The 110,400-nt window shown below is 64.2% G+C and carries 115 protein-coding genes, 2 tRNA genes and 2 pseudogenes (2 of these 119 only partly in view); 60 read left to right on the plus strand and 59 right to left on the minus strand.

Features of this window, described 5'->3' with window-relative positions; translation table 11 throughout:
• Nucleotides 1-88, plus strand: the end of a protein-coding gene (locus AC1RRJ_RS01980; protein WP_493120030.1) for an NADPH:quinone oxidoreductase family protein. It extends 890 nt beyond the left edge of the window; 88 of the gene's 978 nt are visible here — the last part of the coding sequence; its start codon lies off the left edge, out of view; its stop codon occupies nt 86-88.
• Here the strand turns inward: AC1RRJ_RS01980 and AC1RRJ_RS01985 are convergent.
• Complete coding sequence (locus tag AC1RRJ_RS01985; RefSeq protein ID WP_493120031.1) at nt 85-858, minus strand: TSUP family transporter; 774 nt, start codon at nt 856-858, stop codon at nt 85-87. The genes AC1RRJ_RS01980 and AC1RRJ_RS01985 overlap by 4 nt on opposite strands.
• A gap of 300 nt (nt 859-1,158) precedes the next feature.
• Nucleotides 1,159-1,235: transfer RNA gene (locus AC1RRJ_RS01990), tRNA-Pro, on the minus strand.
• Nucleotides 1,236-1,516: 281 nt separating this feature from the next.
• On the opposite strand from AC1RRJ_RS01990, the gene yajC reads away from it, so the two are divergent.
• From yajC to secF, 3 genes are read left to right on the plus strand one after another with little or no spacing between them, the layout of a single operon-like run.
• Entirely contained in the window at nt 1,517-1,846 is a 330-nt protein-coding gene (gene yajC / locus AC1RRJ_RS01995) for a preprotein translocase subunit YajC (RefSeq protein ID WP_493120032.1), read from the plus strand.
• Nucleotides 1,847-1,898: 52 nt separating this feature from the next.
• Nucleotides 1,899-3,512 (plus strand): protein translocase subunit SecD, encoded by a 1,614-nt coding sequence (gene secD / locus AC1RRJ_RS02000; RefSeq protein WP_493120033.1) that lies wholly within the window; start codon nt 1,899-1,901, stop codon nt 3,510-3,512.
• Nucleotides 3,513-3,524: 12 nt separating this feature from the next.
• Nucleotides 3,525-4,508 (plus strand): protein translocase subunit SecF, encoded by a 984-nt coding sequence (secF, locus tag AC1RRJ_RS02005; protein ID WP_493120034.1) that lies wholly within the window; start codon nt 3,525-3,527, stop codon nt 4,506-4,508.
• 37 nt (nt 4,509-4,545) lie between these two features.
• Here secF and AC1RRJ_RS02010 read toward each other — a convergent pair whose 3' ends face one another.
• Together AC1RRJ_RS02010 and AC1RRJ_RS02015 are read right to left on the minus strand one after the other, a co-directional pair.
• Nucleotides 4,546-5,745 (minus strand): glycosyltransferase, encoded by a 1,200-nt coding sequence (locus AC1RRJ_RS02010; protein ID WP_493120035.1) that lies wholly within the window; start codon nt 5,743-5,745, stop codon nt 4,546-4,548.
• A 2-nt stretch (nt 5,746-5,747) separates the two neighbouring features.
• Entirely contained in the window at nt 5,748-6,308 is a 561-nt protein-coding gene (locus AC1RRJ_RS02015) for a helix-turn-helix domain-containing protein (RefSeq protein WP_493120036.1), read from the minus strand.
• 88 nt (nt 6,309-6,396) lie between these two features.
• On the opposite strand from AC1RRJ_RS02015, the gene AC1RRJ_RS02020 reads away from it, so the two are divergent.
• On the plus strand, nt 6,397-6,879 hold the full coding sequence (locus AC1RRJ_RS02020) for a DUF6456 domain-containing protein (RefSeq protein WP_493120037.1): 483 nt from the start codon (nt 6,397-6,399) through the stop codon (nt 6,877-6,879).
• Nucleotides 6,880-6,924: 45 nt separating this feature from the next.
• On the opposite strand, the gene AC1RRJ_RS02025 is transcribed toward AC1RRJ_RS02020, so the two are convergent.
• Complete coding sequence (locus tag AC1RRJ_RS02025) at nt 6,925-7,377, minus strand: hypothetical protein (RefSeq protein ID WP_493120038.1); 453 nt, start codon at nt 7,375-7,377, stop codon at nt 6,925-6,927.
• A 159-nt stretch (nt 7,378-7,536) separates the two neighbouring features.
• A complete protein-coding gene (locus tag AC1RRJ_RS02030) occupies nt 7,537-9,312 on the minus strand; it encodes an ABC-F family ATP-binding cassette domain-containing protein (protein WP_493120039.1) in 1,776 nt (591 codons plus the stop codon).
• A gap of 133 nt (nt 9,313-9,445) precedes the next feature.
• Here AC1RRJ_RS02030 and AC1RRJ_RS02035 point away from each other — a divergent pair, with 133 nt between their 5' ends.
• Complete coding sequence (locus AC1RRJ_RS02035) at nt 9,446-10,192, plus strand: SIMPL domain-containing protein (RefSeq protein ID WP_493120040.1); 747 nt, start codon at nt 9,446-9,448, stop codon at nt 10,190-10,192.
• A gap of 40 nt (nt 10,193-10,232) precedes the next feature.
• On the opposite strand, the gene AC1RRJ_RS02040 is transcribed toward AC1RRJ_RS02035, so the two are convergent.
• Entirely contained in the window at nt 10,233-10,913 is a 681-nt protein-coding gene (locus AC1RRJ_RS02040; RefSeq protein ID WP_493120041.1) for a prolyl hydroxylase family protein, read from the minus strand.
• Between the two features lie 111 nt (nt 10,914-11,024).
• On the opposite strand from AC1RRJ_RS02040, the gene AC1RRJ_RS02045 reads away from it, so the two are divergent.
• The 14 genes and pseudogenes from AC1RRJ_RS02045 to AC1RRJ_RS02110 all read left to right on the plus strand — a co-directional run bounded on the left by AC1RRJ_RS02045 (nt 11,025) and on the right by AC1RRJ_RS02110 (nt 21,204).
• Nucleotides 11,025-11,101 (plus strand) — tRNA-His (locus AC1RRJ_RS02045).
• 107 nt (nt 11,102-11,208) lie between these two features.
• Complete coding sequence (locus AC1RRJ_RS02050; RefSeq protein WP_493120042.1) at nt 11,209-12,261, plus strand: Glu/Leu/Phe/Val family dehydrogenase; 1,053 nt, start codon at nt 11,209-11,211, stop codon at nt 12,259-12,261.
• A 127-nt stretch (nt 12,262-12,388) separates the two neighbouring features.
• Nucleotides 12,389-12,742, plus strand: a complete 354-nt coding sequence (locus AC1RRJ_RS02055) for a YbaN family protein (RefSeq protein WP_493120043.1) — start codon at nt 12,389-12,391, stop codon at nt 12,740-12,742.
• A 96-nt stretch (nt 12,743-12,838) separates the two neighbouring features.
• Nucleotides 12,839-13,573 carry a heme ABC transporter permease CcmC gene (gene ccmC, locus AC1RRJ_RS02060; RefSeq protein WP_493120044.1) on the plus strand — a complete coding sequence of 245 codons (735 nt, stop codon included), beginning with the start codon at nt 12,839-12,841 and terminating at the stop codon, nt 13,571-13,573.
• 3 nt (nt 13,574-13,576) lie between these two features.
• Nucleotides 13,577-13,732 carry a hypothetical protein gene (locus AC1RRJ_RS02065; protein WP_493120045.1) on the plus strand — a complete coding sequence of 52 codons (156 nt, stop codon included), beginning with the start codon at nt 13,577-13,579 and terminating at the stop codon, nt 13,730-13,732.
• Nucleotides 13,729-14,169: a cytochrome c maturation protein CcmE gene (ccmE, locus tag AC1RRJ_RS02070; RefSeq protein WP_493120046.1), complete on the plus strand. Its 441-nt coding sequence runs from the start codon at nt 13,729-13,731 to the stop codon at nt 14,167-14,169. The genes AC1RRJ_RS02065 and ccmE overlap by 4 nt, the downstream gene beginning before the upstream one ends.
• Nucleotides 14,166-16,136, plus strand: coding sequence for a heme lyase CcmF/NrfE family subunit (locus tag AC1RRJ_RS02075; RefSeq protein WP_493120047.1), 1,971 nt, complete (start codon nt 14,166-14,168; stop codon nt 16,134-16,136). Before ccmE ends, AC1RRJ_RS02075 begins: the two co-directional genes overlap by 4 nt.
• Nucleotides 16,133-16,663 (plus strand): DsbE family thiol:disulfide interchange protein, encoded by a 531-nt coding sequence (locus AC1RRJ_RS02080; RefSeq protein WP_493120048.1) that lies wholly within the window; start codon nt 16,133-16,135, stop codon nt 16,661-16,663. Before AC1RRJ_RS02075 ends, AC1RRJ_RS02080 begins: the two co-directional genes overlap by 4 nt.
• 2 nt (nt 16,664-16,665) lie before the next feature.
• On the plus strand, nt 16,666-17,091 hold the full coding sequence (locus AC1RRJ_RS02085; RefSeq protein ID WP_493120683.1) for a cytochrome c-type biogenesis protein: 426 nt from the start codon (nt 16,666-16,668) through the stop codon (nt 17,089-17,091).
• Nucleotides 17,088-17,738, plus strand: a complete 651-nt coding sequence (locus AC1RRJ_RS02090) for a tetratricopeptide repeat protein (protein WP_493120049.1) — start codon at nt 17,088-17,090, stop codon at nt 17,736-17,738. Before AC1RRJ_RS02085 ends, AC1RRJ_RS02090 begins: the two co-directional genes overlap by 4 nt.
• 44 nt (nt 17,739-17,782) lie before the next feature.
• Complete coding sequence (locus tag AC1RRJ_RS02095) at nt 17,783-19,744, plus strand: potassium transporter Kup (protein ID WP_493120050.1); 1,962 nt, start codon at nt 17,783-17,785, stop codon at nt 19,742-19,744.
• Nucleotides 19,745-19,840: 96 nt separating this feature from the next.
• Nucleotides 19,841-20,653, plus strand: coding sequence for a hypothetical protein (locus AC1RRJ_RS02100; RefSeq protein ID WP_493120051.1), 813 nt, complete (start codon nt 19,841-19,843; stop codon nt 20,651-20,653).
• 24 nt (nt 20,654-20,677) lie between these two features.
• Nucleotides 20,678-21,088, plus strand: a pseudogene (locus AC1RRJ_RS02105) (AHH domain-containing protein); the annotation flags it as partial.
• The gene (locus tag AC1RRJ_RS02110) at nt 21,040-21,204 is read left to right on the plus strand and encodes a hypothetical protein (protein ID WP_493120052.1); all 165 of its coding nucleotides are present in this window, start codon (nt 21,040-21,042) and stop codon (nt 21,202-21,204) included. The pseudogene AC1RRJ_RS02105 and the gene AC1RRJ_RS02110, both read left to right, overlap by 49 nt.
• Here AC1RRJ_RS02110 and AC1RRJ_RS02115 read toward each other — a convergent pair.
• The 4 genes from AC1RRJ_RS02115 to AC1RRJ_RS02130 form a co-directional block, all read right to left on the minus strand.
• On the minus strand, nt 21,194-22,165 hold the full coding sequence (locus tag AC1RRJ_RS02115) for an NAD(P)H-dependent flavin oxidoreductase (protein ID WP_493120053.1): 972 nt from the start codon (nt 22,163-22,165) through the stop codon (nt 21,194-21,196). The two genes, AC1RRJ_RS02110 and AC1RRJ_RS02115, sit on opposite strands and share 11 nt — an antisense overlap.
• 179 nt (nt 22,166-22,344) lie before the next feature.
• Entirely contained in the window at nt 22,345-22,842 is a 498-nt protein-coding gene (locus AC1RRJ_RS02120; RefSeq protein ID WP_493120054.1) for a hypothetical protein, read from the minus strand.
• Nucleotides 22,839-23,630 carry an SDR family NAD(P)-dependent oxidoreductase gene (locus AC1RRJ_RS02125; RefSeq protein ID WP_493120055.1) on the minus strand — a complete coding sequence of 264 codons (792 nt, stop codon included), beginning with the start codon at nt 23,628-23,630 and terminating at the stop codon, nt 22,839-22,841. The genes AC1RRJ_RS02120 and AC1RRJ_RS02125 overlap by 4 nt, the downstream gene beginning before the upstream one ends.
• A gap of 56 nt (nt 23,631-23,686) precedes the next feature.
• A complete protein-coding gene (locus AC1RRJ_RS02130) occupies nt 23,687-24,514 on the minus strand; it encodes an alpha/beta fold hydrolase (RefSeq protein WP_493120056.1) in 828 nt (275 codons plus the stop codon).
• A gap of 127 nt (nt 24,515-24,641) precedes the next feature.
• Between AC1RRJ_RS02130 and AC1RRJ_RS02135 the strand changes: the two genes are divergently transcribed.
• The 8 genes and pseudogenes from AC1RRJ_RS02135 to AC1RRJ_RS02170 all read left to right on the plus strand — a co-directional run bounded on the left by AC1RRJ_RS02135 (nt 24,642) and on the right by AC1RRJ_RS02170 (nt 29,382).
• A complete protein-coding gene (locus AC1RRJ_RS02135; protein WP_493120058.1) occupies nt 24,642-25,649 on the plus strand; it encodes a GlxA family transcriptional regulator in 1,008 nt (335 codons plus the stop codon).
• A 109-nt stretch (nt 25,650-25,758) separates the two neighbouring features.
• Nucleotides 25,759-26,109: pseudogene (locus AC1RRJ_RS02140) on the plus strand (YciI family protein); the annotation flags it as partial.
• 87 nt (nt 26,110-26,196) lie between these two features.
• Complete coding sequence (locus AC1RRJ_RS02145) at nt 26,197-27,519, plus strand: RNA polymerase sigma factor (protein WP_493120059.1); 1,323 nt, start codon at nt 26,197-26,199, stop codon at nt 27,517-27,519.
• 99 nt (nt 27,520-27,618) lie between these two features.
• Nucleotides 27,619-27,924, plus strand: coding sequence for an ArsR/SmtB family transcription factor (locus AC1RRJ_RS02150; RefSeq protein WP_493120060.1), 306 nt, complete (start codon nt 27,619-27,621; stop codon nt 27,922-27,924).
• On the plus strand, nt 27,921-28,331 hold the full coding sequence (locus AC1RRJ_RS02155) for an SRPBCC family protein (protein ID WP_493120061.1): 411 nt from the start codon (nt 27,921-27,923) through the stop codon (nt 28,329-28,331). Before AC1RRJ_RS02150 ends, AC1RRJ_RS02155 begins: the two co-directional genes overlap by 4 nt.
• A gap of 24 nt (nt 28,332-28,355) precedes the next feature.
• Entirely contained in the window at nt 28,356-28,571 is a 216-nt protein-coding gene (locus AC1RRJ_RS02160) for a hypothetical protein (protein WP_493120062.1), read from the plus strand.
• Nucleotides 28,564-28,974 carry a DUF1801 domain-containing protein gene (locus AC1RRJ_RS02165; RefSeq protein ID WP_493120063.1) on the plus strand — a complete coding sequence of 137 codons (411 nt, stop codon included), beginning with the start codon at nt 28,564-28,566 and terminating at the stop codon, nt 28,972-28,974. Before AC1RRJ_RS02160 ends, AC1RRJ_RS02165 begins: the two co-directional genes overlap by 8 nt.
• Before the next feature lie 18 nt (nt 28,975-28,992).
• Nucleotides 28,993-29,382: a DUF1801 domain-containing protein gene (locus tag AC1RRJ_RS02170; RefSeq protein ID WP_493120064.1), complete on the plus strand. Its 390-nt coding sequence runs from the start codon at nt 28,993-28,995 to the stop codon at nt 29,380-29,382.
• On the opposite strand, the gene AC1RRJ_RS02175 is transcribed toward AC1RRJ_RS02170, so the two are convergent.
• Nucleotides 29,363-29,890 (minus strand): hypothetical protein, encoded by a 528-nt coding sequence (locus AC1RRJ_RS02175; protein ID WP_493120065.1) that lies wholly within the window; start codon nt 29,888-29,890, stop codon nt 29,363-29,365. The genes AC1RRJ_RS02170 and AC1RRJ_RS02175 overlap by 20 nt on opposite strands.
• Before the next feature lie 110 nt (nt 29,891-30,000).
• A complete protein-coding gene (locus tag AC1RRJ_RS02180; RefSeq protein ID WP_493120066.1) occupies nt 30,001-30,963 on the minus strand; it encodes a patatin-like phospholipase family protein in 963 nt (320 codons plus the stop codon).
• 210 nt (nt 30,964-31,173) lie between these two features.
• Here AC1RRJ_RS02180 and AC1RRJ_RS02185 point away from each other — a divergent pair, with 210 nt between their 5' ends.
• Nucleotides 31,174-32,340 carry a hypothetical protein gene (locus AC1RRJ_RS02185; RefSeq protein ID WP_493120067.1) on the plus strand — a complete coding sequence of 389 codons (1,167 nt, stop codon included), beginning with the start codon at nt 31,174-31,176 and terminating at the stop codon, nt 32,338-32,340.
• 69 nt (nt 32,341-32,409) lie between these two features.
• Here the strand turns inward: AC1RRJ_RS02185 and AC1RRJ_RS02190 are convergent, their stop codons facing one another.
• From AC1RRJ_RS02190 to AC1RRJ_RS02215, 6 genes are all read right to left on the minus strand, one after another.
• Nucleotides 32,410-32,988: a hypothetical protein gene (locus AC1RRJ_RS02190; protein WP_493120068.1), complete on the minus strand. Its 579-nt coding sequence runs from the start codon at nt 32,986-32,988 to the stop codon at nt 32,410-32,412.
• A gap of 153 nt (nt 32,989-33,141) precedes the next feature.
• A complete protein-coding gene (locus AC1RRJ_RS02195; RefSeq protein WP_493120069.1) occupies nt 33,142-33,375 on the minus strand; it encodes a hypothetical protein in 234 nt (77 codons plus the stop codon).
• Nucleotides 33,372-33,692, minus strand: a complete 321-nt coding sequence (locus tag AC1RRJ_RS02200; protein ID WP_493120070.1) for a hypothetical protein — start codon at nt 33,690-33,692, stop codon at nt 33,372-33,374. The genes AC1RRJ_RS02195 and AC1RRJ_RS02200 overlap by 4 nt, the downstream gene beginning before the upstream one ends.
• A gap of 149 nt (nt 33,693-33,841) precedes the next feature.
• A complete protein-coding gene (locus tag AC1RRJ_RS02205) occupies nt 33,842-34,285 on the minus strand; it encodes a hypothetical protein (protein WP_493120072.1) in 444 nt (147 codons plus the stop codon).
• 73 nt (nt 34,286-34,358) lie between these two features.
• Nucleotides 34,359-36,023: a 2-isopropylmalate synthase gene (leuA, locus tag AC1RRJ_RS02210; protein ID WP_493120073.1), complete on the minus strand. Its 1,665-nt coding sequence runs from the start codon at nt 36,021-36,023 to the stop codon at nt 34,359-34,361.
• A 248-nt stretch (nt 36,024-36,271) separates the two neighbouring features.
• Nucleotides 36,272-36,652, minus strand: a complete 381-nt coding sequence (locus AC1RRJ_RS02215) for a hypothetical protein (protein ID WP_493120075.1) — start codon at nt 36,650-36,652, stop codon at nt 36,272-36,274.
• A 333-nt stretch (nt 36,653-36,985) separates the two neighbouring features.
• On the opposite strand from AC1RRJ_RS02215, the gene AC1RRJ_RS02220 reads away from it, so the two are divergent.
• Entirely contained in the window at nt 36,986-38,224 is a 1,239-nt protein-coding gene (locus AC1RRJ_RS02220; RefSeq protein WP_493120076.1) for a hypothetical protein, read from the plus strand.
• A gap of 23 nt (nt 38,225-38,247) precedes the next feature.
• Here the strand turns inward: AC1RRJ_RS02220 and AC1RRJ_RS02225 are convergent, their stop codons facing one another.
• The 12 genes from AC1RRJ_RS02225 to miaA all read right to left on the minus strand — a co-directional run bounded on the left by AC1RRJ_RS02225 (nt 38,248) and on the right by miaA (nt 48,898).
• Nucleotides 38,248-38,736: a rhodanese-like domain-containing protein gene (locus AC1RRJ_RS02225; protein ID WP_493120077.1), complete on the minus strand. Its 489-nt coding sequence runs from the start codon at nt 38,734-38,736 to the stop codon at nt 38,248-38,250.
• A gap of 159 nt (nt 38,737-38,895) precedes the next feature.
• Nucleotides 38,896-39,540, minus strand: a complete 645-nt coding sequence (locus tag AC1RRJ_RS02230) for a YceI family protein (protein WP_493120078.1) — start codon at nt 39,538-39,540, stop codon at nt 38,896-38,898.
• A 98-nt stretch (nt 39,541-39,638) separates the two neighbouring features.
• Complete coding sequence (locus tag AC1RRJ_RS02235; RefSeq protein ID WP_493120079.1) at nt 39,639-40,046, minus strand: hypothetical protein; 408 nt, start codon at nt 40,044-40,046, stop codon at nt 39,639-39,641.
• A 108-nt stretch (nt 40,047-40,154) separates the two neighbouring features.
• Entirely contained in the window at nt 40,155-40,466 is a 312-nt protein-coding gene (locus AC1RRJ_RS02240) for a hypothetical protein (RefSeq protein ID WP_493120080.1), read from the minus strand.
• Nucleotides 40,467-40,515: 49 nt separating this feature from the next.
• A complete protein-coding gene (locus AC1RRJ_RS02245; RefSeq protein ID WP_493120081.1) occupies nt 40,516-41,778 on the minus strand; it encodes an adenosylmethionine--8-amino-7-oxononanoate transaminase in 1,263 nt (420 codons plus the stop codon).
• A 138-nt stretch (nt 41,779-41,916) separates the two neighbouring features.
• Entirely contained in the window at nt 41,917-42,525 is a 609-nt protein-coding gene (bioD, locus tag AC1RRJ_RS02250) for a dethiobiotin synthase (RefSeq protein WP_493120082.1), read from the minus strand.
• Nucleotides 42,522-43,664: an 8-amino-7-oxononanoate synthase gene (locus tag AC1RRJ_RS02255; protein ID WP_493120084.1), complete on the minus strand. Its 1,143-nt coding sequence runs from the start codon at nt 43,662-43,664 to the stop codon at nt 42,522-42,524. The genes bioD and AC1RRJ_RS02255 overlap by 4 nt, the downstream gene beginning before the upstream one ends.
• Nucleotides 43,665-43,714: 50 nt before the next feature.
• A complete protein-coding gene (locus AC1RRJ_RS02260) occupies nt 43,715-44,317 on the minus strand; it encodes a DUF6151 family protein (protein WP_493120085.1) in 603 nt (200 codons plus the stop codon).
• 82 nt (nt 44,318-44,399) lie between these two features.
• Nucleotides 44,400-45,440, minus strand: a complete 1,041-nt coding sequence (ilvC, locus tag AC1RRJ_RS02265) for a ketol-acid reductoisomerase (protein ID WP_493120087.1) — start codon at nt 45,438-45,440, stop codon at nt 44,400-44,402.
• 110 nt (nt 45,441-45,550) lie between these two features.
• The gene (gene ilvN / locus AC1RRJ_RS02270; protein WP_493120089.1) at nt 45,551-46,066 is read right to left on the minus strand and encodes an acetolactate synthase small subunit; all 516 of its coding nucleotides are present in this window, start codon (nt 46,064-46,066) and stop codon (nt 45,551-45,553) included.
• Between the two features lie 4 nt (nt 46,067-46,070).
• Nucleotides 46,071-47,825, minus strand: coding sequence for a biosynthetic-type acetolactate synthase large subunit (ilvB, locus tag AC1RRJ_RS02275; protein WP_493120090.1), 1,755 nt, complete (start codon nt 47,823-47,825; stop codon nt 46,071-46,073).
• Between the two features lie 98 nt (nt 47,826-47,923).
• A complete protein-coding gene (gene miaA, locus AC1RRJ_RS02280) occupies nt 47,924-48,898 on the minus strand; it encodes a tRNA (adenosine(37)-N6)-dimethylallyltransferase MiaA (RefSeq protein WP_493120091.1) in 975 nt (324 codons plus the stop codon).
• Between miaA and serB the strand changes: the two genes are divergently transcribed.
• The 9 genes from serB to AC1RRJ_RS02325 all read left to right on the plus strand — a co-directional run bounded on the left by serB (nt 48,897) and on the right by AC1RRJ_RS02325 (nt 58,464).
• Complete coding sequence (gene serB / locus AC1RRJ_RS02285) at nt 48,897-49,781, plus strand: phosphoserine phosphatase SerB (protein WP_493120092.1); 885 nt, start codon at nt 48,897-48,899, stop codon at nt 49,779-49,781. The two genes, miaA and serB, sit on opposite strands and share 2 nt — an antisense overlap.
• A 238-nt stretch (nt 49,782-50,019) precedes the next feature.
• Entirely contained in the window at nt 50,020-50,424 is a 405-nt protein-coding gene (locus AC1RRJ_RS02290; RefSeq protein WP_493120093.1) for a YunG family protein, read from the plus strand.
• A gap of 163 nt (nt 50,425-50,587) precedes the next feature.
• Entirely contained in the window at nt 50,588-52,621 is a 2,034-nt protein-coding gene (locus AC1RRJ_RS02295; RefSeq protein WP_493120094.1) for a transglycosylase domain-containing protein, read from the plus strand.
• Between the two features lie 112 nt (nt 52,622-52,733).
• Nucleotides 52,734-53,231: an rRNA maturation RNase YbeY gene (gene ybeY, locus AC1RRJ_RS02300; RefSeq protein WP_493120095.1), complete on the plus strand. Its 498-nt coding sequence runs from the start codon at nt 52,734-52,736 to the stop codon at nt 53,229-53,231.
• A gap of 30 nt (nt 53,232-53,261) precedes the next feature.
• Nucleotides 53,262-54,203, plus strand: a complete 942-nt coding sequence (locus tag AC1RRJ_RS02305) for a hemolysin family protein (RefSeq protein ID WP_493120096.1) — start codon at nt 53,262-53,264, stop codon at nt 54,201-54,203.
• Between the two features lie 53 nt (nt 54,204-54,256).
• Nucleotides 54,257-55,414, plus strand: coding sequence for a glycosyltransferase family 4 protein (locus AC1RRJ_RS02310; protein ID WP_493120097.1), 1,158 nt, complete (start codon nt 54,257-54,259; stop codon nt 55,412-55,414).
• Between the two features lie 7 nt (nt 55,415-55,421).
• Nucleotides 55,422-56,741 (plus strand): replication-associated recombination protein A, encoded by a 1,320-nt coding sequence (locus AC1RRJ_RS02315; protein WP_493120098.1) that lies wholly within the window; start codon nt 55,422-55,424, stop codon nt 56,739-56,741.
• 18 nt (nt 56,742-56,759) lie between these two features.
• Nucleotides 56,760-57,113 carry an MmcQ/YjbR family DNA-binding protein gene (locus tag AC1RRJ_RS02320; RefSeq protein ID WP_493120684.1) on the plus strand — a complete coding sequence of 118 codons (354 nt, stop codon included), beginning with the start codon at nt 56,760-56,762 and terminating at the stop codon, nt 57,111-57,113.
• Complete coding sequence (locus tag AC1RRJ_RS02325) at nt 57,097-58,464, plus strand: serine hydrolase domain-containing protein (protein ID WP_493120100.1); 1,368 nt, start codon at nt 57,097-57,099, stop codon at nt 58,462-58,464. Before AC1RRJ_RS02320 ends, AC1RRJ_RS02325 begins: the two co-directional genes overlap by 17 nt.
• On the opposite strand, the gene AC1RRJ_RS02330 is transcribed toward AC1RRJ_RS02325, so the two are convergent.
• The 4 genes from AC1RRJ_RS02330 to AC1RRJ_RS02345 form a co-directional block, all read right to left on the minus strand.
• Nucleotides 58,461-58,871 carry a GFA family protein gene (locus AC1RRJ_RS02330; RefSeq protein WP_493120101.1) on the minus strand — a complete coding sequence of 137 codons (411 nt, stop codon included), beginning with the start codon at nt 58,869-58,871 and terminating at the stop codon, nt 58,461-58,463. The two genes, AC1RRJ_RS02325 and AC1RRJ_RS02330, sit on opposite strands and share 4 nt — an antisense overlap.
• A 69-nt stretch (nt 58,872-58,940) precedes the next feature.
• A complete protein-coding gene (ptsP, locus tag AC1RRJ_RS02335) occupies nt 58,941-61,238 on the minus strand; it encodes a phosphoenolpyruvate--protein phosphotransferase (protein ID WP_493120103.1) in 2,298 nt (765 codons plus the stop codon).
• A gap of 90 nt (nt 61,239-61,328) precedes the next feature.
• On the minus strand, nt 61,329-62,075 hold the full coding sequence (locus AC1RRJ_RS02340) for a hypothetical protein (protein WP_493120104.1): 747 nt from the start codon (nt 62,073-62,075) through the stop codon (nt 61,329-61,331).
• Between the two features lie 32 nt (nt 62,076-62,107).
• A complete protein-coding gene (locus tag AC1RRJ_RS02345) occupies nt 62,108-63,112 on the minus strand; it encodes an NAD(P)H-dependent flavin oxidoreductase (RefSeq protein ID WP_493120105.1) in 1,005 nt (334 codons plus the stop codon).
• Between the two features lie 189 nt (nt 63,113-63,301).
• Between AC1RRJ_RS02345 and AC1RRJ_RS02350 the strand changes: the two genes are divergently transcribed.
• Both AC1RRJ_RS02350 and AC1RRJ_RS02355 read left to right on the plus strand, forming a co-directional pair.
• Nucleotides 63,302-63,472, plus strand: coding sequence for a YezD family protein (locus AC1RRJ_RS02350; RefSeq protein ID WP_493120106.1), 171 nt, complete (start codon nt 63,302-63,304; stop codon nt 63,470-63,472).
• A 90-nt stretch (nt 63,473-63,562) separates the two neighbouring features.
• Nucleotides 63,563-66,034 carry a TonB-dependent receptor gene (locus tag AC1RRJ_RS02355; protein ID WP_493120107.1) on the plus strand — a complete coding sequence of 824 codons (2,472 nt, stop codon included), beginning with the start codon at nt 63,563-63,565 and terminating at the stop codon, nt 66,032-66,034.
• Nucleotides 66,035-66,116: 82 nt separating this feature from the next.
• Here AC1RRJ_RS02355 and AC1RRJ_RS02360 read toward each other — a convergent pair whose 3' ends face one another.
• Entirely contained in the window at nt 66,117-66,278 is a 162-nt protein-coding gene (locus AC1RRJ_RS02360) for a hypothetical protein (protein WP_493120108.1), read from the minus strand.
• A gap of 366 nt (nt 66,279-66,644) precedes the next feature.
• Here AC1RRJ_RS02360 and katG point away from each other — a divergent pair, with 366 nt between their 5' ends.
• A complete protein-coding gene (gene katG / locus AC1RRJ_RS02365; protein ID WP_493120109.1) occupies nt 66,645-68,834 on the plus strand; it encodes a catalase/peroxidase HPI in 2,190 nt (729 codons plus the stop codon).
• A 136-nt stretch (nt 68,835-68,970) separates the two neighbouring features.
• On the opposite strand, the gene AC1RRJ_RS02370 is transcribed toward katG, so the two are convergent.
• Complete coding sequence (locus AC1RRJ_RS02370; protein WP_493120110.1) at nt 68,971-69,405, minus strand: hypothetical protein; 435 nt, start codon at nt 69,403-69,405, stop codon at nt 68,971-68,973.
• A gap of 80 nt (nt 69,406-69,485) precedes the next feature.
• A complete protein-coding gene (locus tag AC1RRJ_RS02375; protein ID WP_493120111.1) occupies nt 69,486-70,076 on the minus strand; it encodes a TetR/AcrR family transcriptional regulator in 591 nt (196 codons plus the stop codon).
• 100 nt (nt 70,077-70,176) lie between these two features.
• On the opposite strand from AC1RRJ_RS02375, the gene AC1RRJ_RS02380 reads away from it, so the two are divergent.
• Nucleotides 70,177-70,752, plus strand: a complete 576-nt coding sequence (locus tag AC1RRJ_RS02380) for an inner membrane-spanning protein YciB (protein WP_493120112.1) — start codon at nt 70,177-70,179, stop codon at nt 70,750-70,752.
• Between the two features lie 133 nt (nt 70,753-70,885).
• Here AC1RRJ_RS02380 and AC1RRJ_RS02385 read toward each other — a convergent pair whose 3' ends face one another.
• From AC1RRJ_RS02385 to AC1RRJ_RS02410, 6 genes are all read right to left on the minus strand, one after another.
• On the minus strand, nt 70,886-73,672 hold the full coding sequence (locus AC1RRJ_RS02385; protein ID WP_493120113.1) for a DUF3857 domain-containing protein: 2,787 nt from the start codon (nt 73,670-73,672) through the stop codon (nt 70,886-70,888).
• A gap of 297 nt (nt 73,673-73,969) precedes the next feature.
• On the minus strand, nt 73,970-74,290 hold the full coding sequence (locus tag AC1RRJ_RS02390) for a DMT family transporter (protein ID WP_493120114.1): 321 nt from the start codon (nt 74,288-74,290) through the stop codon (nt 73,970-73,972).
• A gap of 141 nt (nt 74,291-74,431) precedes the next feature.
• Nucleotides 74,432-75,031, minus strand: coding sequence for an ABC-type transport auxiliary lipoprotein family protein (locus AC1RRJ_RS02395; RefSeq protein ID WP_493120115.1), 600 nt, complete (start codon nt 75,029-75,031; stop codon nt 74,432-74,434).
• A gap of 11 nt (nt 75,032-75,042) precedes the next feature.
• Nucleotides 75,043-75,984, minus strand: a complete 942-nt coding sequence (locus AC1RRJ_RS02400) for an MlaD family protein (RefSeq protein WP_088474206.1) — start codon at nt 75,982-75,984, stop codon at nt 75,043-75,045.
• A complete protein-coding gene (locus AC1RRJ_RS02405; protein ID WP_493120116.1) occupies nt 75,984-76,850 on the minus strand; it encodes an ABC transporter ATP-binding protein in 867 nt (288 codons plus the stop codon). Before AC1RRJ_RS02405 ends, AC1RRJ_RS02400 begins: the two co-directional genes overlap by 1 nt.
• Nucleotides 76,850-77,956, minus strand: coding sequence for an ABC transporter permease (locus AC1RRJ_RS02410; protein ID WP_493120117.1), 1,107 nt, complete (start codon nt 77,954-77,956; stop codon nt 76,850-76,852). Before AC1RRJ_RS02410 ends, AC1RRJ_RS02405 begins: the two co-directional genes overlap by 1 nt.
• Before the next feature lie 89 nt (nt 77,957-78,045).
• On the opposite strand from AC1RRJ_RS02410, the gene AC1RRJ_RS02415 reads away from it, so the two are divergent.
• Nucleotides 78,046-78,756, plus strand: a complete 711-nt coding sequence (locus AC1RRJ_RS02415) for an HAD family hydrolase (RefSeq protein WP_493120685.1) — start codon at nt 78,046-78,048, stop codon at nt 78,754-78,756.
• Nucleotides 78,757-78,788: 32 nt separating this feature from the next.
• Here AC1RRJ_RS02415 and AC1RRJ_RS02420 read toward each other — a convergent pair whose 3' ends face one another.
• The 6 genes from AC1RRJ_RS02420 to lgt form a co-directional block, all read right to left on the minus strand.
• Nucleotides 78,789-80,114 carry a cystathionine gamma-synthase family protein gene (locus AC1RRJ_RS02420; protein ID WP_493120118.1) on the minus strand — a complete coding sequence of 442 codons (1,326 nt, stop codon included), beginning with the start codon at nt 80,112-80,114 and terminating at the stop codon, nt 78,789-78,791.
• A gap of 73 nt (nt 80,115-80,187) precedes the next feature.
• A complete protein-coding gene (locus AC1RRJ_RS02425) occupies nt 80,188-81,471 on the minus strand; it encodes an MFS transporter (RefSeq protein ID WP_493120687.1) in 1,284 nt (427 codons plus the stop codon).
• A gap of 114 nt (nt 81,472-81,585) precedes the next feature.
• Complete coding sequence (pgeF, locus tag AC1RRJ_RS02430) at nt 81,586-82,347, minus strand: peptidoglycan editing factor PgeF (RefSeq protein ID WP_493120120.1); 762 nt, start codon at nt 82,345-82,347, stop codon at nt 81,586-81,588.
• Nucleotides 82,344-82,862: a GNAT family N-acetyltransferase gene (locus AC1RRJ_RS02435; protein WP_493120121.1), complete on the minus strand. Its 519-nt coding sequence runs from the start codon at nt 82,860-82,862 to the stop codon at nt 82,344-82,346. The genes pgeF and AC1RRJ_RS02435 overlap by 4 nt, the downstream gene beginning before the upstream one ends.
• Entirely contained in the window at nt 82,859-83,869 is a 1,011-nt protein-coding gene (locus AC1RRJ_RS02440) for a class I SAM-dependent methyltransferase (RefSeq protein WP_493120688.1), read from the minus strand. The genes AC1RRJ_RS02435 and AC1RRJ_RS02440 overlap by 4 nt, the downstream gene beginning before the upstream one ends.
• A 52-nt stretch (nt 83,870-83,921) precedes the next feature.
• The gene (gene lgt / locus AC1RRJ_RS02445) at nt 83,922-84,797 is read right to left on the minus strand and encodes a prolipoprotein diacylglyceryl transferase (RefSeq protein ID WP_493120122.1); all 876 of its coding nucleotides are present in this window, start codon (nt 84,795-84,797) and stop codon (nt 83,922-83,924) included.
• Between the two features lie 77 nt (nt 84,798-84,874).
• On the opposite strand from lgt, the gene AC1RRJ_RS02450 reads away from it, so the two are divergent.
• From AC1RRJ_RS02450 to AC1RRJ_RS02465, 4 genes are all read left to right on the plus strand, one after another.
• Nucleotides 84,875-86,581 (plus strand): class I adenylate-forming enzyme family protein, encoded by a 1,707-nt coding sequence (locus AC1RRJ_RS02450; protein WP_493120123.1) that lies wholly within the window; start codon nt 84,875-84,877, stop codon nt 86,579-86,581.
• Nucleotides 86,582-86,707: 126 nt separating this feature from the next.
• The gene (locus AC1RRJ_RS02455) at nt 86,708-87,562 is read left to right on the plus strand and encodes a cytochrome b/b6 domain-containing protein (protein ID WP_493120124.1); all 855 of its coding nucleotides are present in this window, start codon (nt 86,708-86,710) and stop codon (nt 87,560-87,562) included.
• Entirely contained in the window at nt 87,559-88,338 is a 780-nt protein-coding gene (locus tag AC1RRJ_RS02460) for a molybdopterin-dependent oxidoreductase (protein WP_493120125.1), read from the plus strand. Before AC1RRJ_RS02455 ends, AC1RRJ_RS02460 begins: the two co-directional genes overlap by 4 nt.
• 41 nt (nt 88,339-88,379) lie before the next feature.
• Entirely contained in the window at nt 88,380-89,618 is a 1,239-nt protein-coding gene (locus AC1RRJ_RS02465; protein WP_493120126.1) for a class I SAM-dependent methyltransferase, read from the plus strand.
• Here AC1RRJ_RS02465 and AC1RRJ_RS02470 read toward each other — a convergent pair.
• Nucleotides 89,606-90,043 carry a DUF1801 domain-containing protein gene (locus tag AC1RRJ_RS02470; protein ID WP_493120127.1) on the minus strand — a complete coding sequence of 146 codons (438 nt, stop codon included), beginning with the start codon at nt 90,041-90,043 and terminating at the stop codon, nt 89,606-89,608. The two genes, AC1RRJ_RS02465 and AC1RRJ_RS02470, sit on opposite strands and share 13 nt — an antisense overlap.
• 119 nt (nt 90,044-90,162) lie before the next feature.
• Between AC1RRJ_RS02470 and AC1RRJ_RS02475 the strand changes: the two genes are divergently transcribed.
• From AC1RRJ_RS02475 to AC1RRJ_RS02495, 5 genes are all read left to right on the plus strand, one after another.
• Nucleotides 90,163-91,380, plus strand: a complete 1,218-nt coding sequence (locus AC1RRJ_RS02475) for an argininosuccinate synthase (protein WP_088474447.1) — start codon at nt 90,163-90,165, stop codon at nt 91,378-91,380.
• Between the two features lie 560 nt (nt 91,381-91,940).
• The gene (locus tag AC1RRJ_RS02480) at nt 91,941-92,666 is read left to right on the plus strand and encodes a hypothetical protein (protein WP_493120128.1); all 726 of its coding nucleotides are present in this window, start codon (nt 91,941-91,943) and stop codon (nt 92,664-92,666) included.
• A gap of 41 nt (nt 92,667-92,707) precedes the next feature.
• Entirely contained in the window at nt 92,708-93,718 is a 1,011-nt protein-coding gene (locus AC1RRJ_RS02485) for a threonine aldolase family protein (protein WP_493120129.1), read from the plus strand.
• The gene (locus AC1RRJ_RS02490; protein ID WP_493120130.1) at nt 93,715-94,683 is read left to right on the plus strand and encodes a DMT family transporter; all 969 of its coding nucleotides are present in this window, start codon (nt 93,715-93,717) and stop codon (nt 94,681-94,683) included. Before AC1RRJ_RS02485 ends, AC1RRJ_RS02490 begins: the two co-directional genes overlap by 4 nt.
• 26 nt (nt 94,684-94,709) lie before the next feature.
• Nucleotides 94,710-95,981, plus strand: coding sequence for an alpha/beta hydrolase family protein (locus AC1RRJ_RS02495; protein ID WP_493120131.1), 1,272 nt, complete (start codon nt 94,710-94,712; stop codon nt 95,979-95,981).
• Here the strand turns inward: AC1RRJ_RS02495 and murA are convergent.
• Nucleotides 95,968-97,251 (minus strand): UDP-N-acetylglucosamine 1-carboxyvinyltransferase, encoded by a 1,284-nt coding sequence (gene murA / locus AC1RRJ_RS02500; RefSeq protein ID WP_493120132.1) that lies wholly within the window; start codon nt 97,249-97,251, stop codon nt 95,968-95,970. The genes AC1RRJ_RS02495 and murA overlap by 14 nt on opposite strands.
• 127 nt (nt 97,252-97,378) lie before the next feature.
• On the opposite strand from murA, the gene AC1RRJ_RS02505 reads away from it, so the two are divergent.
• Nucleotides 97,379-98,308, plus strand: coding sequence for a DMT family transporter (locus AC1RRJ_RS02505; RefSeq protein WP_493120133.1), 930 nt, complete (start codon nt 97,379-97,381; stop codon nt 98,306-98,308).
• A 142-nt stretch (nt 98,309-98,450) separates the two neighbouring features.
• Entirely contained in the window at nt 98,451-99,578 is a 1,128-nt protein-coding gene (locus tag AC1RRJ_RS02510) for a DUF3011 domain-containing protein (RefSeq protein WP_493120134.1), read from the plus strand.
• A 20-nt stretch (nt 99,579-99,598) separates the two neighbouring features.
• Here AC1RRJ_RS02510 and AC1RRJ_RS02515 read toward each other — a convergent pair whose 3' ends face one another.
• Together AC1RRJ_RS02515 and AC1RRJ_RS02520 are read right to left on the minus strand one after the other, a co-directional pair.
• Entirely contained in the window at nt 99,599-100,219 is a 621-nt protein-coding gene (locus tag AC1RRJ_RS02515) for a 2-hydroxychromene-2-carboxylate isomerase (RefSeq protein WP_493120135.1), read from the minus strand.
• A complete protein-coding gene (locus tag AC1RRJ_RS02520) occupies nt 100,213-100,944 on the minus strand; it encodes an SDR family oxidoreductase (RefSeq protein ID WP_493120136.1) in 732 nt (243 codons plus the stop codon). Before AC1RRJ_RS02520 ends, AC1RRJ_RS02515 begins: the two co-directional genes overlap by 7 nt.
• Nucleotides 100,945-101,121: 177 nt before the next feature.
• Between AC1RRJ_RS02520 and AC1RRJ_RS02525 the strand changes: the two genes are divergently transcribed.
• The gene (locus AC1RRJ_RS02525; protein ID WP_493120137.1) at nt 101,122-101,616 is read left to right on the plus strand and encodes a winged helix-turn-helix transcriptional regulator; all 495 of its coding nucleotides are present in this window, start codon (nt 101,122-101,124) and stop codon (nt 101,614-101,616) included.
• Between the two features lie 32 nt (nt 101,617-101,648).
• Here AC1RRJ_RS02525 and clpS read toward each other — a convergent pair whose 3' ends face one another.
• The 3 genes from clpS to AC1RRJ_RS02540 form a co-directional block, all read right to left on the minus strand.
• Complete coding sequence (gene clpS / locus AC1RRJ_RS02530; RefSeq protein ID WP_493120138.1) at nt 101,649-101,975, minus strand: ATP-dependent Clp protease adapter ClpS; 327 nt, start codon at nt 101,973-101,975, stop codon at nt 101,649-101,651.
• Nucleotides 101,976-102,203: 228 nt separating this feature from the next.
• Nucleotides 102,204-102,947 carry a phasin family protein gene (locus tag AC1RRJ_RS02535; protein WP_493120139.1) on the minus strand — a complete coding sequence of 248 codons (744 nt, stop codon included), beginning with the start codon at nt 102,945-102,947 and terminating at the stop codon, nt 102,204-102,206.
• 123 nt (nt 102,948-103,070) lie between these two features.
• Complete coding sequence (locus AC1RRJ_RS02540; protein WP_493120140.1) at nt 103,071-104,861, minus strand: PHA/PHB synthase family protein; 1,791 nt, start codon at nt 104,859-104,861, stop codon at nt 103,071-103,073.
• 116 nt (nt 104,862-104,977) lie between these two features.
• On the opposite strand from AC1RRJ_RS02540, the gene AC1RRJ_RS02545 reads away from it, so the two are divergent.
• The 3 genes from AC1RRJ_RS02545 (at nt 104,978) to AC1RRJ_RS02555 (ending at nt 108,131) form a co-directional block, all read left to right on the plus strand.
• Nucleotides 104,978-106,198 (plus strand): LL-diaminopimelate aminotransferase, encoded by a 1,221-nt coding sequence (locus AC1RRJ_RS02545; protein ID WP_493120141.1) that lies wholly within the window; start codon nt 104,978-104,980, stop codon nt 106,196-106,198.
• Nucleotides 106,195-106,680: a DUF2721 domain-containing protein gene (locus AC1RRJ_RS02550; RefSeq protein WP_493120142.1), complete on the plus strand. Its 486-nt coding sequence runs from the start codon at nt 106,195-106,197 to the stop codon at nt 106,678-106,680. Before AC1RRJ_RS02545 ends, AC1RRJ_RS02550 begins: the two co-directional genes overlap by 4 nt.
• A 134-nt stretch (nt 106,681-106,814) precedes the next feature.
• Nucleotides 106,815-108,131, plus strand: a complete 1,317-nt coding sequence (locus tag AC1RRJ_RS02555) for a spinster family MFS transporter (protein ID WP_493120143.1) — start codon at nt 106,815-106,817, stop codon at nt 108,129-108,131.
• On the opposite strand, the gene AC1RRJ_RS02560 is transcribed toward AC1RRJ_RS02555, so the two are convergent.
• Complete coding sequence (locus AC1RRJ_RS02560; protein WP_493120144.1) at nt 108,128-108,718, minus strand: NADPH-dependent FMN reductase; 591 nt, start codon at nt 108,716-108,718, stop codon at nt 108,128-108,130. The genes AC1RRJ_RS02555 and AC1RRJ_RS02560 overlap by 4 nt on opposite strands.
• Nucleotides 108,719-108,819: 101 nt before the next feature.
• Here AC1RRJ_RS02560 and AC1RRJ_RS02565 point away from each other — a divergent pair, with 101 nt between their 5' ends.
• The gene (locus tag AC1RRJ_RS02565; protein WP_493120145.1) at nt 108,820-109,713 is read left to right on the plus strand and encodes a haloalkane dehalogenase; all 894 of its coding nucleotides are present in this window, start codon (nt 108,820-108,822) and stop codon (nt 109,711-109,713) included.
• Nucleotides 109,714-109,756: 43 nt separating this feature from the next.
• On the opposite strand, the gene AC1RRJ_RS02570 is transcribed toward AC1RRJ_RS02565, so the two are convergent.
• Nucleotides 109,757-110,400: the final stretch of an adenylosuccinate synthase gene (locus tag AC1RRJ_RS02570; protein WP_493120146.1), read on the minus strand. The gene runs 646 nt beyond the window's last position; the window shows 644 of its 1,290 coding nt (coding positions 647-1,290); the start codon falls outside the window, past its right edge — the gene reads right to left on this strand; it ends in the stop codon at nt 109,757-109,759.

A 110,400-nucleotide genomic window follows, 5' to 3' on the forward strand; every position in this document is an offset into this window, starting at 1 on the left:
TGCCGCGCTCGATCTGGCCGACTGGCGCGAGGCTTTTGCGATGATCGAGCGGCGCGAGGTCGTCGGAAAGGTCGTGCTGCGGCCCTAGAACAGATTCCAGATAGGGTTCGCGGGGTCTGAGAGAAGCTTTGCGGTGAGCGCGAGCGACATGATGACGAGCAGCGGGCGCACGCCGCGGCCGCCGAAGCGGATCGCCAGCCGGGCGCCGATCTGTGCGCCCGCGACATTGGCGGCGGCCATCGACAGGCCGAGAATCCACAGCACATGGCCCCCCGCGACCATGGCGAGCACCGCCGCGATATTGGTCGCGAGGTTGAGCATCTTGGTGTTGCCGATCGCGCGGACGAGGCCGAGGCCGCCGAGCGCAACGAGGGCCAGCGTCATGAACGAGCCGGTTCCGGGGCCGAAAAAGCCGTCGTAAAAGCCGATCGCGGAGATGATGAGGGTGATGCCGAGGGGGCCAAAGCGCGCGTGGCGGTCGGCCTCGCTCATCGGCGGTGCGAGCAGGAAATAGAGTCCCATCGCCACGAGCAGGATCGGGACGAGCGCGGCGAGAAAGTCCGAACTGACAAACTGGACCGTGGTGGCGCCGAGCGCCGATCCGGCGAAGGCGCCAATTGCGGGCAGGGCAAAGCGCCGCAGGTCGACATGCCCGCCGCGCCAGAAGGTGAAGAAGGCGGACGAGGTCCCGATCGCGGCTTGCAGCTTGTTCGTCGCGAGCGCCGCGACCGGCGGTACACCAGCGGCCATCAGCGCGGGGATGGTGAGAAGCCCGCCGCCGCCCGCCATCGCATCGATGCCGCCCGCGAGAAAGGCGACGGCGGCGAGAAAGGCGATGGTTTCGACGGCAAGTTCCATGCCGGGGGCGTGTAGAGCGGTGTGGGGTGATTGGCCAGTGGGGCGCTGGCGGGGCCAGCCGTTCTTCCACGCGCGGCTAGCAATGGCCGCGTGGAAAACCTGAAGTTGAGTGACGGGCCGGAAAAGTCGGGCGAACCGACGGCACGGAACAACCGATAAACTGCCAGCGTCTCGGGCATGGGGTGCTGTTGTGAGCAGGGAGATTCAGTGGCGGAGCTTACGGCCTGCTTTTCAGGCGCGCGCATATGGAAACGGGCAGCTTTCGCTGCCCGCATGATCCACTATAAATGCTTGGTAAATTGGTCGGGACGAGAGGATTCGAACCTCCGACCCCCACACCCCCAGTGTGATGCGCTACCAGGCTGCGCTACGTCCCGACCGGCCCTGTTGGGCAGGCGAGGCCCCTAGCGCGGCTCGGCCGGGGATGCAAGCGGGGATGGAGGGGCAAAATGCGGATTGCGCCCGGAAGCCGCATTCTGGCGGAAGGAGCGCCCTTGATCTGACCGGCGCTATCCCCATTTCGGCGATGCTTGCCAAGGGGGAGGGCGCGCAGCGATTGGTTGCGTCGAAATTCCCTGCGTGATAGGCGCCGCGGCATCATTTGCGCGCCCGTTCCAAGGGGGAAGGGCCGCGCTTTCGAACAGAAAGTCTTTCATTCATGTCGACCCATTTGCTTCTGACCCAGGCGGCCGGATCCGGGGGCGGGGCCGCCGGCTTCCTGATGCTGGTCCCCTATCTGTTGATCTTCGTCGTGTTCTGGTTCTTCCTGATCCGCCCGCAACAGATGCGTGCGAAGGAACATCGCGCCAAGGTCGCGGCGGTGAAGCCGCGCGACAAGGTCGTCACCGGCGGCGGCATCGTCGGCAAGGTGACCAGCGTCGACGATGATTTCGTCAATGTTGAAATCGCGCAGGGCGTGAAGATCCAGGTCGTGAAATCGACTCTGGCCGACGTTCTCCAGCCCGGCGGCAAGCCCGCCAACGACTGACACGGCGCGGCCCGCATTCGCGGGCCGGCCCAGGCCAACCGGAATTTCCCATATGCTCGATTTCCCGCGCTGGAAAACCATCGGTATCAGCATCATCCTGCTGCTTGGTATCCTCTTCGCCATTCCCAGCTTCTTGCCGGAAAAGGCGTTCGAGAAACTGCCGTCCTTCGCCCAGACCAAGGTCAATCTGGGTCTCGACCTTGCCGGCGGCAGCCATTTGCTGCTCGAGGCCGATCTGGCCGATCTTCAGAAGACGCAGCTTTCCAACATGGAAAAGACCGTGCGTACCGCGATGCGGGGCGAGCGGGGTGCCGATGACGATATCGCAATTGGCGAACTGTCGACCGCGGGGGGCAAGATCAGCTTTCTCGTCCGTGATCAGAAGCAGCTCGACGATGCGCGCGACCGGTTGTTCAAGGAAACGCAGGGCGCCGGGCTGACCGGACAGCGCGACTGGACCATCAATATCGTCGATTCGATGCGCATCGTGATGACGCCGACCACCGCCGGGCGGACGCAGGCCGTCGCGCACGCCATGGACACCGCGCGCGACATCATCGACCGGCGCGTCAACGCGCTGGGCACGCGCGAACCGACGATCATCCGCGAAGGCAATGACCGCGTCGTCGTCCAGGTTCCGGGTCTGCAGGACCCGACCGCGTTGAAGGAGCTGATCGGCAAGACCGCGCGGCTCGAATTTCGCATGGTCGACGAGAATGCCGATCCCAACGAAGCCCTGGCCGGCCGCGTGCCGGTGGGCAGCGAAATCGTCCCCTATGCCGAGGGCGAGGGCAATGGCGCTCCGTTCGAGGTGCTGCGCCGCCAGGTGATGATCAGCGGTGAACAGCTGATCAACGCGCAGCAAAGCTATGATCCGCAGAATAACCAGCCGGTCGTCTCGATCCGTTTTGATTCGGCGGGTTCGAGTGCCTTTGCCAAGGTCACCGCACAGAGCGTCGGCAAGCGCTTCGCGATGGTCCTCGACGGCAAGGTGCTGTCGGCGCCGTCGATCAACGAACCGATCCTGGGCGGCAGCGCCCAGATTTCGGGCAGCTTCAGCGTCGCCAGCGCGAACGCGCTCGCGATCTCGCTGCGCTCGGGCGCGCTGCCGGTGAAGATGACGGTCGTCGAAGAGCGCACCGTGACTCCCGAACTCGGCGCCGATTCGATCCGCAAGGGCGCGATCGCGGGGATCATTGCCACCGTCACCGTGCTGACGTTGATGTTCGTCGTTTATGGCCGCTTTGGCGTTTATGCCAATATCGCGCTCGCCTTTAACGTCGCCCTGATCATCGCGGTCATGGCGGCGTTCAACGCGACGCTGACGCTGCCGGGCATTGCGGGCTTCGTGCTCACCATCGGTGCGGCGGTCGACGCCAACGTGCTGATCAACGAGCGAATACGCGAAGAGCTGAAGCGCGGGCGAAAGGTCTTCCAGGCGGTCGAACTCGGCTATTCGGAAGCCAGCCGCGCGATTTTCGACGCCAACGTCACCAACGTCATCGCGGCATCGCTGATGTTCTGGTTCGGTTCGGGCCCGATCAAGGGCTTCGCGGTGGTGCTCACCATCGGCATCGTCACCAGCGTCTTCACCGCCGTCACCGTCACGCGTATGTTCGTCGCCCATTGGCTGCGGACCAAACGCCCGACGACGATCAACATTTAAGGGAGCGAAATCATGCGCTTGCTGAAACTCGTCCCCGACGACACAAATATCGATTTTCTGAGGTGGCGGAAGGTCGCTTCGGCCATGAGCATCATTCTGGTGGTCATCTCGATCGCGCTTGTCGCGGTGCGCGGGCTGAACCTGGGGGTCGATTTCGTCGGCGGCCAGTCGGTCCGTGTCGAATTCACGCAAGAGATGCCGCCGATCGACGATATTCGCGAGAAGGTCGGTGATATCGGCCTTGGCGAAGCGACGATCCAGCAATTCGGGTCCGACAAGGCGATATCCATCCGCACCGCGCTTCCCGACGGCGACAAGGCTGCGGCGGAACAAGCGGGCCAGCAGCTGGTGGCCGGTATCAAAAAGGCTTTCCCGACCGCGAAGACGGGGTCGGTGGAAACGGTGTCGGGCAAGGTGTCCGAAGAATTGCTGCGCACCGGGGCGATCAGCCTCGCGCTCGCGATGCTGGGCATTTCCATCTATATCTGGGTTCGCTTCGAATGGCAGTTCGGCGTCGGTGCGCTGGGCCGCCTGTTCCACGAAGTCGCGCTGACCTTCGGCTTTTTTGCGGTTACCCAGCTGCAGTTCGACCTCAACAGCGTTGCGGCCTTGCTGACCATCGTCGGATATTCGCTCAACGATACGATTGTCGTTTATGACCGTATTCGCGAAAATCTGAAGAAATACCGCAAGATGGAGATCATCCCGCTGCTCAACCTCAGCATCAATGAAACGCTGTCGCGCACGGTCATGACCAGCGTTGCGATGCTGCTCGCGCTGGGTACGTTGCTGATCTTCGGCCCCGATGTGATCTTCGGTTTCACCGCCGCGATCCTGCTCGGCGTGTTTGTCGGTACCTACTCGTCGATCCTGATGTCGACGCCGATCCTGGTGTGGCTGAAGGTCGGCCCCGGCAGCTTCGTGCCGCGCACCAGCTCGGCGGCAGAAGGCGCCGAGCGCGTTGCCAGCAAGAGCGACGACGGCGCGGTCGTCTGAACCTTTCGGCTTTTGTAGAAATCGGCGCCGGCCCGCTTCAGGCGGGTCGGCGTTGCCGTATCTGGCTCCCCGCGCAGCGGCGAAGGTGATCCGCCAACTCCCGGCCGTTGCGGTCCCAGTCGAAGCGGCCGGCGAGGCTGGCGGCCACCTCGGCGGGCGGTGGCGGGGCCGCAAGGATCGCGCGTATCGCATCGGCAATCGCGTCGGGTGCGCGCTGAACGATGCGGCCTGCGGCGGGTGATGTCACCAGTTCGGCGGCGCCGCCCGCATCGCTGACGACGATCGGGGTGCCGCAGGCGAGCGCCTCGACCCATGCGTTGGCGAGACCTTCGCTGACCGAGGGCATGACGACCGCATTGGCGGCGCGATAAAGCTGCGGCAAGTCGGCGTTGGGCACCGCTCCCATGAAATGGACGCGGGGCGTGACGCCCAGCCTTGCGGCGAGCGCGCGGTAACGGCCTTCCTCTTCGCCGGTGCCCGCAAGCCAATAGTGAACGCCGGGAAGCGCGGGGAGTGCCTCGATCACCAGCGCCTGTCCCTTGCGCGCGATCAGCGCGCCGACCGTGAGGATCGCGGGCGCGTCGTCGACGCCCAGCGCGGCGCGCGCAGCGGCGCGATCGCCGGGCGAAAAGCGGGCGCTGTCGATTCCCGTATAATGAACCGTGATCCTGGCGGGATCGATGCCGATCGCGGCCATGTCGCGCCGCATCGCGTCCGACACCGCGAGCAAGCCCGCGGCGCAGTCGGCGGCGGCGCCAATTTGCGGTGCGGTGGCGGGGGCATGGCCGAAATGGCTGATGTCGGCGCCGCGCGCCTTGATCGAAAAGGGCAGGCCGAGGGCGTCGGCAACGCTCCTCGCAGCAGGGCCGTCGGGATAGAAGAATTGCGCGTCGATCACGTCGAAGGCTTGCCCCCGAGTGGTGGTCAGGACCGCCCGCGCGACCTTGGCGGGATTGAAGCGCGCGCCGATGCGTGGGATGAGCGTGAAGCGTGGACGATGGACGGTGAGGCCGCTCCAGTATTCCTTGCGCGGCAAGGCGCGGAGCGCGCGGTAGCGTGAGTGGAGGGATAGCGGGAAGGGCGGTAACCCGATGGGGGCGACGACAGTGAGGTCGATCCCCGGCTGCGCGGCAAGGGCGCGCAGGCTTTTTTCGACGAAGAGGCCGAAGTTCGGGCGCGCTGCGTCGGGAAACAGCGTCGCGATCGACAGGACGCGCAGGGGTGGGGCTTCGGACACTTCTAGAGGGTGCGGATCAAGCGTACCGCCACAGCCGCCCACGGCGGGTTGCTGACGACCTGTTGGCGCTGGCCGGAGCCGAGCGGGAGCAGGTGCAGTTTCTCGCCGTCGACGTTGAGCAGGCGCGCGAAGAAGAAGCGGCCGGCGGGGCGGGGGACGAGAAGATCGCGGTTGAGTGCGCTCGCCCAGTCGCCCTCGATCCGGCGGCACCAGATTTCGTCGCCCGCGCGATAATCGCCGATCGATGAGGTCACGCGCACTGCGACCATATCTTCGCCCGGGCGTGCGGTCAGCGCCTGTTCGACGCGGGTCGGCGCCTGCGCGCCGTCGGTGCCGAGGTGCGCGGTGATCGTGAGCTGGGTGTCCTGCGGCAGCTGGACGAGTTCGGCGGCATCGACCCCGAGCGCGGCGGCGATGCGATTCATCCAGCCGAGCGACAAATTGCGCGTGCCGGTTTCGAGGCGGCCGATCGTCTGCGCGGTCGTTGGCGGGTCGCAGCGGTGGCCGACCTCTTCCAATGTCAGGCCCTTGGCACGGCGAACGGCGCGGATGCTGTTGATCATGGCGGCACCTTCAAATAACCAAATCGGTTTCTTCTTTCCTACAAAATATCCGGATGTCAAGGCTGGTCTTCGCTTTGAGGAGATTGCCATGACCGCGCGTCAATTTGCCACCCGCCTTCATCCCGACGACCGCATCGACCCCGCCAAGGCGGGGCCGCAGATGATGCGCCATGTGACGGTCAATGTCGCCGAAAGCCCGATCGTCTGGCTCGCGGCGCGCGGGCATCTGACCGAGGCACAATTGCGCGCGGGCGAGCGGCTGCGCGTCGATTATGAGCGCGCGGGGCTGTCGGCGCGGGTGACGATGCGCTGGGACGCCGCGCCGCCTGCGAAGAGCCGCGGCGGCGCGCGGGCGGGCGATGCGTCGCTGGCGCGGATCGATGCGCACCGGCGCTTCCATGGCGCGCTCGATGCGGCGGGGCCGGGGCTCGCCGATATTTGCTGGCGCGTGATCTGTGCGGGCGAGGGGATTGGCTGCGCGGAGAAGGGGCTGGGCTGGCCGGCACGTTCGGGGAAGCTGGTGCTGGGGCTGGCGCTCGACCGGCTGGCGCGGTTTTACGGGACGGGGTGAGGAGGAGGTGTTGGACCGAGTTGGCTTTGGGGTGATTAACGGAAGCTAATCGCGCAATCGGAACGGATGGTCGGGATTGTTCCGAACAAAATCTTCCACCTCACGTAGCCGCTCAGGAAAGGGCTCTGCCTCTCTCCACCGCGTATGATTAATGAAGCGGAACCCCGCATTCCATAGCGCCTGGATTTTGGCCCACTGCTCTTCATCGGATTTCCGGGGTACGCTAAATGCGCGGCCCATCCAATGGAGATCAGCCTTGCACTCAGGACATGTCGCGCGTGCTGCCTCGGCCAGCTTCCAAGACTTGCGGCAGTCAAAACAGGCGTGCGGCCAAAGGCATTCTGGGCCGCGATGATGAGGCGGCGCATAAGGACCGGGAATAACCCTGTTTCCCATAGCCTTCCGCAAATCCATGCGTTCAGCTTTGGACGGTGTCTGTTTCATGCATTGACTAGTGCAACAATCGCCAAATGTCTGCAATCGGTCGATTTCGGTCATTGCCTCAGCTTGACCGGAATGGGGTGACCATGAAAGGGAGGGCAGGCCCCGGGTCAAGCCCGGGGTGACGATGGCGGGGGTAACAAGTCTTATCCGTCCCGCACTACGATTTCAGCGGCCCGCCTTCGCGGGGGCGACGTTATAGGACGGCCGCAGCGATTATTGGAGGCCTTCGACCTCTTCCGCCAGCGCCAGCCAGCGGTCTTCCGCCGCCGCCTTTTCGTCGCGCAGCGCATCGAGTTTCCCGGTCAGCGCGGTGAATCTCGCATGGTCGCGCGTGAACAGCGTGCCGTCCGACAGATCCTTTTCGACGCCCGCCATTTCGGCCTCGATCGCCTCGATGCGGCCCGGCAGCAGGTCGTAGTCGCGCTGGTCCTTGTAGGTGAGTTTCTTGCGCGCGGTCGGCGGGGGCGGCGGTGCGGCGACCGACGCCTTGGCTTTGACGCTGTTTGGCTTGACGCGCTTGGCTTCCCAGTCGGCATAGCCGCCCGCGACGATATCGACCTTGCCCGATCCGTCGAGGCCGAGGGTGACGGTGACGGTGCGGTCGAGGAAGTCGCGGTCGTGGCTGACCAGCAGTACGGTGCCGGCATAGTCGGCGATGACTTCCTGCAGCAGGTCGAGCGTTTCGAGGTCGAGATCGTTGGTCGGCTCGTCGAGGACGAGCAGGTTCGATTCGCGGGCGAATTCGCGGGCGAGCAAAAGCCGCGAGCGTTCGCCGCCCGACAGCGCGCCGACGGTCGCCTCGATCACGCCGGGGTCGAAGAGAAATTCCTTCAAATAGCCCTGGATATGTTTTTTGACCCCGCGCACCTCGATCCAGTCGCCGCCGTCGGCGAGAATGTCGCGGACGCGCTTTTCGGGCGACATCAGGCTGCGCTGCTGATCGATGATGATGCCGTCGAGGGTCGGGGCAAGGGTGATCTTGCCGGTATCGGGCTGGATTTCGCCGGTCAGCAGCTTGAGCAGGGTCGACTTGCCCGCGCCATTGGCGCCGACGATGCCGATGCGGTCGCCGCGCTGGACGCGAAAATCGAAATTCCTGATGATCGTGCGCTCGCCGAAGCTGATCGACACATTTTCGGCGACGATTACCGATTTCGACCGGACATCGTCGTTGGCGAGGCCGAGCTTGGCGACGCCGGGGCCGCCGATCATTGCCGCGCGGGTCGCGCGCATTTCCTTGAGCTTTTCGAGGCGGCCCTGATTGCGCTTGCGGCGTGCGGTGACGCCGCGTTCGAGCCAGTGTAACTCGAGCCGCAGTTTCGAATCGAGGCGCTGGGCGGCGCGCTCTTCTTCGGCGGCGATCGCGTCGCTCCATTCCTCGAAGCCCCCGAAGCCGATTTCCTTGCGGCGGATGCTGCCGCGGTCGAGCCACAATGTCTGGCGGGTCAGGCGGGTGAGGAAAGTACGGTCGTGGCTGATCGCGACAAAGGCGCCGGTGTAGCGCGCGAGCCAGGATTCGAGCCACTCGATCGCGGCGAGATCGAGGTGGTTGGTCGGTTCGTCGAGCAGCAACACATCGGGGTTCTGCGCGAGCGCCCGGGCGAGCGCGGCGCGGCGGCGCTCGCCGCCCGATGCGTTGGCGGCGTTGCGGCTCATGTCGATGCCGAGCTGGTCGGCGATCGCGGCGACCTCAAATTCCTCGGGTGCATTGGGCGCAGCGATGGCGAAATCCATCAATGTCGCGAAGCCCGAAAAATTGGGCTCCTGTTCGAGCATCACGACATGGGTGCCGGGGACGATCACGCGCTTGCCCTTGTCGGGATCAATCTGTCCGGCGAGCAGTTTGAGCAAGGTCGTCTTGCCTGCGCCGTTGCGGCCGATCAGCGCGAGACGGTCGCGTTCGCCGACATAGATGTCGAGATCCTGGAACAGCCAACCGCTGCCCTGAACGAGGCCGAGGCCTTCATATGATAAAATCGGTGCTGCCATGATGAACGGCGAGCTAGCGACCTGTTCAGCCCGGCGCAAGCGCGATGCGGGCAAAGGCCGGAACGGGTCGGCTCCGTCTGCGTTACGGGGCTGGGATCATGAAGGGCCGGGACTCCGGCGACAGGAGAAGAATATGACGAAGCAGACGCTCACCGCTATGGCTACTGGATTGGCATTGCTGGTGGCAACGCCGGCACTCGCGCAGCAAGGGGGAACGACGGTGACGACAGCAACGGCCCAGGGCCCGATCCTCAGCTTCAGCGTCGACAAGGAAGTGCGCTCGCGTCCCGACCGTGCCAGCATCGGTGCGGGCGTGACCAGCACCGCGCCGACCGCGGTCGAAGCCTTGCGCGCCAACAGCGCCGCGATGGAAAAGCTGGTTGCCGCTGCCAAGGCGCGCGGGATCAAGGCCGACGATATCCAGACCAGCGGCATCAATCTGTCGCCGCAATATGATTATAACAATCAGGGCAATGGCCAGCCGCCGCGCTTTTTGGGCTATCAGGTCAGCAACACGGTTCGCGCGACGACCGGTGATATCGCCAAGCTCGGCGAACTGCTCGACGCGCTGGTCGCGGCGGGCGGTACCAATATCGACGGCCCCTATTTCTCGATGAAGGATGCCGACGCGTTGCTCGTCCCGGCGCGCAAGGCGGTGTTCGACGAGGCCAATGCCAAGGCCGCCGACTATGCGCGGCTCGCAGGCTATCGCACCGCCGAACTGGTGTCGGTGAGCGAAGGCGGCGGCTTCCAGGGTCCGCCGCGTCCGATGGCCTATGCGATGGACGCACGGGTGCAGAGCGCCGGCAAGGCCGTGATCGAGCCCGGTCAGGTTGCAAATACGCTGACGCTGAGCTTCCAGTACCGGCTGGTTCGCTAAGTAACATGTCGCCCCCGCCAACGGCGGGGGCGACAATATATTACCCCAATTCCCCCTCTGCCCACGGCCAGGGCCGTTCGCGGAACCATTTGGTGATGATATATTTGCGCCCCTTGCGCACTTTCATCCCGTGGTGGAGCGTGTCGGCATTGGGCTGGCCGTCGGTACGGACATTGTTCCACGCGAGCAGCTTGCCGGTTTCGGGCTGGTGCATCTTGGCCGTCGCGAGGAAACGCGTGGCGCCGCCGGCGTCCGGTTCATTGAGATAGACCATCAGCGTCCAGCTGCGCTGCCCCGGCACTGCGCAATAGGTTTCCCAGTCGGCGCCGTGCGGATCGAAATAGTCGGTGTGCGCCTTGAACTGCTGGCCGACGTCGTAGCGCTGCCCCTGTAGCGGTTCCCCATATTCCAGCGGGATGCCGGTGAGGCCGTGAAGTCTCGTGTTGATGGTGCTGACCAGCGGGTCGCGGTGGTTGAGATCACAGGTGGTGCTGGTGCGAAACGCATCGTCGCCGTTCGGGTCGGCGATCGTCGAGGGGCGCACGTCGCGGTCGATTTGCTCGACCAGCGCGGCGCAAGTGGAAGGGTCGAGAAAGCCCGCCAGCATAAATTGCTCGAGCTTTGGCGTCGGGGCGCGACGGATGCCGGGGACAGCGGCGAGCCTTTGTGCGGTGCGGTCGGCGCCCGATGTCGCCATGTCCACGATCTTGCTTTCGGTCATGCGGCTTTTTAGTCGGCACATTCGATGCGAACAATGCTTGACGAACGGGGGCACCCGCGCCTATTCGCCGCGCGCTGTCGAGGCTGCTTTCTGCGCCTCTTCGCTTATGTGGCGACCATAGCTCAGTTGGTTAGAGCGCCGGTTTGTGGTACCGGAGGTCGCGGGTTCGAGCCCCGTTGGTCGCCCCATTTCCCCATGAAATCATGGATGATATTCCCCATGTGGAATCGGCGTGACTCCGCGTCATTGTTCTATTATTACTTTCTCACGTAATTTTAAACGCGAGGATGAGTCCATGTCCGCAGTCTGGGATTTCGCCGATTTTGACGATCATGAACATGTCCACATGTTCCGCGATCGCGCCAGCGGGCTGACGGCGGTCGTCGCGGTCCACTCGACTCACCTTGGCCCCGGGGCGGGCGGTGTGCGCTACTGGCATTATCCGCAGCGCGCGGCGGCGATCACCGACGCGCTGCGCCTGTCGCGCGGCATGAGCTACAAGAATGCGATGGCCGGCCTGCCGATGGGCGGCGGCAAGGGAGTGATCCTCGCCGATGAGGGCGGGGCGAAGACCCCCGAATTGCTTGCGGCGTTCGGCCGTGCGGTCGAATCGCTGGGCGGCGCCTATATCACCGCCGAAGATGTCGGGATCACCGACGTCGATATGGTCGAGATCGCCAAGCACACCAAATATGTCAGCGGGCTGCCCGTCGCCAGCGGCGCCGCCGTGGGCGGTAATCCGGGACCCTATACGGCGCTGGGCGTCTATCTGGGGGTCAAGGCGGCGATATTGAACGGACTGGGCACCGACAGTGCCAAGGGCGTGCGGATCGCGATCCAGGGCGTCGGCAGCGTCGGCGGCGGTGTCGCGCGGCGGCTGGCGGCTGAGGGCGCGAAGCTGATCCTCGCCGACGTCGATCTGGCGCGAGCGAAAGCGCTCGCCGACGAGTTGGGTGCAGAGCTGGCCGATTCGGCGGCGATCATGGAGGTTGAGGCCGATGTGCTGAGTCCCAATGCGCTTGGCGCGATCCTGACCGAGGCGAGCATCGGGAAATTGCGCGTGCCGGTCGTCGCGGGCGGCGCGAACAACCAGCTTGCGACCGCGGCTGACGGCCAGCGCATCCACGATCGCGGCATCACTTACGCCCCCGATTATGTGATCAACGCCGGCGGCATCATCAATGTCGCGCTGGAATATCTGGGGCACGGCAGCCGCGAAGAAGTCGAAAGCCGTATCCATCTGATTCCCGGGCGGCTTGCCGACATTTGGGCCGAGAGCAAGGCGAGCGGTACGCCGGCGTCGATGGTCGCCGACCGCATGGCACAGAAGCTGATCGGCCGGGGGTGATACGCGTCGCCCCCGCGAAGGCGGGGGCGCCGGCAACCTTGCACAAGGCCGATGGCGGCCCCCGCCTTCGCGGGGGCGACGGTCAAGTGGGCTGGCGCGGTCCGCAATTTCCGCTAAGCCAAGGACAATGAAGCGGCATTTCTTTTTCGTCAGCGGCTGGCTGTCGCTGGGGTTGGGTGCGATTGGCGCCTTTCTGCCGCTGTTGCCGACGGTTCCTTTCGTGATTCTTGCCGCCTTTTGCTTCGCGCGTTCGTCGCCGCGGCTTGAGGCGTGGCTGGTGAACCACCCGACCTTTGGCCATCATATCGTCGCATGGCGCGAAAAGGGCGCGATCAGCCGCAAGGGCAAGATCGCGGCGAGCGTCGCCTTTGCCGTGAGCATCGTCGCAGCGCTGATCTTCGCGCCTTGGCCCTGGTCGATGGCGCCGGTCGTCGCGGCGGCCGTCACCGGCAGCTGGATATGGACGCGGCCCGAGGGTTGACGCCGGGGCGAGGGCGACCAAAAGATGCACACCGGGTCGCGCCGGGCAAATTGCTGGACCCACCCATCCAGCTCGCCTAAGGACGACGCCAATCCGATGCACGCTTATGCCAACCCCACCCGTTTTCTTGCGATCGCCAGGCCGCTGACCCCGTGGCTGCTGGGCGCCGGCCTGTTGCTTCTGCTCGTTGGGGCGTGGGCCGGGCTCACTCAGGTTCCGGGCGATTATAAGCAGGGCGAGACTGCCCGCATCCTTTACGTCCATGTTCCATCGGCGTGGCTCGGCATGGGGGGCTGGACCGCACTTGCGATCACCGGGCTGGTCCAGCTTGTCTGGCGGCACCCGCTGGCGGGAATCGCTGCGCGCGCGGTCGCGGTGCCGGGGATGCTGTTCACCGCGCTGTGTCTTGCGACCGGTTCGATCTGGGGCAAGCCGACCTGGGGCACCTGGTGGGAATGGGACGGGCGGATGACCTCGATGCTCGTCCTGCTGTTCCTTTATGCCGGCTTCATCGCATTGACGAGCGGGGACGAGGGGCAGCGCCAGGGCGGATCGCTGTCGCGCGGAGCGGCCATTTATGCGCTCGTCGGCGCGATCAATATTCCGATCATCAACCGCAGCGTCGTGTGGTGGAACAGCCTGCATCAGGGGCCGAGCATCACGCTGGGCGGATCGAGCATCGACAATGCGCTGCTCTGGCCGCTGGGCCTGACTTTGCTGGGCTTTTCATTCTTGTTCGGTGCAATCGTCCTGATGCGGATGCGCCGGATCATCGCCGATAACCGGATTGCCGCGCGGTTGCGCCGGCTTGCCGACGACGAGGGGATTTAGGACGTGACGGGGGTCATCAGCGGTGGCGGGCAATGGGCCTTTGTGGCCGCAGCCTATATTTTGACGGCCGTGTTGACCGGCGCGGTGCTGTTGCACAGCTGGCGCGCGATGGCGACGGCCGAGCGGCGCAGTGACGCGCTGCGAAAGGACCGCAAGTGAAAGCGAAGCATCAACGACTGATTCTGGCGCTGGTCGCGCTCGTCGGCGTCGCGGGCGCCGGCGTGCTGGCGGCGAGCGCGTTGCGTGACGAAGCTGCCTATTTCCGGACCCCCGTCGAAATTCAGGACGGCAAGGCGACGGTTGGCGAGGCGATGCGGCTGGGCGGCATGGTCGCGGCGGGCAGCATCAAGCGCCAGAGCGACGGCCTGACCATCCGCTTCGTTGCGACTGACGGCAAGGCGTCGGTGCCGGTGGAATACAAGGGCATCGTCCCCGACCTGTTCGGCGAAGAATCGGGAATGGTCGCCGACGGCCGGATGCGCGCTGATGGTATTTTCGTCGCCGACCGCATCCTCGCCAAGCATGACGAACGTTATATGCCGCCGCAGATGGGCGAGATGCCCAAGGGCGTAGCGAAAGCGCAGCAAAAAACATGATTGCCGAACTTGGACTGGCCCTGCTCTGGATCGCGGCGGCACTCGCCTGCTTGTCGCTGGTCGCGGGCACGCTGTATCTGCGCGGTGGGCCGAAGGATCTGGGTGCGCTGGTGCGGCCGGCGAGCGTTGCGCAAGGTGTGCTCACCGCGGTCGCCTTTGCATTGCTGATCGCGCTGTTCGTGCGCTCCGACATGTCGGTCGAGCTGGTTGCGCGCAACAGCAACAGCCTGAAGCCCATGATGTTCAAGGTCGCGGGGACGTGGGGCAATCATGAGGGCTCGATGCTGTTGTGGCTGACGATCCTCGGCTTGTCGGGTGCGCTGGTCGCGATCTTCGAGAAGCGATTGCGCGAAGATACGCTGATTGCGACGCTTGCGGCGCAGGCGGCATTGAGCATCGGTTTCTTCGCCTTTCTGATCTTCTCTTCCAACCCGTTCAAGCGTCTGCCGGTGGCGCCGCCTGACGGGCAGGGACTCAATCCGTTGCTCCAGGACCCGGGGCTGGCCTTCCATCCGCCGACGCTTTACATCGGCTACGTCGGCCTTTCGGTCGCGTTCAGCTTTGCCGTCGGCGCGCTGGTCACGCGCGAGATTGGTCCGGCCTTCGCCCGCGCGATGCGGCCGTGGGTGCTGGGAAGCTGGATCTTCCTGACTATCGGGATCACCGCGGGCAGTTACTGGGCCTATTACGAGCTCGGCTGGGGCGGCTGGTGGTTCTGGGATCCGGTCGAAAATGTCTCGCTGATTCCGTGGCTGGCCGGCGCCGCCTTGCTCCATTCGGTCGCGGTGACCGCCACCCGCAACGCGCTGCGTGCGTGGACGGTGATGCTCGCGGTGATCGGTTTTTCGATGTCGATGGTCGGCACCTTCATCGTCCGTTCGGGGCTGCTCACCAGCGTTCACAGCTTTGCCGTCGATCCCGAGCGCGGCACCTTCCTGCTCGTGTTGATGGCAGTGTACATCGGCGGCGCGCTGACCCTGTTCGCGCTGCGCGCCAATACGGTCGCGGAGGGCAAGAAATTCGCGCTGCTGAGCCGTGAGGGCTCGCTCGTCATTAACAACCTGCTGCTCACGACGATCCTTGCGCTGGTGCTACTCGGTACGCTCTATCCGATCGTCGCCGAGGCGATGGGCGAGAAGATTTCGGTCGGTCCGCCCTATTATAACAAGGTCGCGGGGCCGCTCGCGCTCATCCTCTGCCTTGTGATGGTCGCCGGGCCGCTGCTCAGCTGGCGCAAGGATGACGGCAAGAAACTCTGGTCGCGGCTGCCGCTCGCGGTGTTCGCCGGGGCGCTGGTGCTGGTGCTGCTCGTCATTTTCGGCGGCAAGGTCGGCATATTGCCTTTGCTTGGCATGACGGTCGCCGGTGTCGTTGCCGTTGCCAGCCTCGCACCCTTGTGGGGCCGCAATCTGCGGCGCACGCCGCTGCCGACCTGGGGAATGGTGATCGCCCACTTCGGCGTTGCGGTGACGCTGGCCGGGATGGGCGCCGAAAGCGCCTTCATCAAGGAACGCCTCGTTGCGGCGGCGCCGGGCGATGTCGTGAAGGTGGGCGATTTCGCGGTCAGGTTCGCCGGGGTGAAGCCCGTCGCCGGGCCCAATTTCACCGCGATCGAGGGGACACTGGTCGCCACGACATCGGGCGGCGCGTCCTTCACGCTGAAACCCGAATCGCGGATGTTTCCCGGCCTGATGGGCACCGCGCCGACCGAAACCAATGAAGCCGCGTTGCTGACGCGGCCGGGCGGACAGCTTTATGCGGTACTTGGCCAGCCGGTGGCCAGCGAAGATGGCAGCGCCGACCGTTATCAGCTGCGCTTGTGGTGGAAGCCGCTGGTGTGGTGGATCTGGCTCGGTGGTGGCTTGATCGCGCTCGGCGCAGTGCTGTCGATGCTCGGCCGCGCCCAGTTGCTGGCGCTGTGGCGTGCGCGCCGGTCACGCAAATCACAGGAGCGTTTCGCACCATGAAGAATCGTTGGGTTCTTTTCGTCCCGCTGGCGATCATGGGGTTGCTGTTCGGCGCCTTCATCTATCGGCTGGTGACGCCAGCGGAGACGCTGATCCAGTCGCAGTGGATCAACAAGCCGATGCCGCTTTTCGACCTGCCGCCTGCGACGGCCGGGGTCGAGGGGCTGAAGAGCAGTCAGCTGGCCGATGGACGTCCGCGACTGGTCAACGTCTTTGCAAGCTGGTGCATCCCGTGCCGCGCCGAAGCGCCGCAGCTCGAGGCGTTGAAAGCCGCAGGCGTGCCGATCGACGGCATCGCGATCCGCGATCGGCCCGATGATGTCGCGATGTTCCTGCGCGAATTCGGCAATCCGTTCGACCGCATCGGGTCCGATATGCAGAGCAGCGTCCAGATCGCGCTGGGATCGTCGGGCGTGCCCGAAACCTTCCTGATCGATGGCAAGGGCATCATTCGCGAACAGATTCAGGGCGTGATTCTCGCCGAGCAGGTGCCGGAGATCGTCGCCAAGCTGGAAGCGATGAAGTGAGCATGCGCCTCGCCGCTGTGGCGCTGTTCGGCGTGATCGCTGCGCCGTTGGCGGCGCAAGACCGGTTGCCGCCCGCACCCTATGCCTATCAGCAGCTTGCCGACCCCGCCAAAGAGGCGAAGGCGAAGGCGTTGATGGAAGAGCTGCGCTGTCTCGTCTGTCAGGGCCAGTCAATTGCTGACAGCGATGCGCCCTTGGCCGGTGACATGCGGCACGAGGTGCGCAGCAAGATTGCAGCGGGCGAAAGTCCCGGTGAAATTCGAAAATGGCTGGTCGCGCGCTATGGCAATTGGGTGACCTATGATCCGCCGTTCGACATGGCGACGGCGCTGCTGTGGCTGGGGCCATTGATCTTTCTCGGTCTCGGCGGCTGGCTGGCCTTTGGTCGCTTCCGCCGCGGCGATAGCGAAGACGAGGGCGAGGCATGATCTGGCTGTGGGTGATATTGGCCGCGTTGCTGACGATCGCAGGGATCTTCTGGCTGGGCAAACTGCCCGCAGCGGCGCGGCCGCTGGCGGCGGCGGCGGTGATGCTGGGCCTCGCCGGCTATGCCCTGGAAGGCAGCCCCTCGCTGCCCGGCAAGCCGGTTGCTGCAGCAGCGGAACCCGAAGGGTTCGGCGAGGCGATTACCGACCAGCGGAAGGGGATGGCCGATCGTTTCGGCCCGGCCGCGCAGTGGCTCGGCATGTCCGACGGTTTCGCCCGTACCGGCAAGACAGGGCTGGCCGCCCAGACGTTGCAAAAGGGACTCGAGAAATATCCCGACAATGTCGACCTGTGGGTGGGGCTTGGCAATGCCCTGGTCGCGCATGGCGGCGGCGTGATGTCACCCGCGGCGGCTTTGGCATTCGACGAAGCGGCACGCCGCGATCCGACCCATCCCGCGCCGCCTTTCTTTGCCGGGCTGGCGTTGGCGCAGGGCGGCGACCTCAAAGGCGCGGAGGCGGTGTGGAGCCAATTGCTCGCGCGCAGCCCCGCCGACGCGCCATGGCGCCGCGATCTGGAAATGCGGCTTGCGCAGCTGCGCGAGGCGCTCGGGCCGCAGCTGCCGCCCGCGACACCGACAGGGCCCTGATTTGAGTGCTATTCCATCGCCGCGGACTGGTCTAAAGGCGCGCGATGACTGCTGAGTCGCAACAGGCGGGCGGTGGGGCTTCGAGTCCCGCCCTGACTGCCGCCGATACGGGCCATTACGGCCATGGCCATCAGGGTGACGGCAAGCTGAAGCTGGCTGTCGGCGCGGTGGGCGTCGTCTTTGGCGATATCGGAACCAGCCCGCTCTACGCATTTCGAGAGACATTTTCGGGCCATCATCCGATCGAGCCCGACCCGTTGCACATCTATGGCGTGCTGAGCCTGGTGTTCTGGTCGATGATGCTGGTCGTCACGTTCAAATATGTGCTGACAATCATGAAGGCCGACAACAAGGGCGAGGGCGGCAGTCTGGCTCTGCTTGCGCTGATCAGTCGCCAATCGTCGGGCAAACGCTGGACCTGGCCGATCATATTGCTCGGCGTATTCGCGACCGCGCTTTTCTATGGTGACAGCATGATCACCCCGGCGATGTCGGTGCTCTCGGCGACTGAGGGGCTGAGCTATGTTAACAAGGGATTTGAGCCCTATATCGTGCCGATCGCGCTCGCGATCCTGATCGGCCTTTTCGGTATTCAGGCGCATGGGACGGCCAAGGTCGGGGCGTTGTTCGGCCCGATCATGCTGCTCTATTTTCTGATGCTCGCGACGCTGGGCGTGATGCATATTGTCGATCAGCCCGGGATCATCATCGAAACCTTGAACCCGGTGAATGCGCTGCGTTTCTTCTATGTCGACGGGTTCACGGCCTTTATCGCGCTGGGCGCGGTTGTGCTGGCGGTGACGGGGGCCGAGGCGCTTTATGCCGATATGGGGCATTTCGGACGCAAGCCGATTGGCCTCTCGTGGCTGTGCTTCGTGCTGCCGGCGCTGATGCTCAACTATATGGGGCAGGGCGCGATGGTGCTTGCCGCCGAAGCCGGGCCGCGTGCCCAGCTGATTCAAGATCCCTTCTTTCAGATGATGCCCGACGCGTGGCGGATCCCGGTCGTGATCCTCGCGATGCTGGCGACGATCATCGCCAGCCAGGCGGTGATCTCGGGCGCTTTCTCGCTGACCCAGCAGGCGATCCAGTTGGGCTTCATTCCGCGCCTGCGCGTCGAGCACACCAGCGCGTCGGCGGCGGGGCAGATTTATATCCCGATGGTCAATTGGGCGCTGATGGTGATGGTGATCATCCTCGTTCTCTTCTTCGGGTCGTCGAGCAACCTTGCGGCGGCCTATGGCATCGCGGTGACGGGGGCGATGTTCATCGACACCTGTCTGATGAGCGTCGTGCTGTTCAGCCTGTGGCGCTGGCCGGCGTGGAAGGCGTTGCCGGTCCTTGCGGTCTTCTTCATCGTCGATATCGCCTATTTCGGCGCGAACCTGATCAAGGTGCCCGACGGCGGCTGGGTGCCGCTGGCGATCGGCCTCACCATCTTTACGATGCTCACGACCTGGTCGCGCGGGCGCAAGCTGATGCAGCAGCAGATGGCCGAAGGCGCGATGCCCATCCCCGTGTTCGTGAAATCGGCGGCGAACAGCGCAACCCGCGTGCCCGGAACCGCGGTGTTCATGACGTCGAGTTCCGATGGCGTGCCGCACGCGCTGCTCCACAATCTGAAGCACAACAAGGTGCTGCACGAACGCATCATCCTGCTCACGATCAAGATCGCCGACGTGCCCTTCGTGCGCGAAGAAAATCATTGTGCGCTTGAGGATCTGGGGCAGGGATTCCACCGGCTGGTGCTGAATTACGGCTTTATGCAGCCGGTCCATGTGCCCGAGGCGCTGAAACGCGTCACCGGATGCGGTGCCGAATTCAAGATGATCGAGACCAGCTTTTTCCTGTCGCGGCAGACGCTGATCGCCGCGGCGACGCCGGGCATGCCGATCTGGCGCGAAAAGCTGTTCGCCTGGATGCTGCGTAATTCGGAAAGCGCGATGGAATATTTCCGCCTGCCGACCAACCGCGTCGTTGAATTGGGAAGCCAGGTCGCGATCTGAAGCCCGACCGTTTCGGACCAATTGCCGCAATAAGGGTTTGAACATTGCCGGCAGTCTTGCGATGCAAGCGCGAACGGACGAGGGTCGGCGACCAGCATGACAGTCGACAACAATGATGTGCGGATCCTGCCGGTTCCACCGGCACCCTTTGCCCTGATCGTCGGTTCGGCGATGCGCCAGGCATCGGCCGACGAGCTGGAGCAGGCGATCCGCCATCTGGGGCTGATGCCCGAACGGATCGACAGCGATGATCCTGCGCGCTCGCTACCAGCGTTCCGGCTGCACTTTGGAACGCTGTCGTGGGTCGCGGAGCCGGCCGACGAATCCGCGCTCGACCAGATCGATCCAGCGCAGCCTTTCACCAGCCTGCTCGCTGCCAGTCTGCCGCGTGACTGGCGTGACGGCAGACATTGCTGGATGTTCGTTCCCGAGGATACGGAAACGCCGGTGGTCGCAGCGGAGCGGCACAAAAATGGCCGCGATTACCTGAAGGCCATGCTGTTGTTGATCGACCTGTTCGATGCGAGTCATCTTTTCTGGTCGCCCGCGCGTCTGTGGTCCGATGCACCGCAATTTCGCGCGTCGGTCGCGGAGATGTTGACCAGCGGCATGCCGCCGGTGCTGCATCTGGTGGCCTTTCGGCGTCACGATAGCGACGAAGGCGAGGCCGTCGGCACGCGCGGGCTGATGTGGTTCGCCGGGCAGGAGCTGGAGGCAAATATACCCGCCGGCTGGACGGTGGCGGAGATGATCAAGCGGCTGGCGCGGCTCGCGCTCGACATGATGCTCAATGGCCGGTTCAGCGGCAATCGCGACCTGCAGGGGCTCGCGCCCGGCGAAACGATCCGGCTGGCGGCGGTCGGCGGCGATCGACGAACGGTGCGCGTCGAGTTCGGCCGCCAACGCTGATGCCAAGGCGCGGCTGGCAAGGGGGCGCCGCCGCCGCGCAGCGGGTATCAGCGTCATCATCTCGTCCCGATTTCGCTGCTAAAACGACCGCAGATGGCGGCAATGTTCACCTGTCTGGAGGATGAGGGATTTGCGCTGCGGCATTTCGGCGGCAATGGCTTGATGCTGCCCGCGTCCGAGGCGGCGGCGCTATCGTCGGGCTATGCGCTGCATCGCGGGCCACACCATGGCTATAGCGACGTGGTGACGGCACGGGTCGAGCGGGTGCGGGTGCATTTTGCCTTGCACGCGCCACATGACCTGCGCACTGCACCGCGCAACGCAACGCAACGCAACGCAACGCAACGCAACGCAACGCAACGCAACGCAACGCAACGCAACGCGCCGTGGCGATGCGCCTGCGGCTGTTGCAGGACGCCACGCGGCGCGCGCTGACCGATCGGCACGGCACCGGATTCTGGCTCAACCGGCGCGATCCGATGCGGCTGTTCGCCGATCGTCCCTATCTGGACGAGGCGATCGATCGCCTGTTCGGAACGGTCAAAGCCTGACCTTGGCCTCCAGCTCGCGACGAGCGGCGAGATACTGCGCCTCCAGCTCGGCGACGAATTCGGCGACCGGGCGAACGGCGGTGAGGGGGCCAATGCCCTGACCTGATCCCCAAATATCCTTCCAGGCCTTCACCTTGGTGTTGCCGCCCGAGCCGAAGTTCATCGTCTTGAGGTCACCTTCGGGCAGATTGTCGGGATCCATGCCGGCATCGACGATCGACTGGCGCAGATAATTGCCGTGGACGCCGGTGAAAAGGTTCGAATAGACGATGTCGCTCGCGCGGCCCGCGACGATGCCGTTCTTATAGCCTTCGTCGGCATTGGCTTCGGCCGTGGCGATGAAGGCGCTGCCCATATAGGCAAGGTCGGCGCCGCACGCCTGCGCGGCGAGGATCGAGCGGCCGTGGCCAATCGCGCCCGACAGTGCGACGGGGCCGTCGAACCAGGTGCGGATTTCCTGCACCAGCGCGAAAGGCGACAGTACTCCGGCGTGGCCGCCCGCGCCAGCGGCAACGGGAATCAGTCCGTCAGCGCCCTTTTCGACTGCCTTGCGCGCAAAGCGGTCGTCGATGACGTCGTGGAGCGTGATGCCACCCCAGCCATGGACGGCCTGGTTGAGCTCTTCGCGCGCGCCAAGCGAGGTGATGGTGATCGGCACTTTCCATTTCGCACAGGTGGCGATGTCCTGCTCGAGCCGGTCGTTCGATTTATGGACGATCTGGTTGACCGCATAGGGCGCCGAAAGTCGGTCGGGATTGGCGCGGTCCCATGCCGCAAGCTCTTCGGTGATCTGGTGCAGCCATTCGTCGAGCAATGTTTGTGGCCGGGCATTGAGCGCCGGGAAGCTGCCGACGATGCCCGCCTTGCACTGGGCGATGACCAGTTCGGGGCCCGAAACGATGAACAAGGGCGAGCCGATGACGGGCAGGCGCAGGCGGTCGAAAATCGGGGGAAGGGCCATGAATCAATCTCCGGTTGCGGTTTGAAACTGACCTTAACGTAAACGGAAGGTCGCGCAAGAGGGGTTGAATGGGGCGCCGAATGCGGCCGCGGACGGTGGCGGTATGGGCTTTGGCGGACAGGCGCCAACAAATGACAAAGGCGGCCGGAGCCGCCTTTGTTCGCTTCTTCTTCACCTTGTCAGACCGGCGCGGTCCGGCGGCGGGCGGCCTTGAAGGCGACGTAGCCGAACAGGGCGGCGGCGATCAGGAGCACGCCTTGTGCCGCGACGAACGGCCCTTCGGTCCCGGTTGGTGCGAGCGCGTTAAGAGCAGGCACTTTGAGGAACGACTGCACCACCAGCACGAACAGGTTGAGGTAGAGTGCGAGGGTGGCGGTGACCGCATAGGCGGTCGCGGCGCGGCCGGCGAGCTTGCGGCCATAATAGGCCGCGAAGGCGATGATCAGGATCAGCGTTGAGAGGATCCCGACCCCGAGCGCCGGCGTGAAGGCGACGATCGGGAAGAGGAAACCAGTCAGGCTGGTGAGCAATGTTGTCCACAGGAAAATGCCGGTGGTGCGGGGGAGCAGACGTCCGCGCACGAAGGCGGGGAGGGCGACAAGGCCCGCGCCGATGCCGATCAGGCTGATCGCGACATGGAGCGTGGTGAATTGCGGAATGGTCAAACCGAGGATCATGTTACGTCTCCCTGGAGGTAGCGGGCCGCGGGCTGTGACCGCGACAGGTTTGGACGAAGTGCGCTGCGCGCGGCGATATAGGCGTCGTAATCGGCCTGATCGGGAAGTGCGGGGATGGTGATGACTTCCCCCAGATCGAGGCCCTTCAGTGCGGCATCGACCATGTCGTTGACGTCCATCACCATTTCGGCGGGGATATTGGCAAGCTGCGCGTCGTCCCAGATCGGCGTGCGGGTGATGCCCGGGAGAACCGCCTGGATACGGACGCCCTTGGCGCCGAGCTCGACCTGCAGGGCCTCGGTAAAGGCGAGGACATAGGCTTTGCTGGCAGGATAGACGGCGGTGAAGCCGTCGGGCATCAGCGCGGTGATCGAGGTGATGTTGATGAGGGTACCGCGGCCCTGTGCGGCAAGGCGCGGGGCGATGGCGGCGGCGAGGCGCGTCACCGCGAGGATGTTGAGATCGATCATCCCGGTGAGGTGGGCGGGATCGGCCTCGACAATGCTGGTCTCGCCCGCAACGCCGGCATTGTTGATCAGGCCGGTGATCGCGGCGTCTTCGCGCAGCCGCATTTCGATGCGCGCGAGGTCGTCGGCCTTTGCCAGATCAGCAGCGAGCACTTCGACCGCGACCCCGGTGTCGGCGCGAAGGCGGTAGGCGAGGTCGGCGAGCTTGTCGGCGCGGCGCGCGACCAAAATCAGGTTTGCGCCGCGCCTGGCGAAGCGGTCGGCATAGACGGCGCCAATGCCATCCGATGCGCCGGTGATGAGAATGGTTTCCCTGGTCATCTGACGTCTCCCTTGATGAGGAGGCGCAGTCCCCCCGGACCGCGCCTCATCTTCTATCAGCTATTGATGAAATCCAGAAGGTCGGCGTTGAACCGGTCCTGATGGGTGACGGTCAGGCCATGGTCGGCGCCTTCATAGATTTTGAGCACCGCCTGCTGGACGATTTTGACGGTCGAGAGCGCCGCGGCGCCGATCGGCACGATCTGGTCGTCGTCGCCGTGAAGGACGAGGGTAGGGACGTCGAACTTCTTCAAATCATCGTTGAAGTCGCTTTCCGAAAAGGCTCGAATGCTGTCGAGCAGGCCCTTGAGACCGCCGTTCATCCCCTGACGGACGAATTCGTCGCGGACCGCTTCGGAGACGACCGCGCCATCGCGGTTATAGCCGTAGAAGGGGAGCGACAGATCCTTGAAGAATTGGGGGCGGTTGTCGAACGTGCCCTTGCGAATGCCGTCGAACACATCGATCGGCAGGCCGCCCGGATTGGCTTCGGTCTTGAGCATCAGCGGGGCAACTGCACTGATCAGCGCGACCTTGGCGACGCGGCCGGAGCCATGACGGCCGATATAGCGGGTGACTTCGCCGCCGCCGGTCGAGTGGCCGACGAGGATGACGTCCTTCAGGTCCAGCTGTTCGATCAGCTCGGCAAGGTCGTCGGCATATTGGTCCATATTGTTATTTTCCCAGACCTGATCCGAACGGCCGTGGCTGCGGCGGTCATGGGCGATGGTGCGGAAACCCTGGTTCGCAAAGAAAACCATCTGGGCGTCCCACGCGTCGGCGCTGAGCGGCCAGCCGTGCGAGAAGATAATCGGCTGTCCGTCCTTCGGACCCCAGTCCTTGAAGAAGATATGCGTACCGTCCCTGGTGGTGATCGTGGTCATGATGCTTGTCCTTTCGCGTCGTGAGAGGCGGTGCGTCCGCCGGTGAGACAAGAGATAGGTCGGTACGGACTTGATCGGGATTGGCGGAAGCGACATTATGCAGGCCGATTCCGACAAAGGAGGCGATATGCCCAAGCTGGAGGTGCCTGACGCGAAGGTCGCACTCGTCGAGGTGGGGATGATGCTCTATCCCGACTGCCAGATGGGAATGGTCCTCGGGATTACCGATTTGTTCCACATCGCCGGGCGCTTCGCGGTCGATCATGGCCGCGCTCCCATCCGCGTCAGCCATTGGCGTTTGCAGGAGGGCGGGGGCTTTGCGCGCTGTTATGACAGCCATTCCGACGAGCCGGAGCATAATTCGCCGACGGTGCTGATCGCGCCGGGGAGTTTGCACAAGCTGCTCGAGGCCGATGAGGTTGCACCCTATGCGCGCTGGCTGCTCGACCGCCACGCGCATGGGGCGACGCTGGCATCCAACTGCGGCGGCGCTTTTGCGCTGGCGGCGACGGGGTTGCTGGCCGGGCGTCCGGCGACGACGCACTGGTTTTTTGCGGAGCAGTTCCGGACACGCTTCCCCGAGGTGCGGCTGGAGTCCGACCGGATGGTGATCGACGACGGCGATATCGTGACCGCGGGCGGACTGATGGCGTGGACCGATCTGGGACTGCGGATTGTCGAGCGCCTGCTGGGCCCGACGGTGATGATGGAGACCGCGCGTTTTCTGCTGATCGATCCCGGCGGGCGGGAGCAGCGCAATTATGCGAGCTTTGCCCCGCGCCTGACTCATGGCGACGAGGCGGTGTTGAAGGCGCAGCATTTGTTGCAGGCGAAGGAAGGCCGTGTTGGCGGCGTCAGCGAACTGGCGGCCGAAGCCGGGCTGGAAGAGCGTACATTCCAGCGCCGTTTCAAGGCCGCCACGGGGATGACACCGGTCGAATATTATCAGCATTTGCGCGTAGGGAAATCCCGCGAGCTGCTGGAGTTCACCAAGCGGACGGTCGATCAGATCGCGTGGAGCGTCGGCTATGAGGATGCTACGGCTTTTCGGAAGCTTTTTCACCGGATCACCGGCCTGTCGCCCAACGAATATCGTCAGCGTTTCTCGACCGAGTCGATCCAGCGCGTGGCGTGATTGTCGCCGACCAGCGAAATTTTTTTGCTCGCGTGTCGATTTCGACGACCCTCGTTCGTCGTGTAGATACGGGGCCGGTGTTGGCTCGGTGGAAACAAGGAGACGGACGATGCGTGTGATGGTTTTCGTGAAAGCGACCGAGGACAGCGAACAGGGCCTTCCGCCTGCGGAAGAGATGACCGAAATGTTCGAGGCGATGGGCAAGTTCAACGAGGAACTGGTCAATGCCGGCGTGATGCTCGGCGGCGACGGGCTGAAACCCTCGTCGGCGGGCAAAAGGATCGCCTTTGACGGCACGAGCCGGGCGGTGATCGACGGCCCCTTCGCCGAGACGCGCGAACTGGTCGCGGGTTACTGGATTTGGGAAGTCAAGGATATGGACGAAGCAGTCGCCTGGGCAAAGCGCTGCCCCAATCCGATGCCCGGGCCGAGCGAACTCGAAATTCGTCCTTTCTATGAAATGGAGGATTTTGGCGAGGCGGTGACTCCCGAGATTGTGGAGCGGGAGCAGCGGCTGCGCGACCAACTTGCCGGCGAATGATCGCCGATGTCTGCCGCCATGCTTGCCCTGCCGACGATCTTCGCGGACAAGGCGGGCATGGCGGAGGACGAAACCCACCGGGCGATCGAAGCGGTTTTTCGCATCGAGCGGGCGCGGTTGATTGCCGGGCTGGCGCGCATGACCCGCGACGTCGACCGTGCCGAAGAACTGGCGCAGGACGCGCTGATCGCAGCCCTGACCGAATGGCCGAAGACCGGAGTGCCCGACAAGCCCGGCGCGTGGCTGACGGCGGCGGCAAAGCGCCGTGCGATCGATGGCATCCGCCGCGACGCGATGCGAACGCGCAAGCATGCCGAAATCGCCCGCGAGCTGGACGACGAGGCGGACATGAGCGCAGTAACGATCGAAACGGCGCTGGACGATGAACTGGGTGACGAGCTGCTCGGACTGATCTTCGCCGCATGTCATCCCGTAATTTCACCTGAAGCGCGCGCGGCGTTGACGCTGCGGCTCGTTGGCGGACTGACGACCGAGGAGATTGCGCGCGCCTTCCTGTCGAACGAAGCGACGATTGCGCAGCGGATCGTCCGGGCGAAGAAGGCGATCGCCAAGGCCGGGGTCGCATTTGCGGTGCCGCGCGGGGCCGAACTGACGGCGCGGCTCGGTTCGGTGCTCGAGGTCGTCTATCTGATCTTCAACGAGGGCTATTCCGCGACCGCAGGGCCATCGCTGGTCCGGCCACTGCTGTGCGCCGAGGCGCAGCGGCTGGGGCGCATCTTGGCGGGACTGGTGCCGGGCGAACCCGAGGTGCTGGGGCTGCTTGCATTGATGGAGATCCAGGCGTCGCGGCTGGCGGCGCGCACGGGCCCTGACGGCGGGTTCGTGCCGCTGACCGCGCAGAACCGCGCGCGCTGGGACCAGCTGCTGATCCGCCGCGGGCTGACCGCGCTCGACCGTGCCGAGGCGTTGGGCGGTGCCGATGGCCCCTATGCCTTGCAGGCTGCGTTGGCCGCGTGCCACGCAAGGGCCCGGCGATCCGGGGACACCGACTGGGTGCGGATTGCGGCGCTCTATGACCGGTTGGGGCAGGTGATGCCGTCTCCGGTGGTCGAGCTCAACCGTGCGGTGGCGCACAGCATGGCGTTCGGGCCCGAGGTCGGGCTGCGGCTTGTCGATGCGATTGCGGGAGAGGCGGTGCTGCGCAACTATGCTCCCCTACCCGCTGCGCGCGGTGATTTTCTGCTCCGCACGGGGCGACGTGAAGAGGCGAAGGCGCAGTTCGAGGCGGCGGCCGGCCTTGCCGGCAATGCGGGCGAACGCAACTTCCTGCTCGCCCGCGCCGCTGCTTGCGCCGCGGAGGGCGGTTGATGTCCCGGCGGGCGATTCCTGGTTGACTCATTCATAACTCACTGGTTATGGATTATTCATAGCCTGAGAGTTATGAATGTGATGCCAAACCCGTCCGATATGTTGTTCAAGACTCTCGCCGATCCGACGCGGCGGGCCATTTTCGAGCGATTGTGCCGCGACGGCGAGCAGACGGTCGGGGCGCTGACGGCGCGCGCCGGGGTGTCGCAGCCCGCGGTGTCGAAGCATCTGGGCGTACTCAAACAGGCGGGCCTCGTACTGGATCGGCAGGCGGGGCGGCAGACGCATTATCGGGTGCCGCGCGGCGCGCTGGCGCCGCTTGCCGACTGGACGCAGGAAATGACCGGTTTCTGGGAGAGCCGTTTTGACGGGCTCGAGGATTTGCTCAAAAGGATGGACCAATGACCGAAGCAACTACCGCAACCCGATCGGTGATCGTCGAACGCGAGATCACGCACCCGGCTGAAAAAATCTGGCGCGCGCTGACGATGCCGCATCTGGTCGAGGAATGGCTGATGAAGGGCGATGTCGCGGCGGTTGCGGGGCATAAATTCAGTTTTGGCGCCGAGTGGGGCGATGTCGACTGCGAAGTGATCGAGGTCGAGCCGCAGCGGGTGCTATCCTATAGCTGGGCGGGCAAGGGGCTGGAGAGCGTCGTGACCTGGACGCTCACGCCGATCCCGACGGGCACGCTGCTGCGCATGGAGCAGACAGGTTTCCAGCCCGACCAGCAGCTTGCCTATCATGGCGCCAAGGCCGGCTGGCCGCGCTTCGTGGGGCGGTTGGAGGAAGCTTTGGCACGAATGGACTGATCCTGGTCGACAAGGGAGAGACGGATGAACTGGAATATCTGGATACGGCAATTCCATCGCTGGGTGTCGATGCTGTTCACGCTGGTCGTGATCGCCATTTTCGCGATGTTGGGGCTAGGCAAACAGCCCGCGGAATGGGTGTATTTGGTGCCGCTTGCGCCACTGTTCTTGCTGACGTTCACCGGCCTGTACATGTTCGCGCTCCCCTATGTTGTCCGGCGGAGGGCAGGCCGTGGCTAAGGAACCCGTTCTGCTGTCGGGTGGTAATCCGCAGATACCCAAGGGCGACGGCGATGCTCCGGTGCAGGCCTATATCGGCGCGATGCCGGGCTGGAAGAGCGCGGCGGGTAAGCGGCTCGATGCGCTGATCATGCGGACCGTCCCGGCGGCGCAGAAGGCGGTGCGGTGGAACTCGCCCTTTTACGGGGTCGAGGGGCAGGGCTGGTTCATCGCCTTTCATTGCTTCACCAGATATATCAAGGTGACGCTGTTTCGCGGGACGTCGCTCGATCCGGAACCGCCGGTCGGGTCGAAGGACCCGGAGGCGCGATATTTCCATATTTATGAAGATGAGGCGCCCGACAAGGCGTTGATGGCGAGCTGGATCCGGCAGGCGGCGGCGCTGCCCGGCTGGATCCCCTGAGCGAAAGCGAGGCCGGACATGGCAGAATATATATCGGAAAAAGACCCGTCGCAGTTGATCGACGAGCGGATCGCGGCGCTGGGCGACTGGCGGGGCGAGACGCTGGCCCGGCTGCGGGCGCTGATCCACGAGGCGCTGCCCGATGTGGTGGAGGACTGGAAGTGGCGCGGGGTACCGGTGTGGTATCGCGGCGGGATGATCTGCACCGGCGAGACGTACAAGGACAAGGTTAAGCTGACCTTCGCCAAGGGCGCGGCGCTCGATGATCCTGCCGGGCTGTTCAATGCCAGCCTCGACGGCAATGTCCGGCGCGCGATTGACGTCCATGAGGGCGAAACGGTCGATGCCGCGGCGTTCAAGGCGCTTCTGCTTGCGGCAGCAGCGGCGGTTACAGCGCCACGAAAATGACCGCGCCGGTTGCGGCGGCGAGGGTCAGGAGCAGCGCGGCCTTCGGACCATAGGCGCGGATGGCGCGCACCAGTCGCGGCTCGGGGGCTTCGTCGGCCAGAGGCCAGTCGATGTCGGGCGCCGGCACCCCGATCCGGCTCGGCTGGGGCAGCGAGGTGGGCGGCGAAGCAAGGCCGGGGCCGCTGATCCCGCTGGCGAGGACGAGCTTTTCGAAGGCGACCGCCATTTTTTCACGGCCGAGATGCTCGTTGAGTGCCTCCGCCCCGACTGGCGCGGGCAGACTTGCGACCTTGCGCTCGATTTCGCCGTCGAGGGCGTGGAGCCGGTCCATCGCCTCGATGATCCGTTGCCGGTCGCGGCTTTCGAGCGCGAGTTCCAGCCGGGTCAGTGACAGCGTACTGGCGCGGCAATATTGCAAGCCCCAGAAGAGCGCGGTCGCTTCCCTGTCCGCGATATTCGCCGGATGCGGCTGGCCGGTATCACCGACGGTGGTCACGGAAGCGTTCACGATAGCTACTCCTCTGCACGCCCCCCCTGACGATCGGCTTAAGGGCAAAGACGCAGCGGAAGAAATGCCGATCCGGCCAGCCGAGACGGGCTTGCGGCGGGGCGGGCGCGCTAGCTCAGCAGCGGTTCGAGCGCCTTCCATTCGCGCTCGACCGCCGCGCGGCCGGCGTCGATTGCTTTGCGGATCTTTGCCGGGCTGAATTCGAGTGTTTCCGACACTTCCTGTTCGGGTTCGATGATGCGGATCGGCGCGAAGCGGTAGCGCGAGATTTGCAGGTCGAGCGGGCGCAAGATGTGCGCCGCGGCGCCGCCGCCGACCCCCGCGGCCTGCAAGGCGCGCGCCTGCGCCTCGCGCGCCGCGATGATATCGTTGATCAGCGCGGCGTTTTTGGTGTCGTTCGCCGAGACTTCGGATTGCAATATATCGACCGCGCGCAGCCCGATCTTGATGAGGTTGGGAAAGAGGCGGACCGCGCCCGGACGCGGCGGCGGCGAGGCGCGGACGACGATGACGCCGCGCGGGTTGAGCTCGAGCGCGTCGTCGAGCGGGGTCACATTGCGCACCCCGCCATCGACCCATTGTTCCTCGGTTCCGTCGGCGGCGGTGGTTTTGAGCGGGTCGAAAAACACTGGCATCGCCGAACTGGCATAGACCCAATTGTGGATGCCGGGGACGCTTTCGTCGATGCTGCGGTAACTGCCGGTGCCGAGGTTGACGACGCCGAGCCGCAGCTTGCGCCCGCTGGCTCGCAATTTCCGATCGTCGGCAAAGCTTTTGAGCATCCGGCGCAGCGGCGCGGTGTCATAAATCGCATCCTCGCCCAATATGCCCCCCGCGATGCCGAGCGGGCGTTCCTTGTAGATATCGCCATTGCCGCGAATGCCGAGCCAGCGGTCGAGCAGCCCGGGCACATCGTCCTGCGCCACTCCCAGCGCCTGGATCGCGCCGGTTGACACCCCGGCGACGATATCGAGCCGGACGCCGCGATTGACTACAAGTTCGTGGACGACGCCGACCTGAAAGGCGCCCTTGGCACCGCCGCCGCTGAGTACGATCGCAAGGTCACCCGCCATGGCTATCCTCCTTCGATTGGGAGGGGATATAGCATGGATTGCGCCGGAAGCGGACGATGAAGAGAGAGCGGGATGGTCCGGCTGTGATCGCGCGCATCGTCGGGGTCGGCAAGGGCCGTTATGTGGTGGGTTCCGACGTCGAAGGCCGCTGGCGTGCGCCTTGTTCAAGGCTTCGAATCGTGGAAGATGGCGCGAGCATAAGGAGATGGCATGGTGCGGAAATCGATTTTGGCAGCCGGGGCGGCCGGGGCAGCGGCGCTGGGCTTTGCGGCCCCGGCGGCGGCCAACCGGCTGGTGCTCGACCTTCAGGGCATGTCGCCTAATCGCGTCATCATCTATGCCGACGAATATTCGTCCAACCGGACTCCGGTCGGCGATATGGGACCGATCGACATCAAGGAGATCGAGCTCGTCACGGTTTATGAAGCGGCGGACAAGCCCTATTGGACCGAAACCGACATCCAGTTCCAATGCCCCAATCCCTATTCCGCCGCGCACGGCCGCAAGCGGGTAAAGCCGGGCGACAAATGGGTTCTGCCCGCGGCGACGTCGGTCCAGTTCCGTCTGGTCAATGGCCGGACGCGCTCGAAGCAGAAGGACGACAGCGACGCGTTGCAGCCGACCGACTGGCAATCGACGTCGAGCTATCCGATGCTGCGCGCCTACCGGTTGGCGTGCCAGGAAGCCGAGCTGAGCCAGGCGATCGCCGCGTCGGCCAAGGATGGCATGATCGTGCAGGATCTGGTGACCCGCAATCTGGCCGCACTGGGAGTCGAGGGCGTGCTGATGGCGCCGATCGGATATAATTGGGCCGAGGCGGCCGAATTCAGCTGGACGCATTTCTGGAAGGACGCGAAGAAGCCGCCGGTGATGGCGAGCCGCAAGCTGACGCCCGCCGAACAGGCGGCGTTCGAGGAACGGCTGCGCGGCTTTGCGGCGGCGCTGCCCGCGGCCCGGCAGCAGGCGATGGGCATTATCGACAATTTCCAGAGCGAAAGCGCCTTTGTCACCAAGGCGGCGGCGCTGCGCGGCAAGCGCAAGCTGTCGCGCAGCGAAAACCTGCTCCTTGGCGTCTGGATGTCAAAGACCGAACAGGATGTCGTCGCGGCGAACGGCCCGCCCGCGGTCGATAGCGCCGGCGGCCTCCGTTTCCTGTCCTATGGCCGCGCCTATGATAATCGCGTCCTGTGGCAGAATGTCGTGAGCGGGGGGACGCGGGTCACCGGCGGATATGACAGCTGCAACGTCCGTTATGTCCTGCTCCCCGACGACAAGGGCGTGCCAAGGGTTGCCGACGTGACGGTCAGCCGCGACCGCGACGGCGCCCTCGCCGGCACCAATGCCTGCGCCGATATCATGAATGTTCCCGGCGGTTAGCGCCGGCATTCCTCCGGTTCCCTTCGTATCTGTTTTGCGAAGATCGCGAAGGGGCGGTCCGGAATCCCGTTATCGGGCTGATTTTGCCGAAGTGCATTCGCCGAGCCGACGATAAGCGTCCTGCAGGCGGATGACCTGGGTGCTGAAGACCTGCTTTCCGCCGAAATCGACTGCGATGTCGTCGGTCTCGTTTTTCTCGGCCAGCAGGGCTTTCATGTTGACGATCAGGATGAACACGCCGTTGGTCGCGGTCTGTCCGATCGTCGTGTGAATGGCGGGATAGATTTGCGTCGGATCCTTGCTGCGCACCGTAATTTTGGTGGCCCCCGCTTGTGCGACCTTCGGAATATCCTTGCCGTCGAACCAGATCATGCCGACGCCCTTCTCGGCCATTTCGGCATTCCACGGGCCGTGCATGGCAAACATCCCGCTGTTGCTGATGAAGTTCACCGAGCAGCGGTAGCCGTCATTTTCGGGTTTGCGCATCAGCACCCAAAAGCCTTCAGCGCCTTTGTAAAAGGGTTCGCTGTGCAAGTTCGTCGACGTTTCGCCGCCGCCACCGAGCAGTTCGGGGGGCAATTGCGCCGCGGCGGGATTCGACAGGCCGGCCAGGATCAGCGCGCCGAGGCCGAGGTAGGTGTTTCGCATCGAAACCAAGCTCCTTGAGGGTGAAGTCAAGTATTATCAGCCGGTTCTATACCATTTCAGTGATGCCCGTCACTGCACAGATGAGCTTTGCCATCGATCAGCGCATGGCTTGCGCCGCTACGCTCGCTCCGGCTCGATGCTATGGCTTAAACGCTAATAGCCGCCCACCGAACCCGGCGGGCGATAGAAGCGGTAGCGGGTAACCGCGCCGTCGATCAGGTGCTTTTTCAGGCGCTTGCGCATCTTGTCGGCGTCTTCGATCGTGACGCAGACAAGGCGGGTGCCGCCCGAGGGCAGGGTTTCGATCGCGCTGATCGCGACGCCTGCGGTCTTGCAGGATTTGGTGACGTCGCTTTCGGGCATCGTCACGTTCATCGCGCGGGTCATGGCATCACCGGTGGCGCGGCGCGGGCGCGGATGGCGGTGGCGACGCGGGCATAGCCCTCGTCGCTCGCGGTTGCGATGGCGAGCGGGCGGCCGCCGAGTTCAGGGTTTTCCGTGTTGAGGAAGGCGATCGCAGTGTCGCGGGCGCTTTCGCTGCCCGTTCCGCCGAGGGTCAGCCACGCGAGCTGGCTGATATTGCCCTGACGCCGCGCGTCCTCGCGGGGGAGCGGGGCGCGCGCCTTGCGGAAGAAGCTGTTCGAGCGCGTCCTTGTGGACGCGGGCGGGGCGGTCTCTGTATCGGGAAGGGGTTCGGGATTCACTGCGGCGCGGCTCCTCTTGCGTAAGCGGGAGCACGGCCTGTCTCTCGGTCGCGACGGCTTACGAGAATGCGTGCCGCGATAGTTTCCATATGGGGTCGTGGGGGGCGGATTGTAAGACGCCTCTGCAGGCCGCGAGGGTTATGGCTTGATCAGCGAACGCGGCCCTTAGCTTCTTCCACGCCGATGGGGCTGTAGCGGACATGGGTAAGGTAGGTCTTCGAGACCTTGATCGCGCAGATCGTGGCGAATTGTGCATCGACCGCCGCCTGATCGGAGAGCGGCGTTTCGCTCGTGGCGAATAGCGTGTCGGCACCGTTGATCGAGACCATCGCCATGCCGAGGTCCGCTTCGACCCCGGTCTTTTCCATGCCGTCGATCAGGGCGGCGATATCTTTGTTCGATGCGCCGGAGATGGTGAAAAGATAGATCGACTGGACGCCCCCCTCGCCGAAGTCGGTGACGGCGGGCGCCTTCTTGCCCGGGCAGGCATGGTCGGACGTATTCAGGCCCGTCGACTTTGGTTCCCAGCGCTTGGTGCAGCCAGCCAAGGCAAGGCCCGCTGCGATCGATATGGCTATGATATGCGGACGCATGGCGATCCTCCCCCGGAAAGGGGAGGATCGCACGGCTTTCTTTTCAATTTCTTAAGGTCCCGGGTGGGACCCCTCAGGCTCCGTTGGCGGCGCTGAGGATCGCGCGGACACTGGCGGTGGCGACGTCGGTGTCGAGACCGCAACCGAACAGGCTCTTGCCGGCGGTGGTGCGGCATTCGACATAGGCGGCGGCTTGCACGGTGCTGCCCTGGCCGATCGCATGTTCGCTATAGTCGATGATGTCCATCACCGGGCCGCCGCTCTCGCTAAGCGCGGCGATCACGCTGGACATCAGGCCGTTGCCGCGGCCGCTGACGGTGCGCGGGGTGCCGTCGATCATGAGCTTGCCCGCGAAGATGCGGTCGGCGCCCGAATGGGTTTCGGACCAGTCGACGAGCTGGAAACGCTTGTTCTCGACCGCCAGATAGGTGGTTTCGAAGGCGCCCCAAATATCTTCTGCGCCGAGCTCGCGGCTGGTTTCGTCGGCCAGCGCCTGGACGACATGGCTGAAGCTTGCCTGCATTTTCTTCGGCAGCTTCAGCCCCTTGTCCTGTTCGAGCACCCACGCGACGCCGCCCTTGCCCGACTGGCTGTTGACGCGGATCACCGCTTCATAGCTGCGGCCCAGATCGGCGGGGTCGATCGGCAGGTAGGGGACTTCCCATTTTTCGTCATTTTGGCGTTCGCGCGCGGCGAAGCCTTTCTTGATCGCATCCTGGTGGCTGCCTGAAAAGGCGGTGTAGACGAGCTCGCCGCCATATGGGTGGCGCGGGTGGACGGGGAGCTGGTTGCAATATTCGACCGTCTGGATGACCTCGTCGATGTTCGAGAAGTCGAGCTGCGGGTCGACGCCCTGCGTGTACATGTTGAGCGCGATGGTAACGAGGCAGGTGTTGCCGGTGCGCTCGCCATTGCCGAACAGGCAACCCTCGACGCGGTCGGCGCCCGCGAGCAGGCCGAGTTCGGCCGCCGCGACGCCGGTGCCGCGGTCGTTGTGGGTGTGCAGGCTGATCAGCGCGCGGTCGCGGTTCGGCAGATTCTTGCCGAAATATTCGATCTGGTCGGCGTAGATATTCGCCGTCGAGGCCTCGACCGTCGCGGGCAGGTTGAGGATGATCGGATTTTCGGCGGTTGGTTGCAGCACCTCCATCACCGCTTCACACACCTCGATCGAGAAATCGATTTCGGCGGTCGAGAAGGTTTCGGGGCTGTATTCGAAGCGCCAGTTGGTTTGCGGCAGGCGCGCGGCATTGTCGCGTAGCTGCTTCGCGCCGTCGATCGCGATCTGCTTGATCTCGTGCATTTCCATGCCGAAGACGATCTTGCGCCACGCGGGGCTGACCGCATTATAGAGGTGGACGATCGCGGTCTTTGCCCCGGCGAGGCTGTCGAAACTGGTGCGGATGAGGTCGGCGCGCGACTGGGTCAGCACCTGTACCGTCACATCGTCGGGGATGCGGCTGTTCTGGACAAGGCCGGAGATGAAGTCGAACTCGGTCGCGCCCGCGCTGGGGAAGCCGACCTCGATTTCCTTGAGGCCGACGCGGCAGAGCAGGTCGAAGAAGCGCGCTTTCTTCTCGGCATCCATCGGGTCGATCAGCGCCTGGTTGCCGTCGCGCATGTCGGTGGAAAGCCAGATCGGCGCCTTGGTGGTGACGCGGCCGGGCCATTCGCGGTTCGCCAAGGGAACCTGCGGAAAGGCGTGATATTTGACCGAAGGGTCGCGGAGCATGGTCATGGTCTTTTGGTTCTTCTGCGAAAGGGTGGTTTTGGTCGAGTTACCCTTGGGCGATCGCGCGCCACCGTGGGCGCAGCGTCATCGTCACGCCCAAGGGCGTGTAAGTCGCAGAAGTAGGAGCCCGTTGTGGCGCATGGCCACGCTCTGACATGAAAATGTCGTGTTTGGCAAGGGGGAAGGTGGGATAATTGCGTGGGGTGCCGCGCTGCGCCACCCCCGCGATGGCGGGGATGGCGCGCGGGAGACCGTCAGGCAGCCTTGCTGTCCGGCTCTTCGAGCTCGTCCTCGTCGTCATCCTCGTCACCCCATGGTTCGAAGATTTCATCCTCGATCATGTTGGCGATGGCGTGGACGCGGATGCCGATCATCCAGTCTTCGAGCGGACCTTCCCACGCGGCCTCGACCGTGGTCGGCGCATCCGGGGCGCCTCCCGAGGGGCGATCTCCGACGAGATCGAAATCCTGAATGCCGTCGGCGGGCGGGTTGATATAGACATGGGGATCGAGCTGGACGCTCGCCCAGCCCGCAGTGGGTGCCAGGCCCTCGGCCTCGACGGTCAGCAGGGCATTTTCCTCGTCGCCGCCGATGAAGGCGTTCACTTCGACAATTTCGCGTACCAGTTCGCTCATCACACGCGCTCCTTGTGAAACAAGAGGCGGGGTCGGGAGACCCCGCGCGCATATTGCGCGGCGCGTGTGACAGTTTGGAGTGCACGACGCCTTGTTTTCGTTATCGGTGCTTCCGGATGACTGGATCGCCGGGTCCGGCTGCCCCTGACCGACAAGGGTTCCGCAAGCATCCGTAAAGACACGAATCTCCGTGTCGCCGTGAACAAGCCGTGTCGTGTCTCCCGCTTCTATAGAAATACTTCTGTATTCGGTGACTTAACTGATTGACCACGTCCGTCGATGATATCACAGAAGAGCCGGGCTTCGGCCCGGGGGAAAATGGGGGAGTGAAATATGGAAAAAGCGATCTGGCTTTTGACGGCTGCCGCGCTGATTGCGCAGCCGGTCGCAGCGCGCGAGGCCGAAGCGAATGGGGATACGCCGGAGGAAATTGCCGAAGATGCGGCGCGCGATCTCAAGGACAGTCGTTTTTACAACAAGCCGGGCGCCAGCCGGGCGGACTATGATGCCGATTGGCAGGCCTGCCGTTTGATCGCGCGCGGGTCGCGGACGCCGGCCGGGTCGGTGCCCATCTATAATCCGGCGATATACAACCCGGCGATCTCGCCGCTGGCGGCGGGTATCGGCGGCGGACTGGGAGCCGCCATTGGCGCGGCGATCGTCGAGGGGCAAATGCGCCGCGCCAACCGGCGCAACTGCCTGCTGATCAAGGGATGGCGCCTAGTCGAGCTTCCTTCGGCGCAGGCCGCGAAAGTCGCCGCGATGACGGATCCCGAACGGCAAAGCTATTTCGAGACGATGGTCGGTGCGCAGACAGTCGAGGGCGGCACCACCGAAATGACCAGTTTCGCCCCGGTAGCCGACGACGGGCTGAACATGAACGGCGCACTCGCTGGCCCGGCATCGCTGTTCCTGGGCAAGAAAGTCGATCCCGGGACGCCGCTTGCACTGGCGGACAATGAAGGCGGGCTGGTCGTCGCATTCCGGCGCAACGATGCCGGAAGCGCGGGGCGCTCGGGCCGCGTCCAGATCCGCCGTTTCGACCGCGAAAATGGCGATCTTTTCTATCAGCCGCGCGACTGGAAGAAAAAAGGCGACCACACCACCTATGCCAGCGAATTTGTCAGCAAGGACAAGAAGGCGGCGTACGAACTGCAGGTCGTGAAATTGACGCCGGGCTGGTATGTTTTGCAAACCGACGCCGTCGGTGCGGTTCTGCCCAACACGACCAATTGTTTTGGTGCCCCGGCTTTCGAGGTCAAGGCGGGCGAATATGCCTATCTCGCCGATGTGTCGCCCTTTCTCGGGGCCCGGCTTTCGACGGGCGGCGAGCATACGGGTATGGGCTATGCGCGCAATTTCAAAGAAGCCAAAGTCGCCATGGCGGGTTTTCAGCCCGATGCGGCGGCCCGGATGGTCGAAGCGAGGATCGAAAATCGCGCGACCTATAGCTGTGCCGGGCAAGTGATGACGCGCATGGATTTTCCGGGCGTGACCGACATGGTTCCTGCGCCGGCCGACAAAAATGCGCTGGGCGTTGCCGAGTCAAAGGCGCCCGAACCCGTCCTGTGACATGGGTGTGGCTGGGGGGAAGGTTAGCCCTTCACCCAGCCCACTGCGGGATCGTTGAAATCGACGACGTCGGCGAGTTCGCGGACATTGGGATAGCCATAGCCGACGAGGTTGATGAAGGTCTGGATATTGAGCGCGAGCGCGGCCGATTTCATCGGCACCGGCGCCGCGTCGTTCCGGAAATTATTGTTGCAATAGATGAGGATGGGGCGGTTCGGGTCGGCACCGATCACCGCGGCGAGGCTGTCGGCGGTGAAGTCGGTGAGTGGCAGGTTGATCGCGCCGGCGATATGTCCGCGCGCAAAGGCATCCTTTGAGCGGGCGTCGAGGAGAAGGGTGCCGGGCTTCGCGGCTTCGGTCCTGAAGGCGTCTAAGGGGAGGAGGCGCGCGGCGCGCTCTGGCCCGACGCTGACGGTGAGCGCCTGAAAGGCGGGATAGTCGATTTGCGGGTTGGTCTGGGCCAGCGCGGGCGCGGCGGTCAGCACGAGAGCGAGTAGCAGGGTTTTGCGCATGATGATCCTCCCTTGATGGGGGGATGCTAGGCGCGGGATGCTGGATGAGTGATGAACACCCAATCCGTTGTCATCCCCGCGAAAGCGGGGACCCAGCTTGGGCGGCACAAGGCCCAAAGGGGCCCCGTTTTCGCGGGGATGACGAGAATATTGAGGTTGTTACTGCTTTTCGAACGCGGCGTGGATTTCGAGTTCGACGATGTCGCTCACGACCGGGATACCGTAATTGACCCCGAAATCGCTGCGGCGGATTTTGGTTTCGGCGTCGAAGCCGATGGTGGCTTTCTTGTTGAACGGATTGGTGCCTGCGCCGTGGAAGTCGACATCGAGCGTCACCTGTCTGGTGACGCCGTTGAGGGTGAGATTGCCGGTGACCTTCGCTTCGTCGCCGTCATCGTCGAGGACGACGCGGGTCGAGACGAATTTGGCGTCGGCGGGGTCGGGGCCGAAGAAGTCGGCCTTGGCGCCGTCCTTGCCGGCGCGCAGCAGATGGTCAGTGAGTCCGGCGCTGGCGGTGGTGACCTTCGACACCGGGATCGTCACATCGACCTTCGACGCGGCGGGATTGGCGGGATCGATGACGAGCGTACCCGAAACGTCGCCGAAAATGCCCGAATATTTGCTGAAGCCGAAATGATCGACTTCCCAGACGACCATCGTGTGGCCGGGGTCGGCCGCGTAAGTTCCGGCGGTGACGCGTGTCTTGTCTGGCGCGCCCGGGACGCCTGAAGGGGCCTGCGCGATGACGACGGGAACCGCGACGACGGCGAGTGCGAGAATGGCGATGGGAGCAATGCGGCGCATGTGGGGGCCTCCTGTTTGTTCGGAAGCGTGGAGGCTATGCGAGGCGAGGGGGCGGCGTCAATTGCGCGCACCGAAACGCTGGGTTTCCGGGCGGGCGATCAGTCGGCCGCCCGGCGTTCCTCGAACCATTGGCGCAGCATTGCCGACGTGCAGCCGGTGAAGCCATAGCTGCCGACGGGCGAGCAGCTGTTGGGGCGGGTGGCGCGGGCGATATTGTCATAGCCCTCGACCGCCGAGGCCCATGAACCGCCGCCGACGGGGGTGTCGTCCTTCAACTCTTCGCGCAATTCCTTGGGGACACGATAGCGTTCACTTTCGGGTTGCTGCGCACAGACGATGATTTCGTCGCCCACGGGCTCGGGGCAGGGGTCGTTGCCATAGGTGTAGAGGACCGAGGTTTTCTGCGGCGGCTCGCCGGTTTGCGCGAGGCTTTGATCGAACGCATGCGCGGGCGTGGCGAGGGCAAGCGCGGCGAAGAGCGGGAGGAGGAGGGCAGGTTGTTTCATCGCAAATATGCATTCCCTTGGCGACCATCCCCTGCTTACCACGCTAGCGGGTGGAGATGAACCTAAGCCGAACTGTCATGCCCCCCCCCGACGGCGGCGGCCTTCGGCTCAATTCAGGGCGCGGCATTTCGATTTGGCGTCGTTCATCGCCGGATTGACCATGAAACAAAGAACATATTTGTTGCCGCTCGACAGAATGAAGGAATAGGAGGAGATGTTTTCGGAGAACATCTCCGTCTCATAATTGTTGAACCCGACGATCCTCCACCCTGCATTGAGAAGCTCGGTCATCGACTGGGTGAGCGGGACCCAATCGGTGGGGCGCTCATAGCTGTCAACGGGTTCCTGTTTGCGCGCTTCGGCACTGCCGAGGGGAAAGAGCATCAGAAGCAGCGCGAGAAACAGGCCGGGTTTTTGCATTTTTCGTTCTCCAGTAAGGAGTTAGGGGGATTTTCAGTGTATCCGAAGATCAACCCGGCGCGTCAAGCGACGCCGCGATGGCATTCCAGACCTGCGCGAGCTCGTCGGGCTCGATGCAATAGGGCGGCATGACATAGACGGTGTTGCCGAGCGGGCGGAGCAAAACCCCCCGGTCGCGGTAGAAGGCGATCAGGCGCGGCGCGAGGTTCGAGAGATAGCCGCCGTCGGGGACGTGGATGTCGAATGCCGCGATGGTGCCGAGCTGGCGCGGGTTGGCGACGCGCGGGTCGTGGCCGAGCATCGACAGGTGCGCGCCTTGCGCGACGGCGAGGGTGTCGATGCGCTGCTGGACGGGTTCGTCGCGCCAGATTTCGAGGTTGGCGTTCGCGGCGGCGCAGGCGATCGGGTTCGCGGTGTAGCTCGACGAATGATAGAAGGTTTTGGCGCGGTCGGTCGACCAGTGGGCGGCGAAGACGGGTTCGATGCACAGCGTCACCGCGAGCGGAAGGCTGCCGCCGGTCAGGCCCTTGGACAGGCACACGATATCGGGGATGACGCCCGCCTGATCGCAGGCGAAGCGGGTGCCGGTGCGGCCCCAGCCGGTCATCACCTCGTCGGCGATGAAGAGGACCTGGTGGCGGGCGCAGATGCTGCGCATTTCGGCGAGCACCCACGCGGGATAAATGAGCATGCCGCCGGCGCCGAGGATCAAAGGTTCGACGATGAAGGCGGCAGGTTTGGCTGCGCAGGCTGCTTCGAGGGCGTCGAGCGTCCGTTGCTCCATGCCTTCGTGCGGGAAGGGGATGGTGTCGACGTCGAAGAGCAAAGGCTGCCATGCCCGGTTGTAGACACCGCGCTCGCCGACCGACATCGTGCCGATCGTGTCGCCATGATAGCTATGCTCGAGGACGAGGATGCGGCTGCGCGGCTCGTCGATATTATACCAGTAGCCGAGCGCCATTTTGAGCGCGACCTCGACGCTGGTCGACCCTGAATCCGAGAAGAAGACGCGGGTGAGCGGATCGGGGGTGATGCGGATCAGCTCGGTGGCCAGCGTTTCGGCGGGTTCGTGGGTCCAGCCGGCGAAGATGAGCTGGTCGAGCTTTTCCGACTGGTCGCGGATCGCCGCCATGATGCGCGGGTGGGCGTGGCCGTGGGTGGTGACCCACCAGCTGGAGATCGCATCGATCCAGCTTTGGCCGTCGGGGCCGTAAAGGCGCGCGCCTTCGCCGCGGGCGATCAAGGGAACGGGGTCGCCGAGGCCGTGCTGGGTGAAGGGGTGCCAGACGGGGGAGGTGGGGTTTTGCGTCATCTCTTACCTCGTCATTCCCGCGAAAGCGGGAACCCAGTGGCACCGTTGCTGGTCGAATGCCACCCTGCGGGTGGAGTTTTTTGTTCGCTGGGTCCCCGCTTTCGTGGGGATGACGAAGAGGGGAGGGGATGGCGGAATTTAGCGGAAGTCGGCGATGTTGAAGTTCGCGCTGAACGCCGCGGCAAGGCTTTCGCTCGTCAGCGGATCGATGATCGGCAGGCGCCCCAGGCGTTGGACGCCGCTGATTTCGGCGATTGTCGCTTCGCTGTCGGGGACGGGGTCGCCGAGGAAGGCGAGGCCGTGGATCGGGACGCCGCGCGACCGCAGCGCTTCGATCGTGAGCAGGCTGTGGTTGATCGTGCCGAGCATCGTGCGGGCACAGACAATCACCGGGATCTGCCATTTCGCGAAGAGGTCGGCGTAGAGAATGGTGCGGGTGACGGGAACGAGCACGCCGCCGGCGCCCTCGACGATCAGGTCGCCGGGCGGCGGGGCCAGCGTTTCGGCGTCAATGGTAACGCCGTCAACTTCGGCGGCGTAATGCGGCGAGGCGGGGGTGATCAGGCGGTGCGCTTCGGGGTGGATGGGCACTCCGGCGAGGCGCGCGACGATCTCGCTGTCCGTTTCCTCTTCGAGTCCCGCCTGAACCGGTTTCCAGTAAGGAACGCCGGTCGCCTGCGCTAGCCCCGCGGAAAAGATGGTTTTTCCGATGCCGGTGTCGGTGCCGGTGACGACGAAGCGGGTCATGCGTCGGCCATCGCGGCGGCGAGGGCGTCGGCCATGGCATCAATGTTATCTTCGTCAACATTGAGCGTGATCGCGATGCGGAGGCGGGCGGTTCCCTGCGCCACCGTCGGCGGGCGGATGCCGCGAATGTCGAAACCCGCGGTTTGCAGCGCTGTCGCGATGCGCATCGTGCGGTCATTCTCGCCGATGATGACGGGCTGGATCTGGGTGCCGCTGGCGATGATGCCGAGCGGGGCGAGGCGCGCTTCGGCGTGGCGGACGAGCGCGGCGAGGCGGGCTTGCCGCTCGGGCTGGGTCGCGACGATTTCGAGGCTCTGGCGGACTAGCCACGCCATCAAGGGCGACGGCGCGGTCGAGAAGATGAAGGGGCGGCCGCGGTTGACGAGAAAGTCGGTGACGACCCGCGGGGCGCAGAGCAGCGCGCCTTCGCAGCCGAGCGCCTTGCCGCAGGTGTGGAGGGTGATCAGATTGTCGCGGCGTGCGAGGTCGCTGGCGAGTCCTGCGCCATTGGCGCCGTAAACGCCCGTGGCATGGGCTTCGTCGACGATCAGCACTGCGTCGAAGCGATCGGCGACCGCGGCGAGTTCGATCAGCGGGGCGCGGTCGCCGTCCATCGAATAGAGGCTTTCGACCGCGATCCATGGGGTTCCCGAGCCGCCACCGGCGCGCCAGCGCGCGATGATGTCGGCGAAGGCCTGCGGATCATTGTGCGCGGCGGGGATGCTGCCGGCGCGGGCGAGGCGCATGCCGTCGTGCGCGCTGGCGTGGATCAGCTCGTCGTGGACGATCAGGTCGCCGCGCTGCGGCAGCGTCGCGAAGAGCGCGGCATTGGCGGCGAAACCGGTCGAGAAATAGAGCGCGGCCTCGCTGTCATAATGGCGCGCGGCGTGCGCTTCGAGCGCTTCATGTTCGGCGTGGTTGCCGCGCAGCAGGCGCGAGCCGCCCGATCCGGCGGGGATGTTCTGTGCGATCCCGGCCGAGAGGGCTTCGCGCAACGCCGGGGAATCGGCGAGGCCGAGATAGTCGTTCGAGGCGAAGTCGATCCCGCTGCGCGGTGTGAGCGCGCGGAGGCGGGTTTCGGCGGCGAGCGCGCGAAGGTCGCGGTGATGGGCGGAGAAGGGAGAGGCGCGGCCCGGCATCGGCGTTCCTTAGGATATGGGATCGAAATGGCAAACCCGCGCGGTGCAGTTCAACCGGCTTTCTGGGCGAGCCGTTCTTCGCTGGTCATGCGATGGGGTTTGGCGATGGGTTCGAGGGTTTTGCTGTCGAAAAGCTCGCATCGCCGACGATCGCCCGACACGAGATCCTTGATCATCCGCGGGAAAAAGCGGCGCATCAATGCCCCCATGCTCATCCTGGGCAGATGGCTGGTGTCGCCAACGCCGTCCTCTGTGAAGAGATGCCCGCGCGGCGGGCCGACCAGCCGCGCGCGCGCCGCGGGGTCGCAGGCGCCGAGCTGGGTCGTGATGTACGGGATTTTGCCATTGGCATAGGTGTTGAACAGCGGGGTGCGGCAGCATCCGGCGTACCAGCGCAGCGTCGGCTTGTCGGTCAGGTGAACGCAGGCGAGCTGGTCGCGGCCCGAGGCGATGTGCACGCGCGCGCATCGCGACTGATAGAGCGAAGCGCCGCCATGTTCGTCGAGCATCCGCTCCGCATGACCGAGATGGTGGGCGAGATATTGGCAATCGGCGCAATGGCAGACGACATGGTCGCCCTGATCGGGGCCGACGTGCAGCAGCGTTCCGGAAACCGTCCCGCATTCGCAGGCAAAGGGGAGGTTGGATGTCATGATCGAACCTTGCTCCTTTGCCTGCGATTGCGAAAGCGTTAGCCGCCTGGACCCCGGCTTTCGCCGGGGGCCGCGTTGACGCTTAATTCTTCGACTTGTCGACCAGCTGGTTCTTGGCGATCCACGGCATCATCGCGCGCAGTTCGCCGCCGACCTGTTCGATCTGGTGCGCTGCGGCGGCCTTGCGGCTCGCTTTCAGCTCGGGCTGACCGGCCTGGTTGTCGAGGACGAAATCCTTGACGAAGCGGCCCGATTGAATGTCCTCAAGCACACGCTTCATTTCGGCCTTGGTTTCGGCGGTGATGATGCGCGGACCCGTCTTGATGTCACCATATTCGGCGGTGTTCGAGATCGAGTAGCGCATGTTGGCGATGCCGCCTTCATAGAGAAGGTCGACGATCAGCTTGGTTTCGTGGAGGCACTCGAAATAGGCCATTTCGGGGGCGTAGCCCGCCTCGACCAGCGTTTCGAACCCGGCCTGGATCAGGTGGGTCACGCCGCCGCACAGAACGGCCTGTTCGCCGAAGAGGTCGGTTTCGCACTCTTCCTTGAAGCTCGTCTCGATGATCCCGCTGCGCCCGCCGCCGACGGCCGAGGCGTAGGAGAGGGCGAGCGCCTTGGCATAGCCGTTGCCCGACGAACCCGCACCCTGCGCTTCCTGCGCAACCGCGATCAGGCAGGGGACGCCGCCGCCCTTTTGATATTCGCTGCGCACAGTGTGGCCGGGGCCCTTGGGGGCGACCATGAACACGTCGATGTCGGGGCGGGCTTCGATCAGGCCGAAGTGGATGTTGAGGCCGTGGGCGAAAGCGAGCGCCGCGCCGGGCTTCATGTTCGGGCCGATGTCGTCGGCGTAGATTTTCGCCTGATGCTCATCGGGAGCGGCGATCATGATCACGTCGGCCCACGCGGCGGCTTCCTTGTTCGTCATGACCTTGAAGCCTGCGGCTTCGGCCTTTTTCGCGGTCGCCGAACCGGCGCGCAGCGCGATGGCGACGTCGGTGACGCCGCTGTCGCGCATATTCTGTGCGTGGGCGTGACCTTGGCTGCCGTAACCGACAACGGCGACCTTCTTGCCCTTGATCAGATCCTGGTCGGCGTCGCGATCATAATACACTTGCATTGCTAAACCCTTCTTACATTCACTTGATCGTCATCCCGGGCAAAGCCGGGACCCATATCTGGTACGCTGGGTTCCCGCTTTCGCGGGAATGACGAAGGTTGGTAAAATACTTAAGCCGCCTCCGCCCCGCGAGCGATGGCGACGACCCCGGAACGGCCGACTTCGACGAGGCCGCATTCGCGCATCAGGGCGACGAAACGGTCGACCTTTTCGCTGGCGCCGGTGATTTCGAAGATGAAGCTGCTGATCGTCGTGTCGACGACCTTCGCACGGAAGACATCGGCGAGGCGCAGCGCCTCGATCCGTTTGTCGCCGGTGCCCGCGACCTTGACCAGCGCGATCTCGCGCTCGACATGCGCGCCCGCGTCGGTGAGGTCGGTGACCTTGTGGACGGGGACGAGCCGGTCGAGTTGGGCGATGATCTGGTCGATGATCGCGGGCGGCCCCGAGGTAACGATCGTGATCCGCGACAGCGCATGGTCCGAACTGATGTCCGCGACGGTCAGGCTTTCAATATTATAGCCGCGCGCTGTGAACAGCCCGGTGATTTTGGCGAGCACCCCGGCTTCGTTATCGACGGTGATGGCGAGCACGTGGCGCTCGCCGGCTTCGGTTTGAATTTTCATCGGATTACACCAGTGCCTTGGCTTCGTCGTCCATCGTGCCGGTGACGTCGCTCGGCTGGAGGATCATGTCGGTATGGGCGGCTCCCGACGGGATCATCGGGAAGCAGTTGGCGAGCTGGGCGACGCGGCAGTCGACGATCACCGGACCCGGGGTGTTGATCATCGTCTGGATGCCGTCCTCCAGCTCACCGAAATTGTCGATGCGCAGGCCGGTCCAGCCATAGGCGTCGGCGAGCTTCACGAAATCGGGCAGGCTGTCCGAATAGCTGTTCGAATAGCGGCTTTCATAGGTGAGTTCCTGCCACTGGCGGACCATCCCCATCCACTGATTGTTGAGGATGAAGATCTTCACTGGCAGGCGGTACTGGCTGACCGTGCCCATTTCCTGAATGTTCATCTGCAGGCTGGCTTCGCCTGCGATGCAGATGACGAGGCGGTCGGGGTGCGCAATCTGCGCGCCGACGGCGGCTGGAAAACCATAGCCCATCGTGCCGAGCCCGCCGCTGGTGAGCCAGCGGTTGGGGCCGCGGAAACCGAAATGCTGCGCCGCCCACATCTGATGCTGACCGACCTCGGTCGTGATGATCGGGTCCATCGCATGGGTGGCGTCGTACAACGCCTTGACCGCACGCTGCGGCATGATTTCGGCAGCGTCTTCCTTCTTCTCGGGGAAGTCGAGGCAGCGCGTTGCGCGCCAGCCGTCGATACGGCGCCACCATTCGCCAAGGTCGCGCGCCTTGTGGCCCGCTGCCTGCCAGCCCGCGATGATCGCATCGAGCGCGCGGCCGGCGTCGCCGATGATCGCGAGATCGACGGCAACGATCTTGTTCACCGAGCTGCGGTCGATGTCGATGTGGATCTTTTTCGCTTCGGGCGCGAAGGCGTCGAGGCGGCCGGTCACCCGGTCGTCGAAGCGCGCGCCGACCGCGATGATCAGGTCGGCGCGGTTCATCGCCATGTTCGATTCATAGGTCCCGTGCATGCCGAGCATGCCGAGCCATTTATCATCGTCGCACGGAAAGGCGCCGAGCCCCATCAGGGTCGAGGTGATCGGCGCGCCGGTGAGCGCGACGAGCTGACGCAAAGCCGCGCTCGCATCGGGGCCGGCGTTGATCACGCCGCCGCCGGTGTAGAAAACCGGGCGCTGCGCCGCAGCGATCATCGCGACGGCTTCGGCGATCGCGGCATTGTCGGGCTCGACCTGCGGGCGATAGCTTTTATGCTCGATCATGTCGGGCACGATATATTTGCCGGTCGCGACCTGAACATTCTTTGGAATGTCGATCACCACCGGGCCGGGGCGACCGTGGGTCGCGATGTAAAATGCCTCATGCATGATCGGGCCGAGCCGCGCGGGGTCCATCACCAGATAATTATGCTTGGTGCAGTGGCGCGTGATGCCGACGGTGTCGCATTCCTGGAAGGCGTCGGTGCCGATCAGGGTGGTCGGAACCTGGCCGGTCAGCACGACCATCGGGATCGAATCCATCAGCGCGTCGGTGATGCCGGTGACAGCGTTGGTCGCGCCCGGGCCCGAGGTGACGAGCACGACGCCGGGTTTGCCGGTCGAGCGGGCGTAGCCCTCCGCCGCATGGGTCGCCGCCTGTTCGTGGCGGACGAGAATATGCTGGATCGTCGGATGCTTGAAGAGCGCGTCATAGATAGGAAGGACCGCGCCGCCCGGATAGCCGAACACCGTATCGACCCCAAGATCGACCAGCGCCTGAACCACCATGTCGGCACCACTCATTTCCGTCACGACAATGCTCCTTCCGTCTTGTGCGAACGCACGAACCTGTACGTCCAAACCGCGCGCTTGTGCGCCGCAGCAAGGTTGCGGGCAATAGGTGTATGATTCTATCTTGTCAACAGGCTATCGCGTAATATTATTGCTAATTCATCGACATTATCGATTGATAGTGACTCTTTGTGACGTGGCCATTCGGCGGGGAGCTGGTTGCGAAACCACGTATATTGGCGCTTCAGATACTGACGTGTCGCGGCTTGAGCGAGGCCCAGCGCTTCGGCGCGGTCGATCTCACCCGAAAGATAGCGCGCGATCTGCGGCACACCGATGGCGCGCATAGCGGGCAGATCGGGGTTGAGGCCGCGTGCGAGCAGCGCTGCCGCTTCCTCGATTGCGCCGCGTTCGAACATCGTGACCAGCCGCCGATCGCAGCGGTCGCGCAGCCAGTCGCGCGGTGGCAGCAGGATCATCGGCGCGACGGTGATGGCGCCCGCGATCCCGCCTTCGCGCGCTTGCTGCCAGTCGGCGAGCGGGCGGCCGGTCGAGCGGACGACCTCGAGCGCGCGGGCGACGCGGGTGACGTCGGCGGGATGGAGCCGCGCGGCGGCGGCGGGGTCGTGCTGTTCGAGCGCGGCGTGCGCGTCAGCGACCTCCATCGCGCGGATTGCGGTGCGAATCTCGGGATCGATTTCGGGTACCGGCGCGATACCGAAGAGCAAGGTATTGAGATAAAGCCCGGTACCGCCGACGAGGATCGGGAGCGCACCTGTGGCATGCGCCTCGGCGATCGCGGCGGTCGCGTCACTCGCCCAGCGCGCGGCATTACAGGCCTCGGCACCGTCGACGCAGCCGAACAGGCGGTGCGGTATGCCCGCCATCTCCTCCTCGGTGGGGCGTGCCGACAGGATGGCGAGATCGGCATAGACCTGGCTCGCGTCGGAATTGATCACGACCGCATTCGGGACAGTTTGGGCGAGGGCGACCGCCAATGCACTCTTGCCGCTGGCGGTGGGTCCGGCGATAAGCGCAACAGGAGGGCTGGCCTGAGAGGGCTGGGACCGGAAAGATGATGAAGGAGATGCCATGTTCGTCGCAACGCTGATAGCAGCAGGGAAGCTGACGGGCGAGGTGGTCCGCGAAGCAATCGACCGGCTCGACGCGACGGGGCATGATGTCGGCGCGCCGCACTGGCTGGACGAAGGCGATGCCGCCGATATCGTCTTTCACGGTAGCCTCGTCAGCGCCCGCGCCGAATTGGCGAAAATGGACCATGGTGCGCTCGACGTCGTCGTCCAGCCGCTGGGCGACCGCACGAAAAAACTGATCATCGCCGACATGGATTCGACGATGATCACTGTCGAATGCATCGACGAACTTGCCGATTATGCCGGGCTGAAGCCGCAGATCGCGGCGATCACCGAGCGCGCGATGCGCGGCGAACTGGATTTTCGCGCCGCGCTGACCGAGCGTGTCGGGCTGCTCGGCGGGATGGCCGAATCGGTGCTCGCGGAATGTCGGATGGAGCGCGTGCGGCTGACCCGCGGCGCGCGGACACTGGTGCAGACGATGAAGGCGCATGGCGCGCATTCGGTGCTGATCTCGGGCGGCTTCACCGCCTTCGCGCGGCCGGTGGGCGAGGCGATCGGGTTCGACAAGGTGATCGCGAACGAGCTGGAGATTGCGAACGGCAAGCTGACCGGACGCGTGCTGGAGCCGATCGTCGATGCGAGCACCAAGCTGGAGACGCTGAAGGCCGAAGCCGCGGCGCGCGGCCTGCCGCTCGCCGAGACGCTGGCGGTCGGCGACGGCGCGAACGATATTCCGATGATCACCGCGGCGGGGCTGGGGATCGGCTATTATCCGCATCCGGCGGCGGCGGAAGCTTCGGCTGCGGTGGTGCGGCACCATGACCTGTCGGCGCTGCTGTGGGCGCAGGGCTATCCGCGGCGGAGCTGGGTGCTGGGGTAGGGCGAGGGTACGGAAATGACCGCAAGCTGACCGTCACCCCGGACTTGATCCCGGATTCATCTAAGCCGGCGTCGCTCGACCCCGGATCAAATCCGGGGTGACGAAGAGGAAACGGCGGTAAACGACCGTTTGCGCTTGCCTTGCTGCCTGTTCGGAAACGCCAGAAGCCGCCATTGAGCGCGAAGCTGCAAGCGCTGGTTTCCGCGCTGATGAAGAGTAAGGGCATGGGGAGCTGGGTATGATCTCAAGCGGACATAGTTTCATGCTTCGGCTTCGCGAGGCTTTGGAACTGTCATGGGGCAAAGACACCTCTTACATGGCCGCATATCAGCCCGGAATCCCTGCTCTGGGGCAATGTTATCCGACCTGCCGCGTCGTGCAGTATTTCTACCCGAAAACGGAGATCATTAAAGGCACCGTCCAAACTGACGGACAGCGCGACGACGTGCATTTTTGGAATGGATTGCCCTTTGGCGACGACTGGTACCACATTGACATGAGCTGGCAGCAGTTTCCCTCTGGCGCCAAGGTGACCGAGTTTGCCGTGCTTGATCGACACAACCTAAATGATAGCGCTGCGACGGCTACCCGGGTTTCCTTGTTGCTGGAACGGGTTAGAAAGCATCTTGGCGAGTGTGGCTGAGGCGTCGGAGGGTGTCCGCAAAGACATGGTAATGCGCTATAGTCGCCTGTCCGGCTGCTCGCTCAAAACAAACTAGTCATACCGGCTCCATTTCCGGGCAAGCGGCGCGCCCATCAAAGCCATTTGCTTAGGCTGTATTGTGATTGTAATACGCGAACCAAGCATGACCTGGTTCCGCAAACCCCAAACCCCCGACCCGATCCCCGCCGCGATGCCGGGCGCGCCCCTGGGCGACACCGCCGCGGCGCCCGTTCCCGAATCGCGCCGTCGCAAATGGGTTCGCCGCATCGCGCGCGGCTTTGCGGTTTTCTGCGCCGCCTTCATCCTGCTTGTCGGCTGGCTCGCGCTTACCGCGCCCTTGTCGAAGTCGCTCGAACCGATCGCGCCGCCGCAGATCACCTTGCTGGCGTCCAACGGGTCGCCGATCGCGCGCATTGGGGCGATCGTCGATACGCCGGTGAAGGCGAAGGCGCTGCCCAAGCATGTCACCGGTGCGTTTCTCGCGATCGAGGACCGGCGTTTCTACAGCCATTGGGGCATCGATCCGCGTAGCATCGCGCGCGCGGTGTGGAGCAATGTCACCGGCGGGCGGACGCAGGGCGGCAGCACGATTACCCAGCAACTTGCGAAATTCACCTTTCTGACGCCGAAGCGCACGTTGGGGCGCAAGGCACGCGAGGCGCTGATCGCCTTCTGGCTCGAAGCGTGGCTGACCAAGGACGAGATTCTCGAACGCTATCTGTCGAACGCCTATTTCGGCGACAACACCTATGGGCTCCGCGCGGCGTCGATGCATTATTTCTATCGCCAGCCCGAAAAGCTGACCCCGGCGCAGGCGGCGATGCTGGCGGGGTTGGTGCAGGCGCCCTCGCGCCTCGCGCCGACCAAAAACCCCGATCTCGCCGAAAAGCGGATGCGGCTGGTGCTCAATGCGATGGCGGCCACCGGCTATCTTACGGAAGGTGAAGCCAAATCGCTCCGCGCGCCGCGGATCGACGTGCGCAGCCGCAACACCTTGCCCACCGGCACTTATTTTGCGGACTGGGCGCTGCCCGAGGCGCGCAAGCTCAGCGATGTCGGCTATTCGCGCGAAACGATCACCACGACGCTCGACGCACGGTTACAGGGCGTCGCGCGGCGGGTGACTGGCCGCGCGGGGCTGGGCAAGGCGCAGGTCGCGCTCGTGGCGATGCGCCCCAATGGCGAGGTGGTGGCGATGGTCGGCGGGCGCGATTATGCCGCATCGCCCTTCAACCGCGTGACGCAGGCGCGGCGGCAGCCGGGGTCCACCTTTAAACTGTTCGTCTATCTGGCAGCGCTCCGAGACGGCTGGAAGCCCGACGACCGGATCGGCAACGAGGCGATCGAAACCGGATCGTACCGGCCGAAAAATGCCGGGGGCTCCTATTCGCCGTCGCTCACGCTGGAGGATGCCTTCGCTACGTCGAGCAATGTCGCCGCGGTGCGCCTGCTGCGCGAGGTTGGCGACGACAAGGTTATCCGCATGGCGCGCGACCTTGGGGTGACCGCGCCGATGGCCGAGGGAGACCCCAGCCTCGCGCTTGGAACGTCGAGCATGACTTTGCTTGAACTCACCGCCGCTTATGCCGCGGTTGCGGCGAACAGCTATCCGGTCGAGCCGCACGCCTTCAAAACCGCAGAGATGGGCTGGTTCGAAAATCTGTTCTGGGGGCCCGACAGCTTCGGGTCGAAGGAGCATGACGCGATCGAACAGATGCTGCGCGCCGCGGTCAACCGCGGCACCGGCCGCGCTGCGCGGCTTCCGCAGGCGAATTTCGGCAAGACCGGGACCAGCCAGGACAATCGCGACGCGCTGTTCGTCGGCTATGCCAATGGTCTGGTGGTCGGGGTGTGGATCGGCAATGACGATAATTCGCCGCTTCAGGGGGTGTCGGGGGGCGGGCTGCCTGCCCGGATCTGGCGCGATTTCATGGTTGAGGCGCATGGCCAGAAGCAGCAGCGCAGGGCGCCCGCGCCGGCGACCGACCCGCGCGGTCCGGTCCAGCCGCTCGACATCCCCGACATCGGCGCGATCCCGGTTGGCGAAAAGACGCGCGTCGGGATTGAGGGGGGTGATGCGGTGATCACGACCGAGATCGGCGGCAATCGTATCGACTTGCGCCTGCCGATCGACCGGCCTCCGCCCACCGCCGAACCCGCGCCGCCCCCGCCTTAGCGCGGGCTAGGGAATTTTTCCGCTGTCCACGACCCGCGCGCGGCGATAGCGTCGCCGCGATAAACCGTCCCTGTTCCAACGCGCCTGCGCCTTTCTATTTCTGGATCCCAATATGCTGATCGTCGAATCCCATGAAGCCCAGCCCTGGCCCGATGTTGTCGATTGGGAAGTGCGGGCGGCGGAGGCGGTCGCGGCGGCGCTCAAGCTGACGCCCTTTGCCAGCCTCGTCGATGCGGCGCCGATGGTCGAGGTCGCGGTGCGGCTGACCGACGATGCCGAAGTCCAGACGCTCAACCGCGATTTTCGGGGGAAGGACAAGCCGACCAACGTGCTGTCCTTTCCGCAGGTGCAGGCCGATCTGCTCGAAAGCCTGTCGAACAGCGATGACGGCGAAATCTTGCTCGGTGACATCGTGCTTGCGCGCGAAACCTGCGCACGCGAGGCGGAGGAGAAGGGGGTTTCGCTGGCCGATCATGCGACCCATTTGATGGTCCATGGCGCGCTGCATCTGGTCGGTTACGACCATATCGACGATCCCGAAGCATCGGCGATGGAGGCGCTCGAGGTGAAAGCGCTTGCATCGCTGGGCATCGCCAATCCATATGCGTGAGTTGGATTAACTTAGGAAACCCAGACCATCATGCCCGACGACCAGGGATCTTCGACCCGATCGGAAGAGGACAGTAGATCCGGCCTTTGGGCCGGCATTCGGACATTGTTGTTCGGCGGCGCGAACGAGCCCTCGTTGCGCGAGCAGATCGAGGATGTGATCGACGAAGCCGAGGAAGAGGGGCAGGATCGGCGCGGCAGCAGCGTCGTCGGCGATCTCTCGCCGATCGAGCGCAAGATGCTGCGCAATCTTTTGCATTTTGGCGAACAGACGGTCGACGATGTCGCGGTGCCGCGCGCCGACATTATCGCGATTTCCGAAAGCGCGAGCTTTGCCGACATCATCGCGCTGTTCGTCGAGGCTGGGCACAGTCGCCTGCCGGTCTATCGCGAGACGCTCGACGAGGTTGTCGGGATGATCCACGTCAAGGATGTGTTTGCGGTGCTCGCCGAAGGCCGCCCGCCGCCGCCGCTGATCGACCTGCTGCGCCAGCCGCTTTACGTCCCGCAATCGATGGGGGTGCTCGACCTGCTCGCCGACATGCGCGCGCAGCGCACTCACCTGGCGATCGTCATCGACGAATATTCGGGGACCGAGGGGCTGGTGACGATCGAGGATCTGGTCGAGGAAATCGTCGGCGAGATCGAGGACGAGCATGACGATGAGCCGGTGCTGCTGTTCGCGCCGGGCGAAAATGGTTGCTGGGAGGCCGATGCCCGCGCCGAACTCGACGATGTCGGTGAGGAGATCGACCCGCGGCTGGCCGAGATCGAGGAAGATGTCGACACGCTCGGCGGCCTCGCGGCGGTGCTCGCGGGCCATGTGCCCGAGGTCGGCGAAATATTGCTCCATCCGAGCGGCTGGCGCATCGAGGTGACCGAGGCCGACGAACGCCGTGTCCACCGCCTGCGGCTCCACCCGCCGGTGGCAATCGATCTTGAGGCGCCGCTGGAACGCCCTGAAGACTATTGATGGCGATGGCCGATACAATTGCCTTTGCGCCGCGATGGGATTAGCGGGGCGCGATGGACGTTTCGGATCTGCGCATCGCCCTCTTCAGCGGCAACTACAACATGACGGTCGACGGCGCCAACAAGGCGCTGAACCGTCTTGTCGGCTATCTGCTGGAGCAGGGGGCGGCGGTACGGGTCTATTCGCCGACCGTCGCCAACCCCGATTTCGAACCGACCGGCGACCTGGTCAGTGTGCCGTCCTTCGCGATTCCGGGGCGCAGCGAATATCGCATTCCGGTGTCTTTTTCGTCGCGGGTGCGTCAGGATATCGCCGAGTTCGCGCCGAATATCCTCCATATTTCCAGCCCCGATCGCGTGTCACGACAGGCGGCGGCGTGGGCGCGGCGGCGCAAGCTTCCGGTCGCCTGTTCGGTGCACACACGCTTCGAAACCTATTTCCGCTATTATAACCTCTCCTTCGTCGAACCCCTGATGGTCGCCTGGCTGCGCAAGCTGTACCGCAAGTGCGACGCACTGATAGCGCCGTCCGAAAGCTTTGCGCAGGTGCTGCGCGAACAGCGGATGAACTATGACATCGGCATCTGGACCCGCGGCGTCGAGCGCGACATTTTTAACCCCGGCCGGCGCGACATGGCATGGCGCCAGTCGCTGAACATCGCCGACGAGACGCCGGTCATCGCCTTTCTCGGCCGGCTGGTGATGGAAAAGGGGCTCGACGTTTTTGCCGACACCATCGACCAGCTGGAGCGGCGCGGCGTACCGCACGAGGTTGTCGTGATCGGCGAGGGGCCGGCGGGCGAATGGTTCGAATCGCGGCTGCCCAAGGCCAAATTCGTCGGTTTCCAGGGTGGCGAGGATCTCGCGCGCGCGCTGGCGTCGTGCGACATGTTCTTCAATCCGTCGGTGACCGAAACCTTCGGCAATGTGACCCTCGAAGCAATGGCGTGCGGTCTGCCGGTGGTGGCGGCACGCGCGACCGGCAGCGCGAGCATCGTCAAACATGGTATCACCGGCTTTCTGGTGTCGCCAGGTTCGATCGGCAGTTTTGCGGATGATCTGGAGCTTTATTGTCGCGATTGGGCCCTGCGCGCGATGCACGGCGCGGCGGCGCTGCACGAAAGCGGCGCCTATCGATGGGATGTGATCAACAAGTCGGTCGCTGACACCTATTTGCGCCTGATCCGCCAGAAACAGCGGCGCCGGGGCTGAGGCGGTGGTGGCCGGGGACTTGTTCGGCGAAGATGTGCCTGCAGAGGGTGGCGCCGCGACCGGCCCGGTCCCGCTCGCCGAACGATTGCGCCCGCGCACACTGTCCGATGTGGTCGGGCAGGAGCATCTGACTGGCGCGGAGGGGGCGATCGGGCGGATGGTCGCGGCAGGGCAATTGTCGTCGATTATCCTTTGGGGACCGCCGGGAACGGGAAAGACGACGATCGCGCGGCTGCTCGCCGAAGCGGTGGGGATGCGCTTTGCCGCGCTGTCGGCGGTGTTTTCGGGCGTCGCCGACCTGAAAAAGGCGTTCGCCGAGGCCGAGAAGATGGCGACGGCGGGCAAGCGAACCCTGCTTTTCGTGGACGAAATCCACCGCTTTAACCGCGCGCAGCAGGATGGTTTCCTGCCCTATGTTGAACGCGGCACGGTTGTACTGGTCGGCGCGACGACCGAGAATCCGAGCTTTGCGCTCAACGCGGCGTTGCTGTCGCGGGCGCAGGTGCTGGTGCTCCACCGGCTGGACGAAGCTGCGCTTGCGACGCTGGTCGAACGTGCCGAAGCCGAAGTCGGCCGCCGTCTGCCGGTGACCGATGATGCGCGCGGGGCGCTGATCGTGAGCGCCGACGGCGATGGCCGCTTCCTTCTCAATCAGGTCGAGACGCTGTTCGCGGCGATTATCGACACCCCGCTTGATCCCGCCGAGCTGGCGCAATTCCTGCACCGCCGCATGCCCGTCTACGACAAGGATCGCGATGGCCATTATAATCTGATTTCGGCGCTGCATAAGGCGATGCGCGGGTCGGATCCGCAGGCGTCGCTCTATTGGCTCGCTCGGATGCTGGTGGCGGGCGAGGAGCCGCTGTACGTCCTTCGCCGCATTGTCCGGTTCGCGAGCGAGGACATCGGGCTCGCCGACCCGCAGGCGCTGATCCAGTGCCTCGCCGCGAAAGACGCCTATCAATTCCTGGGGTCGCCCGAGGGGGAGCTCGCGATCGTGCAGGCGTGCCTCTATTGCGCGACGGCGCCGAAATCGAACGCGGCCTATGCGGCACAAAAGGCGGCTTGGGCGGCGGCGCGCGAGACCGGATCGCTGGCGCCGCCCGCGAACATCCTCAATGCCCCGACGAAGCTGATGAAGGATCTGGGCTATGGTGCGGGCTATAGCTATGATCATGATGCGCCCGAGGGCTTTTCGGGCGACAATTACTGGCCCGACGAAATGGCCCCGGTCGATTTTTATCGCCCGGTTGATCGCGGCTTCGAAAAGCGGATCGGCGAACGGCTCGCCTGGTGGGACGAGCAGCGCCGCCAGCGCGGAGCATAGGGCAGGAGGGGAGGGGTGATGCCGCCGTCATTCGACGATTGGGACGATGTAGTCGCTTTCGCGTGCGGCCTGCCCGATGTCGAAATGGCGTCCTTCTATGGCATCCCCTGTCCGAAGCTCAACGGCAAGGCGCTGGTGTCGCCGGGGCGCGAGCCCGGCAGCTTTGCCGTGATGTGCAAGCCCGATGAAAAGGAACTTCTGCTTGAAACCGATCCCGAGACCTTTTGGCAGACCGCCCATTATGAAGGCTGGCACGCGTTGCTCGTGCGTTTTGGATCGGCCGACCCCGAACGCGTTGCCGACGTCATCCGCCGCGCCTGGTGGGATCGCGCCAAAAAGCCGCAGCGGCAGGCGTTTGGCGCGCGGCCCTGAGACGCTGCGCCGTCTGACATTGGGCTTCGCGTTCGCTGCGGTTGCGCTGCCCGCGCACGCGGCTGATGCCGATGCCGCGATCAACCGGGCGTGGGCGGCGGGTTATCGCGCCGGCGTCACCTGTTCGGCGCTGTGGAACGGCGCGGGCAAGTCGCTGGCGGATATCGAACGCGACGAACTCACCCATATCTACCCCGAGATCGAGGCCGATGTCCGCGCGCTCAAGGCCCAGATCGACGACAAGGTGAAGCGGGTTAGCGTGCGCTACCGTGACGATATGCCGCCGCGCATTGCAGCGTGGGACAGCCGCGAAGGCTGCGTCACTCTACCGATCGGTGCCACGCTGACGCCAATTGAGGGCTTCTCCGGTCGCGGGCGGGCGAAGCTCGACGACAGATCATGGCCGCTGGGCGACGGGAAAGCCGGAGCGCCGGTTGCGGCATTCGACGCGATCGGTGCGAAGCGCGCGGGTTTCGGCGGGCGCACCAGTTCGCTGTTGATCGTCAAGGACGGACGGATCGGCTTCGAATGGTATCAGCCGGGGCATGGCCCGCACAGCGCGCAGCGGACCTTCTCGGTCGCCAAGTCGATGGCCGCGACGTTGATTGGCCATGCCGTCCAGCGCGGCCAGTTCGATGTGACCGCGCCCGCAGCGATCGCCGATTGGCAGACTCCCGGCGATCCGCGGGCGGCGATCACGACCGAGCAATTGCTGCGCATGGCGAGCGGCCTGACCAGCGATACGGCAGGAAACCGCACCGACGCCATCTATATGGGCGGTGCATCGGTGCGCCAATGGACGGTGCAATGGCCGCTGCTTCATCCGCCGGGAAGCCGCTATCGCTACGCCAACAACGACACTTTGCTCGCGGTGCAGTCTGTCAGAGCAATGCAGCGGAAGGCGCCGGGACAGGCGCTCGACCCCGTCGCCTTTTTCGACAAGATCGGGATGACGCGAACCTTCGCCGAACATGACAAGGATGGCGATTATATCCTGTCGAGCCAGGTATCGACGACCGCGCGCGACCTTGCGCGGCTCGGGCTGCTCTATCAGAATGACGGACTATGGAACGGCGAGCGGCTGCTGCCCGAAAACTGGCGCCGTTTCGTCGCGACGCCCGGCGGGCCGCAGCCCGATGGTCCCTTCGGCTATGGCGCGGGTTTCTGGCTGCTCGACAAATCGGACGGCATTCCCGTGGACGCCTTCGGCGCCTTCGGCAATCGCGGCCAGTATCTGGTCGTCATCCCGTCACGCCGGCTGGTGATCGTTCGTCAGGGCTATGACGATGCCGCCGAACGCCTCGATATTGCGGCGCTCGTGCGGGCAATCGTCGCGGCCGACGCGGGCTAGCCGGGATAGCGCTCGAACGCGGGGAGGTCGTTCAGCTTCTCCATCCAGCCGATGCGTTCGGCGGTCTGAATCTGTGCGCCCGGCGGAATCAGGTCGGGGTCGTCGAGCGTCGCTGACTGGACGTCGATCTTGCCGGGAAAGATGGTCTCATTGGTATAGAAAAGCCCGGTGCCACAGTCGCTGCAGAAATGGCGGCGGCCATGTTCGGACGAGGCATAGATTTTCGGGGTACCGCTGACGTCGAGTGCATCCTGCCCGACGAGCGCCCAGCCGACGAGCGGGGCGCCCGAATGGCGGCGGCAATCCTGACAATTGCATAGCGCATGATGTTCGACCGCGGTCGGCATCGAATAACGAATGGCGCCGCAATGGCATTGGCCGCTGGCGCGGGGACTCGAATCGGTCATCTGGTTTCTCCTCACCTTAATGGGGAGAACATATCATAAACATTGACCCCGACGCAATCGTCCGGACGCTCAGTCGCCGAGATCGACGCCATGCTTGTCCGCCCAGGCTTGATATTGGCCACGCGGGTTGGGCGCAGGCTGGGCGAGGATCGCGGGGATCGCCTCGCGCAGCGCGCCAAGGTCGAGCGAGCGGATCATCGCCTTGACCGGTCCGACGCCGGCCGGGGTGATCGACAGGCGTTCGATGCCGATGCCGAGCAACGCCATCGCCTCCAGGGGCCGGCCACCCATCTCGCCACAGACACCCAGCGCAACCCGCGATCCACCGACCGTTTTCACGACGCGTGAGAGATAGCGCATGACCGTCGGCGAGAGCCAGTCATAGCGTTCGGCAAGCCGCGGGTGCGCCCGGTCGGCGGCGAACAGGAACTGGGTCAGGTCGTTCGTCCCGACCGACAGGAAATCGAGGTGCGGCAGCATCAGGTCGAGCGTTTCGAGAAGTCCCGGCACCTCCAGCATCGCGCCATAGCGGATCGCGATCGGCAGCTTCTTGTTGTGGCTGGCGAGCCAGGCACGCTGTCCGACGAACAGGTTGCGGGCGGCTTCATATTCCCACGGCTCCGAGACCATCGGGAACATGACGTTGAGCGTCCGCCCGGCAGCGGCTTCCATCAAGGCGCGCGCCTGAACCTTCAGCAGCCCTTCGCGTTCGAGCGCGAGGCGCAGCGCGCGCCAGCCCATCGCCGGATTTTCCTCCTGCGCAGTGTCGCCGACATTCATATAGGGCAGGGCCTTGTCGCCGCCGATGTCGACCGTACGGAAAATCACCGGCCGGTCGCCCGCCGCGTCGAGCACGTCGCGATAGAGGCGCTGCTGGCGGTCGCGCGACGGAAGCGTTGCCGATACCAGAAACTGGAATTCGGTGCGGAACAGGCCGATGCCGTTTGCGCCGGTCAGGTCGAGCGCGGCGACATCTTCGCGCAGCCCGGCGTTGATCATCAGCTCGATCGGGACGCCATCCTTGGTGACTGCGGGCAGGTCGCGCAGCGAGGCGAGGTTGGCGCGCCGTTTTTGCGACACTTCCAGCCGGGTCTCGAAGGCATCCTGCACAGCCTGCGTCGGGCGCACATGAAGCGTCCCGGTAGCGGTGTCGATCAGTAGCAGATCGCCTTCGCGGATCGAGGTGCGAACGTCGCGCACGCGGCCGAGCACCGGCACGCCCATCGCGCGTGCGACGATGATGACATGGGCTGTGAGCGAGCCTTCCTCGAGCACTACGCCTTTGAGGCGGCGGCGGTCATATTCAAGCAGTTCGGCGGGGCCGAGGTTGCGGGCGATCAGGATCGAATCCTGACGCAGGCCCATTTGTGCCGCGGTGCCCATCTGGCCCGACACGATGCGGATCAGCCGGTTCGACAGATCCTCCAGGTCATGCATGCGGTCGCGCAGCAGGGCGTCGTCGATCTGGCGCATCCGCATCCGGGTGCGTTGCTGGACGCGCTCGATCGCTGCCTCGGCGGTCAGGCCGCTGTCGATCGCCTCGTTGATCCGGCGCGACCAGCCTTCGTCATAGGCGAACATCTTGTATGTCTCGAGCACCTCGTCATGCTCGCCGCCGACGCCGAATTCGGCCTGGCTGGTCATGCGGTCGATCTGCTCACGCATCTTGTCGAAGGCCGCGTAAACTCTGTGACGCTCGGCTTCGGTATCGTCGGCGACGGTATGTTCGATGGTGATGCGCGGCTGATGGAACACCGCGATTCCGGCGCCCATTCCGTCGACGAGCTTTTGGCCGGTCAGGCGCTGTGCCGACTGGTCCGCCGTCGCGGCGTCGGTGCGTGCGGCGGTGTCGACGAGGTCGGCGTTGGAGATGAGTTCAGACAAGACCATGGCGACGGTCTGCAGCGTCTCAATCTCGATATCAGCATAGCGGCGCGGGTCGCTATGCTGGACGCAGAGCACGCCGACCGCGCGTTCGCGGCGGATGATCGGGACGCCGGCAAAGCTGTGGAACAATTCTTCGCCGGTTTCGGGGCGATAGGAAAAGTCGGGGTGCGATGCGGCTTCGTCGAGGTTCAGCGTCTCGATCTGGTCGGCGATCGTGCCGACCAGCCCTTCACCCAGGCCGAGGCGGGTGACGTGCACCGCCTCCTGCTTCAGTCCGCGCGTGGCATAAAGTTCCAGCGCGCCATCGCGCAGCAGATAGATGGAACAGACTTCGCTGTTCAGGCATTCACCGATGATTCCGACGACCTGATTGAGCTTGCCCTGCGCGTTGGTGCGCGATGCCATGACCTCGTGCAACCGGGTCAAGATGGTGCGGGCCGATTGGGCGGCCGACGAAGGCGGAAGCGGGGCGTTGGTCATTGCAGCCCTGCTAACAGATGCGACGGCCGCGCGCCATTGTTGCGCGCGCGGCCGTCGCCCATCTCTTTTTCGGTCGGATGACGCGGCGCGTCAGTTGCTGTTTGTCGTAGTCGCCGGGACGACGCTCATCGTGCCCGGAGCATTGGTCGGACCAACCGGGTTCATGGGCGCCGGTGCGCTCATGATCGGTGGGGGCGGGGCATATTTTGCATCCCACGCAACGGCATCGGACTGATATTTGGCATAGGCCTCGTAAAAGTCGAGGAAGGGCTGGTTGAGCCGGGCGAGATGCATCGGCGCCTGTTCGATGACCTGCGCGGCCGGCGTACTCGCGACCAATTGCGCGACCTCATTAGCGCGCGGGCAGAAATCGCGCTGGGCTGGCGGCTGGGCGAAATAGTTGAACAGCTGCGTCGACAATTTGTCGCGCGCCGCGGTGCCGTTGGTGCGCATTTCCTTGCCAAGCTGCGAGATGACATTTTTCTCGGTCGACCGGATGGTCTTGCCATGGGTCTTGATGATATTGTTGTAGGCCGAAACCAGCGTTGCTTCCTCGGGCCCGCGGCAACCGATCGCCGCGACGTTCAGCGCGATTTTCATCTGCCAGAAGGCGCGGTCACCAGTGACATTGCTGTTCGCCGTCACAAAGCGACCGTCGATACCGCGTGCGGGCAGGATTTGCGTTACTGCGGCATTGCCCGGCGGCATCGGCCGCGGCGGGATGACGATCGCGACCGGTGGCAAGACGGGCGGCGGTGGCGGTGCGACCGGCTTGGGTGCGCAGGCGGCGACGCTCGCGAGCAAACCGGCGACGATGATCTTACGCGACAAATTCATGATATTCTCCCCAGCCGTAACGTCTTGCGGCTTCAACCCCGAGCATGCAACGCCGCAGCGGCCTGTTGCACCAGCGATGCGATGATTGCTGCGACGCTCTCTTCTTCCGATACCATGCCGACAGATTGCCCTGCCATTAACGATCCGTTTTCGACGTCGCCGTCGATCACCGCGCGGCGCAGCGCGCCAGCCCAATAATGTTCGATTTCCAACTGTGCGGCGGCCATGTCAACCTCTCCGCTGTCGAGCATGTTGGCGACCTCGCGCTGCTTGACGGTGAACGCCTCTGTCCCCGCATTTTTGAGCGCGCGGACGGGAATGACGGGCAGGCGCGGGTCGATCTGGACGCTCGCGACAGCTTCGCGCGCCGAGGCACGCATGAAGGCCTTTTTGAAGTTCGGGTGTGCGATGCTTTCGGTCGCACAGACGAAGCGGGTGCCAAGCTGGACGCCCGATGCGCCCATTTCGAGATAGGCGGCGATCGCCTCGCCGCGGCCGATGCCGCCGGCGACGAAGATGGGAACCTCTTCCGCCAGCGTCGGCAATATTTCCTGCGCCAGCACGCTGGTCGAGACGGGGCCGATATGGCCGCCGGCCTCCATCCCCTCGATCACCAGCGCGTCGACGCCCGAGCGCACCAGCTTTTTGCCCATCGCCAGCGTTGGCGCAAAGCAGATAACCTTCGCACCCGATTCCTTGATCGCCTCGAGGCTGCCCTTGGGCGGCAGGCCGCCCGCGAGGACGACATGGCCAACGCCATGCTTGGCACAGACGTCGATCAGGTCGAACAATTGCGGGTGCATGGTGATCAGGTTGACGCCGAAATTGCGCGTAGCGAGCGCCTTGGTCGCGGCAATTTCTGCATCGAGCTGCTCGGGGTTCATCGCGCCGCACGCGATGACGCCAAAGCCGCCGGCATTGCTGATCGCGCTGACGAGGTTGCGTTCGGAAACCCAGCTCATCGCACCGCAAAGAATAGCGTAGTCGCTGCCCAGCAGGTCGGTGCCGCGCGCCATCAGTTGTTGAATTTTATCCATCTCCGCGCCTTTGCCAGCACTGGGACTCGCGCGCAATCCCTGGCGTCCGCAATGGGCGATTTGCAGCGGGACCCGGGAAAACGACTGGGCGCGCGAACCCAACCTTTCGGCGCAGAAAGCAAATCAATCATTGTCAACTAAAACAGTTGGCATATGCTTGTGGGCGAATCCAAGAGGGAAAGGGAATTTATGTCACAGCCGATTAATGCGGCTCAAAGCGAACGCGAAAGCGTTCCGCTTGCCGTGCAAACCGTGCTCGATGCACTCGAAAAGCTGCGCTTTGGCGCGATCCAGCTGACCGTCCATGAGGGGCGGCTGGTGCAGGTCGATGTCACCGAACGCCATCGCTACCCCAACTAAACCGAGCTCCCGACGGGGGACGCGTCCCCCGGCCTTACCGCAGACCGGACAACCGGATGTGGTGATTTTCTTTCGCAACAGGGAATTACCATGACTGCCAATTATTCTTCGCGCCACCGACGCCTTCCTGCCACCTCGCTGACGCTTTCGCTTCTGCTGGCGATTGCCGCCACACCCGCCGCCGCCAATGAAACGGCAGCCGATGCGGCCGCCGACGCCGCAACCTCCACCGCCGATGAAGGCGCCGCCACGCAGGGCAGCTATGGCGGCGATATCGTCGTCACCGCGCGTCGTCGTCAGGAAACCGCGCAGGACGTGCCGATCGCGATGTCGGTCGTCGCGGGCGAACAGATCGACAATACGGGCAGCTTCAACGTCGGCCGCCTCACCCAGCTGACCCCGACGCTGCAATATTATTCGTCGAACCCGCGCAACACCGCGGTCAACATCCGCGGCATCGGCGCGCCGTTCGGGCTGACCAATGACGGGATCGAGCAGGGCGTCGGCATTTATGTCGACGACGTCTATTATTCGCGCGTCGCGTCCTCGACCTTCGACTTCCTCGACGTCGCGCAGATCGAAGTGCTGCGCGGGCCGCAGGGCACGCTTTACGGCAAGAACACGACTGCGGGCGCGATCAATATCACGACCAACCAGCCGACGTTCGATTTCGAGGGCAAGGCCGAACTCAGCATCGGCAATCTGAACTTCAAACAGGCGAAGGCCGCGATTTCTGGCCCGCTGTCGGACAAGCTGGCGGCGCGTATCGCGATTTCGTCGACCAGCCGTCGCGGCACCATTCGCAACGTCGCGACCGATCGCTGGGTCCAGAGCCAGGATAATATCGGCGTCCGCGGGCAGCTTTTGTGGCAGCCGAACGATGACCTCAGCATCACCCTCTCGGGTGACTGGAACAAGCAGGACGCGGTATGCTGCGCCTCGGTCTACGTCCGTACCGGCGCGACACAGCGGCCGCTCAACCGTCAATATGCGGCACTCGCAGCGGCGCAGAATTATGTCGTTCCCAGCACCAATCCCTATGACCGGCTGACCGACCTCGATGCGAACCTCAATGCCGGTAATGAAATCGGCGGCGCCGCGCTGCGCGTCAAATGGGACATCGGCCCCGGTACGCTGACCTCGGTCACCGCATGGCGATACTGGAACTGGAAGCCCGAGAACGACCGCGATTTCACCGGCCTGCCGATCGTCACCAAATCGCAGAATCCGTCGCAGCAGGATCAATATACGCAGGAACTGCGCTACAATTACACCGCCGACCGGTTCGACTTCGTGATCGGCGGCTTCTATTATTACCAGCGCATCGACACGCAGGGCACCGAAGCCCACGGCCCCGCGTCGAGCCGCTGGACGCTCAATCCGACGAGCGCGCTGGCGAACAATCCGGCGGTGCTCAACGGGCTGACCGCGATCAACACCCAGTATCTCAAGAACACCAGCGCCGCGCTGTTCGGGCAGGCGAGCTGGAAGGTCACCGACCAGTTCACGATCCAGCCGGGCGTGCGGCTGAACTATGACAAGAAGGATGGCTTCTATCAGCGCCGCGTCTTTGCCGGCGACGGGACCCCGGTCGTCTTCGGTCCGACCGATGCGATCACCGTCGCGCGGCTTGGCGTTTTTGCGCCGCAGGAAATCTCGCCCTCGTTCAGCGACTGGAACTTCAGCTATGATTTGACGGCTACGTACAAGGCGACGTCGGATCTGCTGTTCTATGCGACCTATGCGAAGACGTTCAAATCGGGCGGGATCAACCAGAATGGCGTGCCGACCGATGGCGCGAACAATCCGATCCTCGCCGCCGCGACGGTGAAGCCGGAATCGGTCAATCATTTCGAAGCGGGGGTGAAGAGCGAATTCTGGGACCGGCGCATCACCTTCAACCTCACGGCGTTCCGCACCGACATCAAAAATTATCAGGCCAATGTGAACAATGGCCAGTTTGGTGTGCTGCGCGGCTATCTGGCCAATGCCGGCAAGGTGCGCACGCAGGGCGTCGAGGTCGATTTCTCGGTCCGCCCGAGCGAGCGGTTCCGCGCCTATGCCAATGGCGCTTTCACCGACGCGAAATACAAGCGCTTCGTCGATGCGCCATGCCCGCCCGAACTGTCGGGCGGCGGCACCGGGGCCGTGATCGCGGCGCCGGGAACGCCGGGAAACAGCCCTCAGAATTGCGACATTTCGGGTCAGCGCCTGCCGGGCGTGTCGAAGGTGGCTCTCTCCTTCGGGGCGGAGGCGAACGCCGAATCGTCGCTGTTCGGGAAGGATGGCCAATTTTATCTGGGTTATGACGGCAGCTATCGCTCCAGCTTCTCGTCGAACCCGTCGCCGTCGGCCTATACCTGGATCAAGGGCTATTCGCTGTCGAACTTCCGCGCCGGTTTCCGGACGGAATCGGGCTTCGATGTCTATGGCTGGGTCCGCAACGCGTTCAACCAGAATTATCTGGAACAGCTGAGCGTCGGTCCGGGTAACACGGGGCTGATCGTCGGTCTGCCGGGCGATCCGCGCACCTGGGGCGGGACGATCAAAGCCACCTTCTGACGAAGGGATACGGGCAGCTTTGGCTGTCTGCAAAGGAAAAGGGGCCGCCCGCAGGCGGCCCCTTTCTCGTGCCGGCTGTTGGTCAGCCCTGCTGCGGACGATTGCGGTCGCGGTCGGGTTCGCTACCCGCTTCACCGCCCGGCTGGCGGGTCTGACCGCCCTGCTGTTGCTGTTGCTGGCGACGCTGTTCTTCCTCGCGCTGCGCCGGCGTTTTCTTCTGGTTCTGGTTGGGGTCGTTAGCCACTTTCCTTCTCCTTGCAGTCGCGCCATGCGATCATGTCGCGACCCTTTAGCAACCCGCCGCCGTCGCCCATGTTCCCCCTGCGGCCGGCTCATCGCCGGGGCGTGGCGCTTTTGAGACGAGGGCCACGATCCGTCCCGCACGGGCGCGTGGGTGATCGGATCACTCACTTACTGAATTCAGCATATTTGGTTTTGTCGATGGGAGGGCGCCGCCTATCCTTCCCCGGTCAGAGCGAAAGGATGATGCCATCGACTCATGGTTTTCCTGCGTTTTCCGCGATTCGGCGACTTCGCCGTCGTCCCGCCGTCATGCGCCGGTCATCCCGACACGCCATTCCTGTCCAACGATCATAAGAGGAGAGACTGTATGAACGCCGAAACCCCCGTGGACCCCGCAAAGGGTTGTCCGGTCAACGGTGACCGGTTCCGCTCGCTGCTCGGCCGGACGAACCGCGACTGGTGGCCCGATCAGCTGCCGATCGAAATATTGCACCAGGGCGGCGTCTCGCCCGACCCGATGGGTGCCGATTTCGACTATGCTGCGGCGTTCAAATCGCTCGACTATCAGGCGGTCAAGGATGACCTCACCGCGCTGATGACCGACAGCAAGTCGTGGTGGCCCGCCGACTATGGCCATTATGGTCCCTTCTTCATCCGCATGGCGTGGCACGCCGCGGGCACATACCGCACCGCCGACGGACGCGGCGGTGCGAACAGCGGGCAGCAGCGCTTCGCCCCGCTCAACAGCTGGCCCGACAATGGCAATCTCGACAAGGCGCGCCGCCTGCTGTGGCCGATCAAGCAGAAGTACGGCAGCAAGATCAGCTGGGCCGACCTGTTCATCCTGACCGGCAATGTCGCGATTGAATCGATGGGCGGGCCGGTGTTCGGCTTCGGCGGCGGGCGCAAGGACGTCTATGAAGCCGAGCGCGATATCTACTGGGGCGCCGAGGATCTGTGGGTCAATGAGGGCGTCCAGACGCGCATCGATCCCGACAAGCAGCTCGACCTCGAAAACCCGCTCGCGGCGATCCAGATGGGGCTGATCTATGTCAATCCCGAAGGGCCGGGGGGCAATCCCGACCCGCTGCAATCGGCGCGCGACATCAAGGTGACGTTCGAGCGCATGGCGATGAGCCATGAAGAGACGGTGGCGCTGACCGCCGGTGGCCATACGTTCGGCAAGGCGCATGGCGCGGGTGATGCCAGCCTGATGGGGCCGCCGCCCGAGGGTGCCGACATCAGCTTGCAGGGCCTTGGCTGGTCGAACGGTTTCGAAACCGGGGTGGGCGCGCATGCGATCACCAGCGGGATCGAGGGCGCGTGGGTCAACACGCCGACCGAATGGTCGGAGAATTTCTTCCGCCTGCTGCTCGACTATGACTATGAACTGGTGCGGAGCCCGGCAGGCGCGCAGCAGTGGCAACCGGTCAACCAGAAGGAAGAGGATAAGGCCCCCGACGCCCATAATCCCGGCAAGCGCGTGCCGACGATGATGACGACCGCCGACATGGCGCTGAAGGTCGATCCCGAATTCCGGGTGATTTCGGAGAAGTTCCGCAACGACCATGAAGCGTTCAAGGATGCCTTTGCTCGCGCCTGGTTCAAGCTGTGCCACCGCGATATGGGGCCCAAGGTTCGCTACCTCGGCCCCGAAGTGCCTGCCGAAGACCTGATCTGGCAGGATCCGGTTCCGGCTGGACTGACGCCGTCGGACGCCGATGTCAGCGCGTTCAAGGTCGCGATCCTCGGTTCGGGGCTGAGCGTTGGCGAACTGGTCAAGGCGGCGTGGGCCTCGGCCTCGACCTTCCGCAAGTCGGACTATCGCGGCGGCGCCAATGGCGCGCGCGTTCGTCTCGCGCCGCAGAAGGATTGGGCGGTCAATGATCCGGCCGACCTCGCGAAGACCCTCGCGAAGATCGGCGAGTTGCGCGGCAATTTGTCGATGGCCGATGCGATCGTGCTGGCGGGATCGGCGGCGGTCGAGAAGGCGGCAAAGGATGCCGGCTTCAATGTTGCGGTGCCGTTTACCGGCGGGCGGGGCGACACGACCGACGAATGGACCGATGCCGAAAGCTTTGAGGTGATGGAGCCGAAGGCCGATGGCTTCCGCAACTATCTCGCAACCAGGCATAGCGTGAAGACCGAGGAACTGCTGCTCGATCGCGCGTCGTTGCTCGGTCTGTCGGCGCCCGAACTGACGGTGCTGATCGGCGGGCTCCGCGTCCTCGGTGCCAATACGGGTGGCAGCAAGCATGGCGTGTTCACCGACCGCGTGGGGCAACTGACCAACGACTTCTTCGTCAACCTGCTCGACATGGATACCGTCTGGCAGGTCGTTGATACCAGCGGCGACGAGGAGTTCATCGGCTATGATCGCGGCGGGCGTACCCAGCGCTGGACCGCGACGCGCACCGACCTGATCTTCGGTTCGAACTCGCAACTGCGCGCGACGGCCGAAGTCTATGCCGAAAAGGGGCATGAGGAGAAGTTCGTGCGCGACTTCATCAAGGCGTGGACCAAGGTGATGAACGCCGACCGGTTCGACCTCGCCTGATCGACGGAGGTTGAAAAGACGACGGGTCGCGGGCCCGCCCCCGGGGACATAAGCCCGGGGGCGGGCCTTTCTTTTTGTTCGCCGGAGTGGCGGATCCGGAAGTCCTTAAAGTCACAAAAGTCCCGCACACACGCATTCAGAATGTGTCCTTTGTGGCTTTAAGCGGCGCTGCGTCCTCGCGCAGCGCAGAGCGTATGACATCCATGTCGGGACCACCGGTGACGTCGATCGCGCCGCCGCGCAAAATGCGGACTGTCGTGATGCCGTTGAGCGCGCGGTCCATCGCATAGTCGAACTGTCGCATCCGGCCCATAGAGATGGCGCGGTCCCACGCTTGGGCAAAGCTGGCGGCGCCGGGGCGCTCGCGCAAGCGATATGCGGATCGCCGGCTCATGCCGATCGCCCGCGCGGCCTGTCCGACCGAGCCCATTGCCTCGAGCGCGCGAATGAAGCCTTGCTGGGTTTCGGGCGTCCAGCCGTCGGCGCGGTGGCGCTGGCATGGGACGGGGATGAAGGCGAGACAGGTTCCGGCGAGCAACGTCGCGGAGGTTTGCGGTGCGATCTGTTCCATCCACCAGCTTGGAGCATGGCGGAATAATGTAGGAAAGCGGTTTTTCCGGGGCCTGAGTTGCGAGCCGTCAGGGGGAGGGCTCAGTCCAGCGTCAGCATGTCGTCGAGCAACGCTATCGCGTCGGCCTTGGGTGCATTCGCGTCAAGCAGCGGATTGAGGCGGTCGTCGAGCAGCAGGATCGCATAGCCATGGACCATGCTCCATGCGCGCGCGGCGTGGGCGCGCGCAGCGCGTTTGGCGGCGGGGTCGTCGGTGTGGAGCGCCTCGACCGCGCCGGTCAGGGTGCCGAAGGCGCGGGCCATCGCGTCGTGGAGCGCGGGGCGGGTCTTGTCGAGGCGTTCGCCGCGAAACATCAGCTGGAACAAGCCGGGTTCGGCAAGGGCGAATTCGACATAGGCGCGGCCGGTCGCGTTGAGCTTGTCCTGCGCCGAGGTCTCGGCTGCAGCGGCGGCGGCCATGCGGTCGGCGAAGCGGGTGAAGCCGATCGCTGCGAGTTCGCTCAGCAGGCCGGTGAGGTCGTCGAAATGATTTTTGGGCGCGGCATGCGAGGCGCCGACCTCGCGGGCAACGCCGCGCAGGGTGAGGCCGGCGACGCCGTCGCGGTTCACGATGGTCTCGGCGGCGGCGAGCAGGGCAGCGCGCAGATCGCCATGATGATAGGGTTTGGTCATAGGCTGGGCTTAGCGCTCCCATATTGACGCTGTCAATTTAGCGCTTGACTCGCACTCGCGGCATTTGCAATATTGACAGTGGAAATATTGGAGGTCGATCATGTCCAAGCAGCTTTTCTATGCCCTCGGCCCGCTGATCTTTGACTCGCTTGGCGTGATCCTGTTTGCCGTTCTGCTTGCACTTGACGTCGATCTGATTGTCGCGACCATTGCCGGAACGGCTGTCGCCTGCGCGGTGGTGGGGTGGGAGCTTGTCCGGGGCAAGCCGGTTGCGGCGCTGCAGTGGATCAGTCTGGTGATGATATTGTTTTCGGCAGGGGCGACGATGCTAACCGGCGATCCGCGCTTCGTGATGGTCAAGCCGTCGATTGTCTATGTCGTGATCGGCGCCGCGATGTTGCGGCGCGGGTGGATGAATCGCTATATTCCGCCCGAAGAGCTGCCGCTGGTTGGCGATGTGATGACGCGCTTTGGCTTTATCTGGGCAGCGATGATGTTCGCGACTGCGATCGCCAATCTGGTCGTTGCGATTGCCTTCACGCCATGGTGGCCCGCGTTTATCGGATTTTTCCCGATGGCGTCGAAGCTGGGGCTGTTCGCAGTGCATTTCGCGATTGTTCAGATTGTCGCGCACCGGCGGCGGCGGATGGAAGTTGCCGTTGCCGTCGAGCGATGACGAGACTGGCGCGAAGCCTGTCTCGTCATCCCCGCCTGCCCGGGAACAGTGATGCTATAGCGCGCCGAAAACCGACATCCGGCGTTCCCGGGCGATCAACGAAGTGGCGGCTGTTGCGCCGCATAGCCGCCGGTCACGGCTTGATCCCGTATCCTGCATAGGTCTTGTCGATCTGGCCATTTTGAAGTCGGGCGAGCGCAAGATCGGCGAGCGCGCCGGCTTTATCGTCGCCACGACTGCGGATGATCCCCCGCATATAGAGCGATCCGGGCTCGCCCGGATTGAGTTTCAGCGCGGCATCCAGATCGGCGCGGGCTTCATCGGGCCGGCCGAGCCTGAAATAGACCATCGCCCGGCTGTCGAGTACCGCGGCGGCGTTTTCGCTCAGCTCGATCGCGCGCGTGCAGTCCTTGAGCGCGACATCAAGCTGGATCTCCCGTGTTCCGCGAAGCCAGCACAGCGCGTTGAGCAGGCCAGGGTCGCCAGGGCGGTCGCCGAGGGCTTCGGCGAGCAGCGCCGCACCTTCTTCGGCGCGAGCGGCTCTACCGAGCGCTTCTGCCTTGAGGTTGACCCAATCGCGCTTGTCCTTGGCGTCTGCCATCTGCGCATCGGCGATCTCGAGTGCGTCGGCGGTCCGGCCCAACTCGGTGAGCAAGCTGACCTTCTGCGCGAGCGCATCTGCCGATTCAGGATTGAGCGCCAGCGCCTCTTCGACATCGGCCAGCGCCTGGGCATTCTCGCCAAGCATGGCCTTCAGCCAGGCCCGCTGTTGATAGATGTCCGCTGTCGGCGCCCGTGTGATTGCCGCATCATAATCGGCTATGGCCGCCTTATAGTCGAAGATGCCACTGTTGAAGGCCGCGCGGTTCAGATAATTATTCGCTTCGTCGGGATCGTCGTCGATCGCTTTCTGGTAGGCGGCGAGAAGTGGGGCGAGGCGGTTCGTTTTTCGAGCGCTCGCAATTTCTTCGACGCGCGAGGGGTAGCCTGCCGGCGCGCGCAAACGAAATTCATTTTTCCTGAGCAGCGCGGCCTGCGCGCGAGCGGCGGGAAGCGCATTGGCGGGCAGCTCGATGCCCTTCGCCCACAGGCTCTCATGGTCTTCGAACCGGTTGCCGCCGAGCCGCGCGTCGCGTTTCAGGACGAATCCGGCGATCTCGCGATCCGTCTGCGCTTCACCTTCGGTCGTGAAAGCAGCGTCACGCGGGAGTGTCAGGTTGAGCCGATACTCCATCGACATCGGATTGCCGGTGGCGACGGGAATGTCCCGCCAGGCGGCGCGCGCGCGGTCGATTTCGAGCTTGAAATCACCGACCAGCCCCTTGATCGCAAAGGAGGGCCGTTCCTCGCTGCGATCCCAGGTCAGATTGCCGATGCCCTTGGCGCGGATCGTGCCAAGGCCCCGCTTCTCGTCGATCTCGATCGAGCGGCTGTAGATCACACCGTTATTGATAAACTCGCCAAGCGCACCCTGGGCGAACTCGCGAAGCTGATCGGGTTTGGCCTGTGCTTTGAGGGTCGCCAGCGGTGCGGCCATCGCGCCGCGAAGCGTGAAGGTGAGGTCGAACAGCGGCGGAAAGGCGGTGCCCGCCGACTGGTCGTAATCGATGGCGATCACCATTTGGGGGCGTGCCGGGCGTCGCTCCGGAAGCGGAGTGATATCGTGACCCTCGCGCGTCAATGGCAGCGTGAAGGCAAAGGGAGGCACATCGGCCAGATCCTCGATATGCGTGCCGGCGGTCGTGCCGTCCAGCCAATAGTCGGTGCCGTCGATTGTGGCTTCGACGATAACATGGTCGAAGGCAGCCAGCGTCGGCAGCCGGTCGCGCAGAAAATCTCCGGATGTCGAATGCACTAGCGCCGCGCGCGCCTCGATACCCAGCCGGCCGAGTATCGCCAGCAAAAGCAGCGTCTTGGCCTTGCAGTCGCCATAGCGCAGCGACCATGTGGCTTCAGGGGACTGCGGCACATAATTGCCGTTCTCCATTCCGCGATACAGATAGCGGATTTCGTTCTGCACGAGGCGCAGCGCCGCGTTGGCACGCGCTTTCGGATCGACGGTCGTGGCAGCGATCCGTTCGATTTCGGTCGCAAGGGCCCCGCCGTCCTTGATCGTGTCCGCGGTTGCATAGACCGGCGCGATCGTGCGCGACAAATCAGCCCAGGAGGTGAAAGTCGAGAATTCGAGCCCGGGCACACGGCGGAAACGCAGCGGCGCATCCTGAGGCATCTCGTCCTGCTTGGCGAGCGGGGAGGATTGTGTGAGGATATGATAGCCGGCCTTGTCGCTCTCCGCAGGCGCGAGACCCTTGCCGAACATCTTCCATTTGACGGGAAGGTCCTTGGGCCACAATATTCGTACCGACCCCGCCGCGATCGGCGCGGGTTCGGCGGGCAGGTCGATCAGCGCCTCGCCATTGCCTTTGAGCACGGATGTACGTTCGACAAGTGTCGTCGAAAAGCGGACGGTGTCGCCAACGCGCAAATCCTCGATGGGTGCAATCGCGGTCAGTTGACCGTCGATCGCGCGCTGTTCGAAATCCTTCTCACGGCGCAGCACGTTGAGTTTCAGCCCCTGCGCGAGCAGGTCGATCGGTTTGCGGTCGCGGATGATCTCGATCTTGTGGACGATCAGATCGCCGCGGTCGGGTTGCCATTCGAAGCTCATGTCGCTCCAGTTGCGCAGCGCCTCTGTGGACTGGATGCGAAAAGCGCTGTCAGCGAAGGTCGATCTTTTGTCGCCTTCGATCAATATTTGCCGGTCGACGAGCAGCCATGGCTGTGCGTTCGTTCCATCGGTCAGCGGAGCGCTGTTCAGGGTGACCCAGGCGCCCGGCGGCGCATAGAGCGGCACCTCGGCGGCAACCGCCGGCGTGGCAAAAGATATCGCCGAAATGGCGAGATAAACTCTATAATCCAAGATATTCGCTCCCCAGTTTGGAGAAGTCTAGTCAAGACTCGCCGGGGCAGCAATGTGCGACAGGACACAAGATGGTATTTATTGAAGGGGCTGCCCGCTTTTGGACTATCATCTCTATCGCTTGCGCACGGGGAGCGGGTCGGAGTTCGTGGCCATGAAGAAGATTGATCGAGCGCGATCTTTTCTCCGTATAACGAGCAGCCGCCCCGGCCGCGAATATTCAAAATTCCCGCGAAAGGAAAAATTCCGCCCGCGTGCGCCGCACGTCATGAATGTCCTGCTCTGCAGCCTCTCAAATCAGGTCGAAGAAAACAGCTTCGTGCCGACGACCCCGATGACGATCAGCGCCATGAAACCCACTTGGATCCCGTTCACTTTCTCGTCGAAATAGAGAATCCCGCCGATAATAACCCCGACCGCGCCGAGCCCGGTCCAGATCGCATAGGCGGTTCCGGCCGAGATACCGCGCATCGCAAAGGCGAGCAGCGCCATGTTCACAAAGCTCAGCGAAACGGGAATGATCGATGCCTGCCAGGTGCCGACAGTTGCGGCCCATTTGAGGCTGAGCGCCCAGACGATTTCGGTGCAGACGGCGATTGCGAGGATGATCCACGCCATATCAAATTCCTTCGAGTGCGGGCTCGAAAGAAATGGGCGCAAACCGGAAACCCGAAAGAGGCTGCGCGTATCGACAGGCGATGTTGTGCGGGCGCCATTAGAGCCAGCGGTGCGAAATGGCAACCCGCGCGGGAGCGCGGCTTAGCTGCCCAACCAGCTCGCCACTTCGGCGGCGACCTTGTTTGCCGCGCGGGTCAGCGCGGCGCCGGTGGCCTTGGCCTCGACCTTGCCGCCCAGCGCCTCGCGTGCTTCGAAGCGCCGCTGGGTGACGCTTTTGCCCGCCGTCGATACCAGCATCGCCTGATAGACGACGACCGCTTCGTTGGTCCGCTCGTCGACGCCGAATTCCATGAGCTGTCCGGCGAGCTGTTCGCCCGGTGCGGTCAGATATTGCCCTTCGTCGAGGATGACGCGCGACGTGCGCGCCGACACGGTTTCGGAGAGCAGCCGCTGGAACAGACGCGATGGCGCCTCGACCCACTGTGCGTCCTGCACATAGGCGACGGTGCCGGCACCCTGTTGCACCGGGATGCGTACCGTGCGCAATTTCTGCGGTGCGGTAGGGATCAGGATGGTCAGCGTCGCGGCGTCGGCGGCGGTGCGCGCCGCGCCTGCGGCCGGCGCAGCGTCGGCGTCGAGTGTCAGCAGGAAGGGCGGCGGCTTGGCGCCGAAACTGACGCAGGCCGACAGCGACACGGCGCCAAGAGCAAGGAGCAGGGGCGTGCGAAGACGGCGGGTCATGGACAATATCCTCATGGCTTGTAATCCGGCAGCTTGTTGCCGCCGATGACCGCTCCGGCGCCCTGCTGGTCGAGCTTGTCGGTCAGGCTGGACAGGGTGGAGGACGTACGGCGGAGGTCGCGGATCAACGCATTGGCTTCGGGAATGGTCGTTTCGCTGAAGGTCTGGAGCCCGGGTCGCGCATCGGCGATCGCACCTTCGAGCGTCGCCATCGATGCGCTCGCCGATTTCAGCGTGTCGCGCAAATTGGCCATTGCCGGGTCAACGTTGCGATCGATCGTGCCCTGCGCCGACGCCGCGAGGCTGCCGATCTGTTCGGCGGCATTGCCCGTCTGCTGGATCGCGATGCGCGTGTCGGCGAGCGCCTTTTCGATCGCGGGGCCGTTGCGTGCGAGAATTGCCGTCGATTGCTCGACATTTTTCAGGATCCCGGTGAAGCTCGCCTGATTTTCGTCGTCGGCCAGCTCGGCGAGGCGTTCGGTCAGCGTCGACAGCCGCTGAAGCAGCTGGGGGGCGGTGTTGAGCAATTCGCCGAGCCCGCCCATGCGGTTGGGGATCACCGGCTTGCCTGCGGGCCCCTTGTCGGCGATCGGCGGCGCACCCTTGACCCCGCCGTTGAGCGAAATCTGCGAGACACCGGTAAAGCCGACGCCTTCGAGCGCAGCGGTGGTGCCCTGAACGATCGGTATGCCCTCGTTGACTTCGATGCGGACGCGGACGAATTGCGGGTCGTCGGGAAGCAGCGCGATTTCGCGGACCTGGCCGACCGGCACGCCCGAATATTGAACCTGCGCGCCCTTGGTCAGCCCGTCGACCGATTGCTTGAAGAAAATATCAAATTCGCGCTTGGGGCCGCCGCTGTCGTTGGCGAGCCAGACGACGAAAAAGGCGAGCGCCGCTGTGAACAGCAGGACGAAGGCGCCGACCAGCACATTGTTCGACCGTGTTTCCATCAGCTTTTCCTATCCTGCCGCTCGGCGGCGATATTGCAGCCTGCTGCGGCGCGGCCGCGCGGCCCGTTGAAATAATCCTGTATCCACGGATGCTCGGTGGCAAGCAGTTCCGGGATCGTCCCCACCGCGATCACCTTTTTCTCGGCGAGCACTGCAACCCGGTCGCAGGTGGCGTAGAGGGTGTCGAGGTCGTGGGTGATCAGGAAGACGGTCAGGCCCATCGTATCGGCAAGCTCGCGGATCAATTCGTCGAATTTCGCAGCGCCGATCGGGTCGAGCCCGGCGGTCGGTTCGTCGAGGAAGAGCAGTGCGGGATCGAGCGCGAGCGCGCGGGCGAGCCCGGCGCGTTTGACCATGCCGCCCGACAGTTCGGCAGGAAATTTGGGGCCGGCGTCGGGGGGCAGGCCGACCATCGCGACCTTGTAGGCGGCGATCTCGTCGAGCAGGCGCTGGTCGAGGCGAGGATAATATTCGCGCAGCGGCACCTGGATATTCTCGGCGACGCTCAACGTCGAGAAGAGCGCGCCTCCCTGAAACATCACGCCCCAACGGCGGCGCAGGTCGCGCGATTCCTCTTCGTTGGCGATGGTGTCGAGCGTCTTGCCATAGACCTCGATCTCGCCCGCCGCCGGGGTCTGCAACCCGACGATCGAGCGCATCAGCACCGACTTTCCGGTGCCCGACCCGCCGACGACGCCCAATATTTCGCCCGAGCGGACGTCGAGGTCGAGCCCGTCGTGGATCACTGCTTCGCCGAACTGGTTGCGCAGCCCGCGAATACGGATCGCATAGTCGAACTTCTCCGGCCGCACCGCGTCGGCGGCCGCCAGTTCCTGCTGGATTTCGGCATGCGTGTCGTCGCTCATCAATTCCATCCGATCGACGAGAAGAAGACGGCGAACATGGCGTCGAGGACGATGACGAGGAAGATCGCGGCAACCACCGCCGAGGTCGTGCGCTTGCCGACTTCCTCGGCATTCTGGCGCACCTGCATCCCTTCGTAACAGCCGGTGACGCCGATCAGCAGGCCGAACACCGGCGCCTTGATCAGCATGATCCAGAAATCGGTCATCGGGATGATTTCGCGCAGCCGCTGGATATAGGTGAGCGGCGGCATATCGAGCCCGACCCAGACGAAGGCGCCGCCGCCCATGATCGCGCAAATGCTGGCGTAGAAGCCAAGCAGCGGCATGGTGATCGTCGACGCCGCGACGCGCGGCAGCACGATCGCTTCCATCGGAGAAACACCGATCGTGCGCATCGCGTCAATCTCTTCGGTCAGTTTCATCGTGCCGATCTGCGCGGCGAAGGCCGAACCCGACCGGCCCGCGACCATGATCGCGGTCATCAGCAGGCCCAACTCGCGGATCGAGGCGCGGCCGACCAGATTGATCGTGAACACCTCCAGCCCGAACTGGCGCAGCTGTACCGCGCCCTGCTGCGCGATGACGATGCCGATCAGAAAGCTCATCAGGCCGATGATGGGCAGCGCGTCGAGCCCGACGGTCTGGAAGCGGGTGACGACGGCGTTCCAGCGCAGCCGGCGGCGGGCGCGGATCTGGATACCGAGCGCGATGATCATCGCGCCGAAAAAATCGATGATGCCCAGCAGCTCGTGCCAGATTGACCGGCTGGCGGTGCCGATCTGCTCGAGCGTGCGGACCCAGGCCGGGCGGCGATCGCTGTGGACGCGATATTCGCTCTTGTCGCTTGCGAGGGCGTCGAGCAGGCGGCGCGCCTCGTCGCTTGCGCCGACGATTTTGGCGCCATGTTCGTTGACCGTGCGCGTTACGATCCACGCCCCGACGGTGTCGATCCGGTCTATTGCCGACAGGTCGAGCGTCGAAATCGATCCCAGCTCGCCGAGCCGTGCGGGCACGTCGCCGAGGCGCGCGAGCGTCAGCCGGCCCGAAAACCGGACCTCGGCGCCATCGGCACCCTCGCTATGTTCGAAATCCGCACTGGCCACCATCGCGCGGAGGACATTGGATGATTTGCCCCGGAACGGCAAGTGAATCCCGCCCCTTGGCCGCCGGACGGTGCGGCTCTATGAGCGGGAAGATGGAAGTGCCGCCCACCCCCGACTACGCCCACCGCGTCGCCATGTACGACATGGACCGCACGATCACCCGAGCGGGGACTTACAGTGGCTTTTTGATCCATGTTGCACGGCGGCGTCAGCAATGGCGACTGCTGCTGTTGCCGCTCGTCGGGATCGCCGGAGCGGCTTACTCGTTGCGCCTGATCGACCGTTCGCGATTGAAGGCCATCAACTTGCGCCTGCTCGTCGGCAAGCGTTTTGCCCGCGCCGAAATTCTGCCGCTCGCGGAAAGCTACGCCGACAAGGTCGTTGCTGGCGGGCTCCACCCTGCCGCGCTCGAGCAGATCGCGGCCGACCGTGAGGCGGGATATCGCGTGCTGCTCGCGACCGCATCCTTTCACCTCTATGTCGATGCGATCGCGCGGCGGCTCGGGATTGACGATGTGCTCGCGACGCGGCTCGACGAGCCCGATGGTGCCGACCATATCCACGCCCGGCTGGCGGGCGATAACTGCTATGGCGAGGCGAAGTTCGCGCGGATCGCCGACTGGCTGGCCGCCAATGCGATCACCCGCGATGGCGCGCATATCCGTGCCTATTCGGACCATGTGTCCGACCATCCGATGCTGCACTTCGCCGACGAGGCGGTGGCGACGACGCCATCGCGGAAGCTCAAGCGGCTGGCGCCGCGTATGGGCTGGCAAGTCGTCGACTGGCGCGCGCGAAAGTAACGCCCCTCCCGCAAGCGGGAGGGGGAACAAGCTCAAACTGCCGCCAGCGCCTGTTCGAAATCGGCGATCAGGTCGTTCGCATCTTCGATACCGATCGAGATGCGCACCAGATTGTCGGTGATGCCCATTGCCTTTTTGCGCGCGTCGGGAACGGACAAATGCGTCATCGCCGCCGGGTGGCTGGCGAGGGTTTCGGTGCCGCCGAGGCTGACCGCGAGCTTCGCGATCTTCAGCGCATCGAGAAAACGGAAGCTCTCTTCCTCGCGGCCCTTGATGAACAGCGAAAAGGTCGATCCGGCGCCGGTGCAATGGCGGTCGAAAATATCCTTTTGCGACCCGTCTTTCAGGAAGCCGAGATAGCCGAGCCCGTCGACCTTCGGATGGTCGCGCAGATAGGCGCAGACCTTCTCGGCATTTTCGCCCGCACGGCTCATCCGCAGTTCGACGGTTTCTAGCGACCGCAGCAGCATCCACGCGGTGTGCGGGTCGCAGATCGTGCCGATCGTGTTGCGCATCATGCGAATGGGACCGAGCCAATGCTTCGACCCCAGCACGCCGCCTGCGACCAGATCGCTGTGGCCGCCGGCATATTTGGTCAGGCTGTAGAGGACGATGTCGGCGCCATGCGCGAGCGGTTTCGACCAGAGCGGGCCAAGGAAGGTATTGTCGATCGCGATGGGCGGCTGCGCGCCTTCGGGAAAGGCGGCGGTCACAGCGGCACGCATCGCCTGGACGTCGACGAGCGCGTTGGTCGGGTTGGCCGGGCTTTCGAGATAGACCATCGCGACCTTGCCGCCCTGTGCCGCCGCCATCTCTCTGGCGCGGGCGAGAATCGCATCCATCTCGGCGCGCGAGGCTTCGGCGGGGAAATCGACATAGGTGGCGCCGAACCGGGACAGGATGCGCGCGATCAGCGTTTCGGTCGCCGCATAGAGCGGCCCCGAATGGACGATGACGTCGTTCATGCTGACATGCGCGAGCAGCAAGGTGGCGATCGCCGACATGCCGCTGGAAAAGACCAGCGCATCCTCCGCCTTTTCCCATACGCCGAGCCGGGCCTCGAGGATTTCCTGATTCGGGCCGTTGAAGCGCGAATAGACGAGGCCGTCGGCGCCGCCGGGGCGTTTGCCGGTGATGCCTTCGAAATGGCGCTTGCCTGCGGCGGCGCTTTCGAAGGCGAAGGTCGAGGTCAGAAAGATCGGCGGCTTCAGCGATCCTTCGGACAGCATCGGGTCATAGCCATAGCCCATCATCAGCGTCGACGGCGACAGCGGATGGCCGCCGATTTCGGTGACGTCCTTCTTCGGTTTGCGGCGCGAAGTGGTGCCGGTCAGGTCGCTGTTGTCAATCGGGGGCATGGGGGATTCTCCGTGGGAATGGTTTCAGTCGAAACTAGCGTTGTTTTGTCCCTCCGTCACCCCGGCATGGCCGCTAATCCTCGACGATCAGGCTCCGCTCGCGGGTTTCGGGAAGCAGCAGCGTCGCGACCCCGGCCATCGCGATCACCGCAGCGACATAGAAATAGAAAACCCATTCGACGCCTGCGCCCTTTAGCCCCAGCGCCACCATTTCGAGCGTTCCGGCGAAGATCGCATTGCCGATGGCATAGGGCAGGGCGACGCCCAGCCCGCGAATATGCGCGGGAAACAGTTCGGCTTTCACCAGCGCATTGTTCGCGCTGTAGCCGCTTTGCAGGGTGAGCGGGATCATGATGAGTAGCGCCGCGACATAGGGCGAAGTGACATGCTCCAGCGTCATGAAGGTCGGCACCGCGACGATTGCGCCGCCGATCCCGAACAGCAGCAACATCGGCTTGCGCCCGAACCGGTCGGCGAGTGCCCCGAACACCGGCTGCATCGCGGTGAACCACAGCAGCGCGGCGGCGATGATATAGGTGGCGGTCGCCTTGTCGAAACCGACGGTGTTGTAGAGATATTTCTGCATATAGCTGGTGTAGGTATAGGCCGCGAGCCCGCCGCCCGCCGACAACATGCCGACAAGGATGCTTTCGCGGCGATGCTCGCGCCAGAGCAATGCTGCGGTCGATGCCGGGCGGTCGACTGCCTGATTTTCGAACGAGGGTGTCTCGGCGAGATTGCGGCGGAGGACATAGACGCCCAGCGCCAGCAAGGCGCCGATGACGAAGGGGATGCGCCAGCCCCATGCCGTCAGCTCGGCTTCGGTAAGGAAAGCTTGCAGCACGACGGCGACGAAGATCGCGCAAAGCTGCCCGCCGCACAAAGTCATATATTGGAAGCTCGCCCAGAAACCGCGATGTTCGCGCGGCGCCATTTCGGACAAATAGGTCGCGCTCGCGCCATATTCGCCGCCGAGCGACAGGCCTTGCAACATGCGCGCGACCAGCAAGGTTGCGGGGCCGAGCAGCCCGGCCATCGCATAGGTCGGCGCGACCGCGATCAGGATCGACCCGCTGAACATCAGCGCGACCGATAGCGTTAGTCCTGCCTTGCGCCCGCGCGTGTCGGCGAAACGCCCCATCACCCACGCGCCGATCGGGCGCATGATAAAGCCAACGGCAAAAATCGCCGCGGTGCTCATCAACTGCGCGGTGGGATCGGCCTTGGGGAAGAAGACCGGGGCGAAATAGATCGCGAAAGCCGCATAGGCGAACCAGTCATACCATTCGACCAGATTGCCCGCCGATCCACCGATGATCGAAACCAGCCGCTTGCGCGGTATCGCCAAGGCCTTCATCCGCTCGTCTCCCCCAACCCGTTTTTCTTTCGTCACCCCGGACTTGATCCGGGGCCCCGCTTGTTCAAAAAGCCGGACCCCGGATCAAGTCCGGGGTGACGATGAATGATGCGTCTATCGCAGCCCGATCACCGACAATTGCCGGCCATAGCTGTTTTCATTTTTATGGCAGGCGCGGCGATAGCTGAAATAGTCCTCGGCCTCGGCATAGGTGTCCTGACCGCCGATGGCAATTCGCCGCACGCCCGCCGCGGCGACGCGTGCGGCGACATAGGCGGCGATGTCGAACATCGCATGCCCCGGTCGTCCCGCGGCGAAGAAATGCTCGTTGGCGGGATCCTCCGCAAGGAAGCGTTGGACGAAATTCTCGTCGACCTCGTACGAGGCGCGGGCGATGCATGGTCCGATTGCGACAGCGATATGGGCGCGGGTGGCGCCGAGGCTTTCCATCGCGGCGATCGTCGCGTCGGTGACACCCGCGAGGGCGCCTTTCCAGCCCGCATGCGCGGCGCCGACCACACCTGCATCCGCATCGGCGAACAGCACCGGCACGCAGTCGGCCGTCAGGATGCCGAGCAAAATGCCGGGGGTCCGCGTCGCGAGCGCATCGGCCTCGGGCCGCGCGGTCAGATCGCTGTCGCCATTGACGATGACGCAGCGATTGCCATGGACCTGATAAAGGCCGGTGAGTGTTGCGCCGGGCAACGCCGCTTCGGTCACGCGCTGCCGGTTCTCGGTGATCAGCGCGGGATCGTCGTTCGACCCCAGCCCGCAGTTGAGCGAGGCAAGCTCGCCGGTCGATACGCCGCCGCGGCGTCCGAAGAAGCCATGCGCGATATCGCCCAACGACGGTGCGGTGGCGAAAGGGACTGTCACAGGTCGAGCCTCCAGATCCGGTCCTCGTCGATATGATTGCCGACGCGAAACGGATTGCGGCCGACATCGACGAAACCATAGCGGCGGTAAAAGGCCTGCGCGCGCGGGTTTTCGGTAAAGACCGAGAGATACAGGATCGACGCGCGCTCGCGCGCCCAGGCGATTCCCCATTCCATCAAGGCCGCGGCGACGCCGGTGCCCTTCGCAGCCTCGCCGACATAGAGCTGGTGGAGTTCGGTCGCATCGTCGCCCGGCTGCCCTGCGGGCAGGTCGAAATCGATCGGTCCCATTTTGACGAAGCCCGCGATTTCGCCGCTCTCGCCGCGCGCCAGCGCGATCGTCCACGCGGGGTCGGCAAGCTGGGCGCGGATGCGTTCGGGCGGGTTCCAGCCGGTCAGGAAGGTCGCCAGATCGGCGGGGTCATAAATATGGCCGAAGGTGCGCTTGAAGGCGTCGACCGCAAACAGGTTCAATTCGTCGGCATCTTCGTCGCGGGCCAAAATCAGATTCGTCATGCTGCCTTTCCAGTCGCGCCAAATCCTTCGGGGAGGGGCCAGCCCGGCGCGTGGATGGCCATGATCTTGAACAATTCACCCATCGCATCGGGTTTCACCAGCCGGTCGCGCTGCGCCGCCAGTTCGTCGGCGCGATCAGGGGCGGCGCGGGCCAGCGCCTGCGCCCGCGCGTCGATGCCGAGGCCTTGCAGCCACGCCCCTTGGCCGACCGGTCCGGCAATGCGGACCCCGGCGCGCTTCGCGGCGTCAGCAAGTGCGGTGAAATCGACATGGGCAGTCAGGTCAACCTCGCCCGGATCGACGAAGGGATCGGCAAAGGCGTGCGCCTTGACCGCCTGCAACGTGTCGCCTGCGGCGGGGCCACCATAGCCATAGTCGATTGTCAGCATCGCGCCGCCCTGCCGCGCGATGCGAAACGCGCAATGCTGCATGATCGCGGCGGCGACAGGGGCGGTCTCGACGATCGCGCCTTCGCTCCGCTGGCGCAATGCGGTGGGGATCGCGTCATCGGCCGGCACGTCGCCGGGAAGGGGCACCAGCTTTCCGTCCCGCTGCCGAACCACCCGTTCGCGCCAGCCGTCCGCGGTCTTCACATATTGGTGGACCGGCAGCGCGTCGAAAAATTCATTGGCGACGATGATCATCGCGTCGGTGCCGGGCAGATCGGTGACACTGTCATGATGTTCAGCTGCGGGCAGGCGCGCCAGTTGCGCCGCGCGCAATGACGGGCTGGTTTCAACGAGATGGATCTCCAGCGGCGTGCAGCCGAAACGCGCCATCGCGCGCAGCGCATCGGCGGCGAGCGTGCCGCGTCCGGGGCCCAGTTCGACATAGCGAAAGGCGGGGCTTCCCGCGCGCAGCCACAGGTCGGCGATCCAGATGCCGACCATTTCGCCGAACATCTGGCTGATCTCGGGCGCGGTAGTGAAATCGCCTGCGGCACCCAGCGGATCGCGCGTCGCATAATAATGCGTATTGGCCGCCGCCATATAATCGGCGACGGTCATCGCGCGCGCGGCAGCGATATCCCTGATGATCTGCTCGGGGCTCGGTGGGCCGTCAGGCAATGCTGTCGGTTCCCGCGATCGGTTCGACGCGCTGGCGGCGGCCCTTGGCGGTGGCGACGAGCCACACGCCGATCACGATCATCGGCAAGGTCAGCGTCTGGCCCATCGTCAGGCCCCACGACAGGGTGCCGAGCTGGACATCGGGCTCACGGACGAACTCGATCGCAAAGCGGCTGACACCATAGTCTATTGCTGCCACGCCGAACAGGAATCCGGGCTTGTAGCGCGCGTCGGTGCGCCAGAAGAGCCAGCTGAGGATTAGCATCATCACCAACCCTTCCATTCCCGCTTCGTAAAGCTGGCTGGGGTGGCGCGGGTCCATCGTGCCACTGCCCGGAAAGATGATCGCCCAGGGGACGGTCGTCGCGCGGCCCCACAGCTCGCCATTCACGAAATTGGCGAGGCGGCCGAGGAACAGGCCAAAGGGAACGATGCAAGCGACATAGTCGCAGAAACGCAGGAAGCTGAGCTTGTCCTTCTTCGTCATATACCAGATCGCGATGAGCACGCCGATCGTCCCGCCGTGCAGCGACATGCCGCCATCCCACAAACGGAAAATGCCGATCGGGTCCTCCAGATAGGCGCCGAGATTATAGAAAAGCACATAGCCAAGCCGCCCGCCGATGATGATTCCGAGCATGGCATAGAAGACCAGGTCGTCGGCGTGGCGGCGTGCCATCGGGGCGCCGGGCTGGGCGATCAGCCTGAGCAGATACCAGTAACCGAGGAAGATGCCCGCAAGATAGGCGAGCGCATACCAGCGGATCGGCAGACCGAAGACGCTGAACGCGATTTCGCTGTTCTCTCCCATCAGATCATGGAAGTTCACATATTGCGTTGCTTCGGTTAGAGTTGCAAAAAGAAACATAAGTTCTCGAGACCTTCCCCAGGACAGGCCTTCCCCATAAGGGGTAAGTGCATCGAGACCAAGAGGAGAGATACCCCATGCCATCCGCGCTCGATCTGCGCCTGGAAGCTGCCTATAATCTGATCACCGGCCCCGGTGGGCCCATCCAGATCGGGTCCGTCGAACGCTTTGGCCAGCGGCTGCCTTTCATCACCAATGCGCCGACCAATTTGGCCGATTATATTGCCTTTTTCGCGATGCAGCATGGCGATGCGACCTTCCTCGTCGAGGGCGACGAGCGGCTGAGTTTCAAGCAGGTCTATATGGCGGCGCGTCAGGTCGCGGCGGGGCTGATCGATGGCCACGGCGTCCAGCGCGGCGACCGCGTCGCGATAGCGATGCGCAACGCCAATGCGTGGTGCGTAACCTATTTGGGCGTGCTGATCGCGGGCGGCTGCGCGACCCTGCTCAACGGCTGGTGGCAGGGTGCCGAACTGGCTGCGGGGATCGAGGATAGCGAGGCAAAGCTGGTCATCGCCGATCCGCAGCGCGCGGCGCGTCTGGCCGAAGCCCCGCATGGTGCAAAGGTCGTGACGCTCGACATCAGCAAGCCCCTTGCCGAAGCGCTCGCTCCCATTACCAGCGCGGGCGGCAGCGCCGACACGGTGTTGCCGACGCTGACCGGGCAGGATCTGGCGACGATCCTCTTTACGTCGGGCTCGACGGGCCAGTCGAAGGGTGCCTATTCGCGGCATGAGGCGGTGGTGCAGGCGATCTTCAACTATGTTGCCCAGACCGCGGGCATCGTCGTTCTGCTGACGCAGGATGGCCAGATGTCGGATATTCAGCCCGCGACGCTCGTGTGCACGCCGCTCTTTCACGTCACCGCCGAAATTCCGGTCTTCATGCAGAGCCTCGCGCTCGGGCGCAAGCTGGTGCTGATGCCGAAATGGAACGCTGAAGAGGCGATGCGGCTGATCCAGGACGAGCAGTGCAATTATTTCGTCGGCGTGCCGCTGATGAGCTACGAGATTCTCGTCCATCCGAACCGGTCGAAATATGATTTGTCGACGTGCAAAAGCTATGCCGCCGGCGGCGCCCCGCGTCCGCCCGAGCATGTGAAGCGCCTTGCCGAGGGGATGGATGGCGGCAAGCCGCTGCTCGGCTATGGCCTCACCGAAACCAATGCGGTCGGCTGCGGCAACCTCAACGAAAATTACATCGACAAGCCGCTGTCGACGGGGCCGGCGTCGAAGCCGCTCGTCGATCTCGCGATCCTCGACGATAATGGCAATGAACTGGTGCAAGGTCAGGTTGGCGAAGTGTGCATCCGTTCGATCGCCAATTTCGAAGGCTATTGGAACAACGAAGCCGCGACGAAGGCGGCCTTTTTCGACAATGGCTATTTCCGTTCGGGCGACCTCGGTTATCTCGACGAGGATGGCTATCTCTTCATCGTCGACCGCAAGAAGGATATCATCATCCGCGGCGGCGAGAATATCAGCTGCCAGGAAGTCGAAGCCGCGATCTACGAGCATCCCGAGGCGAATGAATGCGCGGTGTTCGGCCTGCCCGACGAGCGTCTGGGCGAAATCGTCGGCGCTGTGATCTGGATGAAGCCCGGCAGCACTGTTGACGCCGATGCGATGATCGCCCTTCTCGGCCAGCGTCTGGCGCCGTACAAGGTGCCCGCCCGGATCTGGATGTCGAATGACGCCTTGCCGAAACTCGGCAGCGAAAAAATCGACAAGGTCACGCTGCGCAACCAGTATCGCGAGGCTTTTGGCGCGCAGGCGGTCGCGTAACGGGTGGTCCTTCGCGGCCTCGTCATTGCGAGGGCCGAAGGCTTGTGGCAATCCGGGGCTGTGTAAAACCGCTCTGGATTGCTTCCTGCGGCCTTCGCCGGGGTCGCAAGGACGCGCAGGAGGAATATGGCCGAGACCGTGAATCCTGCCGCCGTTCCATCCGATGCCGGCCCTTCGGTGCGTGTCTATCGCCACCGCTTGCCCACCCGCATCTGGCATTGGGTCAATGCGGTCACGCTGCTGATCCTGCTGATGAGCGGGCTGATGATCTTCAACGCCCATCCGCGCCTCTATTGGGGCGAATATGGTGCGAATGCCGATCCGGCGTGGCTGGCGATCGGATCGACCCCTAACACCGGCTATTTGCGCGTTGGTGAATGGCGGGTCGAGACGACTGGCGTGCTCGGCCGTTGGACCGATGCGGCGGGGGAGGAGCAGACCTGGGCCTTTCCCGGCTGGTCGACGATCCCGACCAGCTATAATCTCGCCGATGGACGGCGCTGGCATTTGTTCTTCGCGTGGGTGCTGGCGATCGGGTTGACGCTTTACATGCTATGGACCGTCTTCGGCGGGCATTTGCGCAAGGATTTGCACGTCCGCCGCGCCGAATGGTCGCCGCGGCATATCTGGAGCGACATCAAGGACCATGCCCGGCTGCGCTTCCCGGCCGGCGCGGCGGCGGCGCGCTACAATATCCTGCAAAAACTCAGCTATATATCGGTCATCTTTGTCATGTTGCCGCTGATGATCGCGACCGGGCTCACCATGTCGCCGGGGTTCAACGCCGCCGCACCGTGGCTGCTCGACCTGTTCGGGGGACGCCAGTCGGCGCGTTCGATCCATTTCCTTGTCGCCTGGGGGCTCGTGGCCTTCTTCTTCGTCCATGTCGCGATGGTGCTGCTTGCCGGGCCGGTGAACGAGATACGCTCGATGATCACGGGCTGGTTCCGCCTGCAACCCGACCGGGGCGACGGCGCATGAGCGAATTAATCCTCCCGCGGCGCCAGCTGATCGCGCGGGCCGGTGGTCTCGCCGCTGCGGCGGGCGCCTTGCCGCTGCTCGCCGGCTGCGACGCAATCAACGATGCGCCGGTGGTGCGCAAAATTCTTTCGATGGGCGAGGTGATGCATCAGCACAGCCAGCGCGCGCTGACCGATCGCAACGCGCTCGCGCGCGAATTCACCCGCGCCGACCTGTCGCCCGTCTTTCGCCCCAACGGTACGCGGCTTCCCGAAGGGGCGGCTTATGCTGCGCACGCCGCGCGCGGCTTTGCCGACTGGCGGGTCAGCGTGTCGGGGCTGGTGAATACGCCCTTGTCGCTGTCGCTCGCCGATATTCGCGCGATGCCGCAGCGCACCCAGATCACCCGCCACGACTGCGTCGAGGGATGGAGCGCGATCGGCGAATGGACCGGGGTGCAGCTAAGCCACCTGCTCGCCGCAGCGGGGCTCAAGGACCGCGCGCGTTTCATCGTCTTCCGCTGCGCCGACCGCATCGGCGACGCCAATTATTACGAAAGCTGCGACCTCGTCGATGCGCTGCACCCGCAGACGATTCTCGCCTGGGCGCTCAACCGGCAGGTTTTGCCGATCGCCAATGGCGCGCCGCTGCGGCTGCGCATCGAACGGCAATTGGGGTATAAGCACGCCAAATATCTGACCGGGATCGAGGCCGTTGCGAGCCTTGACAGCATCGGTTCAGGCAAGGGCGGATATTGGGAAGATCGTGTTGATTATGAATGGTATGCGGGCATCTGAACGCAACCTTCTCGCGCCCGAAATGTTGTGAGATTGCTCCCATGTCGATTCTACGCCCGTTTCTCTCCCGCATTGTCCGACAAGGCCGACTGACCGTCGTCGCGCTCGACGGCACGACTGAAGTCTTCGGCCAGCCCGCGCCCGGCTTTCCCGACATCACTATCCGCTTTGCCCGCAAGGCCGCGATGCGCCGCATCATTCTCGACCCGCGGCTCGGCGCGGCAGAGGCGTTCATGGATGGCGATCTCGAACTCGTCGATGGCGATATCATGGACTTCATCGGCCTGATCCGCATGAACACGCCATGGGATCGCGGGGAGACGCTCAAGGACAAGACACGCGTCGGCGAATGGTTCGACGGGGTGAAAACGCGGCTGAACTCGATCAACCGCCGCCGCCAGTCGCGCGCCAATGTCGCGCATCATTATGACATCGGCAACGATCTCTACCGCCTCTTCCTCGACGACGACATGCAATATAGCTGCGCTTACTGGCCGCGCGAAGACATGTCGCTCGACGAAGCACAGGCGACGAAAAAGGCGCACATCGCCGCCAAGCTGGCGCTGAAACCGGGGCAGCGCATTCTCGACATCGGCTGCGGCTGGGGCGGTATGGCGATCACGCTCGCGAAGCTCGAACAGGTCGAGGTGCTCGGCATTACCCTGTCTGAAGAACAGCTTGCACTCGCGCGGCAGCGCGCCGAGGAGGCCGGGGTCGCCGACCGCGTGCGCTTCGAACTCGTCGACTATCGCGACCTTGCGACGCGCGAACCCGGCCGGTTCGACCGCATCGTCTCGGTCGGCATGTTCGAACATGTCGGCGCCGCCAATTTCGAGACCTTCTTCCGCGCCGCCGCCAATCTGATGACCGCCGACGGGGTGATGCTGCTCCATACCATCGGCCGGTTTGGAGGCCCCGGTGCGACCGATGCCTTCACCCGCAAATATATCTTCCCCGGCGGTTATATTCCCGCGCTCAGCGAAACGCTGGCGGCGAGCGAGAAAAGCCGCCTGATCGCCACCGATGTTGAAACGCTGCGCCTTCATTATGCGCTGACCCTGCGCCAATGGTATGTGCGGACGGTGGCGCATGAGGCCGAGATCACTGCGATGATGGGCGCGCGCTTCTATCGCATGTGGACTTTCTATCTCGCCGGGGCGACCGCGGCGTTCGAAAGCGGCGGCATGGGCAATTACCAGATCCAGTTCGCGCGCAGCCGTCACGCATTGCCGCTGACGCGCGACTATATTGCGGCGACGGAGCGCGGCTATTCGGGGTAAAGCTGGTTCATGCTGTCCCAGCTCAGCGCGACAAGCTGTTCCAGCACATCAAGATCTACGTCGGAAAGCTTGTTGATATAGAGGCACGACTTGCCGGTCTTGTGCTTGCCGAGCTTTGCGAGCAGCGCGTCGGCCTCGGCCTGCCGGTCGCAATAATGGCCCATCAGATAGAGCGTCATCGCCGCCTTGCGCGGGCTGAACCCGGCGCGGGCCATCGTGCCCTTGTGGCCGCTGTCATAGGCGTAGTCATAGCTGCCATAGCCGATGATCGATGGCCCCCACATTTTGGGGTCATGCCCGGTGACCCGGCGGTGGATTGCATCGACGACCGTGGCCTCTTCGCGGCGGCGGGCGTCGGGGACCGCAGCAATGAAGTCGGCGACGGACATACCGGTCGCCCTGGTCTTCAGTTCTGCCTTTGCCATCGCGTCTCTCCCGGTCGCACAATAGCTGGCGCAGGGGGCGATGCCAATCGCAAGCCGGTTGCGCCGGGGGCGGGGGACTGCTAGCCGCGCCCGCGTCTTTCCTCGCCAAAAGGTGCCCTATGTCCGAGTCTTTCAAACGCGTCGTTCTTGCCTATTCGGGAGGGCTCGATACCAGCGTTATCGTGAAATGGCTGCAGGTCACCTATGGCTGCGAAGTCGTGACCTTCACCGCCGATCTCGGGCAGGGCGAAGAGCTGGAGCCCGCGCGCGCCAAGGCCGAGCTGATGGGGATCAAGCCCGAGCATATTTATATCGACGATCTGCGCGAGGAATTCGTCCGCGATTTCATCTTCCCGATGATGCGCGCCAATGCGCGTTATGAGGGCGATTATCTGCTCGGAACCTCGATCGCACGCCCGCTGATTTCGAAGCGCCTCGTTGAGATTGCCGCCGAAACCGGCGCCGACGCGGTCGCGCATGGCGCGACGGGCAAGGGCAATGATCAGGTGCGCTTCGAACTCAGCGCCTATGCGCTGAACCCCGACATCAAGGTGATCGCGCCGTGGCGCGAATGGGATCTGGCCAGCCGCACCGCGCTGATCGAATTCGCCGAAAAGCACCAGATTCCGGTTCCCAAGGACAAGCGCGGCGAAAGCCCGTTCTCGACCGACGCGAACCTCCTCCACACGTCGTCCGAGGGCAAGGTGCTCGAGGATCCGTGGGAAGAAACCCCCGACTATGTCTATTCGCGCACGGTGAACCCCGAGGATGCGCCCGACACTCCCGAATATATCACGATCGATTTCGCAAAGGGCGACGGCATCGCGCTCAACGGCGAAGCGATGTCGCCCGCGACCCTGCTTGCTGCGCTCAACGATCTCGGCCGCAAACATGGCATCGGACGCCTCGATCTGGTCGAGAACCGTTATGTCGGTATGAAGTCGCGCGGCATGTATGAAACGCCTGGCGGCGAAATCTATGCCCGTGCCCACCGCGGTATCGAAAGCATCACCCTCGACCGCGGTGCGGCGCACCTCAAGGACGAGCTGATGCCGAAATATGCCGAGCTCATCTACAATGGTTTCTGGTTCAGCCCCGAGCGCGAGATGCTGCAGGCGGCGATCGACCACAGCCAGGAAAAGGTCGACGGGACGGTGCGGCTGAAGCTGTACAAGGGCAATGCCTCGGTCGTCGGGCGCAAATCGCCGAACAGCCTGTACAGCGAACGCCATGTGACCTTCGAGGATGACGCAGGTGCCTATGACCAGAAGGATGCGGCGGGCTTCATCAAGCTCAATGCGCTGCGCCTGAAGCTGCTCGCCAAGCGCGACCGCTGAACGGAGCGCCACGCCGCGGGGCGGCTCCGCCCCCCAAAGCATGACCATCGACGGGCCGGTGCAGCATTTGCTGTCCCGGCCCGTTTCCGTTTGCCCGGTTGTCGAGCGCCTTTTTCATGGCGTTGAATACGGAACGGCGTGGCCTGGAGGGCGGCGGCTTGTTCATGATCGTTGCAGGAAAATTTGCTATTGGCCGGAAGTTCGGGCGGCGGATGCAGATACTCTCGTGGAGAGATTGCCGCCAAACAGAAGGTGGCAGGTTATGCAGGATCCATCGCCTATCGACCAGGCCGACTATGACTGGCAGCCTTGCTTCATCATACTGCCCCGTGTGGGCAGGTTTATGGATCGTCATGGTGTGCGGCGCCGCCTGATTCTGCCGGGACCATATTTCGTCCGGCGTTCGCGATCGATGGGTGGCTGGATTTATCGCAGCCGTTGATGCTTGCGTCCAAGGCTGCGGGCAGGCTGCTGCTCGCCCCACTTTGTGATGGACGGGTGTGCGATAACCGACAATGCTGACATCCGGACGGTAGTTTTGCCGAAGGAATGTCTCTGCCATGCGGTTCTTTGATTTTTCCTCGTGGCAAAGCATAGGGGCGACGCTTCTCGGCCTGGTGCTCGTTACCTTCATCGGGGTTGGCATCCGCCTGATCGTCATGATGACCATCCAGCAGCGGCGCGAGCGGATGAACCGTCAGATCAACGAACGACTGCGTACGCTGATCGCCGCCTACAAGACGCTGGGCGGTTCCTTTACCGGCGACCTGACGGTCGATCCGCGTCACCTGCGCGATTTGCGCCGGGCGCCTGGCGCTGCCGAACCGGTGCCCGATCTGCCCAATGACGAAGCCGGCGGCGGCGAATCGGACCGGCCGAGACGCATCCGCGATGCGGTGGAGGCCGCGCTGTCCGACATCATCCTGCTCGGGACGGCAAAGCAGGTTCAGTTGGCAAGCCGGGCCGCGCAGGAACTGGTGGACGGCCGACCGGTGCATACCCATGCGCTGGTTGTCGAACTGCGGGATTTTATCCGCAAGGCGCTCGACCTCGATCCTGTTCCAGCGGATGTTGCCATCCCTCTGCAGGGGCCGACGCGCCCGGCGAATAGCGGCGGAAAAGGCGGCGCCGGACGCGGGAGCGAGGAGCGCGGCGGCGGGGGCGGGCGCGGCGGCGGCGGCGGTATGGGAATGGCCGGCGGCGTGGGGCTGGCGGGCGGCGCAAGTCTCGCGCGGGGCACCGCGGCAGAGAGCGATGGCACGGCCGATGGACCGCATTCGAAATAACAGGTTAACAAGGCAGCGCGACCTGGGCTAAGGCTCATGGCGTGACCGCGACCCGCTTTTTCTCCGACAATGCCGCCACCGTTCATCCCGCTGTGATGGATGCGCTGGTTGCCGCCAACCATGTCGATACGGCCTATGACGGCGATGCGATCAGCCAGTCGCTCGATGCCGCCTTTTCGGAGCTGTTCGAAACGCCATGCGAAGTCGTGTGGATCGGGACAGGCACCGCAGCGAACAGTATCATTCTCGCCCATTTCGTGCGGCCTTGGCAGGGCATCCTCTGCTACGAGGAGGCGCATATCGAAGTCGACGAATGCGGTGCGCCGACATTTTACTCGGGTGGGGCCAAGCTGATGACGCTGCCCGGGCGCGGTGCGAAGATCGATGCGGGAGCTTTGCGGACGCGGATCGCAGGCATTCGGCAGGACGTTCATCAGGTTCAGCCCGCCGCGATCAGCATCACCAATGCCACCGAATATGGTCTCGCGTGGCGTCCTGACGAAGTCGGTGCGATCAGCGAGATCGCCCGGTCGAGCGGGATGAAGCTGCACATGGACGGCGCGCGCTTTGCCAATGCGGTCGCGCATCTGGGCTGTGCGCCTGCCGACGTGACCTGGCGCGCGGGGGTCGACGCGCTTTCGTTCGGCTTCACCAAAAACGGTGCGATGATGGCCGAGGCGATTGTCTTTTTCGGCGGCAGCGGCGGCGCGGGGGTGCGCGAACTCAAGAAGCGCGGCGGTCATTTGCTCAGCAAGGGGCGCTTCGTTGCGGCGCAGATCCGCGCGATGCTGGCGGACGATCTGTGGCTGGTCAACGCGCGTGCCGCCAACGCCGGCGCCGCAGCACTTGCTGCCGCTTGCAATTCGCGGCTGATGTATCCGGTGGAGGCCAACGAGCTGTTCATTCGCCTGACCGCGGAGGAAGCGGCCCGGCTGCGTGCTGCGGGGTTTGATTTTTACGACTGGGGCGACGGCGCTGCGCGCCTGGTCGTTAGCTGGGATCAGGATGCACAGGCGGTTGCGCCGCTGGCGGCCGCGATTTCGGCGCTGTGAGTCAGCAACCGCTGACGCTGCTCAACCCGCGCGTCCTCCTTCCCTTTGCGTTGGTGACCCTGATCTGGGGATCGACGTGGATTGTCATCACGGGGCAGCTGGGCATCGTGCCGCCGAGCTGGTCGGTGACCTATCGCTTTGCGGTCGCCGCGATCGCGATGTTCGCCTTTGCCGCGATCCGGCGCGAGCGACTGGGGCTCGAGCCGCGCGCGCTGGCCTTTGCCGCAGTCCTCGGGATTGCGCAGTTCGCGTTCAACTTCAACTTCGTCTATCGCGCCGAACAGCATATCACCTCGGGCCTCGTTGCGGTGCTTTTCGCGCTGCTGATCGTCCCCAACACGTTGATGGGCCGCATCTTCCTGAAAACCCCGCTCGAACGACGCTTCCTTGCCGGGGCAGGGATTGCGATCGTCGGCGTCGGGCTGATGATCCTTCACGAATATCGCGCTGCGGCGCTCGGCCCCGCCGCCGTGCTGACCGGGACGGCCTTCACCCTCGCTGGCGTCACCAGCGCTTCGATCGCCAATGTGATGCAGGGCAGCAAGATCGCCCGCGCCCAATCGATGACGGTGATGCTCGCCTGGGCGATGCTGTTCGGCGCGTTGATCGACGGCAGCTTTGCTTGGATCACCACCGGCCCGCCGGTGATCGAGCCGACCGCGGCCTATCTCGGCGGGGTCCTTTATCTCGGCGTCATCGCCAGCGCGGTGACTTTCCCGCTCTATTTCAACATCATTCGTGCGGTCGGACCGGGGCAGGCGGCGTGGTCGAGCGTCCTCATCCCGATCATCGCAATGGGTTTTTCGACGGTGTTCGAGGATTATCACTGGGCGCCGCTGTCGATCGCCGGCGGCGCGGTCGCGCTGATCGGACTGGTGATCGCGGTCGCCAAGCGGCCCGAGCGGCCTTCGGTCAGCGGCAATATGGTGTCGGTTCCGGTGGAGAGCGAAACCCCGTTGCCATAAGTGTATTGTTTAAATAATACGGCCGTATGAAGAAACTTCTCGGCACCCTGTTCGCTTTTGTGATCCTCCCGGCCGCGCCTGCCTTTGCGCAGACCGCCTGCGAGCCGGGCACCTATGTCGCCCCTGACGGCGACTTTGTGGTGCTGGTCAAGTCGCCCGCGGTCCCCGCTCCCGCACTGCGCTATATGTTTCGCGACGGGCAGCGCGGTGCGACATCGGACGTGGGCGCGCCGCTGCTATGCGGCGCCGACGATGTGACGGTGAGGGCAAAGGCATGGAAGCGGATCGCCTTTCGCGAGACTCCGGCGACCTTCGACAGCGTCGGTACGAAGATGACGGGTGTGCTGATCGAGCCGCCCGGCGCACCCGATGCGAAGCGACCGCTCGTCGTCATGGTTCACGGGTCCGAACGCTCCTCGCCGATCGGCGGCCTCTATGGCTATGCGATGGCGGCGCAGGGCATTTCGGTGTTTGTCTATGACAAGCGCGGCACCGGCGGGTCGGACGGCGAATATACGCAGAATTTCGAATTGCTCGCCGACGATGCGGTGCACGCGCTCGAACAGGCGCGCGACATGACGGCCGGGCGTCACGGCCGTGCAGGCTTTTTCGGCGGCAGCCAGGGCGGCTGGGTCGCGCCGCTCGCGGCAACGCGGACCAAGGCCGATTTCGTCGCAATCGGTTTCGGCCTCGTCGCTTCGCCGATCGAGGAAGATCGCGAGCAAATGGTAACGGAGGTTCGCGCGGCCGGGCTGGGGAACGATGGGATTGCGCTGGTCAATCGGTTGTCGCGGGCGACGGCCGGGCTGGTGCTGTCGAACTTCACACAAGGCTATGATGCGCTCGACGCGGTGCGACGCGATATGGCGGACAAGCCGTGGGCCGTGAAGGTCGAGGGCGAATATAGCGGCGCGATGGCGCGGATGACGAACGACGACCTCAAACGGATCGGGCGCGCACGTTTCGACAATGTCGAGCTGATCTGGGACTATGACGCGGTCGCGGCGCTGCGGAAGCTTCAGGCGCCGCTGCTATGGGTGCTCGCGGGCGAAGACCGCGAAGCTCCGATCGAAACGACGCGCGCGGCGCTGCTCGACCTCAAGGCCGCGGGCAAACCGGTCGACGTCTATCTCTTTCCGCAGACCGATCATGGCATGTGGGAATATACCACCGATGCCCATGGCGAACGGCAGGTCACGCGCATCACCGATGGCTATCTGAAGCTGCTCGGCGACTGGATCAAGGGCGACGTGCGCGGCCGCTATGGCCGCGCCGAACGCCTGACTAGCCCGCGCTGATCCGCTCGATATCGGCGCCCACCGCCTGCAATTTCTCTTCGAGGCGCTCGTAGCCACGATCGAGATGATAGACCCGGTTAACCTCGGTCGTGCCCTCGGCGGCGAGGCCGGCGATGATCAGGCTCATCGAGGCGCGCAGGTCGGTCGCCATCACCGGTGCACCGACGAGGCTGTCGACGCCGCGCACCACGGCGCTGCGGCCGCGCACGTCGATGTCGCAGCCCATGCGGGCGAGTTCGGGGACATGCATATAGCGGTTTTCGAAGATGGTTTCGGTGAACAGGCTGGCGCCCTTGCCGAGCGTTGCCATCGCCATGAACTGCGCCTGCATGTCGGTCGCAAAGCCCGGATAGGGCGCGGTCGACAGCGTGACGGGCTCGGCGCGACCGGACATGGCGACGCGGATGCCGGCCTTGGTTTCCTCGACCGTCGCCCCGGCTTCGCGGAGCGCCGCGAGGGTCGCTTCCATTTCGCTTGCCTTCGCGCCGACCAGTTCGACGTCGCCCTGGGTGATCACGGCGGCGCAGGCATAGCTGCCGGCCTCGATGCGGTCGGCCATGACGCGATAGGTCGCGCCGTGGAGGCGGTCGACGCCTTCAATCGTCAGCGTTTCGGTGCCGATGCCCTCGATCTGCGCGCCCATCGCGACGAGGCAGTTGCACAGGTCGACGATCTCGGGCTCGCGCGCGGCGTTTTCGAGGATGCTGCTTCCCTTGGCGAGGACGGCGGCCATCACGGCATTTTCGGTCGCGCCGACCGACACGACGGGAAAGGTGAATTTGCCGCCGGCAAGGCGTCCGCCGGGCGCGCTCGCTTTGACATAGCCCGAGGCGAGTTCGATTTCGGCGCCCAAGGCTTCGAGCGCTTTGAGATGGAGGTCGATCGGACGGTTGCCGATCGCGCAGCCGCCGGGGAGCGAGACGGTCGCCTCGCCCGCGCGCGCGAGCAGCGGGCCGAGCACGAGGATCGACGCGCGCATCTTGCGGACGATGTCATAGGGGGCGACGGTCGAGGTGAGGGTGGTCGTGCGCGCGGTCATCACGCGGCCGAAATCCTCGGGCCGCGAGCCTTCGATCGTCGTCGAACAGCCGAGCTGGTTGAGCAGATGCCCAAAGCCATCGACATCGGCGAGGCGCGGCAGGTTGCGCAGCGTAAGCGGCTCGTCGGTGAGCAACGCGCACGGCAGCAAGGTGAGCGCGGCGTTCTTGGCGCCGGAGATGGGGATACGGCCCTTGAGTCGCTGGCCGCCGCGAATGACGATTTGATCCATCGGCTGTCTTTAGCGCACGCCAGCCGACACGCAAGCGGGTCGCGCGACCGTGCCTGTTGCCACCACCGCATTTAGTCTGAAAAGATGGCGCGAACGAACAGGTTGGCCGGGCAAACGGATTCGGGGGATGATGACAAAGGGTGACAAGCCGATCGCGGCGCTCTGGTCGCGCGCTTATTTGTTGCTGACGATGACGGCGCTGTTCTGGGCGGGCAATTCGATCGTCGGGCGCGCGGCGCGCGATCTGGTGCCGCCCGCCGCGCTGTCCTTCTGGCGCTGGGCCATCGCGCTATGCCTGTTGTTGCCGCTCGCCTGGCCGCATTTGAAGCGCGACTGGCCGGTGCTGCGCGCGAACTGGCCGATCATGCTGTTGCTCGGGACGCTGGGAATCGGCGCGTTCAACACGATGCTCTACACCGGGCTGCAGACGACGACCGCGCTCAATTCGATGATGCTGCAATCGGCGCAGCCGGCGCTGATCCTGATGGTCGGCGCGCTGGTGATGGGGGACCGGACGAGCGCGCGGCAGATCGCCGGGGTATTGGTCTCGCTTGGCGGGGTTCTGATCATCATTTCGCGCGGCGATATCGGCGCGCTGCTCGGGCTCGAGCTCAATGCCGGCGATGCGATTATCGGGGTCGCGGTGGTTTTGTGGGCGATTTACTCGGTGTTCCTGCGGCGGCGCCCGTCAGTCCATCCGCTGAGCTTCCTCGCGGCGTCGATCATGGTCGGGATCATGGTGATTTCGCCCGTCTATGCCGCCGAACTCTGGCGCGGCCGCGCGATCGTTCCGGGGTGGGAAAGCGGGCTGGCGATCGCCTATGTCTCGATCTTCCCGTCCTTCCTTGCCTATCTTTTCTTCAATCGCGGGGTCGAGTTGATCGGGTCGGCGGCGACCGGCCAATATCTGAATGTCATGCCTTTGATGGGAGCGGGGCTGGCGATGCTGTTCCTCGGCGAAACGCTGCACCTGTTCCATATTGCGGGGTTGGCGCTGGTGGTTGCGGGGATATTGGTCGCCGGGCGCAATGTGCAGGCGCCCGTCGCGGCGCAATAGGCCGGGCAGGGATGGTTAAATCGTCATCGATCGGCGGTGACTTTCCGCATGGTATTCGGGGTCATAGTGTGGGATTATTCGCGCTATTCGAATGAAGCATGGGCGTGCGGAACGGATATATTCACAACAGGGAGAATGGATCATGCGGAATCCTGTCATCACGATCGTCACCACGGCATCGTTGATTGCGTCACAACTGGCCGTTCCGGTCGTGGCCCAGACACGACCCGCTCCGTCGACGGGGCCGGAGATATTGCCGATGCCTTCGCAGCCCGGCGAGCCGGTGACCAGGCCGACGTGGCCCACGCGACCCACCGACCCGGTCACCCGGCCGACGCCGTCGCGGCCCGGCTGGGGCGGACCCTCGATCCAGCCACCGCGACCGGGCAATGATTTTGCCGGAACGATCCGCTGCGAGTCGCGCGGCAACAAGATCCAGCGCTGTAACGTCCGCACCGAAAATCGCGTCGAGCTGCAACGGGTGATCGGCGGGCGATGCTCGAAGGGGCGCGACTGGGGCTTTACCACGAACCAGATCTGGGTGTCGGGCGGCTGCCGCGCCGAATTTGCTTATGGCTATGGTTATGACAATGGCGGCGGCTATCCGACCCCGCTGCCGCAGCCGGTCGGGGATTATGCGGGGACGATCCGCTGCGAATCGCGCAACAACCGCTACGAACAATGCAATGTCCGCACCAACGACCGCGTCGAGCTGGTGCGCCGCTTGGGCGGGACGTGCAATGACGGGCGGCAATGGGGCTACACCTCCTCTTACGTCTGGGTGAACAGCGGGTGCCGTGCCGAATTCGGCTATGGCTATGGCAACAGCCGTCCCGACAAGGATAAGGACAAGGGGCCGAGCACGGGGCTGATCATCGGCGGCATCGTCGTTGCGGGCGGATTGCTGGCATTGCTCACGAGCAAGAAGAAGAAACCGGCGACCGAAGGTACGCCTGCGACCGAAGTCGAAGAAACGGTGACGACGCCGACCTATCCCGCTGGCCCTCCGGCGACGCTTTCGGCCAATCTGGGCAGCCTGCCGAGCGCGGCGCGGTCGTCGGTGCAAAATTGCCTGAACGATGCGGCGCGCCAGATTGGCGTGACGGGCGGGACGCGGCTGTCCTACGACCGGCTGGTCAATCTGGAACAGGGCAATGGCGGTTGGCGTATCCGCGCCGCGATGACCGCGACCTATCCCGACGGCAATCGCACGCTGGAAATGTACTGCCGCGCGACGCCGACGCAGATCATCCAGCTGGATTTCAGCTAAATCGAGGGGGCTCGCTGCAGTCAGACTGCGGCGAGCGCCTCTTCGACCTGCGCCAGCCGGTCCTTGCCGAAGAATATATCTGCACCGACGAAGAAGGTCGGGATGCCGAAGGCGCCGCGCGCAACGGCGGCTTCGGTGTTGGCAACGAGCTTTGCCTTGATCCCGGGTTCCTGCGTGCGCGCGAGGAGGGCGGGGCCGTCGAAACCGTTGGCTGACAGGAAGGTCGCGATCACGTCGGGATCGTCCATCTTCAGGCCCTCCTCCCACATCGCGCGGTTCACCACGTCGATATAGTCGTCGAGATTGCCTTCGTCGTCGGAGACGATTGCGCCGCGCATGATCGTCAGCGTGTTCACCGGGAAATGCGGATTGATGCGGAACCTGGCCAGACCATGCCGCTCGATGAAGCGGCGCATCTCGAGATTTTCATAGGCGAGTTTGGCGGGGGCGTCGGCATATTGGACCATCGGCGCCCTGTTGCCCGTTGCCTTGAAAATGCCGCCGAGGAGGCAGGGCGTGACGATAAGGTCGGCGCCGGTGCGGTCGAGCAGCTCAGGCAGGACTTTGAGCGTCAGATAGGCGTTGGGGCTGCCGAAATCGAAGATGAGTTCGAGGGTTTTCGGAGGGCTTTGGGTCACCATTTTTCTCCCCAGGGGCGAAGGTCGAGTTCGTGGGTCCACGCGCTTTTTGGCTGTTTGTGGAGCATCACATAATTGGCAGCGATGGCCCCGGGGTTGAGGATCAGATCCTGCGCCTTGGCATTGTCGAAATCGGGGTGGCGGCCCTTGATGAAGTCGGTGTCGATCGCACCGTCGATAACGCTGTGCGCGACATGAATGCCCTGTGGCCCGAGTTCGCGCGCCATCGACTGCGCGAGCATGCGTAGCGCCGCTTTCGCGCCCGAAAAAGCAGAGAATCCCGCGCCGCCGCGCAGGCTTGCGGTCGCGCCGGTGAAGATGATCGTGCCGCGGCCGCGTGGCTGCATGCGCTTCGCTGCTTCGCGCCCCATCAGGAAGCCGCCGAGGCAGGCCATTTCCCAGACCTTGGTGTAAACGCGCACCGTGGTTTCGGTGATCGGGAAATTGACGTTGGCGCCGATGTTGAACACCGCGACCTCGACCGGGCCGACCTCGGCCTCGACCTGGTCGAATAGCGCGATCATTGCCGCTTCGTCCCGCGCGTCGGCGGGAAAGGCACGCGCCTCGTGTCCTTCATCGCGGATGGACTGCGCAAGCGCTTCCAATGCGTCGGCATTGCGTTCGCGGCGGTTGACGCAGGCGGTGAGACCTTCGGCCGCGAAGGCGCGGGCTATGGCGCCGCCGGTGGCGTCGCCGGCGCCGATGATGACGGCTGCGGGATTGGGCATAAGCGAATCTCCTCTTGCGCCCGATAGTAACTATGATAATCATAGTGACAAGAGATTTTTGATCGGCGTGTCGCTTGTCCGGCTTCCCGGCGAAAGCCGGGGCCCATGAAGGCAAAGGCGATCTCGCCTTTTGTGCCCCGGCTTTCGCCGGGAAGCATTTGATGACATGGAAAGCCAATGCCCAAACGCGCGAATCTCTCGGATACATATTGCCCCGTCGGCCGATCGGCCGAACTGCTCGGCGATCGCGCGGTGTTGTTGATCCTGCGCGAGCTGTTTTTCGGCCGGCGGCGGTTCGAGGTCATGGCGCAGAATACGGGGCTGGGGCCGCAGCTGGTGTCGGCGCGGCTCAAGCTGCTTGTCGACGAAGGCGTCGCCGAGCGGCGCGCCTATCAGGAGCGACCGCTCCGCCACGAATATTGGCTGACCGACAAGGGCAAGGGATTGTTCGAGGTGCTGTACGCAATGCGCAACTGGGCTGAACGCTGGGTCTATGCGCCGGGCGAGACCGGCGATGGACCCGCGATCCGCTACATTCACCGGGCCTGCGGGACCGATGTCGGGACGGCGAAAATCTGTCCGGGTTGCGGCACCGAGCTCGGCTATGGCGATTTGAAGGGCGAGCCTTCGGCGGTGCTCACGGTCGAGCAGACAGCGCGGGCAGGCAATTAATATCCCTCCCGCAAGCGGGAAGGGTAATCAGATCACGCCTTCTCCAGCGTACATTGCAGCGGGTGCTGGCTCTGACGCGCGGCGTCCATCACCTGGTTCACCTTGGTCTCGGCAACCTCGTAACTGAACACGCCGCACACGCCGACGCCCTGCTGGTGGACGTGGAGCATCACCTGCGTCGCCTGTTCGATGTCCATGTTGAAGAAGCGTTGCAGCACCATCACGACGAATTCCATCGGGGTATAATCGTCGTTGAGCAGCAGCACCTTGTACATCGAAGGCTTTTTGGCTTTCGCGCGGGTGCGTGTCGCGATGCCGACGCCCGGCGAACCGGGGGCGCCATCGTCCTTGTCCGCCATGGCGCGGGTGGGATGAGAGTGGGAAGCAGGAAGCATCATCGCAAGAATATCGCAAGCAACGGGCGAAGCGCAAGGGGCGGGGTGTCACATTAACCCGCTTTTCGTCGCCCTTGGGTGCCCAAAAACAAGAACCGCCCGCTTCCCGGGGGAAGCGAGCGGTCTTGGGGGCGTCAGCGCGGGCAGGGAGGGGGAGAGGGGCCCGCGCCAACTTTCGGAAAATAAAGGCCCTTAGGCTGCCTTCATCTTCGAAGTGATGACCGACACGCGGTTCGAGATCGGAGCGAAGCTTTCGTTCGTCAGCTTGACGACCAGTTCGCTGGTCTTCGAGGTCTGCGCAACGGCGGCGTCGAAAGCCTTCTTGCTGTTCTCGGCATAAAGCTTGAAGAAGTCGACCGGCGACTTGACGGCGGTGTAGCCCTTCAGTGCGGCGGTGGTGTCTTCAAAGCTCTTGCGAGCGAAGGTCACGCCTTCCTGGCCGAGAACTTCGAGGTTCTTGGCAGCGATCTTGCCGGCTTCGACGAGAGCTTCGACGTTCGCCTTGTTGAATTCGACGGCTTCTTCAGCGATCTTGCTGGTCTTGGCCATGGCTTCCTTCGCCTTTTCGTTGAAGTCGGCGGTCAGGGCTTCGGTGCGGGTTTTCGCTTCGTCGGCGAACTTCTTGACGGTGTCGTTCATGGTCTTGAATCCTTTGGTGGCGGCTGCGACCGGTTTCGGTGCGGCTTTGACTGGCTTGGGGGCAATGGTCTTTGCGACCGCCTTCTTGGGGGCGACCTTCTTGGCGGCTGCCTTGGGAGCAGCGGCCTTTTTCGCGACCGGCTTGGCTGCTGCCTTGACGGTTGCGGGTTTCACGGGTGCCGGAGCGGCGACGGGCGTCGCAACGACCGGAGCAGCGGGAGTCGCCACGGGGGCGGCGGGGGTTTCCAGCGTTGCGGCTTCGAAAGCCTTTTCAGCACTATCCATCTTGGTAGCCATCGGGACAACTCCTTTTATGTTGCAGTGCACAATATAGGAGTGATTCGGGCATTTCAAGAGATTTATTGTGCAGTGCACAAAATTCTTGCCGCCGTCATCCAGAGGCAGGATATTCGCTAGATATTACCGCCGTTTGACATAGCGACCGGGGGCGTCCTCGATCGCCTTTTTGGCACCTTTCCCGGGGATGCGCGCACCCTTGACCGGAATTTTTTCGCTGTCCTGGGCGCGAATCCACTCGATCCAGTGCGGCCACCAGCTGCCCTTGGTCTCGCTGGCGCCCGCGACAAACTCGTCGAGTGACGCGGCATTGCTGTCGCCGGTCCAATATTGATATTTGCCCGCCGCGGGCGGATTGACCACCCCCGCAATATGTCCCGACCCCGCGAGCAGGAAGGTTTTGGGACCCGCCAGATGGTCCATCAGCCGCCACACGCTGGCGAGCGGCGCGATATGATCCTCGCGCCCTGCCTGGATGAAGGCGGGGGTTTTGATCTTGCCAAGATCGATGGGCGTGCCGCACGCCGACAGGCTGCCCGGGACGACCAGCCGGTTGTCGCGATAGAGATCGACCAGATATTGGCGGTGCCACCTGGCGGGCAGGTTGGTGGTGTCGCCGTTCCAGTAGAGGAGGTCGAAGGGCGGATAGTCATTGCCGAGCAGATAATTGCTGACGACATAATTCCAGATCAGGTCGCGCCCGCGCAGGCTGTTGAAGGTCGCGGCCATATAGCGGCCGTCGAGATAGCCCGGCGCCGAAAGCTGTTCGAGCAAGGCCAGATAGCCGTCGTCGACGAACATCTTGAGTTCGCCGGCATGTTCGAAATCGACCTGCGCGGTGAAGAAGGTGGCCGACTTCACCCGCTCGGCTCCGCCCTTCGCCGACAGCATCGCGAGCGTTGCGGCGAGCGTCGTCCCGGCGACGCAATAGCCGATGGCGTGGACCGCGGGGACACCCAGCACATCGCGCACCGTGTCGATCGCATCGACCTGCGCCGCGATATAATCGTCCCAGACGATATCCTTCATCGACGCATCGGCCGATTTCCACGACACCATGAACACCGACAATCCCTGTTCGACCGCCCAGGCGACGAAGCTTTTCGCGGGATTAAGGTCGAGGATGTAAAAACGGTTGATCCATGGCGGGAAGATGACGAGCGGGACCGCCAGTACGTCCGGGGTTGCCGGCGCATAGTGGATCAGCTGGTAAAGATCGGTCTCGTGGATGACCTTGCCCGGCGTCGTCGCGATATTGACCCCGACCTCGAACGCGTCGGGGTCGACATGGCTGAGCTGCCCGCGCGCGAGATCGGCGAGCATATGCTTGAGCCCCTTGAGCAGGCTTTCGCCGCGCGTTTCGACCGCGCGCTTGATGACCTCGGGATTGGTGAGCGCAAGATTGGTCGGGGCCAGCGCGTCGGCCATGTTCTTTGCGGCAAATTCCAGCTTGGCGCGTGCGGCATCGTCGAGCCCCGGAAGCTGGCGCGTCGTCGCGAGCAGCTGGTCGGAGAGCAGGCCATAGGTCTGGCGGATCAGCGCGAAGGCTGGGTTTTGCGTCCAGTCGGGATCGGCGAAGCGGCGGTCCTTTGGCGCTTCGGAGGCTGGAGCCGGTGCCATCGCGGGATTCAGCGTTGCGAGTGAGGTCCAGAAGGCCACGCCCTGTTCCCACATTTTCGATGTCTGTTCGGCCCACAACTGGCTCGCCGGATTGTCGAGCCATTTGGCCGGGTCGAACAAGGCGACTGCGTCCTTGGCGCCCTCTGTCTGGCCCGCCATATATTCGAGCATCATCTGCTGAGCGCGGCCCATCACGCTGGTCCAGTGCTGCATATCGTCGGGCGAGGGCATGAAGGGAAAAGGGACGTCGGTGGTGTCGCTGCTATCGCCGTTTTTGGGGCCTGCGTCGCTCATGTTTGTTCCCGCTGGTCAGTGCCGATATTATGCCTATAACAAGCCGCGGCGCGGCTGGCGAGCAGCCCGTTCGCGCCTTTCCGGAATATAACGTAAAGGAGTTGTTCTAGTTTCTCATGTCTGAAGATGAATTCTATCGCATCAAGCGCCTGCCGCCCTATGTCATCGCCGAAGTCAATGCGATGCGTGCGGCCGCCCGCGCCTCGGGCGAAGACATCATCGACCTGGGAATGGGCAACCCCGACCTGCCGCCGCCGCCGCATGTGATCGAGAAATTGTGCGAAGTGGCGATGAAGCCCGACGCGCACGGCTATTCGCAGTCCAAGGGCATTCCGGGGCTCCGCCGCGCACAGGCCAATTATTACGCGCGACGCTTCAACGTCGAACTCGACCCCGAGACCGAGGTTGTCGTGACGATGGGGTCGAAGGAAGGTCTCGCGAGCCTCGCGACCGCGATTACCGGTCCGGGCGACGTCGTGCTGGCGCCGAACCCCAGCTATCCGATCCACACCTTCGGCTTCATCATCGCCGGGGCGACGATCCGCAGCGTGCCGACGACGCCCGATGAGGCTTATTGGCGCGCGCTCGACCGCGCGATGGCGTTCACCGTGCCGCGCCCGTCGATTCTCGTCGTCAATTACCCGTCGAACCCGACGGCCGAGACGGTCGACCTCGCTTTCTATGAGCGCCTTGTCGCATGGGCGAAGGAAAACAAGGTCTGGGTTCTGTCCGACCTCGCCTATTCGGAGCTGTATTACGACGGCAATCCGACCCCTTCGATCCTGCAGGTTCCGGGCGCGAAGGATGTCGCGATCGAATTCACCTCGATGTCGAAGACCTATTCGATGGCGGGCTGGCGCATGGGCTTTGCAGTCGGCAACAAGCGGCTGATCGCGGCGATGACGCGCGTGAAATCCTATCTCGATTATGGCGCCTTCACCCCGATCCAGGCCGCGGCGTGCGCCGCGCTCAACGGACCGCAGGACATCGTCGCGCGCAACCGCGAACTGTATCAGAAGCGCCGCGACGTGATGGTCGAAAGCTTTGCCCGTGCGGGTTGGGATATCCCCAGCCCGAAGGCGTCCATGTTCGCCTGGGCGCCGCTACCCCCGGCGCTCAAGGAAATGGGCAGTCTCGAATTTTCCAAGCAATTGCTGACCGAGGCCAAGGTCGCGGTCGCGCCCGGCGTCGGCTATGGTGAGGATGGCGAAGGTTTCGTCCGCATCGCGATGGTCGAAAACGAGCAGCGCATCCGTCAGGCGGCGCGCAATATCCGCAAATTCCTTCAGGCGCACGGCGTCAACACCCCGTCGGTCGCGGCCGGCAACGGGGGGTGACGCTCCCGGACGCGAGCGCGATTGCGCAGACGATCCAGCTGTCGGTCACACCAGTATTCCTGCTGGTGGCGACCGGCAGCCTGCTGAACGTCATTGCGGGGAGGCTCGCGCGTGTCGTCGACCGGTCGCGTTCGCTGATGGCGCGCTGGCACGAGACCGAGGGGCAGGAGCATGACCGGATTGTTGCTGAACTCCGCATCGCCGACCGGCGTATGGGGATCATCAACAATTCGATCCTTTCGGCGGTCGCATGCGGCATTGTCGTCTGTTTGCTCGTTGCCTTGCTGTTCACCCAGGCCTTTACGGGGATCAACCTGGGGGTTGCCGCGTCATGGGCCTTTGGGGTCGCCATGCTCCTTTTGCTCATATCGCTGATCCTGTTTCTGATCGAGGTGCGGCTGGCCATCCGGGCCATTCAGGTCCCGATGGAATTGCTCGAGCATGAGCAGTTGAGCTGGAAGCAGCGGCTGGGCGGGCACTAGTGCCCCGGTAATTTTTTCTGCCGCCGCGCGGCCAAGCCGCCGTAGCGGCAACCGTGAACCTGCCCTTTTCAACCCGTCCCAATGGCGTTGACAGGGCAGGGAGGCGCCTGCACCCTCCGTATCCGGAGAGTGTAATGAACCAGAAAACGGCCTTCCCCCGAGGCGTCGGGTCGCAGCCCGCCGACGGCGTTTCCACGCAGACGCGAACGATGCTGTGGCTGTTGCTGATCGTCTATATCTTCAATTTCCTCGATCGGCAGATCGTCAATATCCTCGCCGAACCGATCAAGGCAGACCTCGGTCTGTCGGATACCGAACTCGGCCTGCTTGCGGGGCCCGCCTTCGCGGTCTTTTACGCCCTGCTCGGTATTCCGATCGCGCGCTATGCCGACAAGGACGGGACGAACCGGGTGCGGTTGATCGCGCTCTCGCTTACCATCTGGTCGGCGATGACTGCGGTGTGCGGGCTCGCGCAGAATTTCGTCCAGCTGTTGTTCGCGCGGATCGGCGTCGGGGTCGGCGAGGCGGGGTGCACTCCCGCGGCGCACTCGCTGATCAGCGACAGTGTGCTGCCCGAAAAGCGCTCGTCGGCGATCGCCTTTTACGGGATGGGGGTGCCGATCGGTTCGCTGCTCGGGCTGATCATCGGCGGGGTCGTCAACGACCTTTATGGCTGGCGCATCGCATTGATGCTCGTCGGCCTCCCGGGCCTGATGCTCGCGCTGGTCGTATTGTTCTTTATGCGCGAACCGCGTCACAGCCGCTCGGCCGAAGCGGCTGCCACAGCGGCGGCGATCGTGCCGCTGTCAACGCGCGAGGCGCTGCGCGAAATCTTCGCCTCGCGCGCCTATATTTATATCCTGATCGCGTCGTCGGTCGTCGCCTTCCTCGGCTATGGCAAGGGATTGTGGACGATCAGCTTCTTCATCCGCAGCCACGGCCTGTCGACGACCGAGGCGGGACTGTCGATGGCGGTCGTACTGGGGCTTGCGGCCGCGCTCGGCACATGGCTGGGCGGCAAGCTCGCCGACAAGTTCGGGGCGCGTGACAAGCGGCACATATTGACCTTTCCCGCCTTTGGCATGGCGATCGTCGCGCCGATCCTGTTCCTTGGCTATTATATGGAACATTGGCTGGTCGCGATGGCGTTGCTGGTCGTGCCCAGCATCGTCAACAACGCCTATTATGGCCCCGCCTATGGTTGTGTGCAGGGACTGGTGCGGCCGCAAGCGCGCGCTGTCGCTGCATCGGTGATGCTGTTCGGGCAGAATCTGATCGGGCTGGGGCTGGGGCCGTTCCTGTTCGGGGTACTGTCCGATGCGCTGGCGCCGGTCGCAGGACAGGAAAGCGTGCGCTGGGTGCTTTACGGCGCGGCGTGGCTTGGGTTGATTCCGGCCTTTTTCTTCTGGCGCGCGAGCCTGCGGCTGAAGGCGGAATTGAAATCGGGTTAGAAGGGCGCGCCCGTCTTCGCGCGCTGCGTTTTTGCCGCGTCGGTCCACCAGCCGAGATCGTCGGCGAAGCGCGGGAAGGCCTTGGCGAGGCGTCCCCCATCCTCGCCCGTCGGCTGGCCGTCGCCGTCGAAGGCGCCGCCGATACGCGCGAGGCTCAGCGGCGTCGAGGTGACGACCATTCCCATCGCGCCGAGTGTCGTGCGCCATGCGGTCGCCGAGCGGACGCCCGCGAAAGGGCCCGCCGAGTAAGAGGCGATTGCGGCCGGGCGCCAGGCATATTCGGCCAGATAATGATCGACGAGATTTTTGAGCCCGGGTTGCAGCCCGCCATTATATTCGCCGGTAACGAAGACATAGCCGTCGGCCGCCGCGATTTTCGAAGCGAGCTCGGCCATCGCGGGCGGCGCTTCGCCCGCCGCATGGTCGCTGAACCGCCGGTCGAGCATCGGCAGGTCGATCGCCTTGGCGTCGATCAGCTCGGCGCTGTCGCCGCGTGCGGTGAGGGCGTCGACGATCCAGCGGGCGAGCTTGATGCCCTGCCGGTCGCGGCGGTAGCTGCCATAAAAGACAAGAATGTGCCGGGTCATGCTGCCTAGGTGCCACGGGACGAACCGAAACGAAAGAGGCGTGCTTGCGCATAGGCGATTGCCGCCTAAGCTGGCGCCGGGACAATGGGGGAGGAAAGCGGATGCGCGTCTATCGCACGCCGGACGAAAATTTTGCGGCTTTGCCGGACTGGCCGTTTGCACCAAATTATCTGGAAATCGCCGACGGGCTGCGCGTCCATTATGTCGACGAAGGCGCGGCCGATGCGCAGCCGGTGCTGATGCTCCACGGCGAACCGACGTGGGCCTATCTTTATCGCCATATGATCGGGCCAGCGGTCGATGCGGGGTTTCGCGTTGTCGCGCCCGACCTGATCGGCTTTGGCCGGTCGGACAAGCCGCTCGATCGCGGTGCGTACAGCTATGCGGCGCAGGTGGCGTGGATGCGGCAGTGGATCGAGGCGCTCGACCTTCGGGGCATCATTCTTGCCTGTCAGGATTGGGGATCGTTGATCGGCCTGCGGCTCGTCGCTGAGATGCCCGATCGCTTTGCGGGGGTGGCCTTATCGAACGGCGGGCTGCCCGAGGGGCAGGCGGCGCCGCGCGCTTTTGCGATCTGGCGTGCTTTCTCGCGGTATAGTCCGGTCTTCCCGATCGGAAAGATCGTCAAGGCGGGGACCAAGCGTGAATTGAGTGCTGCGGAAATCGCCGCCTATGACGCGCCCTTTCCGACGCGGGCCTCAAAGGTGGCGGCGCGGATCTATCCGGGATTTGTGCCGCTGGGCGACAATGTCGCGGTGCCCGATCAGAAGCGCGCGTGGGCGGCGCTCGAAGGCTTCGACAAGCCGTTTCTGTGCTGTTTTTCCGATGGCGATCCGATCACGCGCGGCGGTGATGCGCTGTTCACCGCGCGCGTGCCGGGGACGCGTGGCATGGCGCATCGCACGCTGAAGGGCGGGCATTTCATTCAGGAGGATGACCCGGCGGGCTTCGTCGCGGCGATCCGCGATGTGGCGGCGGCGGGACGGTCGAAATGATCCGGATCCTCCCCATCGCCTCGCGACGGGGAGGATCGGAAGATTAGTCGCTGAACGGGTCGCGGATCAGGATCGTGTCTTCGCGTTCGGGGCTGGTCGACACGAGCGCGATCGGGGTTTCGATCAGTTCCTGGACGCGCTGGATATATTTGATCGCCTGTGCGGGCAGGTCGGCATAGCTGCGCGCGCCGGCGGTCGTTTCCTGCCAGCCGTCCATTTCCTCGTAAATCGGCTCGACCTCGGCCTGATCGGCCGAATGGGCGGGGAAATAGTCGAGGATCTTGCCGCGCAGACGATAGCCGGTGCAGATGCGGATGGTTTCGAAACCGTCGAGCACGTCGAGCTTGGTGAGCGCGATGCCGGTGACGCCCGATACCGCGCAGCTCTGGCGCACCAGCACGGCATCGAACCAGCCGCAACGGCGCTTGCGCCCGGTGACGGTGCCGAATTCATGGCCGCGCTCGCCGAGCTTCTGGCCGATGTCATCTTCGAGTTCGGTGGGGAAGGGGCCGCTGCCGACGCGCGTCGTGTACGCCTTGGCGATGCCGAGCACGAAACCGACCGCGCCGGGGCCGAGACCCGAACCGCTCGCGGCGGTGCCGCTGACGGTGTTCGAGCTGGTGACGAAGGGATAGGTGCCGTGATCGACGTCGAGCAGCACGCCTTGCGCGCCCTCGAACAGGATGC

The organism is Sphingopyxis sp. GW821-FHT12C06 (assembly GCF_058807415.1).

Coding starts and splice junctions, on each gene's coding strand:
- AC1RRJ_RS01985 (WP_493120031.1), bottom strand. CDS start 858: ATGGAACTTGCCGTCGAAACCATCGCCTTTCTCGCCGCCGTCGCCTTT.
- yajC (WP_493120032.1), top strand. CDS start 1,517: ATGTCGACCCATTTGCTTCTGACCCAGGCGGCCGGATCCGGGGGCGGG.
- secD (WP_493120033.1), top strand. CDS start 1,899: ATGCTCGATTTCCCGCGCTGGAAAACCATCGGTATCAGCATCATCCTG.
- secF (WP_493120034.1), top strand. CDS start 3,525: ATGCGCTTGCTGAAACTCGTCCCCGACGACACAAATATCGATTTTCTG.
- AC1RRJ_RS02015 (WP_493120036.1), bottom strand. CDS start 6,308: ATGATCAACAGCATCCGCGCCGTTCGCCGTGCCAAGGGCCTGACATTG.
- AC1RRJ_RS02020 (WP_493120037.1), top strand. CDS start 6,397: ATGACCGCGCGTCAATTTGCCACCCGCCTTCATCCCGACGACCGCATC.
- AC1RRJ_RS02025 (WP_493120038.1), bottom strand. CDS start 7,377: ATGACCGAAATCGACCGATTGCAGACATTTGGCGATTGTTGCACTAGT.
- AC1RRJ_RS02030 (WP_493120039.1), bottom strand. CDS start 9,312: ATGGCAGCACCGATTTTATCATATGAAGGCCTCGGCCTCGTTCAGGGC.
- AC1RRJ_RS02035 (WP_493120040.1), top strand. CDS start 9,446: ATGACGAAGCAGACGCTCACCGCTATGGCTACTGGATTGGCATTGCTG.
- AC1RRJ_RS02040 (WP_493120041.1), bottom strand. CDS start 10,913: ATGACCGAAAGCAAGATCGTGGACATGGCGACATCGGGCGCCGACCGC.
- AC1RRJ_RS02050 (WP_493120042.1), top strand. CDS start 11,209: ATGTCCGCAGTCTGGGATTTCGCCGATTTTGACGATCATGAACATGTC.
- AC1RRJ_RS02055 (WP_493120043.1), top strand. CDS start 12,389: ATGAAGCGGCATTTCTTTTTCGTCAGCGGCTGGCTGTCGCTGGGGTTG.
- ccmC (WP_493120044.1), top strand. CDS start 12,839: ATGCACGCTTATGCCAACCCCACCCGTTTTCTTGCGATCGCCAGGCCG.
- AC1RRJ_RS02075 (WP_493120047.1), top strand. CDS start 14,166: ATGATTGCCGAACTTGGACTGGCCCTGCTCTGGATCGCGGCGGCACTC.
- AC1RRJ_RS02080 (WP_493120048.1), top strand. CDS start 16,133: ATGAAGAATCGTTGGGTTCTTTTCGTCCCGCTGGCGATCATGGGGTTG.
- AC1RRJ_RS02085 (WP_493120683.1), top strand. CDS start 16,666: ATGCGCCTCGCCGCTGTGGCGCTGTTCGGCGTGATCGCTGCGCCGTTG.
- AC1RRJ_RS02090 (WP_493120049.1), top strand. CDS start 17,088: ATGATCTGGCTGTGGGTGATATTGGCCGCGTTGCTGACGATCGCAGGG.
- AC1RRJ_RS02095 (WP_493120050.1), top strand. CDS start 17,783: ATGACTGCTGAGTCGCAACAGGCGGGCGGTGGGGCTTCGAGTCCCGCC.
- AC1RRJ_RS02100 (WP_493120051.1), top strand. CDS start 19,841: ATGACAGTCGACAACAATGATGTGCGGATCCTGCCGGTTCCACCGGCA.
- AC1RRJ_RS02115 (WP_493120053.1), bottom strand. CDS start 22,165: ATGGCCCTTCCCCCGATTTTCGACCGCCTGCGCCTGCCCGTCATCGGC.
- AC1RRJ_RS02120 (WP_493120054.1), bottom strand. CDS start 22,842: ATGATCCTCGGTTTGACCATTCCGCAATTCACCACGCTCCATGTCGCG.
- AC1RRJ_RS02125 (WP_493120055.1), bottom strand. CDS start 23,630: ATGACCAGGGAAACCATTCTCATCACCGGCGCATCGGATGGCATTGGC.
- AC1RRJ_RS02130 (WP_493120056.1), bottom strand. CDS start 24,514: ATGACCACGATCACCACCAGGGACGGTACGCATATCTTCTTCAAGGAC.
- AC1RRJ_RS02135 (WP_493120058.1), top strand. CDS start 24,642: ATGCCCAAGCTGGAGGTGCCTGACGCGAAGGTCGCACTCGTCGAGGTG.
- AC1RRJ_RS02145 (WP_493120059.1), top strand. CDS start 26,197: ATGTCTGCCGCCATGCTTGCCCTGCCGACGATCTTCGCGGACAAGGCG.
- AC1RRJ_RS02150 (WP_493120060.1), top strand. CDS start 27,619: ATGTTGTTCAAGACTCTCGCCGATCCGACGCGGCGGGCCATTTTCGAG.
- AC1RRJ_RS02155 (WP_493120061.1), top strand. CDS start 27,921: ATGACCGAAGCAACTACCGCAACCCGATCGGTGATCGTCGAACGCGAG.
- AC1RRJ_RS02160 (WP_493120062.1), top strand. CDS start 28,356: ATGAACTGGAATATCTGGATACGGCAATTCCATCGCTGGGTGTCGATG.
- AC1RRJ_RS02170 (WP_493120064.1), top strand. CDS start 28,993: ATGGCAGAATATATATCGGAAAAAGACCCGTCGCAGTTGATCGACGAG.
- AC1RRJ_RS02180 (WP_493120066.1), bottom strand. CDS start 30,963: ATGGCGGGTGACCTTGCGATCGTACTCAGCGGCGGCGGTGCCAAGGGC.
- AC1RRJ_RS02185 (WP_493120067.1), top strand. CDS start 31,174: ATGGTGCGGAAATCGATTTTGGCAGCCGGGGCGGCCGGGGCAGCGGCG.
- AC1RRJ_RS02190 (WP_493120068.1), bottom strand. CDS start 32,988: ATGCGAAACACCTACCTCGGCCTCGGCGCGCTGATCCTGGCCGGCCTG.
- AC1RRJ_RS02195 (WP_493120069.1), bottom strand. CDS start 33,375: ATGACCCGCGCGATGAACGTGACGATGCCCGAAAGCGACGTCACCAAA.
- AC1RRJ_RS02205 (WP_493120072.1), bottom strand. CDS start 34,285: ATGCGTCCGCATATCATAGCCATATCGATCGCAGCGGGCCTTGCCTTG.
- leuA (WP_493120073.1), bottom strand. CDS start 36,023: ATGACCATGCTCCGCGACCCTTCGGTCAAATATCACGCCTTTCCGCAG.
- AC1RRJ_RS02215 (WP_493120075.1), bottom strand. CDS start 36,652: ATGAGCGAACTGGTACGCGAAATTGTCGAAGTGAACGCCTTCATCGGC.
- AC1RRJ_RS02220 (WP_493120076.1), top strand. CDS start 36,986: ATGGAAAAAGCGATCTGGCTTTTGACGGCTGCCGCGCTGATTGCGCAG.
- AC1RRJ_RS02225 (WP_493120077.1), bottom strand. CDS start 38,736: ATGCGCAAAACCCTGCTACTCGCTCTCGTGCTGACCGCCGCGCCCGCG.
- AC1RRJ_RS02230 (WP_493120078.1), bottom strand. CDS start 39,540: ATGCGCCGCATTGCTCCCATCGCCATTCTCGCACTCGCCGTCGTCGCG.
- AC1RRJ_RS02235 (WP_493120079.1), bottom strand. CDS start 40,046: ATGAAACAACCTGCCCTCCTCCTCCCGCTCTTCGCCGCGCTTGCCCTC.
- AC1RRJ_RS02240 (WP_493120080.1), bottom strand. CDS start 40,466: ATGCAAAAACCCGGCCTGTTTCTCGCGCTGCTTCTGATGCTCTTTCCC.
- AC1RRJ_RS02245 (WP_493120081.1), bottom strand. CDS start 41,778: ATGACGCAAAACCCCACCTCCCCCGTCTGGCACCCCTTCACCCAGCAC.
- bioD (WP_493120082.1), bottom strand. CDS start 42,525: ATGACCCGCTTCGTCGTCACCGGCACCGACACCGGCATCGGAAAAACC.
- AC1RRJ_RS02255 (WP_493120084.1), bottom strand. CDS start 43,664: ATGCCGGGCCGCGCCTCTCCCTTCTCCGCCCATCACCGCGACCTTCGC.
- AC1RRJ_RS02260 (WP_493120085.1), bottom strand. CDS start 44,317: ATGACATCCAACCTCCCCTTTGCCTGCGAATGCGGGACGGTTTCCGGA.
- ilvC (WP_493120087.1), bottom strand. CDS start 45,440: ATGCAAGTGTATTATGATCGCGACGCCGACCAGGATCTGATCAAGGGC.
- ilvN (WP_493120089.1), bottom strand. CDS start 46,066: ATGAAAATTCAAACCGAAGCCGGCGAGCGCCACGTGCTCGCCATCACC.
- serB (WP_493120092.1), top strand. CDS start 48,897: ATGTTCGTCGCAACGCTGATAGCAGCAGGGAAGCTGACGGGCGAGGTG.
- miaA (WP_493120091.1), bottom strand. CDS start 48,898: ATGGCATCTCCTTCATCATCTTTCCGGTCCCAGCCCTCTCAGGCCAGC.
- AC1RRJ_RS02290 (WP_493120093.1), top strand. CDS start 50,020: ATGATCTCAAGCGGACATAGTTTCATGCTTCGGCTTCGCGAGGCTTTG.
- AC1RRJ_RS02295 (WP_493120094.1), top strand. CDS start 50,588: ATGACCTGGTTCCGCAAACCCCAAACCCCCGACCCGATCCCCGCCGCG.
- ybeY (WP_493120095.1), top strand. CDS start 52,734: ATGCTGATCGTCGAATCCCATGAAGCCCAGCCCTGGCCCGATGTTGTC.
- AC1RRJ_RS02305 (WP_493120096.1), top strand. CDS start 53,262: ATGCCCGACGACCAGGGATCTTCGACCCGATCGGAAGAGGACAGTAGA.
- AC1RRJ_RS02310 (WP_493120097.1), top strand. CDS start 54,257: ATGGACGTTTCGGATCTGCGCATCGCCCTCTTCAGCGGCAACTACAAC.
- AC1RRJ_RS02320 (WP_493120684.1), top strand. CDS start 56,760: ATGCCGCCGTCATTCGACGATTGGGACGATGTAGTCGCTTTCGCGTGC.
- AC1RRJ_RS02330 (WP_493120101.1), bottom strand. CDS start 58,871: ATGACCGATTCGAGTCCCCGCGCCAGCGGCCAATGCCATTGCGGCGCC.
- ptsP (WP_493120103.1), bottom strand. CDS start 61,238: ATGACCAACGCCCCGCTTCCGCCTTCGTCGGCCGCCCAATCGGCCCGC.
- AC1RRJ_RS02340 (WP_493120104.1), bottom strand. CDS start 62,075: ATGAATTTGTCGCGTAAGATCATCGTCGCCGGTTTGCTCGCGAGCGTC.
- AC1RRJ_RS02345 (WP_493120105.1), bottom strand. CDS start 63,112: ATGGATAAAATTCAACAACTGATGGCGCGCGGCACCGACCTGCTGGGC.
- AC1RRJ_RS02350 (WP_493120106.1), top strand. CDS start 63,302: ATGTCACAGCCGATTAATGCGGCTCAAAGCGAACGCGAAAGCGTTCCG.
- AC1RRJ_RS02355 (WP_493120107.1), top strand. CDS start 63,563: ATGACTGCCAATTATTCTTCGCGCCACCGACGCCTTCCTGCCACCTCG.
- katG (WP_493120109.1), top strand. CDS start 66,645: ATGAACGCCGAAACCCCCGTGGACCCCGCAAAGGGTTGTCCGGTCAAC.
- AC1RRJ_RS02370 (WP_493120110.1), bottom strand. CDS start 69,405: ATGGAACAGATCGCACCGCAAACCTCCGCGACGTTGCTCGCCGGAACC.
- AC1RRJ_RS02375 (WP_493120111.1), bottom strand. CDS start 70,076: ATGACCAAACCCTATCATCATGGCGATCTGCGCGCTGCCCTGCTCGCC.
- AC1RRJ_RS02380 (WP_493120112.1), top strand. CDS start 70,177: ATGTCCAAGCAGCTTTTCTATGCCCTCGGCCCGCTGATCTTTGACTCG.
- AC1RRJ_RS02390 (WP_493120114.1), bottom strand. CDS start 74,290: ATGGCGTGGATCATCCTCGCAATCGCCGTCTGCACCGAAATCGTCTGG.
- AC1RRJ_RS02395 (WP_493120115.1), bottom strand. CDS start 75,031: ATGACCCGCCGTCTTCGCACGCCCCTGCTCCTTGCTCTTGGCGCCGTG.
- AC1RRJ_RS02400 (WP_088474206.1), bottom strand. CDS start 75,984: ATGGAAACACGGTCGAACAATGTGCTGGTCGGCGCCTTCGTCCTGCTG.
- AC1RRJ_RS02405 (WP_493120116.1), bottom strand. CDS start 76,850: ATGAGCGACGACACGCATGCCGAAATCCAGCAGGAACTGGCGGCCGCC.
- AC1RRJ_RS02410 (WP_493120117.1), bottom strand. CDS start 77,956: ATGGTGGCCAGTGCGGATTTCGAACATAGCGAGGGTGCCGATGGCGCC.
- AC1RRJ_RS02415 (WP_493120685.1), top strand. CDS start 78,046: ATGGAAGTGCCGCCCACCCCCGACTACGCCCACCGCGTCGCCATGTAC.
- AC1RRJ_RS02420 (WP_493120118.1), bottom strand. CDS start 80,114: ATGCCCCCGATTGACAACAGCGACCTGACCGGCACCACTTCGCGCCGC.
- AC1RRJ_RS02425 (WP_493120687.1), bottom strand. CDS start 81,471: ATGAAGGCCTTGGCGATACCGCGCAAGCGGCTGGTTTCGATCATCGGT.
- AC1RRJ_RS02435 (WP_493120121.1), bottom strand. CDS start 82,862: ATGACGAATCTGATTTTGGCCCGCGACGAAGATGCCGACGAATTGAAC.
- AC1RRJ_RS02440 (WP_493120688.1), bottom strand. CDS start 83,869: ATGACCGTCGCCGATTATATGGCGGCGGCCAATACGCATTATTATGCG.
- lgt (WP_493120122.1), bottom strand. CDS start 84,797: ATGTTTCTTTTTGCAACTCTAACCGAAGCAACGCAATATGTGAACTTC.
- AC1RRJ_RS02450 (WP_493120123.1), top strand. CDS start 84,875: ATGCCATCCGCGCTCGATCTGCGCCTGGAAGCTGCCTATAATCTGATC.
- AC1RRJ_RS02455 (WP_493120124.1), top strand. CDS start 86,708: ATGGCCGAGACCGTGAATCCTGCCGCCGTTCCATCCGATGCCGGCCCT.
- AC1RRJ_RS02460 (WP_493120125.1), top strand. CDS start 87,559: ATGAGCGAATTAATCCTCCCGCGGCGCCAGCTGATCGCGCGGGCCGGT.
- AC1RRJ_RS02465 (WP_493120126.1), top strand. CDS start 88,380: ATGTCGATTCTACGCCCGTTTCTCTCCCGCATTGTCCGACAAGGCCGA.
- AC1RRJ_RS02470 (WP_493120127.1), bottom strand. CDS start 90,043: ATGGCAAAGGCAGAACTGAAGACCAGGGCGACCGGTATGTCCGTCGCC.
- AC1RRJ_RS02475 (WP_088474447.1), top strand. CDS start 90,163: ATGTCCGAGTCTTTCAAACGCGTCGTTCTTGCCTATTCGGGAGGGCTC.
- AC1RRJ_RS02480 (WP_493120128.1), top strand. CDS start 91,941: ATGCGGTTCTTTGATTTTTCCTCGTGGCAAAGCATAGGGGCGACGCTT.
- AC1RRJ_RS02495 (WP_493120131.1), top strand. CDS start 94,710: ATGAAGAAACTTCTCGGCACCCTGTTCGCTTTTGTGATCCTCCCGGCC.
- murA (WP_493120132.1), bottom strand. CDS start 97,251: ATGGATCAAATCGTCATTCGCGGCGGCCAGCGACTCAAGGGCCGTATC.
- AC1RRJ_RS02505 (WP_493120133.1), top strand. CDS start 97,379: ATGATGACAAAGGGTGACAAGCCGATCGCGGCGCTCTGGTCGCGCGCT.
- AC1RRJ_RS02510 (WP_493120134.1), top strand. CDS start 98,451: ATGCGGAATCCTGTCATCACGATCGTCACCACGGCATCGTTGATTGCG.
- AC1RRJ_RS02515 (WP_493120135.1), bottom strand. CDS start 100,219: ATGGTGACCCAAAGCCCTCCGAAAACCCTCGAACTCATCTTCGATTTC.
- AC1RRJ_RS02520 (WP_493120136.1), bottom strand. CDS start 100,944: ATGCCCAATCCCGCAGCCGTCATCATCGGCGCCGGCGACGCCACCGGC.
- AC1RRJ_RS02525 (WP_493120137.1), top strand. CDS start 101,122: ATGCCCAAACGCGCGAATCTCTCGGATACATATTGCCCCGTCGGCCGA.
- clpS (WP_493120138.1), bottom strand. CDS start 101,975: ATGGCGGACAAGGACGATGGCGCCCCCGGTTCGCCGGGCGTCGGCATC.
- AC1RRJ_RS02535 (WP_493120139.1), bottom strand. CDS start 102,947: ATGGCTACCAAGATGGATAGTGCTGAAAAGGCTTTCGAAGCCGCAACG.
- AC1RRJ_RS02540 (WP_493120140.1), bottom strand. CDS start 104,861: ATGAGCGACGCAGGCCCCAAAAACGGCGATAGCAGCGACACCACCGAC.
- AC1RRJ_RS02545 (WP_493120141.1), top strand. CDS start 104,978: ATGTCTGAAGATGAATTCTATCGCATCAAGCGCCTGCCGCCCTATGTC.
- AC1RRJ_RS02555 (WP_493120143.1), top strand. CDS start 106,815: ATGAACCAGAAAACGGCCTTCCCCCGAGGCGTCGGGTCGCAGCCCGCC.
- AC1RRJ_RS02560 (WP_493120144.1), bottom strand. CDS start 108,718: ATGACCCGGCACATTCTTGTCTTTTATGGCAGCTACCGCCGCGACCGG.
- AC1RRJ_RS02565 (WP_493120145.1), top strand. CDS start 108,820: ATGCGCGTCTATCGCACGCCGGACGAAAATTTTGCGGCTTTGCCGGAC.